Source organism: Pantoea sp. NSTU24, assembly GCF_050157905.1.
Lineage (GTDB): Bacteria > Pseudomonadota > Gammaproteobacteria > Enterobacterales > Enterobacteriaceae > Pantoea.
In genome coordinates this window covers 1,712,064-1,827,406 of record NZ_JBKIWZ010000001.1, presented here as the reverse complement: position 1 = coordinate 1,827,406, position 115,343 = coordinate 1,712,064, and the positions used below count along the sequence as shown (strand labels likewise).

The following is a 115,343-nucleotide window of genomic DNA, read 5'->3' as shown; positions in this document are numbered from 1 at the left end:
GGTGATGGGACCGATCTCGACCTGGGGAAATGTCTTTCCACGGGCGCTGCAGCGCATCAGCGGCACGGTGGCAGGCTCTATCTCCGGCCTGATTGCGCTGAAGCTGGAGTTGATCTCCATGCCGGTAATGCTGGCCTGGTGCGGCCTGATTATGGTAATCAGCGGCTATCTGACGCTGGGCAAACACCCCTATATGGCGCTGTTAATCGGGATTACCCTGTGCGTCGTGGTGGGGGCGCCGACCGGCGATTTCACCGTTGCGCTGTGGCGTGGCGGCGACGTCATTCTGGGGTCGCTGATGGCGCTGCTGTTCACTGCTATCTGGGCGCAGCGCGCCTATACCCACTGGCGTATTCAGCTTTCAGATACGCTGGCGGCCATGGCGAAAATCTATCACGCCGGTTTTTCGCCCAACCTGGTTGAAAAACCGCGTCTGAACAAGCCGCTGGGCAAACTGCTGAGCAGCGTCATCAAAATGCGGGCACTGCTGGAACCTTCCAGCAAAGAGACGCGCATCCCGAAGTCGGTGCTTGAAGCCATTCAGACCATAAACCGTAATATGGTTTACACCATTGAGATGCAGATTAATGCCTGGTGGGCTTCGCGTGATAGCCATCTGATTATGCTTAACGCACCCGCGCTTCGCCGTATGCAGCAGACCACAGAGAACACGCTGCGGGCGCTGTCAGTGATGGCGATAGAGGGCATCAGCGATGAGGGCGGGGCGAACAGTCATGAACTCACCGAAATCAGCGCTGAACTGCGGCGGCTGATCGCCGATGCGCGCAACGACGGACTGGAGGAGACGCCCATCTACGGTTACGTCTGGCTGACGCTGGAACTGGCGAAACAGCTGGAGCGGATGACCGATCTGATGCGGATGGCGCTGCGCAAATAATCACCTCAGACAATGACTTAATGCGAAACCGGGTTTCTTTGCGCTAAGATAAGAGCCAGTCTGAATTTAGCTGTGAAAATTGCTTACCTGGCGGGCTAGCCGCTAAGCTGATCGTTTTGACTCTCTCCCTGCGTCAGCAGGCTCAAAGAAAGGTGCCATCATGGAAAATGCCAAGCAATCATTTCAGGACGTACTGGAGTTCGTACGTATGTTCCGCCGCAAAAACAAGCTGCAGCGTGAAATTGTCGACAACGAGAAAAAAATCCGCGACAACCAGAAGCGCGTCCTGCTGCTGGACAACCTGAGCGAGTATATCAAGCCGGGCATGAGCGTTGAGGCCATTCAGGAAATCATCGCCAGCATGCGTGTTGACTATGAAGATCGCGTGGATGAGTACATCATCAAAAACGCCGACCTGTCGAAAGAGCGCCGCGAGCTGTCGAAAAAAATCAAAGCGATGGGCGTGGGCGAACACCCGAAAGCCTGATGGCAGCCGGTTGCGCCTGAAAGCGCGATCGGTCTGATGTGAACCCGCATCCACTCCGGTGATGCGGGTTTTTTATTGCCTGCCGCTACGCAGATTGCGCAGGCTTACTCGCCTGCCAGCCTGCGGGCAATGCTCTGAAGCTGTTGCGACAGCACCGTTAAATCAGCCTGCTTATCGCCCGGGGGAGCCGTGGTTTCGCGGATCACCAGGGTAGTTTCCAGCGCATCGTTTTCCGGCTCTTTGCCCTGCAACCGGGCCAGCATCCGCTCGACGCTTTGTGCGCCCAGCGCATGCAGGTCCTGTCGTACCGTAGTCAGCGGCGGCTGATACCAGGCGCTTTCGGCGGTATCGTCATAGCCAATCACTGAAATCTCTCCCGGGATCGCCACACCATACTGATGCAGCGCACGCATTGCACCCAGTGCCATCTGGTCGTTCGCCACCAGCAGCGCCTGTGGCAGGTTAGCGGGAAGCTGTGTCATCAGCGCCTGATAACCGGATCGGGCACTCCAGTCACCGCGCAGCGAACAGTGCGGCGTTAACTGATGTTCAGCCAGCACCTGTCGCCAGGCGTTCTCACGCTGACGGGCCGACACCGACCGCTGTGGCCCGTTCAGCAGGCCAATCTGACGATGACCCAGTGCCACCAGATGCTCCACGGCGGCTCGTGCACCGGACTCGTTGGGATACTGACACTGCGCCACGTTAGCCTTAGGTTCAACATCCAGAAACAGCACTGGTTTGCTGCCACAGAGCAGCTGGATCTGCTGTGCCGCCTCTGCCTCCAGCGGCAGGTTAATCAGCAGCCCATCGACCCGCTGCGCCAGCAGTTCGTTCACGGTAGCGGCCGCATCGTTACCGCTGTCCATTGCAATGACCAGATGATACCCCGCGCAGGCGGCACGCTGCTGTATCGCCGAGGCGATTTGCGCAGGGGCCATCAGCGCCAGATTGCTGGTGGCCAGACCCAGCGTGCGCGTCGCCTTGCCCGCCAGCTGCTGCGCCACACGATTCGGCACGTAATTGAGCTGTTGCATCGCCGCCTCAACCTTTTCCCGCGTGCGCAGAGAGACCTGTTGAGATCGATTTAAAACACGTGAAACGGTCTGGTAGGACACGCCAGCCAGTTGAGCGACATCATTGAGGGTCACAGAGCGGGAAGTCATTGCACTCTCCAAAAAATAAGGCGATGAGTGTAGCAAATTTTCCCGCTGCACTGCTGTTGTAAGCCGGACTTTTACCGCCACAAGTCCGGATGCGCCACCGCATCCGGTCCGGGACGTTATCGCTGCTGCAGATAGACCTGCAGATTCACATCCACGGCATTCAGAAGGGGCGTGACGAGGCTGTGACGTTTTGCCCGCAGCAGCAGATCGCCAATGACCTGGTCGGCTTCAATATCATAGCCCTGGGTGAGATCGCGGTACATAGACGAGGTCATCGGCGTCGCCGGGTTGTTTAACAGTTCAAAAATGCGGGCGGTCGCTGCCGGACGCGGCTGATAGCCTTCGGCAGTAATCACGCTCAGAATTTCAGCAAAAATGGCCTGTAGCAGGGCTTCGCCACCCCGCGAGGTGAGAATCTGTCGGGTATCGCCCCGTGCCAGGCAGCAGACCGCACCGAGCGTGCTGAGCAGCAGCCACTTCTCCCATAGCTCAGCCATGATGTCATCGCTGAAACGGCTGTCGACACCCGCATCGCGCAGCGCCGCATCAACCCGCTGCAGCCGTTCATCGTTGTTGCCATCCAGTGCGCCATAATAGATCTGATGCAGCGGCGTCATCTGGATCACTTCGCCATGCTCACCCAGCGTGGCGTTGATTTTGCACAGCCCGCCAATGACGTTATCTTCGCCAAAACGCTGTTGTAGCGTGGCGATGTGCCGCATTCCGTTGAGAATCGGCATGATCAGCGTCTCGGGTCCGACCGCAGGCGCAATATCATCCATGACCTGTTCAAGGCCAAAACTTTTGACCGTTACGATAATCAGGTCATAGTGGCCGGTCAGGCTACGGGCCTGAACCAGTTGCGGCTGCAAGGTTTCCGTGCCCTGAGGCGTCTGTAATACCAGACCATGAGTCTGAAGCTGCTGATAACGCCGCTCGCGCACCAGAAACGTGACGTCCTGGCCTGCCTGAGCCAGTCGGCCACCGAAATATCCGCCGGTCGCGCCAGCGCCTGCCATCAGAATACGCATTTCATTCCTCCTTTGCTGAAAACCTCTACCTTAAAACGCCGTGACCGGGCTTGCCAGCGTTAACCACGTGAAGCGGCAAGGGACGAGCAGAGCAGGCGTATGCAGAGAAAAGAACAACAGAAGAAACAGTCAGGCAGGTTACAGACGGGGCACGCCCTGCACGGCAGCCTGCTGCTCCCACGTCAGTACGCACTGATAGTCCTGACGCTGCACCGGGCTGAATCCGCTTATCAGGCTGGCGTCGCAGACGCGCTGCCAGACGGGATCGCTGACCAGCTGATGCAGGACGGCACACAACGTCTCCCGCTGTGTTGCTGAGGTCCGGGCGGACGTGATCAGTGGTAACCCCGGCGCAGCGGGTGTTTCACCGATGATATGCAGCCCGTTCAGTTCTTCCGGCGCATAGCGCGCCAGCAGCGCCCAGCTCACGCAGTCTACAGCCGCGATATCTGCCCGCGACTCCCGTATCGCCGCCAGTGACTGACGATGACCGCCGCTCAGCAGAAGCCGGGAAAAGGTGATGCCATGACGTGCCGCCATCCAGCGCAACGCATTATAGCCGGAGTGAGAATCCAGACTGTTCACCACCGCCCGCTGGCCATGAAAGTCGGTCAGCATCGCCCGGGGATCCCGCGCAACCAGCCAGCTGCGATAATCACGTCCACTGCAGCCTGGCGCCTGATAGTGAAAAGCGCCGACCAGTAAGACCTCTGGGAGCTGACTCATCAGCGGATAACCACAGGTCTGGCTCAGCAGCAGGCGGTCATCCCGCCAGTGCGTCTGCAGATCGTCGGGCCAGACCGGGTGCGCCCCGATGCCGTTTTGTGCCAGCAGGCCGACTATTGACTGTATCAGGAGGTGCGTGGCGGGTGGATGAATCGTGTACATCGGTAACGCGAGCAGGTGTTGCATCGGTGTTCTCCCCGAGCGGGTCCGGCTATCAATGACCCCTCAGATCGTGACCATCCGCAGCATGAAGCCCGCCGCAGACTTTCTGGCACAGGACATGGATCTGAGGGTAGCGCAGATTCCGCAGTCGCACAGGAAAACAGGGGCTGACCACGCCGCAGCCTCGCTACGTCGAAAATCCTGAATATGGCGCTGAAAGATATTGACTATCAGTAGCGGCATAACAGGCGTAATCTTTTCTTATCAGAAATTGCCTCTGTTTGCGGGCATGTCAGACCCGTCAGGAGAAACACAGATGAAAAATATTGGCTTCTTATCTTTTGGTCACTGGACACCGTCGTCGCAGTCCGCCACCCGAACCGCGCAGGATGTGCTGCTGCAGTCGATCGACTTAGCGGTGGCCGCCGAAGAGCTGGGCGCAGATGGTGCCTACTTCCGCGTTCACCATTTTGCCCGTCAGCTCAGCTCGCCGTTTCCGCTGCTGGCCGCCGTGGCAGCCCGCACGCATAAGATTGAAATCGGCACTGGCGTCATTGATATGCGCTACGAGAACCCGCTCTATATGGTGGAAGATGCCAGCGCGGCAGATTTGATCTCCAACGGTCGTCTGCAGCTGGGTCTGAGCCGCGGCTCCCCCGAGCAGGTTATCGATGGCTGGCGCTATTTTGGCTTCGAGCCCAAAGCGGGTGAGAGCGATGCGGATATGGGCCGTCGTCACACCGAAGAGTTTCTGGAGGTCCTGCGCGGTGAAGGCTTCGCTAAGCCGAATCCACAGCCAATGTTCCCGAATCCACCGGGATTGCTGCGCCCTGAGCCACTATCGGAAGGTCTGCGCGACCGTATCTGGTGGGGCTCCGGCTCTAATGCTACCGCTGTATGGGCCGCAAAAATGGGAATGAATCTGCAAAGTTCCACCCTGAAAGATGACGAAACCGGCGAGCCGTTCCATATCCAGCAGGCGAAGCAGATTCGCGCCTACCGTGAAGCCTGGAAAGCAGCAGGGCATCAGCATACGCCGCGGGTGTCGGTCAGTCGCAGCATCTTTGCGCTGGTGAATGATATGGACCGTGCTTATTTTGGCCGCAGTGGTAACGACCGGGATTCCGTCGGCTTCCTTGATGAGAAAACCCGTGCCATCTTCGGCCGCAGCTACGCCGCAGAGCCGGAGGTGTTGATTAAGCAACTGGCGCAGGATGAGGCGATTGCCGAAGCCGATACGCTGCTGCTTACCGTGCCGAACCAGCTTGGCGTCGCCTATAACGCCCATGTGATCGAGGCGATTCTCAAGTATGTCGCACCGGAGCTTGGCTGGCGTTAATGCTCTGAAAGCGCGTCCGCTTACGCCGGATGCGCTTTCCTTCACCCCGCTTTTTGCTTTAACGCTTGCTCTTTTATTTCCCGCCCCCCGGTCAGTGGCTGCATTCCGGATGAGTGTGACCGCGCCAGCGAATTGTGACCCTGGAAAGCTGATGCGGGTTGTGAAACCGTGGCAGTCAGAATAGTCTCAGGGAGCGCCTGCCGCTTCGCTCGCCTCCAACAACAGGGTGACAGACGTCTTTTCATTGTTTTCAGCTTTTGAATGAGCATCATAAAAAGGTAAAAGCTATCAAACAGATAGGATGAGACAGGTGTGCGTTCCTGAAAATCCTCTATAGAGTAGCGATGAAAATACAAAAAAGAGGTGTGACCATGAGCAATTCCGTTGATGAAGATGCAAAAGATGCAAAGCCTATCGCCGAAGCCGATCGCGAAGCGCCCGAGAGCAAATGTCCCTTTCATGCAGGCAAGCCTGCGCAGTCAAATCAGGCACCGGGCGGTGGCACCACGAACCGTGACTGGTGGCCAAATCAACTCCGTGTTGACCTGCTGAATCAGCATTCATCCCGTTCCAACCCGCTCGATGAAACCTTCGATTACCGTAAAGAGTTTGCAAAACTCGATTATGCTGCGCTGAAGGCGGACATCAAAGGGCTTCTCACCGAGTCACAGGCGTGGTGGCCCGCCGACTGGGGCAGCTATATCGGCCTCTTTATCCGCATGGCCTGGCACAGCGCCGGAACCTATCGATCCGTTGACGGACGCGGTGGTTCAGGTCGTGGCCAGCAGCGTTTTGCACCGTTAAACTCCTGGCCGGACAACGTCAGTCTGGATAAAGCGCGTCGTCTGCTGTGGCCCATCAAGCAAAAATATGGCCAGAAGATCTCCTGGGCCGACCTCTACATTCTGGCGGGTAACGTCGCGCTGGAAAACTCAGGCTTCCGCACCTTCGGCTTTGGTGCCGGTCGGGAAGATGTCTGGGAACCGGATATGGATGTTAACTGGGGCGAAGAAGCCGCCTGGCTGGAACATCGTCATCCCGAAGCCCTTGCTCAGTCGCCATTGGGTGCCACTGAAATGGGTCTGATTTATGTCAATCCGGAAGGGCCGGAACACAGCGGCGATCCTGCCTCGGCTGCCCCGGCGATTCGCGCCACCTTTGGCAATATGGGCATGAACGATGAAGAGATCGTAGCTCTGATTGCAGGCGGCCATACGCTGGGTAAAACCCACGGTGCGGCACCCGCCAGCCACGTTGGCGTCGATCCGGAAACGGCACCTATCGAAGCGCAGGGGCTGGGCTGGGTGAGCAGCCACGGCAGCGGTGTCGGTCCCGATGCCATCACATCCGGTCTGGAAGTCATCTGGTCGCAGACACCAACTCAGTGGAGCAATTACTTTTTCGAAAACCTGTTCAAATATGAGTGGGTTCAGACGCGCAGCCCGGCGGGGGCAATTCAGTTTGTCGCCGCAGATGCACCGGAAATCATTCCGGATGCCTTCGACAGCGCGAAGAAACACAAGCCCACCATGCTGGTTACCGATCTGACACTGCGTTTTGATCCGGAGTTCGAAAAGATTTCGCGTCGTTTCCTCAACGATCCGCAGGCGTTTAACGAAGCCTTTGCCCGTGCGTGGTTCAAGCTGACTCACCGTGATATGGGGCCGAAAGCGCGCTACATCGGACCTGAAGTGCCGCAGGAAGATCTGATCTGGCAGGATCCGCTGCCTGCACCAGTGTTCCATCCGACCGTTGCGGACATTGCACAGCTGAAAGAGAAGATTGCCGCCTCCGGCCTGAGCGTCAGCGAGCTGGTGTCGGTGGCCTGGGCGTCGGCCTCGACCTTCCGTGGCGGTGACAAACGTGGCGGTGCCAACGGCGCGCGTCTGGCCCTGCTGCCGCAGCGCGAATGGGACGTCAATGCCGTCGCCGCGCGCGTGCTGCCGACGCTGGAAGCCATTCAGCGCGACGCTCACAAAGCTTCACTGGCGGATGTAATCGTGCTGGCGGGTGTAGTGGGTGTGGAGCAGGCGGCGAAAGCGGCAGGCGTATCCCTTGATGTGCCCTTTACCCCTGGCCGGGTGGATGCGCGTCAGGATCAGACCGACGTTGAGTCGTTCAACCTGCTGAAACCGCGTGCAGACGGCTTCCGCAATTACGGCACTGGTTTCGGCAAAACCACGACCGAAAGCCTGCTGATCGACAAAGCGCAGCAGCTGACGCTGACCGTACCGGAATTGACGGTGCTGGTGGGCGGCATGCGTGCGCTGGGCGCTAACTTCGATGGCAGCCAGCACGGTATCTTCACGCAGCAGGTCGGCACGCTGAACACGGATTTCTTCGTAAATCTGCTGGATATGCGCACCGAGTGGAAGGCCGCCGATAGCCGGAATGAAGCTTTCGTGGGTCGCGATCGCGTCAGCGGCGAAACCCGCTTTACCGCCACCCGTGCCGATCTGGTGTTTGGTTCCAACGCGGTGTTACGCGCCTCGGCGGAAGTCTACGCCAGCAGCGATGCGCGTGAAAAATTTGTCAGAGACTTCGTGGCTGCCTGGACCAAAGTGATGAATCTGGATCGTTTCGATCTCTGATTGCTCTGAAGGCTGAACCCGTCTGACAGGCGACTGCACCCCAAACGCTGGCATGCCAGCGGAGTAGGGTGCAGTTTTTTGCGTATTTTGATGGCAGGTCCGATATCCCTTTTTCCCGGACCCGATCGGGCAGAGTATTACTCGTCTAATGTCAGCGGCGGCAACTGCGCAAAAATGCTCAGGAGGCCTTCGCCCCAGCCTTTACGGATCATGTCGAAATAGGGATGTGTTTCGGTGATACGGTGCTGTTGCGCCGTGCTGAAACTCTCTGTGGGATAGATCATCACATCCAGCGGCAGGCCAACGGAAAGATTGCTGCGCAGTGTGGAGTCCATCGAAATCAGCGCACATTGCATCGCCTGCTCCAGCGCAGTGTCGTAGTTCAGCACGCGATCAATTATCGGCTTACCATATTTACTTTCACCGATCTGAAAGTAGGGCGTGTCGTGCGTGGCCTCGATGAAATTCCCCTGTGGATAAATATGAAACAACCGCAGCCCTTCTCCTTTGATCTGTCCACCCAGCAGCAGATTGCAGCTGAAATCAGTATTGCCCCCCTGATTGGTGCCGCTGTCCCGTGCAATGACCTCACGAACCGTTTCACCCAGCAGGCTGGCGGCATCGTAAAGAGAGGTGACGTTAAGCAGATTTTCACGCTCATCGTCTGCGCAGCGACGATGCAGCAGACTGATAATGCTCTGTGTGGTTGCCAGGTTTCCGGCACTCTGGATCACCAGCACGCGTTCATCACTCTGATGAAAAACATGCAGTTTACGGAAGGTGGAGATATGGTCCACTCCGGCATTGGTGCGTGAATCTGAAACAAACACCAGACCAGAGGACAAGCGCATAGCCACACAGTAAGTCATAGGCTTCCTCAGATATTCAGGATCATTGCGGAACATCAAGCATGGCAACGGCAGCGACGGTGCGCATCTCTTCGCTTCCTCCACCTAACCGGCTACCGCGAACCGGGCAGGCATCAAGATAATCGATGCCCACAGCCAGTTTCAAATGTTGATTCGGTTTGCAGGTATTATTGGTGACATCGAAGCTCTGCCACCGATCATCCAGCCAGGCTTCTGCCCACGCATGCATAGCCACATGCGCCGAGTCGGCTGTGTAAAGATAACCACTGACGTATCGTGCCGGAATGCCCAGGCTGCGACAGCAGGCCAGGAAAACGTGAGTGTGGTCCTGACATACCCCCGTTTGTGCTGAAAAGGCGTCAGACGCGCTGTCCTTAACCGACGTGCTGCCAGGCGTGTAGGGCATTTTCGCCAGCAGTTCGCCCATCAGGCTGCACAGACTTTCATGCTGCGCCTGGGGACGATAATAGTGGCTGGCAAAATCGCGGATGGCACCATCAGCCCGGGTCAGCGGACTGGTGCGCAAAAACACCAGCGGCGAAAGAGGGCCACAGTTATCATCCTCCATGTTGTCTTCGATTTCGACCACGCCGTTGGCGACAATGGTGATCGCCTGATGCGGCTGATCGAGTGTCAGAACATGCAGCACATTGCCGTAAGCATCCAGCGTTCGTGTGGCATATTCCGGTAGAGACAAATCCCAAGATAAAATCGTCTGATGGCTGGAATCCTGCGGTGTGAGGCGGAGGTACTGGGTACTGTGTTTCACCTGTTGCGCATAGCTGTAATGCGTCTGATGCGTCACGTTCAGTTTCATTATTGCGCCTCCAGATAGGTTTGATGAATGCTTTCAGCGATGGCATTGGTCTGCGCCAGAAACTGCATCAGCCAGGGGCTGAGCCCCTTCTCTGCGATTTCATCCATGTCAGTGAAACGCAGCTGAGCATGAAGAGTATGAACCTGACGCCGGGGCAGATTACCCGTTGCGCCGCCGATCTCCTCCAGCTGTCCGGCCATGATTTCGATGCAGGAAAGCAGGGATCGCGGTAACTCCCGGCGCAGTATCAGCAGTTCGGCAATATGCTTCTGGCTGATTTGTTGCTTATAGAGCGTGTGGAACGCCTCGCGGGCGCTGACCGCACGCAGCAGCGTATCCATGCGGTAATATTCACGGACCGGATCGTCATCGGCATTCAGAAGCTGGTTCTTAGCATCCAGCAGGCGCGCAGTGCTGTCTGCGCGTTCAAGCAGCGTACCCAGACGGATGAAGTTCTGTGCATCACTGCGCAGCAGAGTGCCAAACATCGCACCCCGAAACAGGTGTGATCGCTCTTTGACCCAGTCGAAAAAGGCATCCGCACCGGCAGAACCGACCCCCTGACGGCGGATCAGTTTCATCTCTATCCAGGTAGCATTGATGCTTTCCCAGACTTCAGAAGAGAGACTGCCGCGTACGGCATGCGCATTTTGCCAGGCCATTTGCAGGCAACTGAAAATGCTGCTGTGATTGAAGCTGTCCAGGGCGAAAAAGTTAAGCAGATGACTCATCGACACCTGCGGATAATGTTCGTCGAACAGTCGCCGCGTGCCGGTCATGGTTAGTGGTACCAGTAAATCATTGTTTTCATCGCGTGCGTGGACATCCCGGATCGACATCATCGAGAGCTTATTGGTGACATCCAGCAGGCGGGCAATCGTCTCGGCGCGTTCCAGATAACGCGCCATCCAGTAGAGTTCGCTGGCTGTTCGGCTTAGCATGCGTCATTCTCCATCGAATTTTCTTCCAGTACCCAGGTATCTTTGGTTCCGCCGCCCTGAGAGGAATTGACCACCAGCGAGCCTTCTTCCAGCGCTACGCGGGTTAATCCTCCAGGGACCAGTCGAATTTCGGCACCGGTCAGCGCAAAGGGGCGCAGATCGATATGACGAGGCGCAAGGCCGTTGCCAACAAACGTCGGGCAGGTGGAAAGCGCCAGGGTTTCCTGCGCGATGTAGTTCTCTGGCCGGGCGCGCAGGAGGTCGCGGAAGCGTTCAATTTCCGCCTTGCTGGCCGAGGGGCCAATCAGCATGCCGTAACCACCGGCACCATGAACCTCTTTTACGACCATTTTTTCCAGGTTCGCCAGCACGAAGGAGAGATCGCTTTCCTTGCGGCATTGCCATGTCGGCACGTTGTTCAGGATGGGATCTTCCGCCAGATAGTAGCGGATCATCTCCGGCACGTAGGGGTAAATGGATTTATCGTCTGCCACGCCGGTTCCGATCGCATTCGCCAGCACCACGCCACCCGATCGGTAGACCGAGAGTAGGCCAGGCACTCCTAGCATGGAATCGGCGCGGAACGCCAGCGGGTCGAGAAAGGCGTCGTCAATACGTCGATAGATCACATCAATTTTGCAGGGGCCAGCTGTTGTGCGCATAAACACTGCACCATCTTTCACAAACAGATCGACACTCTCAACCAGTTCAACGCCCATTTGCTGTGCAAGGAAACTGTGCTCGAAATAGGCACTGTTAAAACGGCCTGGCGTCAGCACGACGACCGTGGGATCATTGACGGTCGTGCTTTCGCGCAGGGTTTGCAGTAAATGGGAAGGGTAGCGTGAAACCGGCGCGATGCGCTGTCCGGCGAACAGTTCGGGATATAACCGCATCATCATTTTGCGGTTTTCCATCATGTAAGAAACCCCGGATGGCGTTCGCAGGTTGTCTTCCAGCACGTAATATTCGCCATCTCCGCCCCGTACCATGTCCGTTCCGGCAATGTGGGCGTAAGTGTCCCGATGAAGGTTGATGCCCTGCATGCAGGGCTGATACTGATCGTTGGCCAGCACCTGTCCGGCGGGCACAATGCCTGCTTTCAGGATTTTCTGGTCATGATAAATATCATGCAGAAAAGCATTCAGTGCCAGAACCCGCTGGCGGATCCCGCGGTCAAGCATCTGCCATTCGCCTGCCGGAATAATACGTGGCACGCTGTCGAACGGGATCAGGCGTTCCGCAACATCATCTTCGCCATAAACGTTAAAGGTAATCCCCACCCGGTGAAACAACAGCGCCGCTTCCTCTTTTTTACGCTGGACTGCCTGTTGATCGGCCTGCTGCAACCATTGCCAGTAATCCTGATAGTGGCTGCGATGTTTGCCTTCAGCCGTCAGCATTTCATCAAAAAAGGGTGAATCGGAAAGGTCAATCTTGATCATCATCACCTCACAAACTGAGCAGGCTGTAATTGAATCGTTCACTAGCCATAAAGCTCAGGCATAAAGTGTGCCAGCGTGCAAAATAGGCTGAAAATCAGGGCTGATGAGGGCGTCTTGCCTCAATTGGGTGCGATCCGCCTGCGGGTTGGGTTAAAAGAGGGCAGAAAGCGTCCATCGGAAGGAAAAATGATCGCTGATGAGGCGCCCTGGATGATGTGAAACAGGCGAGTCACTACTGACACCGTGGTTTTGACAGGGATGTTTACTGGAATTGCCTGATTGAGAACAGGCGGGCGATTTTCAGACAGAGTAAACGTAAAAAACCCGCTCAGGTTTCCCTGAGCGGGTTTCTTGAATCTGGCTCCTCTGACTGGACTCGAACCAGTGACATACGGATTAACAGTCCGCCGTTCTACCGACTGAACTACAGAGGAATCGTTTGAACGGGGCGCATAGTAACGGCCGCGCCCGGCCATGTCAAAGCTCTTTTTCATAAATCTTTCTGACTGCTGAAATAGTCGCCACTTTGCTGTGTCAGATGGCGAAAACGTGCCTCCGCAGGCGGAAGAGGCCGCTGAAACCGCCATCAAAACTGAGGTGTTTATGAGGGGTTCTGGCAGGGGATAGCGCTTGTCAGACGGCATCAGGCGTGATTTTAACGAATAGTTTTTTACTGCCGTCACAAACTGTTATTTCCGGCTTTGTCAGCCGCAAAACCGAAACGTAGATTTCATTTCATCCCTGAACTGAATTTCGGAGCTGAAATGAACAAAGTCAGAATCGGCATGATCGGCAGCGGCTATATCGGACGTTGCCACGCCATTGCCTATGCGCAGGCGCCAACCGTGTTTGCGCTGAAAGGCGAAATCGTCCGGGAGATGCTGGCCGAGGTGAATCCTGAGCTGGCGGCCCGTCAGGCAGCAACCTTTGGTTTCGCACGCTCCACAGGGGACTGGCGTGCGCTGGTCAGCGATCCGGCCATTGATGTGGTCGACATCTGCGCGCCCAACTTCCTGCACAAAGAGATGGCGCTGGAAGCGATACGTCACGGCAAGCATGTCTATTCAGAAAAGCCGCTCTCATTAAGCGTGGCGGATGCACAGGAGATGGTGGCAGCCGCACAGGCCGCAGGTGTCAAAACCCTGGTCGGCTTTAACTACATGAAAAACCCGACCAGCCAGCTGGCGAAAGAGATTATTGCCGGTGGCGAGATCGGTGAGGTGGTGCACTTCTACGGTACCCATAATGAAGACTATCTTGCCTGCGCAGAAACGCCGCGTGACTGGCACTGCCAGAAAGCGCTGGCGGGACTCGGTGCGCTGGGCGATCTCGCCGCGCATATTGTGAATATGGCGCATTATCTGGTGGGGGAAATTACAGAGGTGAGTGGCGATATGATGACGGTCATCACCTCGCGGCCGGACCCGAAAGCGCCCGCACAGCAACTGCCGGTGGAAAATGAGGATCAGGCCAGCGCGCTGCTGCGGTTCAGCAACGGTGCGCATGGGGTGATTGAAACCTCTCGTATTGCCTGTGGCGCAAAAATGGGCCTGACGTATGTCGTGACCGGCACCAAAGGCACGCTGCGCTATACGCAGGAGCGCATGGCCGAGCTGGAACTCTATCTGCATGATGAACCTGCGGGTCGGCAGGGATTTAAAACCCTGCTGACCGGACCCGCTCACCCGGACTACGCCAGCTTCTGCGTCTCCGCCGGCCACGGTATTGGCTTTAACGATCAGAAAACCGTTGAGATTCGCGACCTGATTAACGGGATTGCGGCTGGCGATCGGATGTGGCCCGATTTTGCGGAGGGGTTACAGGTACAGAAGGTGCTGGAAGCGATTGCGCATTCGGCGGAGCAGCGCCGCTGGATGAGGGTTTAATCGCGGGCAGGGCGGGAAACCCGTGCTTCCCGCCCGTGTGTATCAGATCAGGCCGCTTTTTTCCCACCACAGCCTGTCGAGCGCATAAAAGCGATCGCGCTGACTTTCAGGCTGGTTGAGGTCGCGTTTCCACGGCTTGGCCAGAATATAGTGCAGGTTCTTTACCTGATTGTCCTGCCAGAGGCCGCTGTGCTGGAACGGCAGGGTTTTTAACGCGTTGTAGATATAAGAGAGCGGTTTCCAGCGTCCGGCAAAAACTTCATTCAGCAGATCCTGCTCGGAGAAAGGATAGGCGCTGAGATCGTCAATGGCGGCGATACGCTTTTCCAGCATATCGAACATCGCGTTGTCCGGCTCAAGCACCAGAAAACCACCATTCAGATAGATGTCCAGCTCCGCAGGCGCGGTTTCACCGCGGGCCTGCCAGGTATAGTGACACTGCTCGGGCTGCCACTCCGGCGGATAAGAGGCGATTTTATTCGGGTTACAGCGGCAGGCGTGGCAGGCAGCCAGCACATTCCCGCCGAGATCCAGGGTAAACAGCTCATCCATATTTTTCAGCACCAGCATATCGGCATCCAGAAACACCACACGCTGATAATCGGTGAGCTGCCAGGCACGCAGCTTGGTCCAGACTTCACCAAACTGCGCTGACGCGTAATGCTGAGCCAGATCGTCACGCGGATAGAGCGGCTCGACCGGCTTAACCACACAGCCTGCATCTCGCAGAATCTGACAGTCAGCCTCAGGAATGGCGTGTGTGGTCATGACCACCAGCGGCCACTCGCTCTGGCTCTGCTGCAGTGAACGGTGCAGCGCTTTGACGCCCACCAGATAATCGGGTTGTGTTAACAGCGTTACCCAGGCAAACATAGCGTTCCTCAATCAGTCAAAAAGTGGCGTGATGTAGTCATTACCCAGCCGACCCTGCGGATCGAGCTGGCTTCGCAGGGCGCGGAAAGCGTCCCACTGCGGATAGAGCTCACGCCAGTTATAGCGATCTTCATCGTAATACTTACCCCAGTGCGGGCGGCCTCCCTCTTCGGCGAGCAGCTTTTCCACTTCAGTCAGGAAGTGCAGTCCTTCCTGCGACAGCGAACCATCGTCAGCGTAATAGACCACAAAGCCAAAGAAACAGGTGGGCTGGTCCGCTGCCGGGCTGAGCCAGGCGGATGACGCGCCGGTACAGCGCAGGATAATCGGGTAATGCATGTGCGGACGCTTCTCTGCATACCACGCCTTGATCCGGCGAATGATGGCGGGCGTTTTCGCCAGGGGCACGCCAATCTCCACGTTGATCTGCGGCACCGCAATACCCCGGCAGAAAAGCTGATAAATGTCACCGGTTACATCGGTGAAGTCACGGAAGCGGGTGACGGTGCGGAACTGTTTACCGCCTTTGCCATGGATCTGCGTGTCGCGATGCATGTGCGCCAGTGTCTGATCGATGGTGGCATTAAGGCTTTCGTCAACGTCACCCTCATGTTCCACCACCTGACGGCCCTGTTCCTCGTAGCGCTGACGCTCTTCATCACTGGCTTCGTGCGCGTTCCAGACATGCATCAGGTTATCATCCACGAACCACCAGGCTTTGCTCAGTGTGTAGTCGTCGTTCCAGCGCAGCAGATCCGCTTCCAGCGTATCGGCAGAGACGGCGTTTTTGTGGCAGGTGAAGATGCGGAACGGCTGCGTGCGCAGCGTAACCGCCGTCACGATCCCCAGCGCGCCCAGCGACACCTGCGCCGCCGGAAAATCGGCCTCGCCGCGCACAAATTCGCGTACGCTGCCGTCGGCCAGCACCATCCGAATGGAGAGCGCCTCATCGGCTATCGAACTCTGCTGCAAACCCTGACCGTGGGTGCCGGTTGCCATTGCACCGGCCAGCGTCTGAATCGCGATGACGCCTGGCGACGAGGCCAGCATGCGATTCATTTCGGTCAGGTGGCGATAGACCTGCTCCAGCGGCGTCGCGCCAGCAAAGGTGACGCTGTGGTCGTCACTGGCAATCAGGCCGCGCAGTGCGCTGAGATCAAGCAGCAAATCGTCTTTACCGACGTTCAGCATGCGGCCCGGTGAAAGTTTGCTGCCAATCACCCGAATCTGACCGCGTGACGTCTGGATTAATTTCTGTAACGCCGCTTCGCTGGCGGGGCGGCGGACCTGATTACGTGTGCCGATTTGCGCATTCTGCGCCCAGTTCCACAGCGCATCATCATCGGGTTCAATATGGGTCTGGCGAAGCGGATAAAGGCGTGCGTCTCTGCTCACAACAGCGTTCCTTTTACAGGGTTTAATGACAGTGATTTACTAAGCGTAGACCATGAGTAAGCGGAGCCCGGGCCAGGCACTCTTATTTGCGGATATAACGGAGCGTGGCAGTGACAGCCAGCTGGCGATTGCGGCGGATACTCTCCTCTTCACTGTTGTCCGGCATGAAGAGGGCGCTGAAGGTATAGCGGTTTGAAACATGATGCACACAGATGCTGCTGATCAGGCGATGGACATCGAGGGTTTCGACATCGGTAGTGAAGATCCCCTGCTGCTGCCCGCGTGACAGAATGTCATCCAGCAGATCGAGCGCGCTGCGGTTAACGGTTTTAATCTGCGGCGACTGGGTGATGTAGCGGCCGCGCAGCAGGTTCTCGCTGCAGACCAGCCGGATAAAATCGGGATGGGCGACGTGATAATCGAAACTCGCCTCGACCAGGCGCGTCATCGCCAGTTCCGGCTCCATCGCTGCCAGGTTCAGACCCGTTTCATGCTGGCGAATCTGCTGATACACCTGTTCCAGTACCTCAATGTAGAGCTGTTCCTTGCTGCCAAAGTGATACACCACCATGCGTTTGGTGGTCTGCGCATGTTCGGCAATCTGCTCCAGCCTGGCGCCCTGCATTCCAAACTCTGCGAAGGTTTTCAGTGCGCCGGCAATGATACGTTTCTTCAGCCCTTCAGGGTCATTTTTACGTTTTTTTAATTCAGACATGGTGCTCAACAGGATAATTTTGACCGGAGAATGGTAGCACAGTGTGCAGGGGGCAACCGCTATCACCGGGACCGCAAATGCGGCAGCCTGGTACAGTCCGGACGATTACGGGTATAATCCGGGGAATAATTTAACAGGTTCAGAGACGACAATGACAAAACTCACCTTGCAGGAGCAGATGCTGAAAGCGGGACTGGTATCCAGCAAAAAGATGGATAAGGTTAACCGGACTGCGAAAAAATCCAGAGTTCAGGCCCGTGAAGCCCGGGCTGCGGTGGAAGATAACAAAAAGGCCCAGCTTGAGCGGGACAAGCAGCTGAATGAGCAGCAGAAACTGGCGGTGCTCTCGAAAGAGTACAGGGCACAGATCAAACAGCTGATCGAAATGAACAGAATTGACGTGTCGCGTGGCACTATCAGCTTCAACTTCACCGATAACAACCTGATTAAGAAAATCATGGTGGATAAGCCGACGCAGACTCAGCTGATTAATGGTCGCCTCGCCATCGCCCGTCTGGTGGGTGATAAGGACGGTGAAAACCCGTATGCCATTATCCCGGCCAGCGTGGCGGACAAAATTGCCCAGCGTGATGCCAGTGCCATTGTTTTAAACAGCGCACTGAGTGAAGAGGCTGAGGACGAAGATGACCCCTATGCGGACTTCAAAGTTCCAGATGATTTAATGTGGTAATGCTCCGCAGATCAGAACGGGCTGGGCGCGGAGAGCGTCATGGGTTCGCCGCTGACCGGATGCGTCAGCGTCAGTTCGCTGGCGTGCAGCATCAGCCGTTCTGCCTGCTCTGCGCCAGGCAATAACCGGCCGCCGTACAGATCGCAGCCCAGGATCGGATGGCCCAGTTGCTGACAATGAATACGCAGCTGGTGGGTGCGTCCGGTTTCAGGCGTCAGCGCAACCCGGGTCACCGGCAATCCACCCTGGCTCTCCCCCGGAAAAATTCCCCGTTCAATGACCCGATAGCGTGAGCGCGCGGGTTTACCCGTGTCCGGGCAAATCACCATTCTGGGAAACTGCGCCGGATCTTTCGCTATCGCAGCGTCAATCACCCCTTCTTCATCAGCCAGATGGCCGCACAGTAAAGCCTGATAGGTTTTGCTGACGCGACGCTGGCTGAACTGCTGGCAGAGTGCTGCATTAATCAGCCTGTTCCGGGCCACTATCATCAGCCCGGACGTGCCGAAATCCAGCCGGTGAACCAGCGTGCAGCCGGGAAACCGTGCCACCAGACGATGATGCACAGAATCGAGATTCAGCGGATTTTTACCTGACAGACTCAGCAATCCGCTGGGTTTATTGATGACCAGCACATGCTCGTCCTCAAAAAGCAGGGTGACCGGCTCAACGCAGGGCGGGGCAATAAACGTATCGTTAATGACAGACATCGGACAACCAGCAGGAAAACGGGAGCGGATCATACCCGATCGCCGGGTTAATGACGACGCCGGAGCAGCCCGGCAATCTTAGGTCAGAACTCACGACTTTCTGTTACAGAGGCAGCGTTTGTCTGTTGCGAGGACAGGTGGCCATAAGCGGTAAAAACCAGACAGACCGTCGCCGCCAGCAGCGTAAGAAGAACAGAAAGTTTCATGTTAATGCCCGGAAGCGGGAGAATCGCCAAGTCTGACAGCCTGGGCAAACAGCGACAAACAGAACAATCCGGAAAAAAAGATTAAGTACATTTGTTCAGCAGGTTACGCAATTATTAGTGATTTATTCGGGCAGTTCTTCTTTTTACGACTACAGTCTCTGGTGAGGTTGTCATCAATTCGTACCTAATGGAGGATTTTCTGTGTTAATTCAAAACGACGAGAAAGGCCACGTCATTATTGGTGAAGCGGCACTGAGCCTCGCCCTGGGTGAAAAAGAAATTAGTATTGCAACACTCTTTACTCAGCTGGGATATATGGCGAAAGCGGAAAGCAATGCTGACCGGCTGGCGCAAATCTCCGAGGCCAGAACATGGCTGAGTAGTTTTAAGTCACCGGAGATTGCTCAACAGCAGGTGCCGTACCTGCAGACACTCGCAGGCCTGAACGACGAACTGAACTAGCAGCAACTGAACTGACGCCAGTAGACGTAGTCCGGCTCCGGCCGGAAAACGACGAAGCGGACGACCTCATCGGTTGCGCGAGAGCGTATACCGGCCGGAGAAACTGTCAGGGACGACACTCCTCCAGCCACACTTCTTTTTCTCACCTGAAACCTCAGGCAGACAAAGAAGACCATCAGGCGCTGACCAGACTGTTTCAGCTCTCACTCTCGTTCATCTCGCCCTGACGTTGTATGCCCATTCTCATCCTGTCGTGTCATCTCCGTATGGGAGACAACATTTCATGCTTCAGAAAAGCGGAGCGGAGAAGCATCCGGGCCAGCCTTTTCACTGAGGCTGGCGGAATGATTATTCAGGTGTGGCTGAGCCCGTCGTCAGAAGCTTTCCCAGCCGGTATCTGAGGCGGCTTTAGCCGGCATGGCGGGCACCAGGCGGGGGGGTATCGCTGGCGAGGTTTGGCTGATGCTGTGCTGCACCGCAGAGAGCCGGAATACCGCGACTGTTTTTTCCAGCTCATCCGCCTGAGACTCCAGCGACGTGGCGGCGGCGGATGACTCCTCAACCAGCGCTGCGTTCTGCTGGGTAGTCGAATCCATCTCGGCCATGGCGGTTGCAATCTGAGAAATGCCACGGTTCTGCTCATCTGAGGCGGCAGCAATTTCACCCATAATATCCTTGACCTGACTGACCGAACGCACAATGTCGTTCATGGTTGTCCCGGCCCGTTCCACATATTCAGAACCATCATGTACCCGATCGAGTGACTCGCGAATCAGCGTTTCGATCTCTTTAGCGGCCAGTGAACTGCGCTGGGCAAGGTTACGAACTTCGCCAGCGACGACCGCAAAACCACGACCCTGTTCGCCCGCGCGCGCAGCCTCGACGGCGGCGTTCAGCGCCAGGATATTTGTCTGGAATGAGATGCCATTGATAACGTTTATAATGTCGCCAATTTTGCCCGAGCTCTGGCTGATGTTGTTCATCGTGTTAATGACGTCATGGATAATTTCACCCCCGCGTCCGGCATTGACTGACGCCTCTGTCGCCAGCTGACTGGCATGATGGGCGTTTTCCGCATTCTGCTTCACGGTTGAGGAGAGTTCTTCCATACTGGCTGCCGTCTGAACCACTGCGGCAGACTGCTGTTCGGTACGGGAGGAGAGGTCAGTATTTCCTGCCGCAATTTCGGCTGAGGCACGCGCCACGCTGCTGACGCCATCCCGTACCTTCGTAATAATGGTCTGTAAACTGGCGCTCATAGCATCGACGGCCTGCATCAGCTGGCCTAATTCATCTCCCCGCGTGGCGTTCAGCGAGGGGGTTAAATCCCCTTCCGCAATACGCTGGGCAACGTTGAGCGTCTCTTTTATTGGACGGGTAATACTGCGGGTAATCTGCCAGGCGATCAGCAGGCTCATGACGACGCAAATCAGTGACGCAAAGCCAATGCGCCATTCCGCCTGTTTAATAAAGGCTGCAGACGAATGGGACTGGAAGACAAAGATATCGGACACGGCGCTGTTTAATCGTTCTGCGGCTGTGGTCAGTTGCGCGGATTCCTCTTTCTCTTTCACGGTAGCCGCAAGATAGAGCGTCACGGGCTGGCGCTGCTGGGCCAGAATAGTGAGGACGACGCGGGAAAGTTCATCGATAGCCGGCTGGTTAAAGCTGTTCAGTTGCTCACTCAGTGTGGTAATAACACTGTATTTTTCAATGACTGCATCCCGGCCAGCCTCGGAGGGCTTGTCCAGAAACGCTTTTTCAATATTCACGACGTCGAATAATTCTGCTGCCAGCCTGGAAAGGGGGAGTGCGGCTTCGGGGGTCTGTGCCAGATCCAGTGATTCGAACTGATGAGCCACCCTGTTCAGCTGGTCTGTTTTTATTAATTCCAGCTCGCGGGTGGTTGACTGAGCGGCGGTCAAAAACTTCTCCCGCTGTTTCAGATACTGCTCAAGCAGTTGTCCCATCATAGAAACTTTCTGCTGACCGATTTCATCCCATTGAAAGGCAGAGAGGCGTTTATAAAGAACTTCAAGTTCCGTCAGCGCCTGAACGTTGAGTGCGGCAAACTTAGGATCTTTGGTGTACTGGAACAGGGTTCGGTTCAGGCGTGCCTGACTCAGGACGTCGACCATTTTCACCGTCACCGTTCGCCGGGCGGAATTGTCTTTGATACTACGGAAACAGTCAAAAGCCATAAAGGTAATAGCAAGCGAAGCCGCGATGACGAGAACAAATCCGGCACCCAGTTTTTTCCCGATTTTGATATCGGAGATGCGTTGAGAGAGGCCCATAGGTTTTACCTTTAATGAGAAGCCGAGAACAGGAAAATGATTAAATTTAAGGCTGATCTTCTTATCGTCCGGTATCACAAAATCTTTAAGTTTATTTACCTTTAACCCGGTAAATTTATTAATGAGATTCTCAGGGTTTAACGGCGAAGCTATCTGCCTGTCAGCTGACTCATTTTTTTAAATTTATGATTTTTAATTATTATTTTAAAGAAGGGGATAGTTAAGTTAATGCATTTTTTCGGCCGTTTTAAAAACATTGATCCTGATCAATTTAATCAACATGAAGTGTAAAATGGAGCGTAGGGGATGAAAGATTTAAGCGATACTTATCAATATAATGATAAGGATCTTAATCTTTAGCCTTAAATGCAGTGAACTCCCCAGCTCCGCACCCGTTATTGTTTCTTTTAATCTTTATTGCCGGGATCTGTGCCTTTATTTGCAGCCTGTCCGCTCCGCTTAAAACAGCGCCACCTCTCTATTACCGCATTTCAGCAAAGGAGTGCCATTTTTAGCATTTGTGATCGCCGTCGGTCTTCACTGAGAATGACAATCGAAGGTTACGAGAATGATAAAAGTGCTGAATTCCTCGTTTAATCAGACTTTCAGCGCTGAACGGTCACGATCATTTTTCCCTCTGGGGGGACAGTTAACTATCAGGAGAAAGGTTCCAGTGAAATTTATAAAAGGAATGTCCGTGTTAGCTCTGGCGCTCAGCGTACAGGCCAGTTTTGCCGCCGAACCCTCAGTGCCTGCGGAGAGCACTGTGCATGTTAACGTGGATCCGGCGCTGAAGAGCCTGCTGCCTGCTGATATTCTCAAACGGGGTTACATCGTGGCAGGAACCAATCCCAACACACCGCCGACGACCTTCTATAAAGAAGATAATAAAACGCTGGCCGGTCGTGAAATTGACATCATGAATGCGGTGGGTGAGCGTCTGGGTATCGCCGTGCAGTGGCGCGACACCGGCGGCTTTGACAATATTATTCCCGGTCTGAAAACCGGACGTTATGACGTCGCGCTGTCAAACATCAATGCCACGCCAGCCCGCCTGAAACAGATCGACTTCGTCGGTTACTACAGCGCCAGCCTGCTGGGCATTATCTCCCGCAAAGATGCGGGTGTAACGCCTTTTAAATCCCTGAACGATGTGTGCGGCAAAGAAGTTGGCGCTGGCTCCGGCACTACCCAGGTGACGCGGCTGGAAGAGGCCAGCAAAGCCTGTGAGACAGCGGGTAAGCCACCGATCAGGGTCGCGATATTTCCGGATCGTCCGGCTGGCGTGCAGGCGGTGGTCAGCGGGCGCGTTCCATTCTTCCTCGGCCCTTATGAGGGACTGCTGTGGCAGACCAAAGTGATCAAACCGCTGACCATGAGCGGCGAAATCACCGTCAGCGATGCACCGGTTTCTGTAGCATTTCCGAAAGCCTCCCCGCTGGAACCAGCCGTGCAGGCGGCTCTGAATTCGTTAATCAAAGATGGCAGTTACCTGAAAATCCTCGATAACTGGGGAATCGGATTCGGTGCCGTAACCGAAGCGCGGCGCAACGAAGAGATCTTTAAATGAGAGAAATTTCGGACCACACCGACGACCTGAAAATCGTCGGTAAACGCTACTATGGACGCTGGCTGAGTGCGCTGGTGATGCTGTTATGCGTAGTGGCGATGGCGCATTCGATGATTAACAATCCGCGCTTTGAATGGCAGGTGATTGCAGAGAACTTCACTGCGCCCTCCATTCTGCAGGGTGTGTTAATGACGCTGCAGCTCACGGCCATCTCGGTGGTCCTGGGATTCGCTTTTGGCACGGTGCTGGCGCTGATGCGCCTCTCTTCTAACCCGGTGCTGGTGGCGGTGAGCTGGGCGTACACCTGGTTTTTCCGCGGTGTGCCGATGCTGGTGCAGCTGTTTCTCTGGTACAACATCGCCGCGCTCTATCCCCGCATCGCGCTGTCGATCCCGGGATTGGGCGAACTCTGGAGCGCGCAGTCCAATGCGCTGGTGAGTCCATTCAGCGCGGCGGTGATCGCGCTGGTGATGCATCAGTCTGCCTACGCCGCAGAAATTGTACGCGCTGGTATTCAGAGCGTGGGCAATGGACAGATAGAAGCGGCTCGCGCCCTGGGATATCGCCCGGCGCAGATTTTCCGCCATACCGTCTTACCGCAGGCGATGCGCGCCATTATGCCGCCAGCGGGCAATGAGATTATCGGCCAGCTGAAAACCACCGCAGTGGTGTCGGTGATCTCTCTGCAGGATGTGCTGTTTTCGGCGCAGATTATCTATCAGCGCACTTATGAAGTGATCCCACTGCTGCTGGTCGCAACCCTGTGGTATCTACTGATGACCTCTGTGCTCTCTGTCGGTCAGTACTATGTCGAGCGCTACTTTGGTCGCGGTGTGACGCGGCGAGAAAAGCGCAGCCTGCTGTCTGCATTACCGCGCTTTTCACTGCCGAAAACGCAAAGGAGCGTGAGCAATGGCTGAAGCAATCGCACTGCGCAAAGTCACCAAGCGCTTCTCCGGTGTCACCATTCTCGACGAGGTGAATCTCGATATTCCTGCCGGATCGGTGACCGTAATTCTGGGGCCATCGGGTTCCGGCAAATCCACGCTGCTGCGCTGTATTAACCATCTTGAAAAGCTGGATGGCGGTACGATCCGCATCGGCGGCCAGATGGTGGGATACCAGCAAAAAGGCCAGGCGCTGCACGAACTCAGCAGCAGTGCCATTGCCCGCCAGCGCGCGGAAATCGGCATGGTGTTTCAGCAGTTCAACCTGTTTCCGCACCGCACCGTGCTGCAGAACATTACGGATGCACCGATGCGGGTGAAAAAGCAGAGCCGTCATCAGGCGACCACCAAAGCGCTGGCGCTGCTGAAGCAGGTGGGGCTGTCTGGCCGCGAAGATGAGTGGCCGCAGAACCTCTCCGGTGGTCAGCAGCAGCGGGTGGCCATTGCCCGCGCGCTGGCGATGGATCCTGGCGTGATGCTGTTTGATGAGCCGACCTCCGCCCTTGATCCTGAGCTGGTGGGGGAGGTGCTGCAGGTCATTAAGCAACTGGCACATTCCGGTATCACGATGGTGGTTGTCACCCATGAAATCGGCTTTGCCCGTGAGGTCGCCGACAACATTGTGTTTATGGAGAATGGCCGGATTGTGGCAGCCGGTCCGACGCAGCAGGTCCTTGACGATCCGGACAACGGACGTGTCAGAAACTTTATTGCAACGGTGCGCTGAGCAACGTTTCTTTTTTGGTAATCAGGAATCAGCATGACCCAGAAACCGGTAATGCACAGCGCCCACTGGGGCGCTTTTCACGTCCAGCACAGGGACGATCAACTGCTGATTGAGCCGTTCCACCGCGATCCCGATCCCAGCCCGCTATTGCAAAACTTCCGTCATGCACTCAATCATCCGGCGCGTGTCGCGCTGCCGATGGTACGGCGTGGCTGGCTGGAAAACGGGCCAGGCCCGGATCAGCGTCGTGGTGCTGATGAGTATGTCGCGGTCAGCTGGGAAGAGGCCAGTCAGCGGGTGGCGCAGGAACTCAAGCGGGTTGGTGAAGCATACGGCCCGGAAGGCATCTTTGGCGGATCGTACGGCTGGTCAAGTGCAGGCCGCTTTCATCACGCACAAAGCCAGGTGCACCGTTTCCTGAACACGGTGATGGGCGGGTATGTCCGTTCTGTCAATAGTTACAGTTCCGGCGCGGCATCTGTCCTGCTGCCACATATTGTCGGTGACATGAACGAGATCGCCCGACGTGGCGTGAGCTGGGAGGAGATCGCCGCGCACAGCGAGGTGGTGCTGGCGTTTGGCGGCCTGGCGCTGAAAAACGCGCAGGTGGCCAGCGGCGGCCTGAGCGAACACACCGAGCGCGGTTTTATGCAGCGAGCGGCACAGCGCGGTACCCGGTTTATCTCAGTGAGCCCGCTGAAAAGCGATCTGCCTGAAGAGGCGCAGGGCGAGTGGCTGGCGCTGCGGCCCGGCACGGATGCGGCGTTTATGCTGGGTCTGCTGGCGGTGCTGATTACGGAAGCGTTAACCGACGAGGCGTTTCTGGCGCGTTACTGTATCGGCTGGCCGCAGATGGTCGCTTATATTCGCGGTGAAGAGGATGGCGTAGTCCGTGACGCGCACTGGGCCGCTGAGATCTGCGGCGTCAGCAGCGATCTGATCGGTCAGTTTGCACGGCAGTTGCACGGTAAGCGGGTGCTTGTGACCGTGACTCATGCTTTGCAGCGTGCCGAGCATGGCGAACAGCCGGTGTGGCTCGGCCTGGTGCTGGCGGCAGCGCTCGGACAGCCAGGGCTGCCCGGCGGTGGATATACCTATGCACTGGGTGCGCTGGGCCATTATGGTAAGCATCATAATCTGGTCAGCTTTCCGGCCCTGCCGCAGGGTAAAAATGGCATTGACCGCTTTATTCCGGTGGCGCGTATCGCCGATATGCTGCTCAATCCCGGCACAAAGTTTGACTACAATGGCCGACAGCTGACCTATCCCCATATCCGTCTGGCTTACTGGGCGGGAGGCAATCCATTTCACCATCATCAGGATCTGGCGCGGCTGCGTCAGGCTTTCTGCCAGCTGGATACGCTGATCGTGCATGAAAGTGCCTGGACCGCCACGGCGCGCCATGCGGATATTGTCCTGCCCGCCACCATGACGCTGGAACGTGAGGATATCGGCGGTGCGCCGACCGATCGCCATTTAATCGCCATGCAGCCGGTGGCTGCGCCTTACGCCGAAGCCCGGGATGATTATACGATTTTTCGTGACCTGGCCCGGCAGCTGGGCAGGGAAGAGGCATTCAGCGAAGGGCGTGATGCGCGTGGCTGGTTGCAGCATCTTTACGGCCAGCTGCAGGAAAAACTGGCCGCTCATCAGGTGCAGACACCCGATTTCAGCCAGTTCTGGCAGCAGGGCGTGCTGGAGCTACCGCAGGTAAAGGATGGTGGCCGCATGATGAGGGCGTTTCGTGACGACCCCGACGCCGCGCCGCTGCCAACGCCAGACGGAAAAATTGAGATCTTCTCCGCGGTGATCGCCAGCTTTGGATATCACGACTGTCCCGGTCATCCCGTATGGCGTGAGCCGCAGCAAAAGCCCAGTGCCAGCTATCCCTTCTGGCTGATTGCCAACCAGCCTGCTTCACGGCTGCACAGTCAGCTCGATTTTGGCGATTACAGCCAGCGCACCAAGCGGAGCGGTCGGGAAGTCTGCAATCTGAACCGGGACGATGCGGCAGCACAGGCGATCGTGGATGGCGACATCATCGAACTCTTTAACGCGCGCGGCCATGTGCTCGCCAGCGCGCGTCTCACCGACACCATTATGCCTGGCGTAGTTCAGCTGCCAACCGGTGCCTGGTACGATCCGGTCGAGCCGACTGCCGCCCGTCCGTTATGCCGCCACGGTAATCCGAATGTGCTGACCATGGATATTGGCACTTCATCACTGACGCAGGGCTGCAGTGGCCAGATTACCGTCGTCCAGGTGAGAAAGTTCGCCGGGGAGATTACGCCCGTTCAGGCGTTCACTCCCCCCGCAATAGCAGACTAGCGGTTCAGTGCTCCGGTCAGCGTCTGCAGGTCGGCTGCTGACCGCAGGGCACTGACAGCAGCAAGGAGTTCGGGCGGCGCATCATCCAGCGCCCGGTGGAGCTTGCTGTTGACATCCACGCCTTCCGCCAGCGATGCCTGTCGCGTCCGCCGCTGATGCCGCGTTGTGCCATCCGAAAGCCTCAGCGTGACCACATGAAAGCGCAGGGCAGGATTAAGGGCATCCGGCGGCGCAGTCTCATCCGGCGTCCGCCGTACGCGGCTGGCCAGCGGCATCACGTGCTGATTGAGATTGCCTTCTGCGAAATCCTCCAGGCGCAGGTCGCCATAAATCAGCATGGCGGCGATCACATATTCCAGGCTGAATCGCGCTTCAATCCCGTTAGCCGGCGTCCGGATTGAGGCGGCAATATCACCGCCCGGTGGAAAGGCAACGGTGATCTCAACGATCTGGCTGAGCAGGGCATCCAGAGATTTGCCCGCAGCCAGCCACTGCTGACGCAGAATGCGGGCGGCTTCTGCCGCGCTATGGGTGCCTGCGCAGGTCGGGAAGGGTTTGAATTCCAGTCCCGGCGTGCCGATCCGCCACGGGCTGCCCCAGTTTTCCAGCAATTTCTCCGGCTGTGCCTGGTCCGCGCTGCTGACGGCAACAAAGGCTTCAATAACCCCCTTGTGGCGGCCATCGATTCCGGCAAGGGTCAGCTGAGCCGCTGTCACGGCCCGTTCGGCGGCAAAGCCCGCATGCAGCGGTTTTATCGCCGAACCAAACTGAGCGCGTAATCCGCTAGCCTGGGTCGCCGCAATGCCCAGCAGGGTGGCCGTGGCATCACTCTTCATCTCCAGCAGACGCGCCAGCGCCGCCGCCGCCGCAAGGGTCCCCAGCGTCGCCGTGTTGTGATAGCCCAGTGCGTAATGTTGCTGGCTGACCGCCAGCCCCAGACGACCGGCCATCTCTACCCCCGTGACGTAAGCATCCAGAAACTGCTCCAGGCTTCTGGGCTGAACCCGTTGCCAGGCGAAAAGTGCAGACAGGATCACGACGCTGGGATGACCGCGAAAATCGGCATGAAAGTCGTCGTAGTCCAGCGCATGTCCTGCATAGCCCAGCAGCAGCGCCTGTGAACGCACACTGCCGTCGCTGTAGAGGGTGCGCAGAGCCGGTAAGCCACTATCCGGTACCGTGCCCTGCAGCACCGGCCAGCTCACCGCCAGAAAATCCCGGATGCCTTCGCGTGCATGCTCGTGCGCGGCGGCATCCGGCTGACCGTCGAGGATCGCGGTAGCCAGCGCCGCAGTCAGGTTCATTGGGGACGCCCCGCTGAGCTGAGTGCCGCCCGCGCAAGGTTGGCCAGATAGCGCGCCGTGGGAATCAGCACCTCATCATTAACCCGGAAAGCAGGGTGATGCAGCGCATAGGGTTCACCGGTACCCACCATCATAAAAGCGCCTGGCAGCCGCTGCTGGTAGAAGGCAAAATCTTCTCCAATCGGACTCGCCTCAACCACGCGTGCTTCAAATCCACTGCGCTCCGCCTGCTGTAAAGCCACGTCCACCCAGTGCGCATCGTTGACCACCGAAGGTGGCCCGGCATGCCAGATAAAACTGATCTGTGCATCAAAGGCGGCCCCGATGCCTGCCACAATCGTCCGGAAGCGTTGCTCAAGGCGCTGCCGGGTTGATTGTGAAAATGTCCGAACGGTGCCCTCCAGCCAGGCGCTGTCCGGGATGACGTTCCAGGTGCTGCCGCTGTGGATCTGGGTGATAGAGACCACGGCGTTGTCAGCAGAAGGGGCATTGCGGCTGATCAGCGTCTGCGCAGCAGCAACAATCTGGGCCACAATAACGATGGGATCATTACCCTGATCCGGCTTAGCGGCATGACTGCCAGTGCCGCTAATCGCAATCTCAAAGCGGTCGACGGCGGCGGTCAGCGGCCCGGCTTTTGAGCCAATGACGCCAGCGGGCAGGGACGGATCGTTATGAATACCGAAAATCGCCAGCGCATCGTTTAATGCCCCGCTGGCAATCACCTCCGGCGCACCCTGGCCCGTCTCCTCCGCGGCCTGAAAGAGGATCCGTACCCGACCGGGCAGATTCTCTTCCTCTTGCTTTAACAGGATCGCCGCGCCCAGTGCCGCCGCGCTGTGAAAATCGTGTCCGCAGGCGTGCATCACGCCAGGACGCTGTGAGCGATAGCTGACGCCAGATTGCTCTTCAACAGGCAGTGCGTCGATATCGGCCCGCAGAACAATCAGCGGACCTGCTGACGCGCCAATCTCTGCGACCAGGCCGGTTTTCAGCGGCAGACTGAGAATACGTATCTGATGCTTTTCCAGCTGCGCGCGCAGGCGGGCTGTGGTGTCGAACTCCTGATTCGATAATTCCGGAAACTGATGCAGTTCATGACGGAATGCGATTAGCTGATCGTCTAATGTGGCGGAAATAGTGATGCTCATGGTGCGCTCCCTTGTTCTGCTGTCTGACGGCGTAACCAGACATCATGTGCCGCCGGGTCCAGAATTTTTTTCATATAGAGGGTGATATGGCCTTTGCCAAGATCGCGGGTATGCATCGGCTGGAAGCCGCGCTTCAGGTACATCGCCTGCAGCCACGGATGGCTGGTGGCCGTGCCCAGAGAGACTGCCGGGGCGCGCAGCTGACCCGTCAGAATCTCCTGTTCGATCCACTCCAGCACCTGGCAACCAAAGTGCTGGCCGGGATAGTCAGGATGCGCGCCAAACCAGCCAATATGTGGCAGGCCAAAGGGGCCAGGCAGCGGTCCCCAGGGATAGCGAACGGTGGCTGAAGAGACCATCTTCTCGTCTGCATAGAGCGCATACACGCCATGACTCTGCAGATGGTGTAGTGCCATCGCGCGGTCAGCGGTGGCGGCATCAAATTTAATGCCCAGCGCTTTAACGGGCGCATAAGCAGCATGCATCAGAGCCAGATAAACATCGGCTTCATCCTCTCTGACCTGGCGAAAATCGAGTTGCATGTTATTTTCCGGAAATTGCGCTGCGTAGAGTGAATTAATTCAGCCGGAGGAGAAGAGTAACAGTAAAGCGTCAGACTGCTATATGTGAAAAATAACTAACCTCATGCAGATTTGTGAATAAAGAATGGCGGGTTTTCAATTGCTTAAATGAGTGATTACCGTACTATTTAAATAAGAAGTAACTCTATTTTCAGTCAGCAACTTAATGTATTTGAATCCCTTTTTGGCCTAATTTTTATAATCAGGATACCGCTGTGTTAGCAATTACCTCTCCGCGAGCCTATGCACATGAGGCGGGCCTGCGTGCACGCATCGGTGAGTTTATAAAGCCTTATTCCCGCCATATCCGGATATTAACGTCGCCGCGCGCGTGGCAGGCGGTTAACCCCGAATTAAGCCAGAGTCTGGTGGCGTCTGATATTCGCTGGCAGCTGGACTTTTTAACGAGTGAATGTACCGAAGCGGCTATTGCCCATGTCAGACAGCAAACCGAACAGCAGGGTGCAGAATTGCTGCTGGCGATTGGTGGTGGACGGGTACTGGATACCGCCAAAGCCGCTGCCAGCCAGCTACCGGGGCTGACGCTAATCAACTTCGCCACTCAAGCCGCCACCTGCGCGGCATGGTCACCGTTTGCGATTATTTACGATGAGACGGGCGGGCATCTGCGCAGTCAGCCGCTGGAAAAAATGCCAGAGCAGGTGCTGGTGGACAGTGAGGTGATCGCCAGGAGCGATGTGCGCTTTCTGAAAGCGGGTATTGTGGATGCGCTGGCAAAATATTATGAATTCCGGCCTTACCAGAAGCATAACCCGAACGATCTGGCGCTGGATTTGAAGGTAATGACAGCGCGACAGGCCCTGGACGCTTTCAGGCGCTATGGCGAAGCCGCGATCGCCGCCTGTCAGCAGCAGCAGGTCACGCCTGAGCTGGTAAAAGTTATTGATGCCTCAATCGTGCTGGCCGGTCTGGCAAACAGCGTGCGTGATGTGCTGCCGACGCCGGGGCTGGCGCATGCCATCCATAATCGCCTGACACATCAGCCAGAATTGCATCACTGGCTGCATGGTGAAAAAGTAGGGTTCAGCCTGCTGGTGCAGTCGCTGCTGGAACAGGCGGAAGAACCCGATGCAGAACTGCTTACGCTACTGCGCTATTACGACATGCCATTAGTGCTGCCTGCGCTGTCGGGCGATCGGCAGGCCGCACTGCGCAATATTGCACAGCAGGTCAGATTCCCCAAAGCCAGTGCAGAACGCCTGCCTTTTAACGTCTCCGCCAGCGCAATCGAGCAGGCTCTGCGGGCAACAGACACCCTTTTACAGGCGCGCTGAGGCGTGCTTTTTCACTTTTCATATCAGGAATAACGTATGCATGCTGCCACTTCACCCCGTCACCTGCGCCTCGGCCTGTTTGTTCAACCTGTGGGCCAGCACGTCAGCGGCTGGCGCCTGACGGAACAGCTGGGCGATCCTACCGACATCGACTGGCTGATCACCCTGGCGAAAAAAGCCGAAGCAGGGAAATTCGACCTCTTCTTTGTCGGTGATGCGCTGGCAACCAGCATGTATCGTCTGCCATCGACCATGGCGCGTCTTGAACCACTGACGATGCTGGCGGCGCTGGCGGTCAATACCCGGCATATCGGCCTGGCCGCGACCGCCTCTACTACTTTCAGCGATCCCTTTACGCTGGCACGCAGCTTCTCATCGCTGGATCACATCAGCCGAGGTCGTGCCGCGTGGAACGTCGTCACCTCGTTTTCCGCCGACGTTGCACGTAACTTCAGCCGCAGCGATATGCCCGATCATGCTGCACGCTACGCTCGTGCGCGTGAGTTTCTCGACGTAACGAATAAACTGTGGGAGGGCTGGGAAGAGGACGCCGTGCAGCCAGACAAGGCGACCGGGCGCTATTTCGTCGATGAGAAGATTAAGCCAATTCATCATCAGGGTGAACATTTTCAGGTTCAGGGTCCGCTGAATATCACCCGTTCGCCGCAGGGCCGACCGGTAATTATCGAAGCAGGTTCTTCTGCTGATGGTCAGAAGCTTGCAGCGGAGACGGCGGAAGTGATCTTTACCGCATCTGCCAGCCTGGAAGAGGCGCAGGCCTTCTATCGTGCGCAAAAAGCGCAGGTTGCGGCGGCGGGGCGCAGCCCGGACCAGGTGGTGATCATGCCGGGCGTCATGCCGATTATTGGTCACACGCGTGAAGAAGCGAAGGCACTCTGGAAAGAGCTGAACACGCTGGTGGATATTGAGAATGGGCTGAGCCAGCTCTCACTGCGGTTCAGCATGGATTTCAGTCACTATCCGCTGGATGGCCCGGTGCCGGAGGTGCCACTGGGCGAGGGGAACCAGAGCCGTGTCAGACTGATGACCGATATGGCAAAACGCGAAAACCTGACGCTGCGCGAGCTGGCCGCCGTTGCCGCCGGTTCACGCGGACACCGCGTGATTGTCGGCACGGCTGAAGATATCGCCGATGACTTCCAGCTATGGCTGGAGCAGGGCGGTGCAGATGGTTTTAACATCATGCCCGCCATCATGCCGGAACAGCTCGACCTGTTTGTGGAACAGGTGATCCCGGAACTGCGCCGTCGCGGACTGTTTCGCGAGGAGTATGCGTTTGCGACCCTGCGTGAGAATCTGGGGCTGCCGCCGGTGTAAAAGGGCCTTACTGGCCGCCGCAGTGGATAATTATCAAAAAAGATAGCGGGTCGCTATAGTGGTGATCTCCCCTACGGACGATGAGGACAGGCGATGTCAGACTACTGCTTTTTTACCAGAGGCAAAGAGACCGTTGTGCTGCGAAGCTCAGAACGGAAGTGTGCTGCAGAGCTGGCGGAGCAGGGTTACGTGAGAGAGCCTGAAGAGATTGATGCGACCGATGAAAAGCAGGCGCTTGCCCGACTGAACGACATACGGAAAGAACAGGCTATCGATCAGCATAACTTCCTTTCCGGTGCATTTGCGATGCCACTCATCGGTGTGCTGACCGCGCTTGCGGCCTGTCTGTTCTGGCGAAAAAAGCGATAACGTCAGCCTGAATGGCGGCACGCTCATTAGCCTCCGGCATGTCAGGAACATTGCTGACATTTACGACCGCTATGCATTACGGCGGCCCCATCTTCTTCATCAGCCCGTTCTGTAATGCCTGAGCGGGCTTTTTGTTGCAGCACGCCGGTTCACCCGCGCTCCGTTCACTGCACCCTTGCTCGCAAAACAGTGACGTCCTGATGTAATCACGCCGAAAAGGCCGGGCACCTCTTTCCGTTTCTGTTCATCGCACAGGCATCCGGTGAGGCGTTGCTGCACACTCGATTATCGCTGTGCAGCTTTAGCTCCTTACCTGTATCAGAGGATGCCCTGTGTGGACAGTTAGGCGATTTAACCGCGGGTTTTCTCTGCCTGATGACAGCGACCGTACTGCGTGCTGGCAGCATTGATGATGTGGCGGGAGTAGGGGCCGGTCCTTCCAGGCCGTGTGCGGATTCGCTCAGAGGCTCCGTTTATCTGAACATATAAGAGTTACGCATCCAGAGCGGTGGCAAGCCGATCAGCGCGTTCTTTGCATTTGACCCATAGCGAACGGCGATCCTGCTTTGGTCCGGAAATGAGGCGGGCAATGAACAGCGTTTTTATGCGGAAAGGATTCCGGTCGCCGATCGGGGATTCACACATTCGCTGGATACGCTTAAACAACAGGAGTCAGGTGATAGGCAGAACGCTGGGACAACTTGTTGCGGATGAAAACCCGGGGGTCGTGGCCGACGTGCAGGCTATGGCGACGGACATCCTGCTCAATATTCATCTCGCTGAACTGCGTGAAAAAGTGAAGAAGACGCAGGCATAAATGGCGGAAGCGCGGAGTATCACGCAGCCTGCCGTGGCGGGCATGGAAAAGCCGGGACGAGACCTGAAACTTTTCACACTGAAACGCTATGTCGATGCGGCAGGGGTAAGCTGAAACTGGCAGCAGAACGGCCAGACGATTCGCACGACGGTTTCCAGGTGTAATCACGGGGGCGCAGGCCCAGAACGTGCCACAGCAAAAAGCCCGCTCAGGTTTCCCTGAGCGGGCTTTTCTAATTCTGGCTCCTCTGACTGGACTCGAACCAGTGACATACGGATTAACAGTCCGCCGTTCTACCGACTGAACTACAGAGGAATCGCTTGAACGGGGCGAATATTAGCGGCACGGATCCCGCTTGTCAAAGCCCTGTTTACTGAATTGCGTTCAGATGCTCGTAAAAGCAGCGGATTGATGGTTTTTCCCCAAATCTGCTGGCTTTTCAAACTGCCAACAGGATCTCACTTTGCGGGCATTTCTCCGCAGATGTTAGAGGCATGTCAAAGTTTTGTGGTTTGCCGATGTTAAAACAACCATTTCAGTGCTTTTATGATAAAAATTTCAAAACGGATTTATATGGAACAAATAAACTGCTTATCATCACGGTCGTCACTATCGGCCAGAACTGAAACGGCATGTTGAAAGTAACTGTCTGTAGATCAAGTGATTGTGAAAAGGAGCTGTCGATCACAAAAATAGTCAGAACCCGAAGTCTTACCTCAAATTTCCCGAAACAGACGCCAGTCAGACTGGATGAATGTAAAAGATATTTTTCATTCTCAAAGTGCTGCTGAGCAAGTTAACAAATAAGAAGGGTACTATGAACATCAAAAAAACGATTGTCGCCTCACTGTTAGCCTGCATGTTACCTGCCGCAGTTATGGCAAAAGATATCTCAGTAGGGGTCTCGATGGCGCTGTTTGACGACAACTTCCTGACCATTCTGCGCAACTCGATGCAAAAAGAGATGCAGAAAGATAACGTCAAGGGGCAGGTTGAAGATGCGAAGGGTGACGTTTCACAGCAGCTGCAGCAGGTACAGAACTTTATCGGTCAGGGGGTTGATGCCCTGATCGTCAACCCGGTCGACACTAACGCGGTCAAACCGATTATGGATCAGGCAAGCAAGGCGGGCATTCCGCTGGTCTTTGTAAACCGCCGTCCTCAGGCGGAACTGACCGGCAAAATGGCCTACGTCGGCTCCGACTCTGAACTGGCCGGGCGCTTACAGATGGAGGCGCTGGCCAAGGCGATGAACGGAAAGGGCAACGTTGCCATCCTGATGGGCGATCTGGCGAATGAAGCGACCCGTGACCGTACCAAAGGCGTAGAGCAGGTCGCAGCAAAATTCCCCGGCATCAAAATCGTGCAGAAGCAGACCGCCAAATTTACCCGTAACGACGCGGTGGATGTGGTGAGCAACTGGTTAACGGCGGGCGATCAGATCAACGCTATCGCCTCAAACAACGATGAAATGGCGATTGGTGCGCTGCAGGCGCTGGGTAAAAACCCGGATAAAATTCTGATCGCCGGGGTGGATGGTACGCCTGATGCACTGCAGATGCTGAAGCAGGGCAAGATGGTCGCGACGGTCTTCCAGGACGCGAAGGGTCAGGGTGAGGGTGCCGTACAGACGGCCATCAAACTGGTAAAAGGTGAACAGGTCCAGAAAGTGATCAACATCCCTTACCAGCTGATTACCAAAGAGAACATGGAACAGTTTACTAATCGTAACCTGAAATAATCGTTCCCGACCCGGCTGTACGGAGGTGATAAATGAACGCGTTTGCGCTTGAAGCCGAAGGCATCAGCAAGTTCTTCCCCGGCGTTAAAGCCCTCGACAATGTGTCGTTGCGGGTGCGTCCGGGAACGGTACATGCCTTGATGGGCGAAAATGGCGCGGGCAAATCCACTTTAATGAAGTGCCTTATCGGGATGTATCGTCCCGATAAGGGCACCATCAAAATTAAAGGGGAGCCGGTGCAGTTTCAGGACACCATGGACGCGTTGCGTTCCGGCATTTCGATGATTCACCAGGAGCTTAACCTGGTGCCCTACATGACCGTCGCTGAAAATATCTGGCTGGGCCGCGAACCGATGAAGTTTGGCTTCGTCGACCATGCCCGACTGAATCAGGTCACACAGGAACTGCTGAACCGCCTCAATATCCGGCTCAAAGCCGAACGGATGGTGGGAGAGCTGAGCATTGCGTCGCAGCAGATGGTCGAGATTGCCAAGGCGGTTTCCTGGGATTCAGACATTGTCATTATGGATGAGCCCACCTCAGCACTGACGGAAACCGAAGTGGCGCATCTGTTTACCATCATTCGCGACCTGCGCGAGCAGGGCAAAGCGATCATCTATATCAGCCACAAGATGGATGAGATTTTCACCATCACCGACGAAGTCAGCATCTTCCGCGACGGCAGCTGGATTGCCAGCGACCAGACGGCGAAATATACCCGCCAGTCGCTGATCACCCAGATGGTGGGACGCGAACTGACGCAGCTTTTCCCGAAATTCAACAGTGCTATCGGCGATGAGGTGCTGACAGTGCGCAATCTCAGCTGTCGTGATCGCTTTACCGACGTCAGTTTCAGCGTGCGGCGGGGAGAAATCCTCGGCGTCGCCGGGCTGGTGGGTGCGGGACGCAGCGAGGTGATGGAGAGCCTGTTTGGCATGGAGAGCTTCGACAGCGGCGAGATCTTAATTGATGGCGTGCCGGTCACCATCGATTCACCCTCTACCGCTATTGAAAAGGGCATGGCTTTTCTCACCGAAGATCGTAAAAAATCCGGACTGTTTCTGGTGCTGTCGGTGATGGAAAACATGAGCATCGTCAACATGCCCGAATACAGCGGCAAGAGTGGCTTTGTCAGTCATGTGAAGATGGCGCAGGACTGTATGGATCAGATTCGCCGTCTCAACATCAAAACCCCGACCATGGATCAGATTATCAACAACCTCAGTGGCGGTAATCAGCAGAAGGTGCTGATTGCCCGCTGGCTGCTGGCACAACCGAAGATCCTGATTCTGGACGAACCAACGCGCGGCATCGACGTTGGTGCAAAAGCAGAAATCTACCGCTTAATCAGTGAACTGGCCAACCGTGGCGTCGCAATCATCATGGTCTCCTCTGAACTGCCGGAAATTCTTGGCATGAGTGACCGGGTGATGGTAATGCACGGTGGGCGTATAACCGGCATCCTCGATAAAGAAGACGCCGATCAGGAAACCATTCTGTCGTTGGCATCCGAATGAGGCGCGAGACCACTATGAGCAATATGAAAGCTACTGCCACTCCGGCAGCCCCGCAGCAACCCTCTTTTTTTGCCAGCCTGCGTCATAAATTGCCGAAAGATACCGGCATTTTTGTCGTGATGGTCGGGATTGCGCTGATTTTTGAGATGTTTGGCTGGTACGTGCGTGACCAGTCTTTCCTGCTCAACACCAACCGTCTGATCCTGATTGTGCTGCAGGTGGCGATTATCGGTATCATCGCCGTTGGTGTGACGCAGGTCATTATCACCACCGGGATCGATCTCTCCTCGGGGTCGGTCATCGCGCTGGCGGCGGTGGTGGCTGCAAGCCTGGCGCAGACCTCTGACAGCCTCTCGCCGATGTATCCCTCGCTGGTCAATATGCCCGCGGTTATCCCTATCGCGGCGGGTATCGGCGTCGGCCTGCTGGCCGGGGTAGTCAACGGGGTATTAATCACCCGTACCGGGATTCCGCCTTTTATCGCCACGCTGGGTATGATGGTGTCGGCACGTGGTCTGGCGCAGTATTACACGCAGGGCAATCCCATCAGCTTCCTGTCCGATGGCTTCACTTCAATCGGACAGGGTGCCATGCCGGTGGTCATTTTCCTGGTGGTGGCACTGCTGTTCCATATCGCGCTGAAACATACCCGCTATGGCAAATATGTTTACGCTATCGGCGGCAATATGACCTCGGCGAAGGTCTCCGGCATCAACGTTAATAAGTATCTGATTATCGTCTACACCATTGCTGGTGCGCTCTCTGGCCTGGCGGGTGTGGTACTGGCGGCGCGCGTCAGCAGCGGTCAGTCCAGCATGGGGATGTCCTACGAGCTGGATGCGATTGCCGCAGCCGTTATCGGGGGCAGCAGCCTGATGGGTGGCGTGGGCAGGATCACCGGCACGTTAATCGGCGCCGTTATTCTCGGGCTGATTAAAAGCGGATTCACCTTCGTCGGCGTCGATGCCTATATTCAGGACATCATCAAAGGCATCATCATCGTGGCGGCAGTCTCTATTGATATGCATCGTAACCGTAAAAAACGTTAACCGGCAGGCGTTGCCCTCTTCAGCATTCCGGAGAGGGCAGCGTTTGCCCTGATCTGTATCCGCCCGTAATAAGAAATTGCGCTGAAAGCGATTACACCGTTTTTCCCTCTTTTATCCCACTTCACTGGCCCGACGGGCCTGGTCATTGGCGCAACCTTTATACGGCACTGAACAGGCTCGTTTCCGTCATCGCTTTTCTGCACGTCTGACTCGCAGCGTCTGCACTGTCGCAGTGCGGACAGATGCCGTCCCCGAAGCGACACACTATCGATGATCCTTATTAACCCATTCGGGGTAATCAGAAACGCTTATTTTTCGGGCCGTTAGAAAACATCCTCACTCTGGGTGCCCGACGCCCCTTAAACCTGGCCTGCATCTTGCAAAATCTCTGTTATCAGGGCGAAGGGCTAAGACCTTTTTCGCTATTCGGGGTGAGTGACGGAGGCAAGATGAATTTAAGACGACTGAAGTACTTTGTGAAAATCGTCGATATCGGCAGTCTGACGCAGGCAGCAGAAGTGCTGCATATCGCCCAGCCTGCACTCAGTCAGCAGGTAGCGACGCTGGAGAGTGAGCTGGATCAGCAGTTGCTGATTCGTACCAAGCGTGGCGTAACGCCGACGGAGGCAGGCAAGATTCTTTATGGTCATGCACGAACGATTCTGCGTCAGTGCGAGCAGGCGCAGACGGCGGTCATTAACGCCGGTCAGGTGTTAAGCGGTCAGGTGTCGATTGGCCTGGCGCCAGGTACAGCAGCATCATCGCTGACCATGCCGCTGCTGCAGACGGTTCGCGATCAGTTTCCTGACGTGCTGGTCTATCTGCATGAAAACAGCGGCAGCGTGCTGAATGAGAAAGTGATGAACGGTCAGCTGGATATGGCAGTGCTCTACGATCGCGCCCCGACAGCCGGGATTAACAGCATGCCGCTGATGAAAGAGGATCTCTATCTGGTCGGTGCGACCGACTATCCGGGTGCCAGCGTTGATCTGGCCGATGTGGCGCAGATGAGTCTGTTTTTACCGCGTGACTACAGTGCGGTGCGCAAGCGGGTCGATGAGGCATTTTCACTGCGTCGCCTGAGCGCGCGTATTATCGGCGAGATCGAATCCATTTCTACGCTGACCGCCGCCATTTCGAGCGGGATGGGCGTGACGGTATTACCTGAATCGGCCGCCCGTGCGCTGGTGGGCTCAGCCGATGCCTGGATGTCACGCATCAACAGCCCATCGCTGAGTCTGCCGCTTTCACTGAATGTTTCCGCCCGCTTGCCGCTGTCGCCTTCCGCGCAGGCCGTTAAAAATATTCTGCTGTCACTGCTCAATAAGCCGGTGAGTGAAGAGCGGGAGTTGATGTTAGTGGGGTAAGAGGGCTGTTGCAGCTCAAAAAAGGTGGAGTTTTTGTGTAGCGGGATTGCTCTGAGCGGGTTTCGCCCGCCAGGCGACAGGGAGTTTCAGGTTGCCCGTGCGGGCGGACGCGTTAAGGGGCGGACGCCCGCCCCTTAACAATCCCGGCGTCCGGCTGTCTTAGCGTTGCGGACGCCTTTTTAATACACCGTCGCCGGTGAGTTTTCTGCCTGGTCTGGCAAGGGAGATTTTATGGAAGCGGGTATGCTCTGAGCGGGTTTCGCCCGCCAGGCGACGGGGAGTTTCAGGTTGCCCGTGCGGGCGGACGCGTCAGGGGGCGGACGCCCGCCCCTTAACAATCCCGGCGTCCGGCTGCCTTCGCGCCCCGCTTTGCGGGGTGCCCTCGCCACGCCCTGCGGCCTGCGGACCGCCCGGACGCGCCCTCCCTGGCGCGACCCGTCCTTTCGCCGACGTCCTGTCGGCTCATCCTGGCCTGCGGTTGTTCCTCGGCGCTGCGGACGCCTCTGTCAGACCGTCGCCTGTAAGTTCTTTTTGTTTAATTCAATGCAGTGTTATCTGTTGGCCTGAAAGTCAGAGCCAGAACGAATCCCGCAAAACCAAAGCGATAAAATACCAGACGCAGAAAGACGAAATAACAGCGGGGAGGGAGGCCGTCAGAACCGCTGAACGGATAGAGGATTTCAGGACGAGCGACAGGGATGTCGCGAAGAGGCGGGTTCGCGCCAGGGAGGGCGCGTCCCGCCGGTCCGTGAGAAATCCATAAGGCGTAAAGGGACCGCGAAGCGGCGGTGATGCAGGCCGGAGCCCGGGGTCAGGGGGGCGCGGCGACTGGCGCCCCCCTGTCGGTCGCCCGCAGAGGCGGGCCTGAAACTGCCCGGCCCGTCAGGCGAACGAAACCCGCACAGCGTAAAACCACTGTCAGGCAAAGCACAGCCTGTTTGCGCAGCCAACTCCCATTGCCCGCCAGGCGAACGAAACTCTCTCAATGCTCACGTTTGCACAACGAATCTGGTGTGCGGGCAAACGCGCGCCTCTGGTTATTCCCTAAATTCATAAAGGAAAATTTTTAATTATTTCCTGTTATCAATAAGAGTTCTTACTATCAGGAAATCAGATGATGTAAAGGGAGGTAAATAACGTGAATTTCCAGCAGCTTAAAATCATCCGCGAGGCGGCCCGCTGTGAGTTTAACTTAACGGAAGTTGCTAACACGCTATTTACGTCGCAGTCAGGCGTCAGTCGTCATATCCGCGATCTGGAAGATGAACTGGGCGTTGAAATCTTTATCCGTCGCGGCAAGCGTCTGCTGGGCATGACAGAACCGGGCAAAGCGTTGCTGACAATAGCCGAGCGTATCCTGGACGAAGCAGGAAAGGTGCGACGGCTGGCCGATGTCTTTACCAATGAAACCAGCGGCATCCTGACCATTGCGACCACCCATACCCAGGCGCGCTACAGCCTGCCGAAAGTCATCAAAGCTTTCCGTCAGCTCTATCCCAACGTCCGGCTCGAACTTAATCAGGGTTCTCCGCAGGAAATCGTCACCATGCTGCTGGCCGGAGAGGCGGATATCGGTATCGCCAGTGAAATGCTGGTCAATAACAGCAGCCTGGCGGCGTTTCCCTGGTTCAGCTGGCACCACGCGCTGCTGGTGCCCGCGGGGCATGAGCTGGTGCAGAATCAACCCGTGTCACTCAGTACGCTCAGCCGCTATCCACTCATCACCTACCGTCAGGGGATCACTGGCCGGTCCCGTGTCGATCGGGCTTTCCAGTCGGCGGCGCTGAAGCCGGATATCGTGCTCAGCGCCCAGGACTCCGACGTGGTCAAAACCTACGTTAAGCTGGGATTGGGCGTGGGGATACTGGCCGATCAGGCGTGTGAAACCGAAGAGAGCGAAGAGCTGGTCAGAATTGATGCCACGCACCTGTTCGATCCCAGCACGGTCTGGCTTGGCCTCAAGCGCGGCCAGCTACAAAGAAACTATGTCTGGCAGTTCCTCGAACTCTGCAATGCTAACCTTTCGCTGGAGGAGATCAAACGTCAGGCGCTCTCCTACAGCAGCGATGATGAACCGGTTATCGACTTCCAGATCTGACCGCCCGCCGCACCCGGCAGAGCCGCCCGGTGCCTGCGCGGCATAAAATTTCGAATCCGGGTCAAAAACTCGCTGGCTCGCCTTTCTTACCCGGCATAACAACATCCTGCACCTGTCAGGCGCGATAAAGTGGAATCCGCTTACCAAAAGGGGATGTTATGTCGCGACTACAACTCAACGACAGCGATCTGCTGCGCCAGCAGGCCCTGTTTGCCGGACGCTGGCAGGATGGCCATCAGGGTGCCACGCTGTCGGTTACCGATCCAGCCACGGGCGAAACCCTTGCCACAATTCCGGCCCTGGGACGGACAGAAACAGAGCAGGCGATAGCCTGCGCGGAATCCGTGCGCATCAGCTGGGAAAAAACGACACATGCCAGCCGCGCCGCGCTGCTGGAAAAATGGCACCAGCTGATACTTGACCATGCTGACGATCTGGCGACGATCATGACGGCTGAACAGGGCAAACCACTGGCAGAAGCCCGGGGGGAGGTGCTCTACGGTGCCAGCTTTGTAAAATGGTTCGCAGAGGAGGCCCGCCGCATCTATGGCGACACCATTCCCGCGCCCAGCGATGACCGCCGCATTCTGGTCCTGAAACAGCCGGTAGGGGTAGCTGCCGCTATTACGCCGTGGAACTTTCCGATAGCGATGATCACCCGCAAGGTCGCGCCCGCGCTGGCGGCAGGCTGCCCGATTATTGTGAAACCTTCTGAGTTAACGCCGCTCTCAGCACTGGCGCTGGCCGTGCTGGCGGAGCGTGCCGGTTTCCCGCCGGGCGTACTGCAGGTGCTTACCGGCCTGCCTCAGGAGATTGGTGAGACGCTGACCCGCAGCCAGACGGTGCGCAAAATCTCCTTTACCGGCTCAACCCGCATCGGACAACTACTGATGCAGCAGAGTGCCGGCAGCCTCAAGCGCCTGAGCCTGGAGCTGGGCGGCAATGCGCCGATGATCGTATTTGATGATGCCGATATTGAGATTGCGGTTGCGGGCGTCATGCTCAGCAAGTTCCGCAACGCCGGTCAGACCTGTGTCTGCGCTAACCGCATTCTGGTCCAGCGGAATATCTATCCCCGTTTCACTGCACGGCTACTGGAGGCGGTCGCCACCCTGAAAGTGGGGGATGGCTTTGCGCCCGGCAGTACGATAGGGCCGCTGATCAATGCCCGCGCAGTGGAAAAAGTGAATGGGCATATTGATGATGCGCTCAGCCAGGGTGCAACGCTGTTGACCGGCGGCATCAGTCAGGACAATGGCACCTTTGTTCAGCCCACCGTGCTCGGTGATGTCACGGTAAAGATGCGCATCGCCCATGAAGAAACCTTTGGTCCGGTCGCGCCATTGTTCGTTTTCGATGAGGAGGATGAAGCGATTGCCATGGCGAATGATACGCCCTACGGACTGGCGGCCTATTTCTTTACCGAGAATATCCGACGGGCATGGCGGGTGGCGGAAGCCCTGGAGGCGGGCATGGTGGGCTTCAACACCGGATCGGTCTCTCTGGAGGTGGCACCCTTTGGTGGTGTAAAACACTCGGGTCTGGGACGCGAAGGTTCCCGTTACGGAATAGAAGAATATCTGGCGCTGAAAACCTTTCATATTGGCAGTCTTTAATAAAAAAATAATAACGCGCCAGCCGATCAATCCGGCTGGCTTTTTTTTGCGCGTACGAAAGCAGAAATTCCCCGACGTCAAACACTCTCTTTTAAAAAAGTAAAAAAATTATCAGAGGTGTGAAACGGGTCAGTAAATCGACCGGCGACACACGCTGGAATGAGCCACCTTCGCCGGAATATCTGCTTTGGTGCAATTTCCGTGCAGGTTGCACTCCTGGGGTGCATAAATTTTGTGAGGTAAATCATCTGTTTAATGCTTCGGCAATTCCGCAAAAAAACCTGCGGCAATACGGCAGAAAATTTTTTTGCGCTGTTTTAAACGCATTTTTATTTTTTGTCCGGCTGGCATACTTTCTGCATTAGTTAATTAACAGCGCAGAAAAGGGCAGTCACAAAAAGTGATAACCTGGTCACTGATGGGTGTAACAAATAAGGAATGATTCCATGTTAAGTTTCGACCCTGAAAACGTTTCTCTCCCCGTCGGCCATTATATTGGTGGTCAGCACTGCCCGTGTCAGGGCACCGCTTTTGAGGTGAAGCGTCCTTCTGATGGCCGGGTCTATGCCACGCTGCAGAACGCTACGCCACAGGATGTCGATCGTGCGGTGACCGTGGCCCATCAGGCGCTGAAAACCAGTGGCTGGTCCGGCTGTGCGCCCCGTGAACGCGGCCGTATATTGCGGCGCTGGGCTGAACTGATTGAGCAGGACCCTCTGCTGGCCCGGCTGGAAGCACTGGGTTCGACCCGGCCGATCAGCGACGTAGTGCTGCATGAAATCCCCTTTACCGCTGAAGCAATTCGCTTCTATGCCGAATGCGCCGACAAATACAGCGGCGACCTTTTTCCGACCCGCGACAGCAGTCTTGGCATGCTGATCGCTGAACCTTATGGCGTCATCGCCGCCATTACCCCGTGGAATTTTCCGTTGTCAATGGCGTCATGGAAATGCGGACCGGCGCTGGCGGCGGGTAATGCGGTCGTGCTGAAACCTTCTGAGCTGACGCCGTTTTCAACGGTCCGTATGGCGGAACTGGCTGTTCAGGCGGGTCTGCCGGCGGGCGTGCTGAATATTGTCCAGGGCAGCGGAGCCGTCACCGGCAGTGCGCTGGTGACGCATCCGCTGGTGCGCAAAGTGTCGTTTACCGGATCGACCCTGACCGGCGCACGCATCATGAGTGATGCCGCGCAGCACGGCATGAAGCCGGTCACGCTGGAGCTGGGCGGTAAAAGTCCGCAACTGGTGTTTGATGATGCAGGTGACCTGGACGTCCTGGCCCAGCGGATTCTGCGCGGCTTTACGGCCAACGGCGGCCAGGCCTGTGTGGCAGGCACCCGGCTCATCGTGCAGCGCGGCATTGCTGAGCCGCTGACCGAGCGGCTCATACAACTCTGTCAGGAAGTCAGACCCGGCGTGACCTGGCAGGAGGAGAGTCGCTATGCGCCGCTGATCGACGAACGTCAGGGCCTTAAAGTCAGCGCAGTGGTTGAGGCGGCGAAAGCACAGGGCGCAGAAGTGCTGGTGGGCGGAGAACGTTTTGCCAGTACCGGTGAGGGCTGGTTCTGGCAGCCGACCCTGCTGAGCCAGGTGACGCAGGATAATCCGGCGGTACAGCAGGAGATTTTTGGTCCGGTGCTGACGCTACAGACGTTCGATGAGGAAGAGCAGGGCCTGGCCATGGCAGCGCATGACATCTATGGGCTCTGCGCCGGTGTCCATACCCTGAGTCTGCCACGGGCGTTGCGTGCGATGCGTGCCATTGAAGCGGGCACCGTCTGGATTAATCGCTATGGCCGCTCCGGCGACTTCATCATTCCGACCGGCGGCTTTCTCGGGTCAGGCATTGGTAAAGATCTGGGCCGTCAGGCGTTTCAGGCCTGCCAGCGGCAGAAAAGTGTACTTATCGATTTCTAAGCGTAACTGACAAAACGAGGGCGTTACATGGCACTGTTTAAACCGAAATTTATCACGTTCGACTGTTACGGCACGCTGATTCGCTTCGATATGGCGGGCGCAGCGCAGCGCTGTTTTAGCGACCGCGTCGATCCGCAGGACATGCACGCCTTTACCACCGATTTTTCCAGCTACCGTCTGGATGAGGTGCTGGGCGCATGGAAGCCTTACTACGACGTGGTCAGCCATGCCATTCAGCGCACCTGTAAAAAGTGGGGTGTCCGCTGGGACAAAGCAGACAGTGACTTTATTTACACCGACTGCGCCAGCTGGGGGCCACATCCCGACGTGCCTGCGGGGCTGGCGAAGGTTGCTACAGAGTTTCCGCTGGTGCTGCTGACGAATTCGATGAAAGACCTTATTCCACATCACATTCCTCGCCTGGGCGCACCTATCCACATGACGATTACGGCGGAAGAGGCGGGCGCCTATAAACCGCAGATGAAAGGTTTTGAGTACATGCTCGACAGGCTCGGTTGCGGCCCGGAGGAGATCCTGCATGTTTCTTCCAGCTTCCGCTATGACCTGATGACCGCCCACGATCTCGGCATCAAAAACAAAGTCTGGGTCAATCGCGGTCATGAACCGGCCAATCCTTACTACCAGTACACCGAAATCAGCGATATCGGCGGCCTGCCCGGTGTAGTCGGACTCTGAGGAATTCCCCATGAAACTGGAATCGTTCTGGCAGGCCACCGCCCCGGCGTTTACGGCGGCCGCTCGCGAACCCCTGCCTGCTCAGGCGGAGGTGGTCGTGATAGGTGGCGGCTTTACAGGTGTCTCGGCCGCGCTGAATCTGGCGCGCAGCGGCATCAGCGTGGTGGTGCTGGAGAGTGGCGACGTCATGAGCCAGGCGTCAGCGCGCAATGGCGGCCACTGCAATACCGGCGTGGCCCACAACTTCGCCTCGCTGGTCGCGAGCCAGGGTCTGGAGCAGGCCAGCCGCTTCTACCGGGCATTTGACGATGCGGTGAGCTATGTCTGGCAGCTGATCCAGGATGAACAGATCGATTGCGACTTCCGGCTGTGCGGCAAGCTCAAACTCGCCAGCAAAGCGTCACATGTGGCTGGTCTGCGGGAAGCGTATGAACTGATGCGTCGCACCGTGGATCCCCAGATCGAACTGCTCGACAAAGCGGCGGTGCGCGACGAGATCGCCAGCGACGATTTCCACGGCGGTCTGCTGCAGAAGCGGGGCGGTCAGATGCACATGGGGAAATTTGGCGTCGGCCTGGCGTCGGCGGCGGCCCGCAGCGGGGCGAAGATCTACCCGCACCACGCCGTGACGAAGCTGGAGCGCCTGAAAGGCTATCAGCATCGGGTTCACACCGCGCAGGGCACGATTCTGGCCGATAAAGTGCTGATGGCGACCGGCTGCTCCAACGCGGGGCCCTTTCCCTGGTTCCAGCGCCGCATCGTGCCGGTCGGCAGTTTCATTGTGGTGACCGAAGCCCTTGACCCGGCGCTGCTGCGTCAGGTGCTGCCTCACAATCGGACCTATGTGACCTCACTCAACATCGGCAACTATTTCCGCACCACCACCGACCACCGGCTGGTTTTCGGCGGACGGGCGCGTTTTGCCGTCAGCAATCCAACCTCCGATTCACGCAGCGGCGAGATCCTGCAGCAGGCGATGACACAGATGCTGCCGCAGCTTCGCCAGGCGCAGGTGGATTACTGCTGGGGCGGTATGGTCGATATGACCGCTGACCGTCTTCCGCATGCCGGTGAACAGGATGGACTCTTCTATTCGCTGGGCTACAGCGGGCACGGCACACAGATGTCGGTCTGGATGGGACGCGTGATGGCCGATCTGCTGGCCGAAAAGCGTACCGAAAATCCCTGGCAGCGCGACACATGGCCCGCGCTGCCAGGTTATCACGGCAAGCCATGGTTTTTACCGCTCGCAGGACTCTATTACAAAGCAAAGGATCGCCTTTCTTAACGTCCCGTCGGGTGCTGGTCGCCAGGTTATCAGCACCGCCAGACCCTGTTCCCGGTTCGCCTGACTATTGAGGGTAGAGAGATGAATAAATTTGATAATAACGACGCTGATGCGGTAAATCCGGCTCTGACGCGCATGATCACCGAAGGTTCACTGTCCCGCCGCAGCCTGATGAAAATTCTCTCCGCCGGTGCCGTGATGAGCAGCGGTCTGGTGGGTTTTTCCGGGGCTGCACTGGCGGATGATAAGCCGGTCAAAGGCGGAAAACTGCGCGCGGCGATGTCGAATGCCTCCGCCACCGATACGCTCGATCCCGCTAAAAGTAACAACAGTGCCGACTATACCCGCCAGTTCATGTTCTACAGTGGCCTGACTGAACTGGATAAAAACCTGATGGCGCAACCGGCGCTGGCCGAATCGCTGGAATCCAGCGACGGCATCATCTGGCACATTAAGCTGCGCAAAGGCGTAACCTTCCACGATGGCAAACCGCTGACCGCCAGCGATGTCATTTTCTCACTGCGTCGCCACAAAGATCCTGCTATTGCCTCAATCGCCTTTAAGCTGGCCGATCAGTTCAAATCATTTAACGCCGTCAGCGACAATGAGGTACAGCTGGAACTGAACAGTGCCAATTTCGATGTGCCTTATATGCTCGCGACACCGCCGTTTTTAATTGTGAAAGAGGGCACCACCGATTTCAGTAAAGGCATTGGCACCGGGCCGTTTATCTGCAAAACCTTTATGCCGGGTACCCGCACCATCGGCACCCGAAATCCCAACTATTACAAGCCGGGACTGCCACATCTGGATGAGGTAGAGCTGATTGGCGTCACCGACGGTGCAGCGCGCGTCAATGCCCTGATGTCGGGCGATCTGCAGATGGTTTCAACCCTCACCGCCGCCGACTGTAAGCGTCTCAAAGCCAGCGGGGAGTTCGGCGTACTGGAAAGTAAGTCAGGCATGTACACCAACCTGATTATCCGCACCGACATGAAGCCCGGAAACAATGAAGATTTCGTGCTGGCGATGAAATATCTGCAACCGCGCGAAATGCTGGTGAAAACGGTCCTGCAGGGCTACGGCGACGTCAGCAATGACACCCCGGTGCCACCGTGGCATCCGCTCTATAACGCCGATCTCAAACCGCGTCCGCTGGATGTGGAAAAAGCGAAGTTTCATATCAAAAAAGCGGGCATGACGGGTTCTTCTGTAGAGATCATCACCACACCGAATATCGAAGGGGCGAACGAAGGCGGCCAGCTGATTCAGCAGATGGCGCGTGGGGCAGGACTGAACGTCAAAGTGCGGCGCGTGCCGTATGACGGCTACTGGTCCTCGCACTGGATGAAAGATCCACTGGGCTACGGCTCGATAAATCCGCGTCCGACCCTGGACATGCTCTTTTCGCAGTTTTATCTCTCCACCGCACCGAACAACGAATCGGGCTGGAAAAATCCGCAGTTCGATCAGCTGGTGGTGGCGGCACGCGGCGAGCGCGACCAGGCGAAACGCAAGCAGATGTATGGCGACATGCAGACGCTGATTTATGACCACTGCGGCACGATTATCCCGACCTTTATCAGCTCAACCGACGGTTACAGCAAAAAGGTCAAAGGCGTCGAGCCCTGGCCGTCAGGCATGATGATGGGCTACCGCTTTCATGAATTTGCGTGGCTGTCCGCCTGATCTCAGCCCACCCCTTAAGGTTACTTACCAGGAGTTTGCCGATGAACAGATACATGCTGTTCCTGATTGCCCGGCGCACAGGTGCCGGCATCCTGACGTTGCTCATTGTCTCGGCGGTGGTGTTTTTCATCACCAGCCTGTTGCCGGGTGATGCGGCGCAGATGATCCTGGGTCAGAACGCCACGCCGGAAACGGTGGCGGCGTTACGGCAGCAACTGGGTCTCGATCAGCCTTTGCTGATGCGCTATCTCCACTGGCTGGCCGGGCTGGTGCAGGGCGATTTTGGCATCTCGTTTGCCAGCCATCTGCCGGTGTCTCAGCTGGTGGCACAGCGCATCCCCGCGACCTTTGAACTGGCGGGAATCACCACGCTAATCTGTGTGCCGCTGGCACTGTTTATCGGCATCCTCGCTGCGATGAATCGCGGCTCCCGGCTCGACCGCGCGCTGGTTATCGCGACGATGGCGACGGTGGCGGTGCCGGAGTTTCTGGTGGCTACCGTGGCGGTGCTGATTTTTGCCGTCCGGCTGCACTGGGTGTCTGCCATGTCTTTCGGCAGCCCGGACAGTGACCTGCTGAGCTATCTCAAAGCCTACGCGCTGCCCGTGCTGACGCTCTGTTGCGTACTGGTGGCGCAGATGGCCCGTATGACGCGCGCCGCCATTATCAATCAGCTCGACAGCCCTTATCTGGAGATGGCGCAGCTGAAAGGGGTGTCACCGCTCAGGGCCGTATTGCGTCACGCACTGCCCAATGCGGTCGGACCGATTGCCAATGCCATCTCGCTCAGCCTCTCTTATCTGTTTGGCGGGGTCATTATCATCGAAACCATCTTCAGCTATCCCGGTCTGGCCAGCCAGCTGGTCGATGCGGTCAGTAACCGCGACCTGCCCGTGGTGCAGCTCTGCGTCATGCTGTTTGCCGCCTGTTACCTGGTCCTGCTGCTGCTGGCCGATATTCTGACTATCGCTTTTAACCCGAAATGGAGAAGCGCATGAATACACTCCTGTTGCCGTGGCGTTTCTTACAATCGCTCTCCTGGTCAGGCCGGCTGGGCCTGCTGGTTTCGCTGTTCTGGTTGCTGATGGCACTGTTCGGCACTGCGCTGGCGCCACACAGTATTGACGACATCGGCGGCGGTCCGCTGATGGGGGGGCTGACGCCCGAGAATCTGCTGGGTACCGACTATCTGGGACGCGACATGCTGAGCCGGATTCTCTATGGTGCGAAGTTCTCAATCGGTCTGGCATTAAGTGCCGCACTGCTGGCCAGTCTGGTCGGCACGCTGCTGGCGCTGCTGGCCGCCGTAACCGGTCGCTGGCTGGAAGAGTTACTGGGGCGGATTAATGATGCGCTGCTGGTGCTGCCGGGCAAAGTGCTGTCGCTGATGATCGTGGCGGTGTTTGGATCCTCGCTGCCGATGCTGGTTCTGACCGCTGTCTTTACCTACTGGCCAGGCGCATTCCGCATTGCCTTTGCCATGGCCAGCTCGCTGCGCAGCATGGACTACGTGCGGGCCTCGCGACTGCGGGGCGAAAGCCGCTGGTACATTGCGATTCACGACATATTGCCCAACATGGTGCACCCGATGCTGACTGACTTTGGCCTGCGCTTTGTTTATATCGTCCTGTTGCTTAGCGGCCTGAGTTTCCTCGGTCTGGGCGTGCAGCCGCCTTACGCCGACTGGGGAACGCTGGTACGTGAAAATATGCAGGGTCTGTTTGACGGCTCGCCTGCGGTGCTGATGCCTGCGCTGGCGATTGCCAGTCTGACCATCGGGGCCAACCTGTTTATCGACAGCCTGCAGGCGATGCGCCCGATGACGCTGGTGAAGGAGGGAGCATGAACGTGACGCCACATACCGCAATGCCCGTGATTTCGGTCGATAAACTGCGTGTGACTGCGCAGACCGATCGCGGTGAAGAGATCGATCTGGTTTCTGACATTCACTTTACGGTGCAGAAAGGTGAGGTGCTGGCGCTGATTGGCGAATCCGGGTCGGGTAAAACCACGATTGCGATGGCGCTCATGGGCTATGCCCGCAGCGGCTGCCGCATCGCTGACGGTCATGTGCACGTTGCCGGAACTGACGTCAACAGCCTTTCGCCGGGCCAGCTTCGCGCCTTCCGCGGCAACAAAGTTGCCTATATCGCCCAGAGCGCGGCGGCGTCGTTTAATCCGGGTATGAAAATCATGGATCAGGTGATCGAGCCGGTTGTTATCCACGGCACGCTGACCCGCAAAGCCGCGAAAGCCAGAGCAGTCAGCCTGTTCCGTGAGCTGGCACTGCCGGATCCCGAAACCATTGGCGATCGCTACCCTCACCAGGTGTCGGGCGGTCAGCTGCAGCGCCTGATGACGGCGATGGCGCTAATCGGTGAACCCGACGTCGTGATCCTGGATGAACCCACCACCGCGCTCGATGTGACGACGCAGGTGGAAGTGCTGAAAGCATTTCGCCGCGTGGTACTGCAGCGTGGCGTCACCGCGATTTATGTCAGCCACGATCTGGCCGTGGTGGCGCAGATGGCTGACCGAATCCTGGTACTGTTGCGTGGCAGAATGGCGGAATATGGTTCAACCGCGCATCTGATGGGTGCGCCGCAGGCGGAATACACCCGACAGCTGATGGACGCCGCGCGGCAGAAAGAGCGCCCCAGTAGCTGGTGTCCGGCAGCTGCCGATATCCAGCCGCTGCTGGAGGTGCGCGACCTGAGCGCGGGTTATGGTCCGCGTGGCAGCGACGGCCAGCCAAAAATACCGATTCTGGAGGGGATTAACCTTCAGCTGTGGAAAGGGCAGGCGATCGGCATTATTGGTGAGTCAGGCTCCGGCAAAACCACGCTGGCCCACGCCATCGCCGGGCTGAATGCGCCGAGTCAGGGACATATCCTGTTCAACGGCCACTACATCTCAGGCGATATGCAGAAACGTCCGGATAACGAGCTGCGGCGTATTCAGTATGTGTTTCAGATGGCGGACACGGCGCTGAATCCGGCGCACAGCGTGGAACGGATCCTGTCGCGACCGCTGACGCTGTTTCATGGTCTGAGCGGTGCGGCCCGGCAGCAGCGGCTCTGGCAGCTGCTGGATCTGGTGCAGCTGCCGCGCAGCGTCTTGTGGCGGCGTCCCTGGGCGCTGTCGGGCGGACAGAAACAGCGCGTCAATCTGGCACGCGCGCTGGCGGCAGAGCCGGATCTGATCCTCTGCGACGAGGTCACCTCGGCGCTGGATACGGTGGTCGCCGCCGCCGTGCTCGACTTAATCAGCGAACTGCGCCGTGAGCTGGGGCTGGCCGTGATCTTCATCAGCCATGACATGCATGCGGTGCGCGCAGTATGCGATGAGATTGTGGTGATGAAGCAGGGTCGCATCGTCACGCAGCTGGCACGCCAGGATTACGATAAGCCAACCCGTGAACTCTATTTCGAGCGGCTGAAACGGGCAGTGCCTGAGCTGCGTCAGGGATGGCTGGATGAGCACGAAGAAATTTTGAAAGCGGAGTAGGCGCACGTTTTCAGCCATGCTGAATGCGCCCACATTTAGCCCTCTCTGCCGCCATTTTGTGCGGCACAGAGGGCACGGGTCAGCGCACCGTGGCGATGTCGCCATGCCGCTGATCGGTTACTGACAACAGAGGTCGTCTTTTTATGCCTGCACCCCTTCGATACGTACAGGATAGTGTCAATTTTCCCGATTCCGCTGATGTGGTGGTCATTGGTGCCGGTATCGCCGGTGCTGCGGCTACCTTTGAGCTGGCGAAACAGGGCGTGAATGTCGTGCTCATTGAAAAAGGCCTGGTGGGCGCAGAACAGTCGAGCCGCAACTGGGGCTGGTGTCGCCAGCAGAATCGCGATGAACGCGAACTGCCGCTGATTATGTATGCACTGCAGCGCTGGGGCGAACTTAATGCGGAAACCGGCGAGGAGCTGGGGTTCCGTCGCAGTGGACTGGTCTATGCGACACAGGAGGAGTCGGAGATCGCGGCCTGGGATAAATGGAACCAGATGGCAAAAGGCTACGGCATGCAGAGTTCTATTCTGACGGCGGAGCAGGCCAAAGCGATGACGCCCGGCAGTACCACGAACTGGCGGGGCGGGCTCTCATCGCCTACCGACGGTCACGCCGAACCACGGCTGGCTGCGCCGGGGCTGGTAGCGGGCGCCCAGAAAAAGGCGCGCTGCTGTTTCAGCAATGTGCCGTACGCGGACTGGATATGGCTGCCGGACGGGTCAGCGGCGTCTGGACCGAGCGCGGGCTGATCAAAACCAGTCGGGTGATCTGTGCGGCGGGTGCCTGGACCTCCATGTTCTGTCGTCGCCACGGCATCGATCTGCCGCTGGGCAATGTGATCGGTACGGCTTTCCGCACGCAGCCTATCGAACAGGCGATCGCCATGCCGCTCTATACGCCTGGCTTTGCCTGCCGGCCCCAGCTGGATGGCAGTTACACCGTGTCCGTCTCCGGTCGGGGACGGCTGGAGCCGGGGGCGCAGGGGCTGCGCTATGCGCGTCAGTTCTATCCGACTTTTAAAAGTCGCCGTAAAAATCTCACGCTGAACCTTGGCCTGTCGCCGTTTTTCACGGGTCCGGAAGCGATGGGGAGCTGGGCTTTTGACCGCGAGTCGCCGTTTGAACGCATGCGTATTCTCGACCCGGCCGCCGATGCCGGGATTGTCGAAGAGGGGCTGGCGGCGATGCGACGCGAATATCCGGCACTGGCTGGCCTGAGGCTGGCGCAGTCGTGGGGCGGTATGATTGACAGCACGCCGGATGCTATCCCGGTGATCTCTGCGGTGGCAAAAGTGCCGGGACTGATACTCTCCGCGGGCTACAGTGCACACGGCTTCGGCATCGGACCGGGGGCCGGACGACTGGCCGCCGATCTGGCAACCGACGCCACACCGGTGGTGGATCCGACACCTTACCGCTACAGCCGTCTGGTCGACGGCAGCGGACTTGATACGCCAGGCATGATGTAAGGAGAACGCGAATGAGCCTGACACTACGCGCAATGACACCCGATGATCTCGATGCCTGCTATCAGATGACGCAGGCGCTGAAATGGCCCCACCGGCGGGAAGACTGGCAGCTGGCGCTGCAACTGGGTGAGGGAACGGTGATTGAAGAGCAGGGCCGGATCATCGGCAGCGCGATACTCTGGCGCTGGGGCGCGCACGCCGCCACGCTGGGGCTGGTGATTGTTGATAATCAGCAGCAGGGGCGCGGGCTGGGCAAACAGCTGATGCTGGCACAACTGGAAAAAGTGCCCGACTGTACTGTCCGGCTGCACGCCACTGAAATGGGTAAGGGGTTATATCAAAAGCTCGGTTTCGTCACCTGCGGCGAGATCCGTCAGCATCAGACCCGCGCCCTGACCGCGCTTCCGGCAGTGGCGATCCCGGCGGGGCTGCAACTGCGTCCGGCGACTCCGGCCGATCACGCCACGCTGGTGACGCTGGATCAGCAGGCAAACGGCATGTCCCGTCCGGCACTGTATGAACATTTACTGCGGGACTGTCAGACGGTGCTGCTGGAGGATGCGGCACAACAGATTCAGGGCTTCGCCAGCCTGCGCCGTTTCGGCCACGGTTGGGCGATTGGCCCGGTAATCGCGGTGACGTTACCGGTCGCGCAGGCGCTGGTCGCCACGCTGATGCAGTCGCTTCAGGGGCAGTTTCTGCGCATCGACACCGATGCCAGCCTGCCGATGGCCAGCTGGCTTCATACCCTTGGGCTGGATCAGGTTGATGCCCCAGTCACGATGGTGCGCGGTACGCCGTGGACGCCACAGGGCATGCAGGCATTCGGACTCATGACGCAGGCGATGGCCTGATGCATATCGTCTACAAATCCGAACCGGAACGTGGCCGCATCTGGCAACGCTGGCTGGCGGAGCATGCACCCGACATTCAGCTGCATATCTGGCCCGACACCGGCGATCCGGCGCAGGTGGAGGCGCTGGTTGCCTGGCTGCCACCGGCGGATATTCCGGCACAGTTTCCCCGGCTGAAACTGCTGTTTTCAGTGGGGGCCGGAGCCGATCAGTTTGACCTGCATGCATTGCCGCCCGATCTGCCGGTGATCAGAATGGTTGAGCCGGGGCTGACGCAGGGCATGGTCGAATATGTCACCTTCGCGGTGCTCGGCCTGCATCGCGACATGCCGCGCTATTTCCATCAGCAACGCCAGCAGCAGTGGCAGGCTCACAGTGCAAAACCCGCTGCGCAGCGGCGAGTGGGAATTATGGGGCTGGGTGAACTGGGGCAGGCCGCATTAGCGCAACTGGTCACGCTGGGTTTTGACTGCGCAGGCTGGAGCCGCACGCCACGCCACGCTCCTGGCGTTCGCTGCTGGCACGGTGACGATCAGCTGGCGGCATTTCTGGCGCACAGTGAGATTCTGGTCTGCCTGCTGCCGCTGACCGAAACCACGCGAGGCCTTCTTAACCGGACGCTGTTCAGTCAATTGCCACCGGGCGCGGCGCTGGTGCAGGTCGGGCGTGGCCCGCAACTGGCAGAGGACGATCTGCTGCAGGCGCTGGCAAGCGGTCAGCTGCGCGCCGCCGTGATTGACGTGACCGATCCGGAGCCATTACCGCCGGAGCATCCCTTCTGGCACCATCCCGCCATCTGGCTGACACCACACATCGCCAGCCAGACGCAGAATGAGAGTGCTGTTGCAGCGCTGCTGGAAAATCTGCGGCGTTTTCAGCGTGGTGAGCCGCTGCACGGTGAAATCGATCGTTCGCGAGGATATTAAATGGAACACTTAGTGGCCCTGCGCCGCGATTTACATGCGCACCCGGAACTGGGCTTTCAGGAGCAGCGCACCAGCGACATCGTTGCTCGCTTCCTGCAGGCGCTGGGCATTGAGGTGCATCGCGGCATCGGTAAAACCGGTGTCGTCGGAATACTGAGAAAGGGCAGCAGTAAACGCATGATCGGCCTGCGTGCTGACATGGATGCGCTACCGATGCGGGACCAGAGCGGTACACCCTGGCAGAGCGAAACCGAGCAGGTAAGTCACGCCTGTGGCCATGACGGCCATACGGTGATGCTACTGGGGGCCGCCGAAAAACTCGCGCGCGAGGTCAGTTTTGACGGCACGGTCTGCTTTATCTTTCAGCCTGCCGAAGAGGGTCTGGCGGGCGCACAGGCCATGATCGATGAGGGTCTGTTCAGCCGTTTTCCCTGCGACGCCGTTTACGCGATTCATAACTGGCCGGAACTGCCGCTCGGTCAGGTGCAGACCCGGCCTGGTCCCATCATGGCGGCGGCTGACCGCTTCGATATCCGCGTGCTCGGCGGCGGCGGCCATGCCGCTCAGCCGCATTTAACGGGCGATACCCTGCTGGCGGCCAGTGAGCTGGTGGTGCAGCTCAATACGCTGGTGTCACGCGCGCTCGACCCCTGTGAAACGGCGCTGCTTACCGTGACCCGGATGCAGGGCGGCTTTTCACACAATATGATCCCGTCAGAGGCGACGATCACCGGTACGGTGCGCACCTTCAGCGCGGCCGCGCAGGATACGATTGAAGCCCGACTGCGCCAGATGGCAGAGCACATCACGGCTGCCCACGGCCTTCACGCCGAAGTCAGTTATCTGCGCTACTACCCGGCAACGCTGAATAGCGCGGCAGAAGCGCAGTTTAGCCTGCAGGCACTGACAGCGGCGGGTATCCGGGCAGAGCTCGCTCCCCGGCCTGCGCTCACCTCAGAAGATTTTGCGTTTATGCTGCAGGCACGCCCCGGGGCCTATCTGTGGCTGGGTTCAGCGCCCAGCAAGCCGCTGCATCATGCCGCTTATGACTTTAACGATGCGCTGATTCCGTATGGCATTGACACTTTTGTCACGCTGATTCGTCAGGCGCTGGCGGAGAAATTTCCCTGCTGAATGCTGCGGGATTTTGACAGGAAATGCCGCTGCATGGGGAATTACGGCAGCGTAATCACCTCGTGCATTGCGATACTTGAGCCAACCGAACGTTACGTGGATGAGGGTTTAAAATGCAGAATGTCATGGCAGAACAGCAAGCATACTCCGATAACAGCCTGTTACTGGATGCACGCGAGCAGAACGTCCCGCGCGGAGTCGTGACCGCCCATCCGCTGGTGATTGAACGCGCCAGGGGCAGTGAAGTATGGGATGTAGAAGGTAACCGCTATCTCGACTTCGTTGGCGGCATCGGCGTGCTGAATGTCGGCCACAATCACCCGGCGGTGGTCAATGCGGTGACCCGCCAGCTGGGCCTGGTTTCTCACGCCTGTTTTCAGGTGGTGGCCTATCCGGGCTACATCGAGCTGGCGCAGCGGCTGAACCAGCTGGTCGGTGGTGATGAGGCGTACAAAAGCGTCTTCTTCACCAGCGGCGCGGAAGCCGTGGAGAATGCGGTGAAGATTGCCCGCTCCCATACCCGGCGTCCTGGCATTATCGCGTTTGATGGGGCGTTTCACGGGCGGACCCTGCTGGGCGTCACCCTGACCGGCATGTCCGCGCCTTACAAACAGAATTTTGGCCCGTTTCCTGGCGATATTTATCGTCTGCCTTTTCCGAATCCGCTGCACGGTATCACTGAAGCGGATTGCCTGAAGGCGCTGGATCAGCTTTTTGCCGTGCAGATCCTGCCGGAACGTGTCGCGGCGATCATCATTGAGCCGGTGCAGGGCGATGGCGGATTCCTGCCTGCAGGGCCGGCCTTTATGCAGGCGCTGCGCCGCATCACCAGCCAGCACGGCATTCTGTTGATCTGCGATGAGGTGCAGTCCGGCTTCGGGCGTACTGGCACCATGTTCGCTTTCCAGCAACTCGGTGTTAAACCGGATTTAGTCACTCTGGCGAAAAGTCTGGGCGGCGGTCTGCCGATTTCCGGTGTAGTCGGCCGGGCAGAGATTATGGATGCGCCGACCCCTGGCGGGCTGGGCGGCACGTATGGCGGAAATGCGCTGGGCTGTGCAGCGGCGCTGGCGGTACTGGATCTGTTTGAGCAGGAGAACCTGCTGCAGCGTGCCTGTCAGCTCGGCCAGCAGCTCAATGCCCGTCTGCGTCAGATGGCAGAAAAATATGCCTGCATCGGTGACGTGCGTGGCGTAGGCTTTATGCAGGCCGTGGAAATTCTCGATTACGAAACCGGCCGTCCGGATGCGGCGCTGACCCAGAAGATCCTCGACAGCGCCTGTCAGGAAGGACTGCTGCTGATTAAATGCGGTCTGCATCGCAACACCATCCGCTTCCTCGCGCCGCTGGTCACCACTGACTCCCAGCTGGAAGAGGCGCTGCATATCTTTGATATTGCCCTGGCCCGCGCCACCGGCCGATTGGGTTAAAACCGTTCCTCATTGTTTTTGTTAGAGTAAGTTAAAAATCTCCCGCTGGTGTAACCACTGCGAAGCGCTGGCGCATTGACTGTAAAGCGTGTTATATCTTCGGGAGGTTCTGCACAATTAACCAGGAGCCTATCCGGTCAGGCGATTTAATCTGTCAGTCTGCTATGGTCAGTGCTCACCATCCCGACGGGCTTTCAGTTCGTGCGGGTTGTTCCGCGCTGTCCCGCTCAGGACTGACTGACACCATGACCTCTGCCGGAACAGGTTTTGACAGTGAGGGGATGCTATGAACGGCTTAATGAAACTCGACCGCATTGACATCAACATTCTGGTGCAGCTGCAGAAAGATGGCCGTATCAGCAACGTAAACCTCGCTGATGCCGTCGGCCTCTCGCCCAGTCCCTGTCTGCAACGGGTCAAACGTCTGGAGCAGGCCGGATTCATCACCGGTTACGAAGCGCATATCAATCTCACCCGCATTACGGATTCAGTTACGGTCTTTACCGAAGTCACTCTCTCAGGTCATCGACGCGAAGACTTTATGAAATTTGAAAGTGCGATGCGCGACGTGGATGAGCTGATGGAATGTCACCTTATTACTGGCGGCTACGACTACCTGCTGCGCTTTATTACCCGCAGTATTGAGCATTATCAGGAAGTCATTGAGAAACTGCTTGATGCTCAGATCGGCATTGATAAGTATTTCAGTTATATCGTCATCAAATCCCCGATTATGAAAAGCAGCGTGCCACTGCGTTCGCTGATCGGCAAACAGAACTCCGTCGAGTTTGGCGTGTAACGGGCGGCCAGGCGTCGCCCCTTATTCCTGGCATCCTGAATGCGGGCTGTTAGCCTGACCTCGCGCGACCATCCTGACGTTTATTTCTGTCCCCCTCCCGCACATTTTTCAACGCGCCTCAGCCGCTTCTTCACCAGCATAAAATTTTTTTCCACTGCGAATTTCAACGGCTCTGCAGGGTTTTACCGCTGGCTACAGCCTCAACCGTTGCGTGGATCCTCTTACACTGATTCTGACCGATACAAGGAGTTGCAATGGACTCATTACAGATTGCTGACCAGCAGTGGCAGCGCGATGCGTTCACCGTCTCAACCTGCCGCCAGCGACTCGACCTGGCATGGATTCATCGCCAGCTGGCGGAGAAATCCTACTGGGCTAAAGGGCAGCCGGAAGAGAAAACTCGCAGGGCGATAGCCGGTTCGCTGCCATTTGGCCTCTATGACCAGACGTCACAGATTGGCTTTGCCCGGCTGATCACCGACTACACCCGCTTTGGCTGGTTGTGCGATGTGATAATTGATGAAAACTGGCGTGGTCACGGGCTGGGCAGCTGGCTGGCGACCTGCGTCCGGCAGCATCCTGAGCTGCAGACAGTCCATCGCTGGATGCTCTCAACCCAGGATGCCCACCAGGTCTACCAGCGGCTCGGCTGGCGCGTGGTGCAGCATCCCGACATGCTGATGGAGTTTCCCCCTTCCTGAAACAGGAGTTAACCCGATATGCGATACCGCGTTGGCGTGGATATTGGTGGATCCTTTACCGATTTTGCCGTGCTCGATCAACACACTAACCAGATCCATACCCTGAAAGTCCTGTCGCGACCGGATAAACCCGGTAGCGAAATCGTGAACGGACTGACGCAGTTTCAGCAGCGTCAGGGCATTGACCCTGCAGAGATTGACTATTTCACTCACGGCACCACGGTTGGCATCAACGCGGTTATTCAACGGCGTGGTGTGCGTCTGGCGCTGTTTACCACCGAAGGCTTTTGCGATGTGCTGGAGCTGGCGCGGCTGAAAATCCCCCATATTCATGACCTTTTCTCGCGGCGTGCGGCACCGCTGATTAGCCGCGATCGGGTCTTCGCCATCCGCGAACGCAGCGATGCGCACGGCAATGTGCTGCAACCCGTGGATCGCCAGAGTGTGCTTGACGCTATCGATCAGGCACGCGCGACAGGCTGTCAGGGCATTGTCGTTTCGCTGCTGCACAGCTATCGCAACCGGCACAATGAAGCGGCGGTTAAAGCGATTATTGATGAGGTGGCACCTGAACTGCTGACCTCCTGCTCTGCGGACATCTGGCCGATTATTCGTGAATATGAACGTACCATTACTGCCACCATTAATGCCTACGTGCAGCCGATGGTCATCCACTATCTGGAATCCTTTGAGCAGGCACTAAAACGGCTGGGCGTCAGGCCGCCACCGCGCATTACCAAATCCAACGGTGGCGTCATGGGCGTCGGGCAGGCAAAACGCGAGTGTGTCCAGATGGTGCTCTCTGGCACGGCGTCCGGGGTTATTGGCGCCAGTTATCTCGCCAGTGCCTGCGGTTTTGACAAAATCCTGAGCCTGGATATTGGCGGCACCAGTGCCGACGTGGCGGTGATTATTGATGGCAACGTGGCGCAGGGTAACGGTGAGATCATTGGCGATTTCCCGATATTTATTCCTTCTGTTGCCGTGACCTCAGTGGGCCAGGGCGGCGGTTCGCTGGCGTGGATTGATGGACAGGGCGTCCTGCAGATGGGGCCTGACAGTGCGGGATCGCTGCCCGGCCCCGTCTGTTTTCAGCGCGGTGGCACGCAGCCCACGGCCACGGATGCCTTTGCTGCCTGTGGCATGATGGGCCATGGTGCGCTGGGCTATGACGCCGTGACGGTGGATGTCGACGCTGCCTGCCGGGCCTGGCAACCTCTGGCTGATGCGCTGGCGCTTTCCGTGCAGGAAACGGCGGAAACGGCTATCCAGCTGGCGATCTCCAGTATGTACAGCGATACCAGTGGCTTGCTGTCGCGTTTTGGTCTTGACCCGCGTGAGTTCTGGTTCCTCGCTTTTGGCGGCGCGGGGCCCATGATGGGCTGTTTTCTGGCCCGTGAACTCAATATGAAGGGCATTATTGTGCCGCCGACGCCAGGCGTCCTTTCTGCGCTGGGCGGTCTGGTGGCAGACATCCGCAACGACTTTATCCGCACGCTGTATGGCGATCTGACGCCTGCGCTGGCGGATACCTTAGCCAGTGAAGCCGCCGCATTACAGCAGCGCGCCTGCGGCTGGCTGGTGCAGGAGCACGGCAGCGAAATGCCTTATAGCCTGCAGTTCAGCGCCGATATGCGCTATCGCGGTCAGTCATTTGAAATCGACGTACCGCTGGAGGCGGACTGGCTGACACAGGCGGATGTCACCGCGCTGCATGAGGCCTTTGATCGTCAGCATCAGGTGCTGTTTGGTCACTGCGACCCACAGGCGCCGGTGCAGCTGATCAATCTGCGACTGGTGATCGTCTCACCCACGCCAAAACCAGCCATTAACCCACTGGCCGTGGCCACGGACGCTGTGCCGGTGCTGAAGCAGACCCAGGCATGGATAGATGGCGACTGGCATCAGGTAGATATCGTCCTGCGGTCGGTGCTGCGTGCCGGACATCAGCTCCGTGGCCCGGTCATTATTGCTCAGGACGACTGCACCACCTGCGTACCGCCCGGGATGACCGTCATGGTCGATTCATTCGGGAACCTGCTGATTACGGCGAGCGAGGCATAACATGGCAATTGATGGGCGTAACTTACAAATCCTGGCGAACTACTGCGCCGCGGCGGCCGATGCGATGGCCTTTACGCTGATGCGCACCGCGCACTCTACCTTCGTAAAAGAAACTGAGGATTTCTCCTGTCAGATTGTCAGCCGTAACGGACTGGCCTTTGCTTCACCGCGCAGCTTTGGCGCACCCTGGTATAGCGGCATTGACTACGCGCCGGTACTGGCGCTGATCGAGGAGTACGCCGAGGGCGATATCTGTATTACCAATGACGCCTATGCGGGTAACGTGGCCACGCACTCGCCTGATATTCATATCTGGAAACCGGTGTTTCATCAGGGTGACATTGTCTGCTTTGTTGTGGGCCACATTCATAATACTGACGTGGGTGGCGCGGTACCCGCCTCACTGTCGCGCTCGCTGACCGAAATCGTTCAGGAGGGGATTCGCATACCGCCGCTGAAAATTGTGCGGCAGGGCCAGCTTAACGAAGAGGTTGCCAGCATCATGCGGCTCAACGTCCGGGCGCCAGAGCAGAACTGGGGCGATTTTAAAGCGCAGCTGGCGTCGGTGAACGTGGGAGAGCGAAAGATCCATGACATCATTGCCCGCTTTGGCATCGACGATTTTTTACAGGGCATTGAGGGTATTCTTGATTACGCCGAAGCGCAGGCGCGCGCCATTATTCGCACCATCCCTGATGGCGAGTACTTCTATGCCGACTACGCCGATGAAGATGGTGAGGGCGGCTACCCCTGTCGCATCGCCATTACACTTCGGGTAGAGGGCGATCGGCTGGAACTGGACTATACCGGCAGCGATCCGCAGCTGGCCTCATCGCTGAACATGCCGACCGGCGGGCGGGAGCGGCATCCGCTGGCGCTGGTAGGTGTCACCTATGTGCTCTCCACCCTGGACCGTTCGCTGCTGCTCAATGCGGGCACGCTGCGACCCACCCGGGCCATTCTGCCGCCCGGCACGGTGATGAATTGCGAAGCCCCTGCAGCCGTGGGGATGCGATCGCTGACCTGTGCGCTGTCACAGATTGCTACCCTCGGTGTCTTCTCGCTGGCGATGCCGGAGCGCCTGCCGGCAAACTCGCCCGGCGGCAACTCCATTATGAATATCCGCACGCAGATCCACGATCGCAGCGTCGTTGCCTCGCTGGGGCCGGTAGGGGGCGGAGCAGGCGGTACGCCGCGTCATGACGGCCCCGATGGTTCCGGCGGACTTTCCGCCTTCCTGAAAAACACCCCGATAGAGATTAACGAAGCCGAAGTTCCGATTCATTTTCATCGCTACGGACTGGCGCAGGACAGTGCCGGAGCGGGGCAGTTCCGGGGCGGCTTAGCGACTGAAATGGCCTTTGAAATTTTCTCGCCGGGTACCACCATTACGGCGCGCAACCGTAATCGTTCGGTGTTTGCCTCGGCGGGCGTCGTGGGAGGGCGGAGCGGGGCGCTGTCGACCTTTTGCACCCGCCGCAACGGCGAAATCATCAGTCACGGCAACACGGACGTGATTCACTGCCAGCCAGGCGATGTGGTTGAAGTGCGCGGCCCCGGTGCAGGCGGATATGGCCTGCCATCACAGCGCGATGTGGCCGCGGTGCTGCAGGATGTGCGTTGCGGCTATCTCAGCATTGACGCAGCCAGGAGAGAGTATGGGGTGGTCGTGACAGATAACCGCGCAGACCCTGACGCGACGGCGCGCCTGCGTGCCGGTATGCCGCAGCAGGCAACCCGCCATTTTGAGCATGGGGAAGCACGACAGCGTTTTGAAGCACTCTGGACGCCCGCGCGTTATGAACTGCTGACGGCCTTTCTGGCGAGCGCACCGGTCAGCTGGCGTCACTTCCTGAAAACCCAGGTATTCAGGAGGGTTGAAGAATCAGGCGAAACGGCTGAAATGGCACAAATATTCAGTGAGTTGCGTCAGCGATATCCGGCTATCGCGAACAGTTAAAGGCAATGGCTCATCGTCGACTACGCTTTAAGTCTGCATGGACTACAAGGGGAAACGTGACGATGAGCATGAAAACCAGTGATTTTTTTGTCCAGCGCCTGAAAGAGTGGGGTGTGACACGTATCTACGGCTATCCGGGAGATGGCATCAACGGGGTGCTGGGCGCGATTCAGCGTGCGAATGCCAAAGGCGAGGGCATCGAATTTATTCAGGTGCGGCACGAAGAGATGGCCGCCTTTATGGCCGCCGGGCATGCAAAGTTTACCGGCGAACTGGGCGTCTGCCTCTCTACCGGTGGGCCGGGCGCGACCCACCTGCTGACCGGCCTTTACGACGCGAAAATGGACCATGCGCCGGTACTGGCGATTGCCGGTCAGGCGGAAGCAACAGCCCGCGGGGCGAGCTATCAGCAGGAGATGAATCTGGATCGCATCTTCTCCGACGTCGCTAACTTTGTTCAGGAAGCCTCCGCGACGAGCCAGGTGCGGCACCTGCTGGATCGCGGCGTGCGCATTGCCAAAGCGCAGAATGGCGTGGCGGTCATCATCATTCCTAAAGATATTCAGGATGAAGCGTGGGAGCCGCCGCCGCATCTGCATGGTTTTACCCATTCCGGCAGCGGTTATCAGCGTCCGAAAGTGATCCCCTATGAGGCCGATTTGCAGCGTGCTGCCGACGTGCTCAACGCCGGTAAAAAGGTGGCGATTCTGATTGGTGCAGGTGCGCGCGGTGCGGCCGTTGAAGTCGTTCAGGCCGCCAATGTGCTGGGTGCCGGTGTGGCAAAAGCCCTGCTGGGCAAGGATGTGTTGCCGGACGATGCGCCTTTTGTCACCGGGTCGATTGGTCTGCTCGGCACTAAACCCTCCTCCGATTTAATGCAGAACTGCGATACCCTGCTGATGATCGGCAGTGGCTTTCCGTGGACAGAATTTCTGCCGGAAGAGGGCAAAGCGCGTGCGGTGCAGATCGACATCGATCCGGCCATGCTTGGACTGCGCTATCCCTGTAAGGTCAATCTGCATGGCGATGCGGCTGAAACCCTGCGGGCGCTATTACCGCTGCTGGAGCATAAGCAGGATCGCAGCTGGCAGGAAGAGATTGCCGTTCAGGTACGTGACTGGTGGACGCTAATGGAGGAGCGCGCTATGGCTTCCGCTCATCCGGTTAACCCTCAGCGGGTGGTGTGGGAGATGTCACCCCAGCTTCCGGACAATACGATCGTGACCTCCGATTCCGGCTCGTGCGCCAACTGGTTTGCCCGTGATTACCGGGTGAAGCAGGGGCAGCGTGCCACGCTCTCCGGCGGTCTGGCCTGTATGGGTGCGGCTGTGCCCTATGCAATTGCGGCAAAGTTTGCTCATCCGGAAAAACCGGTGGTGGCGCTGGTCGGGGACGGTGCCATGCAGATGAACAATATGGCCGAGCTGATCACCATCCAGAAATACTGGCAGCAGTGGACCGATCCGCGCCTGATCGTCTGCGTCTTCAATAACCAGGATCTTAACCAGGTGACCTGGGAGCAGCGCGTAATGGAGGGTAATCCCCGTTTTGATGCCTCGCAGCAGTTGCCGGATGTGAACTATGCCGACTTTGCCCGATCGCTGGGAATGGTCGGAATCTATGTCGATAATCCGGACGATCTGGCCGCGGCCTGGCAGCAGGCACTCAGCGCCGACCGCCCGGTTTTACTCGAGGTGAAAACCGATCCGGAGGTCGCCCCGTTGCCGCCACACATCACCTTTAAACAGGCAAAAGCTTTTATGGCGTCCATGGCGAAGGGCGACCGCGGTGCGGCGCAAATCATCAGTGACACCGCCAGTCAGCTGTTTCACAAAAAGCATTAGGGGCTAAGCTGGGCTGTCGCGCCTCACTAACCTTACTCCCGGACGCTTTCGCGTCCGGGTTATTCGCTATTCATCTCACTTAACGGGAGTCTTACTATGACTGCTCACTCCACCCCTGTCTGGTTAATCTCGGGATGTTCGACCGGTTTTGGTCGCGAACTGGCACAGCAGACAATTGCGAGGGGTTTTAAGGTCATTGTCACGGCACGAAACACCGATAAGATTGCTGATCTGGTCGAAGGGCACGACAACGCACGGGCAGTGGCTCTCGATGTGACACAGCAGGCAAGCATCGACCAGGCCGTGCAGGCGGCACTGGACGCATTTGGCACCATTGACGTGCTGGTTAATAACGCCGGTTATGGCTATCAGAGTTCGATAGAAGAGGGCGTGGAGAGCGAAATCCGTGCGCAGTTCGATGCTAACGTGTTCGGCCTGTTTGCTCTGACCCGTGCCGTGCTGCCGGTTATGCGAAAAGCGCGAAGCGGCCACATCATCAATATCACGTCAGTTGCGGGCTTAATCGGCTTTGCCAGTTCCGGCTACTACTCTGCCAGCAAACATGCGGTGGAGGGCTGGTCCGACGCACTGGCGCTGGAGGCGGGCCCGCTGGGCATTCACGTCACCTGCGTCGAGCCTGGCCCGTTCCGCACCGACTGGGCGGGGCGTTCACTGCATCAGACGCCGAGTACGCTGCCAGATTATGCAGAAACCGCAGCTGCACGGATGAAAGCGACCGCCGAAAACAGCGGCACCCAGAAGGGCGATCCGGCGCGCGCCGCCAAAGCGATGATTGCTATTACGGAAGAGGATCACCCACCACGCCATCTGGTGATGGGCGCCTGGGGACATGAAGCCGTCATCAGCAAGCTTAAAGAGCGGCTGGCAGAGGTCGAAGCCTGGAAACAGACCTCGGTCGGGACTGATTTTCCGGAATAAGACGAGTGCTGAGTGGGATACCGCCTGCGCTGAGTCTGAACAGGATGAAAACAGAGAAGGCCCGTTCAGCGGGCCTTGCAGCGTTAAGCGCGTGTTCCGGCTTCCTGCATTTCGCGCGCAGTAAACTCTTTCAGCTTGCGGCGCAACAGGGCTGATGACGAGCGTTTTTTCGCCTGAGCTAACTGGGCATAAATTTCGGGCAGATCGGGTTTTGCCAGCCACTCCGCAATCAGGCGCGATCTGACCTCTCTGTACCGGGTCTCCACCTGCTCCAGAGGGGGGGTCGTGTTTTTCGTAAAACGACATAGCAAGCTCTCCCTGCAGTCACCACTTTATAAGCCCGGAAACAGTCCGGGATTAAAGGTTGCGGCGCTTTCTTTGGCAATCCTGTCCGGCGATTGTAGCGTAGTTCATTTTTTAACCCAGGCATCGCGTCGTAGATCTCTTCCAGCGGCGTCGGACGATTGCGGTCAGCAATTTCACCCGATGCAGCCTGGAAGACAAAACCGCCGGTTGAGAAGCTTTCATGGTGTGCCATTAATGCGAGTATCACGTTTTTTAAAACAACAGCGCTACCCAGTCCTGACAGTCTGATAGGGCGGAAATCACTCAGGCACGCGAGACCATCGAAAACGTCAAAACAGATCTCAGCAAGGCCATTTGCCGGAAAGGAAACCCCCGGCGGCAACTGATAACCGAGGCGGGTAAAGGCCTCTTTATCAGCTCAATGACCCGCGATGACGGCGTACGTTTCATTCGCGGCAACGAATACGTAGCTGTAATACTCCTGGCGACCGTAGATAAATCTTTTCCGCCTGATCGCATAATTTTCAAGATAGATCTCTTCCTCAACACTCACTTATCATCCCTGCAGCCAGCCTGCGAATCCTTTTGCCGGCATTTTTCAGTCAGAAACCCGATTCGTCAAACAACAGCATTAAAAGTAGGGTTATTCATCCCGGGATATCAGCCATAGTTGCTGCAGACCGGCAAGACGTTGTAAGCCAGCCCGCAAATTCACGCCCCCTTATCGCGCAGCCCTGCGTCATCATCGTGCTGCAAAAATAAACAGCTGTCCGCTGCTGACAACATAAGAATTTGATCTTGTATCCCAGGCCGTATTCCATCTGGCATCCCGCTTACAGGAGCAGTGATCATTCGCTAACTGGCACGCTTAATGCACTCGCTGACAGGGACATTTCTGGCGAGGTAATCCATGTTTGACACCTTATTAGACGACGATGCGACCACGATGGCCGCACTCATCCGCAGCGGGGAAGTCTCGGCCTGTGAGCTGACCGGGGCGGCACTGGCGCGGATGGCGGAACGGGAACCGGCGATACAGGCGTTCTGTACGCCCACCCCCGACCTGGCGATGGCTCAGGCCCGCGCAGTCGATGCCCGACGCGCACGCGGGGAAACGCTGGGGGCGCTGGCAGGCGTTCCGCTGGCGGTCAAGGATCTGATCTGCACGGCAAATGTCAGAACCACCTCCGGCTCGGCGGCCTATCGGGATTTCGTGCCGGAAGATGACGACATTACGGTGGAACGGCTGCTGGCCGCCGATGCAATCCTGCTGGGTAAAACCACCGCACCGGAATTTGGTTACAGCGGCGTCGGGCACAATCCGCTGTTCCCTTCGCCGCGAAATCCCTGGGATCTCACCATGACGCCCGGTGGTTCCAGTGCGGGCTCCGGTGCGGCGGTAGCCGCGCGACTCTGTCCGATTGCTCTGGGCAGCGATGGCGGCGGCTCGGTCCGCATTCCGGCGGCGCACTGCGGCATTTTTGGCTTTAAAGCCTCAATGGGGCGGGTGCCCCTGTGGCCTGGCTGTCGTGATGAACGTTATCCCGGGGTGTCGGGATGGGAGTCGCTGGAGCATATCGGGCCGATGACCCGCAGCGTTCGCGATGCGGCCCTGATGCTCTCTCTGATGGCCGGGCCGGACATGCGCGATCGTCACTCTATTCCCTGCAGCGACGTGGACTGGCTGGGTGCGACACAGCAGTTGCCAGGCCCGTTGCGCATCGCTTTCAGCGCGGATTTTGGCTATGTGGCCGTGGACCCGGAGGTGCGGGCGGTGGTCAGCGCGGCGGTGCAGCGTTTTGCGGCTGAAATCGATGCCGAGCTGGAGCTGGCCGATCCTGGCTTCAGCGATCCGGCCGCCGCCTTTGGCGCGCTGGTGGCGATGGAGAGCGATCTTACCGGGATGCGTCAGATGATGGCGGAGCAGGGCAGCGCGATGTCGCCGCATCTGGTGGCGATGCTGCAGCACGACTGGCGGGCGGAAAACTTTACCGATGCCATCGCCACCCGAAAAGCGGTCAGCAACAGCCTGTGGCGCTTTATGCAGCGCTTTGACCTGTTGATTACCCCGACGCTGGCGGTGCCGCCGTTTCCGCTGGGGATGCAGGGGCCGGAGATCATCGATGGCCGTATGGTCCGCAGCGACCACTGGCTCTCCTTCTGCTACCCGTTCAACTTTACCGGCCAGCCCGCCGCGTCACTCCCCGCCGGTTTTACCGCCAGCGGCCTGCCCGTAGGGCTGCAGATTGTCGGGCGTCATCTTGATGATGCCTTAGTGCTGGCTGCCAGCGCCGCTTTCGAGCGCATTCAGCCGTGGAATCACCTTCAACCCGGGATCGCCCAATGAAAACCTCATCTTCACCTGCGCTGGAGCAGGAGTTTGAACATCAGCCGGTGCCGCTGTCGCATCGTCACTCCACCCGTTCCGTTTCGGCAGTCTGGTTCGGCTTTCCGATGATCCTCACCAATGCGCTGTTTGGCGGCATCATCACCTGGCATCTGGGCTTCTGGCCCGCGTTGGCCGCCATCCTGCTGGGCAATCTGGTGCTGTTTGCCTATGTCGGTGCGCTGAGCTGGTACGCCGGTAACAGCGGCATGAACTTTGCCCTGCAGGCGCGACGCACCTTCGGCAGTAAAGGCTATATTCTGGTTTCCGGCTTTCTTTCGACGGTAGTGATTGGCTGGTATGCCTTCCAGACCGGGCTGACCGGTACGGTCATCAACCAGACCTTTGGCTGGAATGCGCTGGCGGTGACGGCATTTGCGATGATCCTTTATACCGGCATCACCTTTCTGGGGGTACGGGCGCTGTCGGTGCTGGGCATGATCGCGGCGCCATTGTTTGTGGTGCTGGGCGTGGTGGCGCTGTGGCTGATTAGCAAACAGCATGACTTCTCCGTCGTAACTCAGTGGAAAGGCAGCGCCAGCGCCGCCGGCGCCATGAGTATGGGCACCGCCGTCACCATGGTGGTGGCGGGCTTTGCCGACTCAGGCACCATGACTGCCGACTTTACCCGCTGGTCAAAGAGTGGCCGCTCGGCCGTGATTGCCGCTTTCTCCGCCTTTCCGGTTGCGAACGTGATCTCCTACCTGTTCGGCGTCGTGATTGTCGCCGCAGGGGCCGCTGTCGATCCGCTGACTAACGGCGGAAATTTTCTGCCGATGCTGATGGGGCACGGCGCTTTCCTGTCAGTCGTAGCCTGTCTGTTTGTCTTTATCAATCTTGGATCGGTCTGCACGCATTGCCTCTATAACGGCGCGGTGGGCTTCAGCCACCTGTTCAGCAGCAAAATGCGGCTCTGGACGCTGATCCTCGGCGCCATCGGCGGCGTGCTGGCGCTGGCGGGGGTCTGGTCCTATTTTCTGGAGTGGCTGAGCCTGCTGGGTATTGTGGTGCCGCCGTTTGGTGCGGTGATGATTGTGGATTTAATTTTTATGGCGCGCATCAGCGAACAGCGTCCGGCGCAGCGTTTCCGGGGTGACGCCTTCGCAGCCTGGGCCATTGGCAGCCTCTGCGCGGTGATTGCCCATCTCGCCTTTCCACAGTTCGGTGAAGCGGTGATCGGTCTGGTCACTGCCGCAGTGAGCTACAGGCTGATCAGCCGAATGCGCCTGCCGCGCCCCGTTATGGAGAAGCGTAATGTTTAGTGTTAATTCCACCCCCTACAGCTGGCCGTTTGACGGCAGTTTCACCCCGGCCGATACGGCGCTGATTGTGATCGACATGCAGACAGACTTCTGCGGCGTGGGCGGCTATGTCGACAGTATGGGCTATGACGTAAGCCTGACCCGTGCGCCCATTGCTCCGCTGCAGCAGGTGCTGGCGGCGATGCGTGCCCGGCAGTTTCCGGTTATCCACACCCGTGAGGGGCACCGACCCGATCTCAGCGATTTGCCCGCCAACAAACGCTGGCGTTCGCGTCGCATGAACGCCGGTATCGGGGACAGCGGGCCCTGTGGCCGCATTCTGGTGCGCGGCGAACCGGGCTGGAAAATTATTCCGGAGCTGGCACCCTTACCGGATGAAGTGGTGATCGATAAGCCGGGGAAAGGATCGTTCTATGCTACCGATCTGGAGCTGATCCTCCGCAGCCGTGGCATCCGAAATCTGATCCTCACCGGGATCACGACCGATGTCTGTGTCCACACGACGCTGCGCGAAGCCAACGATCGCGGCTTCGAGTGTCTGGTCCTTTCCGACTGCTGTGCGGCGACCGAGCGGCGTCATCATGAGGCGGCGCTGAGTATGATCCACATGCAGGGGGGATCTTTGGTGCCGTTGCTCCTTCCGCTGCGCTGCTGGACAGCCTGGGGGGAGAGGGTTAGCGTCGATACGCAAAGCGGCGCTGCCTGACCGGCTTCAGGCAGCGCCCGATGGCCTGCGCGCGTTATAGCGCTCAGGCTGCCTTTCGCGGTCACGTTTGCTGTGCGGATGAGGCGTCTATCAGTGTCGCAAGCCGATCGGCGGGCACGGCCTGACTGAACAGATAGCCCTGCAGTTGATTACAGCCCGCATTTGCCAGCGCAGACATCTGATCCGGCGTTTCGACACCTTCCGCCGTCACCATCAGCCCCATAGCGTGCCCCAGCTTCACCACCGACTCCACAATCGCCATTGAATTTTCGGCCACGCCCAGCGACTGGGTGAACGAGCGGTCGATTTTGATTTTATCCACCGGAAAAGTGCTGAGATAGTTGAGGCTGGAGTAGCCGGTGCCGAAGTCATCCAGTGCAATCCGGAAGCCCGCTTCACGCAATGCCACGATAGTGGCGCGTGCCTCGCGCTCATCCTCAATAAGTACCCCTTCGGTAATCTCCAGCTCCAGGCGCGCCGGATCGCCGCCCTGCTCGCTGACGATAGCCATCATCCGCTCAACGAAGCCGGCCGAGCGGAACTGAACGGGTGAAACGTTGACTGCCACGAGCAGCCCGGGGTAACGTTGCTGCGTTGCGCACGCTTCGGCCAGCACCCATTCGCCCAGCGGAATAATCAGGCCCGTCTCTTCGGCAATCGCGATAAACTCACCGGGCGCAATCGGGCCACGGGTCGGATGGTGCCAGCGCAGCAGCGCTTCAACGCCCACCATCTGTTGACCGCTGATGTCCATCAGCGGCTGATACCATACAGCCAGCCCCTGACGCTGTTGAAGTGCGATGCGCAGGTCGGCGGCGATAGCCTGGCGGGTGCGTACCGACTCATCCATTGCCCGTTCAAACTGACGGTATTTGCCCCGGCCGCCGCTTTTCGCTTCATAGAGCGCGATATCCGCCTTTCGCATCAGCTCCACACGATCGATGCCATCTTTGGGGGCCAGCGCCAGTCCGATACTGGCACCGCTCCAGACATCATTGCCGAACAGGGTAAAGGGCTGGCCCAGTTCGTCGATGATGCGCTGCGCCAGACTCTGCACCTGGCCAATGTTTTCAACCTCCGGCATCACCACAATAAATTCATCGCCACCCAGGCGTCCGACCGTATCGCTGGTGCGCACCAGACGGCTCAGACGCTGTGCCACCGCGATAATCAGCTCATCCCCGGCATGATGACCGTGTGTGTCATTGATGGTTTTGAATCGGTCAAGATCGATGAGCAACAGCGCCACCCGCTGATCGTGACGTGTCGCCAGTGCCAGCGCCTGGGTCAGACGATCCTCAACCAGCGCACGGTTAGGCAAGCCTGTGAGCACGTCATGAAACGCCAGATGCTGCGCCTGAGCCTCCGAAGCGCCGAGCCTGAGCATCGACTGAGAAAGATTTACCGAAGAGTGCCAGAGCCGTCGCACCATATAGAGGCAGAGCAGGGTAATAGCCAGCACCGCCAGCCCGGTAGAGGGGCCGATGGTTCGCAGCATGTCCGCGCCGGGACGGATGGGGATCCAGTTAAGATAGCCTACCGGGTCGCCCGCCTGAGCAATCAGCAGATAACGGGCGCTGGCGTCAGGCTGTGGCGATCCATCAGAAAAGTGCAGCCCCCGAAGCTGATTACGTTCTGCCAGGCTGGCCAGATAACCTTCATCCAGAAATTTCAGGCTCACCAGCCGGAAGCCTGGCAGGGTATCATTTTCCTGCCGGACAGCCCCGACGGCCAGTGCCGCAGCATGCCGGTTCACGCGGGCATAATCGGCATCATTCTGGCGGCCCGGGTTGCTGACCAGCGGGTGATGCAGGAGTTCACCAATCAGCGGATCGCGATCCGGATCGGCAACCGGCTGACCTTCACGCCAGACGCGGACAATGGCATTTTGCGGATCCAGCACCATGATCAGCTGATGCCCGAACATTTCATAAAGCCACTCGCCAATATTCTCATCCAGCCATCTGTCACTGTGGCTTGCCGCCAGATGCTGCTGCAACGGTGCCCAGCGTGACAGGCTGTGCAACTGGCGCAGATGCTCATTCAGGCTTTGTGAAAAAGAGGCTTCAATCATCCGTTGCTGCTGATGCCGCGCTTCGCTATTGGTCAGCGATGTGCCGGCATACAGCGCAGCGCCTGCACCGGTAAACGTCAGCAGCAAAATCGCCACCAGCGGGACTAACACTTCGCGCAGAAAACTGCGCCGGAAATCCGAGGAAAGTTTAAGCGTGCTAATCATATTGTTATTCTTCTCTGCAACAGGGAAACAGCTTAAAAATTAGCAGATGTCAGCCGATCGTCCATGCTGCTCCTGATTTAACAGGCGGTGAAACAGAGGGTTTCCGCTCACCCTTATGTGCTGCCAGTCTGAGCAGTGCGGCGACAGAACCGGCCTTTTTTATCAGTTAATTTAATGAAGTGAGCCGGTTCGACAGTCACAGAGGCTGACCCCCTGTGAGATGAGCAGGATAGAGGGCGGGCACATGTCAGTGCCCGCGTTCCCTGTGAACTTCGCGACTATGGTTCATACTTGAGTGCGCTGATAATTTGACGAACGGATAACCGTGAAGACAACGGTTACTGTATCTATCACTTGCCTGCCAGCCTGGCGCTGTCAGCTGACTGAAAGGGAAAATAATGCCATTGTTATTCGGTGAGTTATCTGGTTTCCCCTCATGGGTGCCTGTTGTATTACTCGTCTCGCTCTCCTTTGTACTGGGTTTTCTGGTCCGCCTGATCCTGCTCGGGTTTATTCGTTACTGGCAGAGTCGTGACAGAAAACTGTTTAAATCGCTTGAGAAACATCTCAGCGGTTCCATGTTTTTCTTCATTCCGCTTCTGATGATCAATGTCGGGATTAACTACATCAACTTCCATCCCGATTCACTGGATTTAATCACCAACATCATCAATGTCTTTATCATTATGTCCTTCTGCTCGGTCCTGATCCGGCTGACCAATGTGGCGCAGGATATGCTCTATATCCGCTATGACATCAATATCTCCAATAACCTGCGGGCGCGCAAAATCCGCACGCAGATTATCTATGTCAAAAAAGTGGTGATTGTCATCCTGGTTCTCTTCTGCGTTTCACTGATCCTGCTGAGCTTTCCCGGCGTCCGGAAATTCGGCACCACTATCCTGGCCGGTGCCGGTGTGGCCGGGATTATTATTGGTTTTGCGCTGCAAAAGTCGCTGGTCAATCTGTTTGCCGGTATTCAGATCGCCTTTACTCAGCCGATTAAGATCGATGATGCCGTGGTGGTGGAAAAAGAGTGGGGCTGGATAGAGGAGATCAATCTGACCTATGTGGTGGTGCGAATCTGGGATCTGCGCCGTCTGGTGCTGCCCATCACCTACTTTACTGAAAACCCGTTCCAGAACTGGACGCGCAATAACGCTCAGATCTTAGGCTCGGTATTTCTCTACGTCGACTATTCGATGCCGCTGGAGCCGCTGCGACGGCATTTTGAAAAAGTCCTGAGCGAAACGCGTCTCTGGGACGGAGAAACCCAGGTGTTGCAGGTGACTGATACCACCGAGAAGACCATGACTATCAGGATGCTGATGACTGCGCAGAACTCACCCATCGCTTTCGATTTGCGCTGCTACGTCCGGGAAAAGATGATCGAATTCATTCAGCAGAATTACCCGCAAAGCCTGCCGCTGGTCAGGGCATCACTGACGGACAGCGAAAGTGAGAAGCGGACGCAAGCGCACACAGAGTGACGTATGTCAGAAAACTGAGCAGCCGGCCAGACAATCAGGCAATCTGACTGAACGGGCGGTCGCTCTTTTTCGTCGGTAACTGTTTTAACATGATGCCAGCATGTGCAACGCCGTCGGGCACAATGGCATCCGCGCGGAGCGGCAGCGTCTGTCAGGAAATACGCCTGTTCGCATTAACGTCAGTCGCTTTCGATTTTAATCCTCTCTCTATCGCCGCACGTCAGCATCTGAATGAATACAACGAATACCGATATGCCAGACTGACCTTCCGCATTCTGCGCCGCGGTCGACATCTGAATTTTCAGAAATAAGTTCCGGGCCGACAGGATATTGCCTGGCTGGCACATAAATATTTTTTATTTCATAGACGTTTGCTGCGATTTTTCCAGCGAAAAATATTGGTTTTGCAATTAGTAGATCCGTTCCTGATATATATCTATCCCGGAAAATAAATTATTAAACTATTGATAAATAATGATTTAATAATTTTTTCAGAGGGTTTTACGCGCTTAAAAGGCGGTCAGAATGAAATCTGCAGAAACAGATTATTACATTGTCAGCTTATGTAAAGGAGAAACTGTAGCCTTAAAAAGGGGAGAATTTGAGCAGTTTTTTTGAAAATTAAATCTCTCTGTGCCTGCAATAAGCAGAACGCGAATCACGCCATATACTTTACGCATATTCACGTAATGAATATACATGGGATTTTACCGCTATTTATGGCAGCGCTGCGAACGTTTTCCGGCGTCTCAGTTCAGGAGAGAGAAAAATGGATCAAACCGCATTTATGATCGGGTTTTCGATCATGGCTATTGCGTCACTGGTTATCTACGCCACAGGCGGCAAACAGTTTCCTTCCCGTCACCACACGCTGATGCACGCTTCCGTGCCGTTTATCGCGGCGACGGCCTATCTCGCGATGGCCATGGGATTCGGCAATCTTATGCTGGACAATGGCGTCACCGTCTATCTGGCACGCTATGCTGACTGGTCTGTTACCACACCGATTCTGCTGGCCGGGCTGGTGATGCTGGCCTTCCATGACGAAGGCAAGCCGGGTGAGGCAGGCGGCTTTCTGACGGCCATTATCGTGCTGGATGTCATGATGATCATCACCGGTCTGATCTCATCGCTGGCTGAAAACAGTATTGCGAAATGGGTCTGGTATTTCTGGTCCTGTGCCGCATTTCTGGGGGTGGTTTACCTGCTCTGGGGACCGCTGCGTAGGATTGCCGCCGCGCGGGGACGTGCTATGGCGGCGGCTTACAACAAAGACGTGGCGCTGCTGACCGTGGTCTGGTTCATCTATCCAGTTGTTTTTCTGGTGGGGCCGGAAGGTCTCCGGATTATTACCGACCAGACCTCTGTCTGGACGTTTTTGATTCTGGATGTCATCGCTAAGGTCTTCTATGCCTTCTATGCAGCCGCCAATCTCAACAATGCGCTTTCACAGAGCCGCTATGAGGGTAAAGCAAGCGCATGACCCGGCTAAAGCAGGGCGGATGGGCAGGACTCTGGGGGGCTGCTTTTGTTGCCTCGCTGAGCCCCCTGTCTGTTCAGCTGGGCTTTGCGGTGATGGCAATTGGCTTTATCGGGATGGCACATGGTGCCAGCGATCTTGAAGTCGTCAGGCGCGAACGCCGGCTGCCATTTCTCATGGCCTATGGGCTGGTTATCGTGCTCTGCCTGTTCTGGTGGCATGATAATTCAGCCCTGGCACTGCCCGGTTTTTTGCTGGCCTCCGCGATACATTTTGCCCTTGAAGATGCCCCTCGCGGGCATCTCATCGAGCGTCTGGCGCGGGGGATTGGCATGATTACGATACCTGCCACGCTGCATCTGAATGCGTTCAGCACCATTCTGTATCAGGCCGGCCTGACGACGGCCATACCCGATTCTGTCGCCGCAGGCATTGCGCTGACGGGCGGGATATGTGCGGCGGGGCTGATTGTGACTGGCATACTTCGTCACGACATTTCACTAATGACGGGCATGCTGGCGCTGCTGCTGTTGCCGCCGTTTGTTGGTTTTTCCATGGGATTTTTAATTCTGCATGCGCTGCCGCAGACCCGGTTACGGCGTGACCAGCTTGGCTGTCGCAGTTACAACAGCTACCTGTACACCACATGGCCAATACTCACCGTAGCGATTCTGCTGGCGGCGGCAACCGCCGTGATGATGCATCCCGCCGACAGGGCGGGTACCCAGTCGCTCTTTGCTGCGCTGGCTGCGCTGGCAATTCCGCACATGCTTATTACGCCCTGGTTTGAACCGCGGCAGCCGATATAAACTACGTTGCGCAGGCGATAAGCACATCGCCATCACCCACGCCAGACACAGAATGAAATGCGCGCAGAGCTGGCGGAATTAACGCAGCGTAAAGCCTGCGTCAGCGTGTTCAGCTTTATGGACGAACTGCGCGATGCGCGATTCCAGTTGTGCGATATGGTCGACGCTGATGCGTTTAAAGAAATCGCTGTCGCTGCTCTGGTTGATCACCTGCCGGAATCCGGTCAGCCATCCGGCGCTGCTGCCTGTTGTATCCGTGATACTGAACAGGGCATCGCGTTCTTTCTGTGTGTCATGCGCGCCACGGCTCAGAAGATCCAGCTGCTGCTGAAACGCGTTGACGCCTGCACTGTCGCCATACTGCCGGGCAATGTCCAGTGACTGCTGAGTGAGATCGTGCAGCAGCGTATCCTGCGTCCTGACCTTATCTTCGACAAACTTCGCCACTTCACGGTAGCTGTCGGCCTGTTTTTCCTGGGGGACAAAGCGTTCAACCAGCTTATTCAGCATGCCTTTGGTGACGGCAAGATCCATGGACAGCGTCGTGGAGTTACCTGAACCGCTGTAAGATTGCAGCGCATCTGAAATCAGTCCGGCCATAGCGGTTTTAGAGAGCGTAGCGTCGGACTGTAAGGCGGAAAACCCGGCATCGATAGCGTTGGTAATGCCATTTGTTGCCGGGCCGCTCTTATTAATTATCCCGTTACGAAGCTGAATCACTTCATTCAGATTCTTATCCCGGGCCGCCTGACTGAGCTGCGGCAGGGCGGAAGGGGCCGGGTCGATCAGTCTGCTGACCTGCTCTTTGGTCAGCGAAATCGTTTTGGGCAGACTCGCCTGTTTGCTGAACAGGTCCAGGCCTGCCGGGCTGTTCTCAGATAAGCTAATCATTACTCTCTCCATGTTGTGTCAAATAAGCCTGCTCACTATATCGGTCATTCGTTAATCAACTTTATGTTTTCCGCCGGACGGATTGCCATTCTGTAACGGCAGTCAAAAAACAGGCGCACCGGGAAAAGCGCCCTGACTGAAGCTGCGCCCGGTTAATTTATTGATTTTGATATATAAAAAGAAAGGCGATGTTGTGCTGCAGATGCCTGCACGTTCACCCCTCTCTTTGACTAAACGGAAAAGCCAACTGCCCGGATTAATTCTGCTGATGTTCAGATGCGGCTGGTGGCTTCAGGGTGTCGCGCCGGAGGGCGGCTGCAGCACGCTGCACATCATTTCTCCGGGGCCGCTTTCAGGTATTTGCCGTATAACCCTGGTATCAGGTTCACCACTCCTTCACCGCGCCGTCACGGTTCTGTCATCTGATCCCCGCAAGCTACCCCCATCCCGCAGCGCCGTATCACTGCGTTCCCACTCTGCAACCCGTGAGGATTTCATCGTGATGGAGTTATCCAGACATCCGACCACTGTCTATCAGGCCGTTGCCGCCCAACTGGAGCAGGCACTGAAAGAGCGTTATCGCTGCGGTGACTATCTGCCTTCGGAGCAACAGCTCGCCGACCACTACGCGGTCAATCGCCATACGCTGCGCCGGGCGGTGGATGAGCTGGTGCAAAAAGGTCTGCTTCAGCGTCGCCATGGCGTCGGTATCCTGGTACTGATGCGGCCCTATGACTATCCGCTGCATGCGCAGGCGCGCTTCAGCCAGAACCTGCTGGAGCAGGGCAGCCACCCGACCAGTGAACGGCTGCTGGCGGTGCTGCGTCCGGCCAGCAACGATGTCGCCAGTGCGCTGGGCGTGAAAGAGGGCGACAACGTCATTCATCTGCGCACCCTGCGCCGCGCCAACGGTGTGCCGCTCTGCCTGATCAACCACTTCCTGGCCGATCTCAGCTGGTGGCCGCAGCTTCAGCACTTTAATAGCGGGTCGCTGCACGACTTTCTGGTGGAGCACACCGGCAAACAGCTGGTGCGCACCCAGACGCGTATTAGCACCCGCCGCGCGCAGGCTAAAGAGTGTCGCCAGCTCGATATCGCCCTGCATGCGCCGCTGCTCTGCGTACGCACCCTGAACAAAACCTGCGATGGCGCGCTGGCGGAATACTCCGTCAGCCTGACGCGCGGTGACATGATCGAACTGACCCTGGAGCACTAATGGAACAGCAAACGGATCGCCAGCGCTGGCTGTCGGTACTGGCCCACAGCAACGCCGCCATGCTGGAAACCCACTGGCAGGCGCTTAATCTCCAGCCCGTCTTCACGCTGGTCCGTCCGGCGGAGATCGGGCTGACGCGGCTTCAGGCGCGGATGGGCGCGACCGGCAACCGCTTTGTCATGGGCGATGCCACGGTGACGCGCGCGGTGGTGCAGCTGCAGGATGGCACCCTGGGTTACAGCTATCTGCTGGGGCGGGACAAAGCCCACGCTGAGCGCTGCGCCCTGCTGGATGCGCTACTGCAGCAGCCGGAAACCCGGCCATTGCTGGAAGAGAAGATTATTACCCCGCTGGCGGCGTGGCGTGATGAGCAGCGTCAGCTGCGCGCCCGAGAAATCGCCAGCAGCAAAGTGGATTTCTTTACGCTGGTTCGCGGAGATAACTGATGACTTTACTGGCAAGTTTTAACCATCCGGTGGCGGATGCACAGCGCGCGTTTCGCCGCATTCTGAAAGCGATGAGCGAACCGGGCATCATGGTGTCGCTGCCCCTGCAGCAGGGCTGGGGGGCATTGTCGCCCGCCGCCACGGCGCTACTGCTGACGCTGGTCGATCAGGAGAGCCCGATCTGGCTGGATGCAAAAATCGACAGCGAGCAGCTGCGCAGCAACCTGCGTTTTCATACCGGCGCGCGGGTCAGCAGCGGGCAGGATGCCCCGTTTGCCCTGAGCCATGCGGCGGCGCAGCCCGATCCGGCGCAGTTCGCGGCCGGCGACACTCTCTCACCGGAAAAAAGCACCACGCTGATTATCGACGTGCCGTCGCTGAATGGCGGTTTAACGCTGCGCCTCTCCGGGCCGGGCCTGCGGGAAACCCGCGCCATTGCGCCGCAGCTGCCGGAGAGTGTGCTGGAATACCTGCGCGCCCGGCCGCATCCGTTCCCGCAGGGCGTGGATCTGATCTTCACCTGTGGCGAAGCGATGATGGCCGTGCCGCGCACGACTGTTGTGGAGGTGTGCTGATGTATGTCGCGGTCAAAGGGGGTGAGAAAGCGATAGCCCATGCTCATCAGCTGCAGGCCGATCTGCGGCGGGGCGATCGGCGTATAGCCGAACTCAGCTGTGACCAGGTGGCGCAGCAGCTCGGGCTGGCAGTCGATCGGGTGATGACCGAAGGCGGCATTTACGATCCGGAACTGGCGGCGCTGGCGATCAGGCAGGCCAGCGGCGATCTGGTTGAGGCGATCTTCCTGCTGCGCGCTTATCGCACCACGCTGCCCCGGCTGGCGGAAAGCATGCCGCTGGCGACCGACGCGATGCGCATCGAACGCCGCATCTCCGCCGTCTATAAAGACTTGCCGGGCGGCCAGGTACTGGGGCCGACCTGTGACTACAGCCACCGCCTGCTCGACTTTACGCTGCTGGCCAACGGCGAGACACCGGTCGCGCCGCGCGACGATCGCCAGACGCCCGAGGCGTGCCCGCATATATTCAGCATGATGAGCAGTGAAGGGCTGGCCGCAGAAGAGGTGGATGACGGCAGCGAGCCTGCCGATATCACCCGCGAGCCGCTGCATTTTCCCGCCTCGCGCGCCGCACGGCTGCAGCAGCTGGTGCGCGGCGACGAAGGCTTTCTGCTGGCGCTGGGCTACTCGACCCAGCGCGGGTATGGCCGCACCCATCCGTTTGCCGGTGAGATCCGCACTGGCTATCTCAGCGTCAGCCTCTGTCCCGAAGAGCTGGGCTTTGAGCTGGAGATTGGCGAACTGCTATTGACGGAGTGTGAGATGGTCAACGGCGTGGCCCACAGCGAGGCGGTGGCACCACACTTCACCCGCGGTTACGGTCTGGTCTTTGGCCGCGCCGAACGCAAGGCGATGGCGATGGCGCTGGTGGATCGGGCGCTGCAGAGCCGCGAACAGCAGGAGCGCATCACCAGCCCGGCGCAGGATGAGGAGTTTGTGCTGTCGCACGCCGACAACGTCGAAGCCGCGGGCTTTGTCTCACATCTCAAGCTGCCGCACTACGTCGATTTTCAGGCCGAGCTGGCGTTACTCAGGCAGCTGCAACACGATTATCAGGAGCGCAACCATGGCTGAACTCACCGGCTATAACAACGGCTATCTCGACGAGCAGACCAAACGCACTATCCGCCGCGCCATCCTGAAAGCGGTGGCGATCCCCGGCTATCAGGTGCCGTTCGCCGGACGCGAGATGCCGATGCCCTATGGCTGGGGCACCGGCGGCATCCAGATCACCGCCAGCGTGATTGGCGATCAGGATGTGCTCAAGGTGATCGATCAGGGCGCGGATGACACCACCAATGCGGTGTCAATCCGCCAGTTTTTTCAGCGGGTGAGCAATGCGGCCACCACCGAGCGCACCGCCGATGCGACCCTGATCCAGACCCGGCACCGCATCCCGGAAACGCCGCTGGAAGAGGATCAGATCCTGATCTTTCAGGTGCCGATTCCGGAGCCATTGCGTTTTATCGAACCGCGCGAAACGGAGACCCGCACCCTGCACGCGCTGGAAGAGTACGGCATCATGCAGGTGAAGCTGTACGAAGATATCGCCCGCTATGGCCATATCGCCACCACCTACGCCTACCCGGTCCGGGTCAACGGCCGCTACGTGATGGACCCTTCGCCAATCCCCAAATTCGATAACCCGAAAATGCACATGATGCCCGCGCTGCAGCTGTTTGGTGCCGGGCGTGAGAAACGCATCTACGCGTTGCCGCCTTATACCCGCGTGGAGAGTCTCGACTTCGATGATCACCCCTTTACGGTTCAGCAGTGGGATGAACCCTGCGCGCTGTGCGGCTCGCGCCATAGCTATCTGGATGAGGTGGTGATGGATGACCAGGGCACACGGATGTTTGTCTGCTCCGACACCGATTTTTGCCATCAGCAGCAGGAACAGCACCATGCACAGTGAACAGCCGCTGCTTGCGGTCAGTCAGCTCACCCATCTCTATGCGCCGGGCAAAGGGTTTGAGCAGGTCAGTTTCGATCTTTATCCCGGCGAAGTGCTGGGGATTGTCGGCGAGTCCGGCTCTGGTAAAACCACGCTGCTGCAGAGCCTGTCGGCGCGTCTGGCGCCCCAGCAGGGCACCATTCTCTATCGGGGCGGCGATCTCTGGCAGATGAGCGAGAGCGAGCGCCGTCGCCTGCTGCGCACAGAGTGGGGCGTGGTGCATCAGCATCCGATGGCGGGGCTGCGTTCGCAGGTCAGCGCAGGCGGCAATATCGGCGAACGGCTGATGGCGATCGGGCAGCGTCACTATGGCGACATCCGCGCCGAGGCGAGCCGCTGGCTGCAGGCGGTGGAGATCGATGCCAGTCGCATTGACGATCTGCCCACCACCTTTTCCGGCGGGATGCAGCAACGTCTGCAGATCGCCCGCAACCTGGTGACGCAGCCGCAGTTGATGTTTATGGATGAGCCGACCGGCGGGCTGGATGTTTCCGTACAGGCGCGCCTGCTGGACCTGCTGCGCACGCTGGTGCGCGAGCTGAATCTGTCGGTGATTATCGTCACCCACGATCTCGGCGTGGCGCGACTGCTGGCGCATCGTCTGCTGGTGATGAAACAGGGGCGGGTGGTGGAGAGCGGTCTGACCGACCGCGTGCTGGACGATCCTCATCATCCCTACACTCAACTGCTGGTCTCTTCGGTGCTCAATTAAATGATGACGAATCCTGCCCGCCTGCGGGTTGAAAATCTCTGCAAGACCTTTGTGCTGCATAACCAGAACGGCGCGGCGCTGCCGGTACTGCACAATGCCAGCCTGACGGTGAACGAGGGCGAATGCGTGGTGCTGCACGGCCACTCCGGCAGCGGCAAATCCACGTTGCTGCGGGCGCTGTATGGCAACTATCAGCCCGACAGCGGCCATATCCGAATCGCCCATCAGGGGACGTGGATCGACATGGCGCAGGCCCCGGCGCGGCAGATTATGGCGCTGCGGCGCGACACGCTGGGCTGGGTCAGCCAGTTTCTGCGGGTGATTCCACGGGTGCCGACGCTGGAGATCGTGATGCAGCCGCTGCTGGAGCGCGGCGTTGAGCGCGCCCTCTGCGAGGCGCGGGCCGCTGAACTGCTGAGCCGCCTTAACGTTCCGCAGCGCCTCTGGTCACTGGCGCCGTCCACCTTCTCCGGCGGCGAGCAGCAGCGGGTGAACATCGCGCGCGGTTTTATTGCCGACTATCCGGTGCTGCTGCTGGATGAGCCGACCGCCTCACTCGACAGTGTGAACAGCGGCGCGGTGGTCGGACTCATTGAACAGGCGCGCGCCCGGGGTACCGCCATCGTCGGTATCTTCCACGATCGGGCGGTGCGCGAGCGGGTCGCCGACCGGCTGCACCTGATGCAGCCGCTCGAAACAGGAGCGCAGGCATGATCATTAATAACGTCAGACTGGTGCTGGAAAACGAAGTGGTGAGCGGCTCGCTGGAGTTCCGCGATGAGCGCATCAGCAGCTTCAGCGAAACCAGCAGCCAGCAGCCGGGTGCGCTGGATGGCGAAGGGGCCTGGCTGCTGCCGGGACTGGTGGAGCTGCACACCGATAATCTCGACAAATTCTTCACGCCGCGACCCAAAGTGGACTGGCCCGCGCATTCGGCGATGAGCAGTCACGATGCGCTGATGGTTTCCAGCGGCATCACCACCGTGCTGGACGCGATTGGCGTCGGCGATGTGCGCGACGGCGGACACCGGCTGGATAACCTCAGCAAAATGATCGACGCCATCCGCGACAGCAACCGTAAAGGGCTGAACCGGGCCGAGCATCTGCTGCATCTGCGCTGTGAACTGCCGCATCCCACCACGGCGTCGCTGTTTGAGGCGCTGATGGGCACCCCGGAGCTGGCGCTGGTGTCGCTGATGGATCATTCACCGGGCCAGCGGCAGTTCGCCTCGCTGACCAAATATCGCGAATATTATCAGGGCAAATATCAGCTCAATGATGCGGAGATGCATCAGTTCGAACATGACCAGCTCACCCTGGCCGCGGCGTGGTCGCAGCCCAATCGCGAGACGATAGCCGGGCTCTGCCGGGAACATGGCATCGCCATCGCCAGCCACGACGATGCCACCGCCGCACACGTTGAAGAGTCGCACGCGGCGGGCAGCCGCATCGCCGAGTTCCCGACCACGCTGGAGGCGGCGCGCGCCTCGCGCTACCGCAACATGCAGGTGCTGATGGGCGCGCCCAACATCGTGCGCGGCGGCTCGCACTCCGGCAACGTCGCCGCCTGGGAACTGGCGTCACACGGCCTGCTGAATATTCTCTCCTCCGACTATTACCCGGCCAGCCTGCTGGATGCCGCGTTCCGGCTGGCGGCTGATGAGCGCAATAGCCTGGGCATGGCGCAGGCCATCGCGCTGGTCACCTGCAATCCGGCCCGCGCGTTGGGGCTGTTCGATCGCGGGGTCATCGCCGAAGGCTGCCGCGCCGATCTGGTGCTGGCCCATACCGCCCACGGCTATCCGCATGTGCGGCACGTCTGGAGCAAAGGCCGGCAGGTGTACTGATGGCACGGCTCATCTGGCTGATCGGGCCCTCCGGATCGGGCAAGGATAGCCTGCTGGATGCGCTGCGTGCGTCACCGCCGCCCCGGCTGCTGATTGCCCACCGCTACATCACCCGCGCCGCCGATGCGGGCGGTGAAAACCACGTGGCGCTGAGCGAAGCGGAGTTTGCCCATCGCGCCGCACTGGGGCTGTTCGCGGTGAGCTGGCAGGCGCACGGCTTCCGTTATGGTATCGGCTGTGAGGCGGAGCAGTGGCTGGCACGCGGACAGAGTGTGGTGGCGAACGGCTCCCGGCTGCATCTGGCGCAGGCGCAGGCCCGCTTCGGCGCGCAGCTGCTGCCGGTCTGCCTGCAGGTCTCGCCCGCGGTGCTGGCGGCGCGGCTGCGCCAGCGCGGACGGGAAGATGACGCGGAGATTGCCCGGCGGCTGGCCCGCGCGGCGCAGCCGCAGCCCGACGGCTGTCTGATCCTGAACAACGATGGCGCCCTGGCGGAGACCGTCCGGCAGCTGCGTCAGCTTCTGGAGGCGCATCCATGACGCAGACGCAATCCGGCATCGGTTTTGGTGCTGACCACCGCACGTCAGCTGCTCTGACACTCACTTTTCTGGGCACTGGCGGGGTGACGGCGGCACCGCTGCCGGGCTGCGGCTGCCGCGCCTGCCAGCGGGCCACGCATGACCCGCGTTTTGCGCGCGCGCCCTGCAGCGCGCTGATTGCGTATGGCCGCGAGCGGATCCTGCTGGATGCCGGGCTGCCGCTGCTGGCGTCCCGTTTTCCGCCCGGCACCCTGTCGCGCATTCTGCTGACGCACTACCACATGGATCATGTTCAGGGACTGTTTGCGCTGCGCTGGGGGCAGGGCGATCCGATCCCGGTCTGGGGGCCGCCCGACCCGCGTGGCTGTGACGATCTCTACAGGCACCCCGGCCTGCTCGATTTCCGGCCCGCCCTGACGCCGTTCGTGGCGCACGCCTTCGGGGAGCTGCAGGTCACGCCGCTGCCACTGCAGCACTCCCGGCTGACGCACGGCTATCTGCTGGCATGGCATGACATCCGCATTGCCTGGCTGTGCGACACCTGCGGCCTGCCGCCCGACACTGCGGACTTCCTGCGTGGTCAGGCGCTGGACCAGCTGGTGATTGACTGCAACGACCCGCCCGGTGCCACGCCGCGTAACCACAATGATGTCACGCAGGCGCTGGCGATCGTGGCGCTGCTCCGGCCGCGCCAGACCTGGCTGACGCACCTCAGTCATGAGATGGATAACTGGCTGGCGGAAAATGCGTTACCGGACGGCGTGCAGCCTGCCCGCGATGGACAGGTGCTGCGGAGCGATATTGCGTGGCCTGTCACCGTTTGATCATCTGGCTGTCATCCCGCGTTCATCGCGCCACGCCTTAATAAGCCGCAGAACGTAATCAGCGATGACGGAGAACAGCATGGCACAGGCCCTCTTGAAAACGGTGGTCGATAACGATCTGCCGCCAGCCAGCCTGAGTGGAAAAAAAGTGTTGTCGGTGCAGAAACTGAGTAAAGCCTGGGGCGACACGACGGTGCTGGATCAGGTCAGTTTCGACCTGCATGCCGGGGAGCTGGTCGGGGTCATCGGCCGTTCAGGTGCCGGTAAGTCGACCCTGCTGCACATGCTCAACGGCACCATCGACGCCACGTCCGGCGCGATTATCAGTGCGCAGGGGGAGGCGGAGCGCAACGTGGTGACGCTCAACAGTCGCCAGATGCGCGAATGGCGCAGTCAGTGCGGCATGATCTTTCAGGATTTCTGTCTGGTGCCGCGCCTCGACGTGCTGACCAACGTGCTGCTGGGACGGCTGAGCCAGACCGGCACGCTGAAATCCTTCTTTAAGATTTTCTCTGACCGCGACCGGGCGCACGCCATCGAACTGCTGCAGTGGATGAACATGCTGCCGCAGGCGCTGCAGCGCGCCGAGAATCTCTCCGGCGGGCAGATGCAGCGCGTGGCGATCTGCCGTGCGCTGATGCAGAACCCCAGGATCCTGCTGGCCGACGAACCGGTGGCGTCGCTGGACCCGAAAAATACCAAACGCATCATGGATGTGCTGCGTCAGGTCAGCCAGCAGGGCATCAGCGTGATGGTCAATCTGCACTCCATTGAGCTGGTGAAAAGCTACTGTACCCGGGTGATTGGCATTCAGCGCGGCGTCGTGCTGTTTGATGGTCATCCCTCCCGACTGACCGACAGCCTGCTACACCAGCTGTACGGTGATGAACTCAACCAAATCCATTAACGTTCACTGTAAGAGAACCACGTCGAATGAAACTGACTTCTTTAGCACTCCTGACTTCCGTCATGGCATTTGGTGTCAGCGCAGCGGATGCGCCAAAACAGCTTAACCTGGGCATTCTGGGTGGCCAGAATGCCACGCAGCAGATTGGCGACAATCAGTGTGTGAAGACCTTCTTTGATAAAGAGCTGGGTGTCGATACTCAGATGCGCAACGCCTCTGACTATTCGGGTGTGATTCAGGGCCTGCTGGGCGGCAAGATCGATATGGTGCTGAGCATGTCGCCCGCCTCGTTTGCGTCTGTCTACATTCAGGATCCGACAGCGGTGGATGTGGTCGGCATCGTGGTTGACGACAAAGATCAGTCGCGCGGCTACCACTCAGTGGTGATCGTAAAGGCGGACAGCCCCTACAAAACGATCGACGATCTCAAGGGCAAATCGTTTGGGATGGCCGATCCCGACTCGACCTCCGGCTTCCTGATGCCGAACCAGGCGTTTAAGAAGATGTTCGGCGGTTCGGTGGATGACAAATATAACAATACCTTCTCCAGCGTCACTTTCTCCGGCGGTCACGAGCAGGACATTCTGGGCGTGCTGAACAACCAGTTTGATGGCGCGGTCACCTGGACCTCAATGGTCGGTGACTACAACAGCGGCTACACCTCCGGCGCGTTTGGCCGTCTGATCCGGATGGACCACCCGGATCTGATGAAGCAAATCCGCATTATCTGGCAGTCTCCGCTGATCCCCAACGGTCCGGTGCTGGTCAGCAACAGGCTGCCCGCTGACTTCAAAGCGAAAGTGGTGTCGGCGATTAAAAAGCTGGATAAAGAGGATCACGCCTGCTTCGTGAAAGCGGTGGGCGGTCAACAGCATATCGGTGAGGCGACGGTCGCCGACTATCAGAACATTATCGACATGAAGCGCGACCTGATGAAAGGCAGCCGCGGCTGACACTGACTTATCTTCCCCGCACAGGCGGGAAAAGCGGGATGCGGCCGTCGGCGCGTGATCCCGCTGTTTTTGTGCCGGAGAACCTCCTTTGACCGAATTCGAACACTACTACCAGCGCATCCGCCGTCAGCAGAAACGTGACACGCTGATCTGGTCACTGCTGCTGGTGGCGCTCTATCTGGCGGCGGGCAGGGTCGCCGAGTTTAATCTGCTCACCGTCTGGCAGTCGCTGCCGCACTTCTTCGACTATCTGCATGAGATCCTGCCGGTGCTGCATCTGCCGCTGCTGTTTGCCGACGGTAAAACTGAAGGCTCGCTGGCGTACTGGGGCTACCGCTTACCCATTCAGCTGCCGCTGATCTGGGAAACCCTGCAGCTGGCGCTGGCCTCGACCCTGGTGGCGGTGGGCGTGGCGGCGGTGCTGGCGTTCTTCGCCGCCGACAATACGCAGACGCCGGCCAGCGTGCGGCTGGCGATTCGCGCGTTCGTCGCCTTTCTGCGCACCATGCCGGAGCTGGCGTGGGCGGTGATGTTTGTGATGGCGTTTGGCATCGGCGCCATCCCCGGCTTCCTGGCGCTGGCGCTGCACACGGTGGGGAGCCTGACCAAATTGTTTTATGAGGCGATCGAGTCGGCGTCCGATAAGCCGGTGCGCGGTCTGGCGGCCTGTGGGGCCAGCAAACTGCAGCGGATGCGCTTCGCCTTCTGGCCGCAGGTTAAGCCGGTTTTTCTCTCCTACAGCTTCATGCGACTGGAGATTAACTTCCGCTCCTCGACCATTCTGGGCCTGGTGGGCGCAGGTGGAATCGGTCAGGAGCTGATGACCAATATCAAACTGGACCGCTACGATCAGGTAAGCATCACGCTGCTGCTGATCCTGATTGTCGTGTCATTACTGGATACCTTATCCGGCCAGCTTCGTCGCCGGGTGACAGGAGATCGCGCATGATCAGCCATGTACCCGATATCGCGCAGATGAAGCAGCAGCATCGCGCACTCTTCGCCGCGCAACCGCGCTACCTGCGCCGCCTGGCGCTGATCGCGCTGGCGGTGCTGCTCTACTACCTCTTTTTCTTCTCGGTGTTCGGGCTGGAGTGGTCGCGTCTGCTGGCGGGCTGCCAGCAGCTGGGACACTATTTTCTGCGGATGTTTGTCTGGCATGAGTTCGCCAGCTGGCCCTTTGGCTACTATCTGTCTCAGGTCGGCATCACCCTGGGGATCGTGTTTGCCGGCACGCTGACTGCTTCACTGCTGGCCCTGCCGTTGTCGTTTCTGGCGGCGCGAAACGTGATGCACGACCGCGCCGCCAGACCGCTGGCGTTCCTGATGCGGCGTCTGTTCGACGTGCTGCGCGGCATCGACATGGCGATCTGGGGCTGATCTTCGTCCGGGCGGTCGGGATGGGGCCGCTGGCCGGGGTGCTCGCGATTATCCTGCAGGATGTCGGTCTGCTCGGTAAGCTCTACGCCGAAGGGCACGAAGCGGTGGAGCGTTCGCCGGGACGCGGGCTGAGTGCCGTCGGCGCCAACAGCCTGCAGAAGCACCGGTTCGGCATTTTCACCCAGTCCTTCCCGCAGTTTCTGGCGCTGAGCCTCTACCAGATCGAGTCCAATACCCGCTCGGCGGCAGTGCTGGGTTTCGTCGGCGCAGGCGGGGTCGGCCTCGTTTATGCCGAAAACATGCGGCTGTGGAACTGGGATGTGGTGATGTTCCTGACGCTGATTCTGGTGGTGGTGGTGATGGTGATGGATGTGATCTCCAGCCGCCTGCGTAAACGTTACATCAGCGGGACGCCGGTGCCACTGTGGCAGCCAGCCGCGCGCGGTTAAGCCGCTCGCTGCGCTGCCAGGCGCGCTGCAGCGCCTCTATCAGCTGAGTCTGCTGCCAGGGTTTCGCCAGCCGTTCACACAGCGGCAGCGTTACCGGCTGGTGGCGCAGGTCCTGACCGCTGATGAGCAGCGTCGCCAGCTGCGGCCAGTTCTGCTGCGCCTGGCGAATCACCTCCGCACCGTTAATCTCGCCGGGCAGCATCAGGTCGCTAATCAGCAGGTCAATATCGGGGGTCTGGCGCAGCAGCGCCAGCGCCTCTTCACCATCACCGCACTCCAGCGTCAGATAACCCAGTTGATGCAGATGCTCACACAGCGTCTGGCGCACCGCCGGTTCATCATCCAGCACCAGCACCAGCCGGTTGTTGCCGACCTCATCGGGCGCAGGCGGGGGCGGGGCGATCGCTGGCGTCACAGCGGTTTCCGCCGCGCGCGGCAGAAGCAGCCTGACCGTGGTGCCCTGGCCGGGCGCGGTTTCCAGTTCGATCTGTCCGCCCGACTGCCGCACAAAACCATAAACCATTGACAGTCCCAGTCCGCTGCCGCTGCCGCTGCCGGTCGCTTTGGTGGTGAAAAACGGTTCAAACACCTGTTCGCGCACGGCGGCTGACATGCCGCAGCCGTGGTCGATTACTTCGATTGTGACGCTGTCACGTTTTTCAGTCCCCTCTGTCCGCCGCTGATTCCAGATGCGCAGCCGGATGTCGCCACTCTGCTGGTGCATTGCATCGCGGGCGTTGACCACCAGATTGATCAGCGCATTCTCCAGCTGACCGGCATCAATCCAGGCGGGCCAGCCGGGACGCTGCGCATCAATAATCAGCTGCTGTCCTGGCAGCAGGGAGTGCTGTAACAGCCCCTGCAGGTTATCCACCAGCGTCACCACCGACACCGAACGGGGGAAGAGGGCCTGTTTGCGTGAAAAGGCCAGCAGCCGCTGGGTCAGCTGGGCCGCGCGGTCGGCGGCCTGACGCGCCCGCTCAATCCGGCTGGCCAGCGGGCCGGGCATCAGCTGGCCCTCGGTCAGCGCCAGACTGCCGATAATCACCGCCAGCAGGTTATTGAAATCGTGCGCCAGCCCGCCGGTCAGCTGCCCGACCGCCTTCATCTTCTGGCTGTGCTGCAGCGCCTCTTCCAGGGTTTTCCGCGAGGTGCGATCCAGAACGGTGTTGACCATGCCACGGCGCGGAATCGGGCTGAAGCGCAGCTCCAGCGTGCGGCCATCGGCCAGCCGGATCTCCTGCGGCTCGCCCGGATCGTGCAGATCCACCGCCAGCGGGGACAGCAGCTGCTGATAGTGGACGCCGCGATGCAGCGCGCGCGGCGCAATGCCGAGCAGCTCCGCATACTGAGCGTTCCACACCACCAGCTGACCGCCGTTGTCGAACAGGGCAAAACCATCGCGCATCGCCAGAAATGTTGATTCCAGCTGGTTACTTTTCTCTTTGAGCAGCCGCGAAGTGTGCGCCAGCGAGGCGGTATTGCGCGCAAAGACGTTAAAGGCGCGCGCCAGTTCGCCCAGTTCATCGCGGCGCTGTACCCCCGGTACGCTGACGTTCTGCTCGCCCTGTGCCAGACGCGTCATTGCACCGGCAATCGCCGTCAGGCCTGACCCCAGATTGCGGTAGATATAGATCCCGGCATAGCCGGTGATCGCCAGCGCCAGCAGCACAAACAGCGCGATAAACCCGATGATTGAATCCAGCTCGCGATGGGTGGCCAGCGTTCGCGCCTCGCTCTGCTGCGCCACCTGCTGCACCGAGGCGCTGATATCATCATTCAGCATTGCTACCAGTGCCTTGATCCGATAGGTGGCGTAGGCGATCGCCAGATCGCTCTGCTCCAGCGCTTCTGCCAGCGGCAGCAGACGCTGCTGGGTTTCCAGCAGCCGCTGCACTTTTTCGCCGGTCACGCCAGCCAGCGGCACGGCGCGCCACGCGGTCATTAACTGCTGAAGCTGCTCAATGACCGCGATGGGCGACGGTGTGCGGATCGCGATGGTTATCAGCCGTTCAGTCTGTTGGCGCAGCGCAGCATCCGGCAAGGGCTGCTGCTCACGCTGTACCAGCAGGCTGATATGGCTGAGCAGAATCTGTGCCTGCCAGAGGTCGCTCAGCATCGTGTTACGCTGCAGGTGGCGCTGATGGCCGGTCAGCAGCAGGCGGTTGATGGTCTGTTCCAGCATCAGGCTGCGCGCTCGGATCCGGGCGAGGCGCTCGGGCTGACGGGCCGCCAGCGGCGCGCTGGCCAGCAGGCTCAGGGACTGCTGCAGCGCCTGCTGATTCTGCTGCAGCCGCTGCGATTCGCTCTGATATTCCAGCGCCCCGACCACCTGCGACAGCCGGACCGCCGCCGTTGCGACGTTAGCCGTGTCCCGCGCCAGCGCCAGGCTGCCGTTCATGTCTGCCAGTGTCTGCGCCTGAGCCTGCTCCTGAATCGTCCCGGCATGCCGGAAGCCTACAATTGCCACCACGCTGACCATCAGTGTGACCAGCACCACCAGCAGATTGAACAGCAGCAGGCGCCCACGCGCCCCGGCCTGCCACGGATAACTGTGCTGCATCCCACGACCTCTTTATCACGGCAACAGTGGGGCGAGTATAGGAGTGGCCAGGCCGCGCTTTATGACAAATGTGAACGGCGGCTGACATTTTCCATTTATCTGGCGCTGCTTTACTGCGGCTATCCACAGTCGACAGGAGCGAGGCGATGACAGCCAGACCCATACTGGAAATGCGGGGCATTACCCGGCGCTTCGGCAGTTTTTATGCCCTGAAAGGCGTCGATCTCACGGTCTGGCCCGGCGAGGTCCACGCGCTGATGGGAGAGAACGGGGCAGGAAAAAGCACGTTGATGAAAATTCTGGCCGGTGCTTATACCGCCAGCAGCGGGGAAATTCTGATTGAGGGCCAGCCTTACGCCCTGAAAGGGCCGAAAGAGGCGCTGGCCGCCGGGATCACGCTGATCTACCAGGAGATAAATCTGGCACCCAACCTGACGGTGGCGGAAAACATCTTTCTGGGCAGCGAAATCGCGCCGGGCGGGCTGGTCAGACGGCGGGCGATGGCGGAGGAGGCGCAGCGGGTCATCGACCGGCTCGGCGCGCAGTTCAGCGCCTGGGATCTCGTTAGTCGGTTAAGCATCGCCGAGCAGCAGCAGGTGGAAATTGCCCGTGCGCTGCAGCGCAACAGCCGCATTCTGGTGATGGATGAGCCGACCGCCGCGCTCTCTAACCGGGAAACCGAGCAGCTTTTTGCCCTGATTAAACGCCTGCGCAGCGAAGGCATGGCCATCATCTATATCAGCCACCGCATGGCGGAAGTGTATGAGCTTTCTGACCGCGTCAGCGTACTGCGCGACGGGGAGTATGTCGGCAGCCTGACGCGCGAACAACTCAACGCCAGCGAACTGGTGCGGATGATGGTGGGACGGCCGCTCAGCGACCTGTTTAACAAAGATCGCACCATTGCGTTCGGTGATATCCGGCTGGCGGTCAATCATCTGACCGACGGCGGCAAAGTGCATCCCAGCAGTCTGGCGGTGCGGGCCGGCGAGATCGTGGCGCTGGCCGGGCTGGTGGGCGCAGGGCGCAGCGAACTGGCGCAGCTGATCTTCGGGGTTCACAAGCCGAAGGAGGGCGAGATCTGGATAGACGGCGAGAAGGTCACCATCCAGTCGCCGCGCGACGCGATTGCACGCGGCATCGGCTTCCTCACCGAAAACCGCAAAGAGCAGGGGCTGTTTCTGGAGATGGCGGCACAGGAGAACATTGTGATGGCGACGCTGGAGCGGGACGCCAGTTACGGGATGCTGAACCGCCGCAAAGGCCAGAGCATCGCCAGTGAAGCGATCGCCTCGCTGAATATCCGTGTGCCGCACGCCCAGGTCCGGGCTGGCGGGCTGTCTGGCGGTAATCAGCAGAAGCTGCTGATCTCGCGCTGGGTGGCGATTGGGCCGCGCATTCTGATCCTGGATGAGCCGACCCGTGGCGTCGATGTCGGAGCCAAAAGCGAGATCTACCGGATGATGCAGCAGATGGCGCGACAGGGCGTAGCGATTCTGATGATCTCCAGTGAGCTGCCGGAAGTGGTTGGAATGAGCGACCGCGTTTACGTGATGCATGAAGGCACCATCGTCGGTGAGCTGGAGGGCAGTCACATCAGTCAGGAAAATATTATGACGCTGGCGACCGGTGCGCACAGCGCGTCAGCCAGCGAAATTTAAGGAGACCACGATGACTCAACTGGCCCGCACTAAAGCCCCGACGCTGAAACGTGCCCTGATGGGCGATCTGCTGCAGACGGTAGGGATCCTGCCGATTCTGATCCTGATTGTCGCGGTATTTGGCTTCATCACCCCCAATTTCTTTACCGAAGCGAACCTGCTCAACATTACCCGCCAGGCGTCGATCAACATCGTGCTGGCGGCAGGCATGACCTTTGTGATCCTGACCGGCGGCATCGATCTGTCGGTAGGGTCGATGCTGGGTACGACGGCGGTGGTGGCGCTGGTGGCATCGCTCGACCCGATGCTCGCCTCCCTGACTATCCCGATGGCGCTGGGCGCGGGTCTGATTATGGGGCTGTTCAACGGCATCCTGGTCGCCTGGGCTGGACTGCCGCCTTTTATTGTGACGCTGGGCACCTACACCGCGCTGCGCGGCGCCGCGTATCTGCTGGCAAATGGCACCACGGTAATCAACTCCGATATTAATTTTGAATGGATCGGCAACGGTTATCTCGGGCCGGTGCCGTGGCTGATTGTGATCGCTTTTGCGGTCATCGCCATCTGCTGGTTCATCCTGCGCCGCACCACGCTGGGCGTCCATATCTACGCGGTCGGCGGCAATATCCAGGCGGCCCGGCTGACCGGCATCAAGGTGAGCGTTGTGCTGCTGTTTGTCTATGGCATGAGCGGCCTGCTGTCGGGGCTGGGCGGCTTAATGAGCGCCTCACGCCTTTACAGCGCCAACGGAAACCTGGGTGTCGGTTATGAGCTGGATGCGATTGCGGCGGTGATCCTCGGCGGCACCAGTTTTGTCGGGGGGATCGGCACCATCACCGGCACGCTGATCGGCGCGCTGATTATCGCCACACTGAATAACGGCATGACGCTGATGGGCGTCTCCTATTTCTGGCAGCTGGTGATTAAGGGAGCGGTAATCATCATCGCAGTGCTGATCGACAAATACCGTACCCGTCATCATGTGAGCTGAGATTTAACAGGGCGGGTGCGCACATCCGCATCAGCCCCGGTCCAAACGCCATTTAGTGGTTGGCACTCTGAAAACAGCAGGAGAAGGTCTATGCGTTTTAATCCGATTGTAACCGGGCTGCTGGCGGCAACGCTCTTCAGTTCCGGCCTCGCTCAGGCAAAAGAACTTAAATCTATCGGCGTCACGGTCGGCGATCTGGCTAACCCCTTCTTCGTGCAGATCACCAAAGGCGCAGAGATGAAGGCGCGTCAGCTGGCGGGCGATAAGGTGAACGTGACGCTGGTTTCCAGCGGCTACGATCTGGGCCAGCAGGTTGGCCAGATCGACAACTTCATTGCGGCGAAAGTTGACATGATTATTCTTAACGCCGCGGATTCAAAAGGAATCGCGCCAGCGGTGAAGCGGGCGCGTGACGCCGGGATCGTGGTGGTGGCGGTGGACGTGGCGGCCGATGGCGCCAATGCGACCATCACCTCTGACAACACCCAGGCGGGCGCGATGGCCTGTAAATATATCTCGGACCGCCTGAAGGCCAAAGGCAATGTGGTGATCATCAACGGGCCACCGGTTTCGGCAGTGCAGAACCGTGTGGAAGGGTGCATGAACGAGCTGAAGACTCATCCTGAGATCAAGCTGCTCTCTTACAACCAGAACGCCAAAGGCAGTCGTGAAGGCGGTCTGGAGGTGATGACCGGGCTGCTCTCCGCAAATCCCAAAATCGATGCGGTGTTTGCGATCAACGACCCTACGGCTATCGGTGCCGATTTAGCGGCGAAACAGGCGCAGCGCAGCGAATTCTTTATTGTGGGCGTCGATGGGTCGCCGGATGGTGAAGAGGCACTGAAGCGTAAAAATTCCCTGTTTGTGGCAACACCGGCTCAGGATCCGCAGGTGATGGCGGCCAAAGCGGTAGAGATAGGTTATGACATCCTGCAGGGCAAACCGGCGCCGGATAAACCGGTATTAATCCCCGTCAAGCTGATCGATCGCGATAACGTCGGCAGCTATCAGGGCTGGACGGTGAAATAAGGAACGCGGCGGCACCGCCGGGTGCCGCCCTCTGGAGGCCATCATGCAACGTTCAGCGGTCAATCACTACCTGCAACAGACCCGCGAGTTTTTCCGGCAGCAGGATGTCCATCTGCCGCCGTGGGCCGACTACGGCCTGAGCCAGTGGCGCGCCCGTGATCCGGAGGCGATGCAGGAGATTCTGGCACTGCGGCTGGGCTGGGATCTCACCAGCTTTGGTGCAGCAGATTTTCTGCAGACCGGGCTGACGCTGTTTACCCTGCGCAACGGCTCGCCGGATGGACGTCCCTGGCATAAACCCTATGCTGAGAAGATCATGCACGTCCGTGAAGGGCAGCTCACGCCGATGCACTACCATCCGCGCAAGATGGAAGACATTATCAACCGCGGCGGCGGGAATCTGATCGTCGAGCTACATAACCGCGAGGGGGACGGGCTGGCGGATTCGCCGGTTGCGGTATCGCTGGATGGGCAGCGTCAGACGCACGCCGCGGGTTCACAGCTGCGGCTCTCGCCGGGTGAAAGCGTAACGCTGGAGGCGGGCGTCTGGCACAGCTTCTGGGGAGAGCGCGGCTATGGCGACGTGCTGGTGGGCGAAGTGTCGATGCCCAACGATGACGAAAATGACAACGTCTTTCTGACGCCGCTGGCCCGATTTAATCCCTTGGACGAAGACGAAGCGCCACGCTGGCTGCTCTGTAACGACTACGCCCGCGGCTTTGCCTGACCCCTGTGCCGGACGCTGATTATGACTTCGCGGGGTATCCGGGAGCGGACATCCTCATTTTTCTTATGCTGCGGGCGGGTGGTGGCAAGTGAGCAGAGCGCCGCATTCGCACACGCCCCGGAACGGGTTGCTTCGGCCATTCTTGCGGTGATCGAAAGCGGCGCGGCACAGGTGGATCTGGTGCCGCGCGTCTATGGCAGAACGCTTGATGAGTAAGAACACCGGACTGCTAAAGGGCCCGGCGGCACCACTCAGGCGATCTGGCTGGCGCGCGGCGCAATTTCCGGCCTGACCACGTCAGCCGAGAAAACATAGCCCAGTCCGCGGATGGTGCGGATGAGATCGGGCTGATGGGGATTGGTTTCAATTTTCCGGCGCAGCCGCATGATCAGCACATCGATGGTGCGGTCAAACACGTCAAGGCTCTCGCTGTGGGTCAGCTCCAGCAGTTGATCGCGGGTCAGCACCTTACGGGCATGACGAATCAGCGCCCGTAACAGGCTGTATTCGCCCTGCGTCAGCGGCACCAGTTCACGCTGCGGATTAAACAGCTGGCAGCGTTCATCGTCCAGTTGCCAGCCGCTGAACCGCCAGCCCGCCTGCCCGGGGTCGGCCAGCACCGTTCGCTCACTGCGCCGCAGGGCCGCCCGGGCACGCGCCACGACCACGCGGGGATTAAAGGGTTTCGCGATGTAGTCATCTGCGCCCATCTCCAGACCCACGACCATCTCCGCTTCCGATCCCATACCGGTAAGCATAATCACCAGCACTTCCGGCCGCTGACGGTGAAGCTCCTGCAGCACCAGCAGACCGTTGGTGTCAGGCAGCATCATATCCAGCATCACCAGCGCAATGTCCGGGTGTTCGCTGAGCATTGACAGCGCATCGCGTCCCTGGTGACAGCAATAAACCGTCAACAGATGTTCACTTAGCGCATCCTGCAGGACATCGCAGACGGCAGGATCATCATCCACCACTAAAATCGCTGGCTTCATGGCGCGGCCTCAATGTTGCAAAAGAGTTAATTCAGGAGTCTACACAGGCCAGAAAAGGTTGCCTGGTAAGCGTGCTGAAACGTGACCAGCTTCGCCTGTGAGAGTGCAGAAGCGTGCGCTGACGCAGAGTTTTCAGGCAGTCCATATCAGTCGCAGGAAAACGATTGCGCAGGAACGGTGCATTGCACCATAATCGCGCCTCGTTTTGGCTCGGAATTGTCTCAGGCTTCTCCGGCCCTGCCAGGTAATCGATTGCGTCGGAAGATGGCATGGCAATTGCTTTTGGCAGTGGGTTAGTCACGGATGTCAGGCGATATCGGCTTGTCAGTATGCAGCGGCCGCTCTCCCTTTCCCGGAAACAGAATAATCAGCATGCAAACCCCTTTGGCAAGAGAGACGGCTGTCTCCTGTATCGAGAGATGATGATGTTAGAAAAACTATTCAAACTCAAAGCGCACAACACCACGGTCCGGACCGAGATTATCGCCGGGATCACGACCTTCCTGGCGATGGCATATATTCTGTTCGTTAACCCGAGCATTCTGGGCGCAACCGGCATGGATAAAGGCGCGGTGTTTGTTGCCACCTGTCTGGCGGCGGCAATTGGTTGCGTGCTGATGGGGCTGATCGCCAACTACCCGATTGCGCTGGCACCGGGCATGGGACTGAATGCGTTCTTTACCTACACTGTCGTACTGCACATGGGCTATACATGGCAGGTGGCGCTGGGCGCCGTTTTCCTCTCGGCAGTGATTTTCTTTGCGATGTCGCTGTTTAAAATCCGTGAGTGGATTATTACCAGTATTCCGCTGCCGCTGCGCGCCGGGATTGGCGCGGGTATCGGGCTGTTTCTGGCGATTATTGCGCTGGAAGGTGCAGGCATTGTTGTTGATAACCCGGCAACGCTGGTCGGCATTGGCGATCTGACCAAACCCGGTCCGCTGCTGGCGATGCTCGGTTTTATCGTCATCGTGGTGCTGGAAGCGCGTCGCGTAACCGGTGCAGTGCTGATTGGTATTCTGCTGGTCACCTTTATTTCGATGGGCATCGGCCTGACGCCGTTTGCCGGTGTGTTCTCTGCGCCGCCGTCGATTGCGCCAACCTTTATGCAGCTTGATATCGCGGGCGCGTTTAACGTCGGTCTGGTCAGTGTGATTTTTGCCTTCCTGTTCGTGGACGTGTTTGATAACACCGGTACGCTGCTGGGCGTAACCAAACGTGCCGGACTGGCGGATGAGCAGGGTAACGTGCCGAAAATGGGCCGTGCGTTGATTGCTGACAGTGCGGCAGCCTTGTTTGGCTCACTGCTGGGCACCTCGACCACCACCAGTTATGTGGAGTCGGCAGCGGGTGTGAGTGCGGGTGGCCGTACCGGTCTGACGGCAATTGTGGTCGCCGTGCTGTTCCTGCTGGCGCTCTTTTTCTCGCCGCTGGCGTCAAGCGTACCTGTCTATGCCACCGCGCCTGCGCTGCTGTTTGTGGCAGTATTAATGGCATCGGGTCTGGCCGAGATTGACTGGAAAGATATCACCACCGCCGCGCCGGTAACAGTGACTGCACTGACCATGCCGCTGACCTATTCCATCGCGAACGGCATCGCGTTTGGTTTCATCACGTGGACGCTGGTCAAGCTGCTGAGTGGTCGTGCGAAAGAGGTGAATGCGGCGCTGGTGATCCTGTCGATTCTGTTCGTGATTAAGCTGGGATGGCTGAGCGCCTGATTATTGCCCGGGGGCAGGGTAGGGCGTTTCAAAGGGGTTGCTGCGCAGCGAAGTGGCTTTGAGTGGGTTTCGCTTAGCGGGTTGTCAGGGAAGGGCTGATAGCGGCGCCGTTGCGCTGAGCGGGTTTCGTCCGCCAGGCGCATTGGAGTTTCAGGTTGCCCGTGCGGGCGGACGCGTCAGGGGGCGGACGCCCGCCCCTTAACAATCCCGGCGTCCGGCGGCCTCCGCGCCCCGCTTTGCGGGGTGCCCTCGTCACGCCCTGCGGCCTGCGGACCGCCCGGACGCGCCCTCCCTGGCGCGTGCCGTCCTTTCGCCGACGTCCTGTCGGCTCATCCTGGCCTGCGGTTGTTCCCCGGCGCTGTGGACGCCTCTTCCACCCCCGCCTGTAAGTTCATTATGTTTTTGGCGTGCAGCCTTATCTGACAGCCTTTTAGCAAGCCCTGTTCCCGGAAAGGCCCTGAATAAAAAGACAAAATGACGAATACATGCAAAAAAGGGGTTGCCTGTGATTAAGCCAGTAAGTCAGGGAAGCCCGGACACCTGCCGCGATAAAAGACCAGACATTAAGAGCAGAAATAACAGCGGGGAGGGAGGCCGTCAGAACCGCTGAACGGATAGGGGATTTCAGGACGAGCGACAGGGATGTCGCGAAGAGGCGGGTTCGCGCCAGGGAGGGCGCGTCCCGCCGGTCCGTGAGAAATCCGGAAGGCGTGAAGGGACCGCGAAGCGGCGGTGATGCAGGCCGGAGCCCGGGGTCAGGGGGGCGCGGCGACTGGCGGCCCCCTGTCGGTCGCCCGCAGAGGCGGGCCTGAAACTGCCCGGCCCGTCAGGCGAACGAAACCCGCTCAGCGTAAAACCACTGCAGGCAAACGAAACACTCTCCTAGCCAGATTCTCGCAGCAAATGCACCTGCCGTCAGGCGAACGAAACCTCCTCAGCCCCGTTCGCGCAGCGAACAAATTTCCCTAAGCCAGCAGCGAAAATCTTACCGGAAAGGCGGCTCATTAAACGTCCGCAACTTACGCGAATGCAGCTTATCGCCTTCGGCACGCAGCAGCTCAACGGCATGGATGCCAATCTGCAGATGCTCCGAAATCGCGCCCTCATAAAAACGGTTTGCCTGCCCCGGCAGCTTGATCTCGCCGTGCAGCGGTTTATCAGAAACGCACAGCAGCGTGCCGTAAGGCACACGGAAGCGATAGCCCTGTGCGGCAATGGTAGCGCTTTCCATATCCACCGCGACCGCACGACTCAGGTTAAAGCGCAGCGCCGATGCGGAGTAGCGCAGCTCCCAGTTGCGGTCATCCGTGGTGACCACGGTGCCGGTACGCAGCCGCTGCTTTACTTCTTCGCCTGGCATATTGCTCACCGCTTTGGTAGCGTCATAGAGCGCGCGCTGCACTTCGGCGATGCTTGGAACCGGGATGTCAGGCGGCAGTACGCTGTCCAGCACATGGTCGTCACGCAGATAGGCGTGCGCCAGGACATAATCACCAATCCGCTGGCTCTCGCGCAGGCCGCCGCAGTGACCAATCATCAGCCACGCGTGCGGACGCATCACGGCCAGATGGTCACAGATGGTTTTGGCATTCGACGGGCCGACGCCAATGTTAATCAGCGTGATACCCCGGCGATTCGGCGACGTCAGGTGCCAGGCAGGCATCTGATGCTTCTTCCACGCCAGATCCGACAGCATCGATTCACTGTCGGCGGTGTCAGCGGTCAGCACCACATCACCGGCACAGGCCAGGCTGTCATAAGGGGTATTGGGATCGCGCACCTGCTCAATGGCCCAGCACACAAACTCATCGACATAACGGGTGTAGTTGGTGAACAGCACAAACGGCTGGAAGTGCTCTACGCTGGTGCCGGTGTAATGACGCAGACGCGCCAGTGAAAAGTCGGTTCGCAGCGCATCGAAGTGAGACAGCGGGAACTGGGCATCTGCGTGGAACAGACCATCGGTCGTCTCATCGCCAATCTGTGACAGCTCGGTGGTCGGAAAATGACGTGCAATACCGGCGCTCATGGTGCGGTCCAGGGAGAGATCGGAACCGTCAATCACATAAGGATAGGGGATCTCCTGGCTGGATGGCACCACGTCAATCTCCAGCTGATACTCCTTCTCCAGCATTGCCAGCTGTTCCGCAATATAGTGACGCAGCAGCGCCGGGCGGGTAATGGTGGTGCTGTAACTGCCGGTATGGGTAAAGCGTCCCCAGGCGCGCGTGCGGTTCTGCTGCGGCCCTTCGCCGTGCCAGGTGATACGCAGTTCCGGATAAACAAAGAGCCCCTGTGCCCGCTGTTCAGCATCGGGCAGCGTGCCGTTTTCCGTAAAGGCTTTGATTGCCTTACGCAGCGCCTCAACAGCACCTTCGTAAAGACGTTCAAGTTCATCCAGCGCCTGCTGGCTGGTCAGGTTTTTCCGTTGTGTTGGCATGGTTTCTCCTTCCATTTTTTTCCGTCATTTGCCCCAAGCTTAGCGGGTTTGTTACCGGGATTGGTGAAGAATATTTCGCTGCTTTTATTTTGTGCTGGTGTCGTGCGTTATGTGAGCAATATGGCGCGACGACAGAAAAGGAATTGCAAAAATCAGTTAAGTAAAAATTTATTATAAAAAAAGGAAATGCCCTTTGATACCGCTGCAGGATACGCTATTCGCAGCAGGATCAGCGCCGGGCGATAGACAGCCACAGCCAGCAAATAATCAGGCTGGCTAAAGCTGGCGGGGCGCTGCAACAGAATCTGCTGATACGCGGATAAAAAGTTTGTAACCATGATTAATTTCCACCGCAAAGACTTTGCATATTTCTCTGACGCCTATCATCATAAGATCTCGTCTGTCTCTTCTGATTTGGTAATCCTTTGCAAAATCCCGGCGTAACAGTGATGCAGGCGATCAGGCGCACGGCGTGGTATCCAAAACGCCGCACTTATCGCACGCTCTACTGGCGTGAAATATCGCCACTGGCAGTGCCTATCTTCTTCGAAAACGCCTGTGTGCTGTTAATGGGCGTGCTGAGCACCTTCCTGGTCAGCTGGCTGGGCAAAGAGGCGATGGCGGGCGTGGGCCTGGCTGACAGCTTCAACATGGTGATCATCTCTTTCTTTGCCGCTATTGATCTGGGGACGACGGTCGTGGTGGCGTTCAGCCTGGCCAAACGTAACGGTAAGCGGGCGCGAGCCGCTACGCGTCAGTCGCTGGCTATGATGACAATCTTCGCCTTTGTGCTGGTGATCGCCATTGAGTTCTGGGGGCATCTGATCGTCGATGCGATAGCCGGTGCCGCAGATCCTAAAGTCAAAGCGCTGGCGCTCAGCTATCTGCAGACCTCCGCCTGGAGCTATCCGGCGGCCGCCATCACCCTGATCGGCAGCGGGGCGCTGCGCGGCGCAGGCAATACCAAAATCCCGATGCTGATTAACGGTGGCATGAACATCCTTAACATCATCATCAGCAGCGTGCTGATTTACGGCTGCTTCTCATGGGATGGTTTAGGCTTTATCGGGGCCGGACTCGGGCTGACCATTACCCGATATATCGGGGCGATTGCGGTGATCTATGTACTGATGATCGGTTTTAACGCCTCACTGAAAATCACGCTGTCGAGCTACTTCCGGCGCTGGAACAGCAGCATCCTGATGGAAGTGCTGGGAATCGGCGTGCCTGCCAGTATCGAGTCGGTGCTGTTTAACGGCGGTAAACTGCTGACCCAGGTTTTTGTCGCGGGCATGGGCACCAGTGAGATTGCCGGTAACTTTATCGCTTTTTCGGTAGCGTCCCTGATTAACCTGCCAGGCAACGCGCTGGGGTCGGCGTCGACCATTATTACCGGCACCCGACTGGGCAGAAATCAGGTGTTTCAGGCGGAGCGTCAGGTGCGGCATGTTTTCTGGCTGGCAACAGCCTGTCTGAGCGCCATTGCGTTGTTAACGGTACCGCTGGCCGGGCTGCTGGCGCGTTTCTATACCAGCGATCCGGAAGTGATTAACGTGACGAAACATCTGCTCTGGCTGAATGCACTGTTTATGCCGCTGTGGGCCGCCTCCTGGGTGCTGCCCGCCGGGCTCAAGGGCGCACGCGATGCGCGTTATACCATGTATGTGTCGATGTTCAGCATGTGGGGCGCGCGCGTGGTGGTCGGTTATCTGCTCGGCATTCAGTTTGGCATGGGCGTGACCGGCGTCTGGCTCGGGATGTTTCTGGACTGGACGGTGCGCGGAATTTTCTTCTGGTGGCGGCTCAACAGTGGCAAATGGCTCAACCGCTATCAGAAAATGATCGAGAAATCCGGTTAGTGCCTGACCCTTCCTCTGGCGACAGAGGAAGGCCCCCTATAAATGCCTGTTCGGTCACAACGCCAGACTTTTACATACAATCTCAGGCAGTTGCATAAAGCCAGCTGCCTCTCACCGGGTTAGCGTAAAACCTGCTGCGCACATGCGCAGACTCAACTTATCAAGGTGATTCTATGACCCGTTTTATACCGGCGCTGGCACTGCTGCCTTTGCTGTGCAGTACTCCACTGTGGGCGAAAACCCTGGTTTATGTGTCGAATGCGGAATCCGGTACGGTTTCCCGCTATCAGCTCAGCGAGAACGATGGAAGCCTCTTGTGGCTGGGCGATACGCCCGCCGGGAAAAAGATTATGCCGCTGGCGGCCAGCCCGGATGGTAAACATCTTTATGGCGCGCTGCGCTCGCCGCCTTACGCAATCATCAGCTGGCGCGTGACGCGTCCACACGGTGAACTGCAGAAACTGGCGGTGGCGCCAGTTAAAGCCAGCTTTCCATGGATTACAACCGACAAGAGCGGGCGCTATCTGCTTGCCGCCTCCTATGACAGCGATATCGTCACCAGCAATCGGATTGATGACAAGGGCGTGGTAACGACTCAGGTAACCGGCGAGGTGAAAACCGGGCCGCATGCCCACTCGGTCATCCCCGACGTCAGCAATCAGTCACTCTATGTCGGGAATCTGGGCGCAGATCGGGTGCTGCAATACCGATTCAGTGCTGAGGGCGTCATAACGCCACTGGGCACCGGTTTTGTACAGGGTGAGAAGAACAGCGGTGCGCGGCATTCCGTTATCTCACCGGATAACCGTTTCCTCTATAACCTCGCGGAGATGAGCGGCACCATCACCCAGTTCCGGCGCGCGGCAGACGGCTCGCTGACGGAGCTGAAACGCTGGCCCAATGCGGTGGCAAAGCGATATAACCTGCAGCATGGCGAGCAGCGCCCGGCGGGCTACAGCGATCCCACGCCGCGCATCTGGGCGGCAGATATTAAAATCACGCCGGACGGACGGTTTCTGTTTGTGACAGAGCGCACTTCCAGCACCGTCACGGGTTATCGGGTCGATAAGTCGTCGGGAGAATTGACCCTGACGGGCAGCTGGCCAGTCGAGAAACAGCCACGCAGTATCGCGATTGATGCGCAGGGGAAATGGCTGATTGTCAGCGGAGAGAAGAGCGCCGTTATAGGAAGCTATGCCATCGATTCCGCCAGCGGCACGCTCACACGGGTCGCTGAAGCGCCAGCAGGTAAAGGCGCGAACTGGGTGACGCTGATTACGCAGTAGTCAGCCGGAAGCGGGCCTTCAGCCAGTCAGAATTCGCTTTGCCATTTCGGGGATAAGCAGCGCAGAAATTGTTGGTTCTGTTGGGGCGTGCAAGCGGGTTTACTCAGGGCATCAACTGAAGCGGAGGTCCTGAGATGAAACAGAAACTGAAAGTCTGGTTTGAACAGCTGTTGAGCGGTTCTGCGACAGAGGCAGCCGGACAGGATATTAACGCTGAACTGCTGCTACCGCTGAGTCAGCTCTATGGACTGGAATATTATCCGGCGGTGCATCGCTACCATGAAAAATAGCAGTGATTGTATATTATCCGGTTAAAGGCTCGCCATCTGGCGGGCCTTTTTCATTTATGAAACGTGGTGTGCCTGGCTGATTTTTATCCCACAAGATTCTTCAGATATTTATATTTACAGGTAATCTGATGCAGACGAACAGGGACTTTAGAACTTCATTACATGCATTTTCTTAACACTCCCTGAAAGCCCCTGTGCTGCGAAGGTGATATTCCCGCTATCAATTTGGCTTAAATAAATATTAATTACTGGTAGTTTTGTTTTCTTTAATTTTGAATTTTTATTTGCCGTCAACAAGGAACTTCTGATTATTAAGATGTTAATCTGCACGCCTGTGCTTACAAAAAATTTACAATAAGCGTCATTAATACTTCGATGAAAATGCCTCAGACAGGGAAGTGGCTGGTTTTCGGAGCCAGTCTGTTTATCAGCGACCTCATGGCTGCGACGGTCACGCCCGGTGACCTTGATATTATACAAAATCTGCAGCAGCAGCGCCTGCAACAGGATCAGCAGCAGCGTGATGCCTTAACACAGTCGCATCAAATTGAATTGCAAAAAAACGGGTCGGCGTCTGCCCGCGGCCCCTGCTTCAATATTCATCAGATTTCCCTGCAACAGGCAACCTTAGTTACGCCGGTTCAGCAGGCGAAACTCATCGCGCCTTATATCAATCAGTGCCTGAGCCTGGAACGCATTAATCAGCTGGTTCGCGACATATCAGACTGGTATGTCCAGCGTGGCTATATCACCAGCCGAGCTTTTCTGACAGAACAGAATCTGTCCCACGGCGTATTAATTATTACTGTGCTGGAAGGCAGGCTGGAGGAGATTCGTTTGCAGGGTGCCCGTTCACATCAATTGAAAATGGCATTCCCGTCGGATACCGGGCGCATTTTAAATTTACGCGATATTGAACAGGGCATGGAGCAGATAAACCGTCTGCGCACGACGCCAGTGCAGATTGAGATCATCCCTTCGACGAAGCCTGGCTACTCCATCGTTAATCTGACCAGTAAACCCGAATTCCCACTGACGCTGGGACTGAACCTGGACAATAGCGGGCAGAGAAGCACGGGCATCGGTCAGCTTTCTGCCTTGCTGGTGGGCAATGACCTGCTGGGTTTTGCCGATCGCTGGTTTGTCAGCGGCGGCCGCAGCAGTGCGTTCAGTGACTGGCGTGACGCGCAAAATTTCCAGGCGGGTGTCAGCGTGCCTTATGGCTATGGGCTGCTGGACTACAGCTATAGCTGGAGCAACTATCACAGCCGCTTCAATGCCAATAATTTCGACTGGTACAGCAACGGCGATAACATCTCTCATCGTCTCAGCGGTTCATGGGTGCTGTTCCGCAACGGGCAGGTCAAAACCGGTGTTCAGGTCGGACTTAACCATTATGTCAGCCATAACTGGCTGAACCAGACGCTGCTTCAAAGCAGCAGCCGTAAACTGACCAGCCTGCAGTTCGGCTTCAACCACACCCAAAAAGTCGCAGGAGGTGTTGCCACCTTTAACCCGATGCTGAGTCACGGAATGCCGTGGTTCGATGCGGAGAGCGACAGCGGAAAAAGCGACGATCTTCCCAAAGCGCAATTCCGCAAGTGGAGCATCAGCAGCAGCTATCAGCGACCGCTGACAGAGAAAATAGGGTGGCTGAGCAGTTTATACGCTCAGTGGTCGCCGGATCGACTGTATGGCAGCGAGCGTCTGACTATTGGCGGTGAGAATTCCGTACGCGGTTACAAAGAACAGTACCTTTCTGGCGATGTGGGCGGTTACCTGCGCAACGAGCTCAACTATACGCTGTTTACCCTGCCAGCCATTGGCGCAGTCAGTACCACGCTGGCCCTGGATGGAGGGTGGCTGCAGAGCAACAAACAGGATCGCTATGCCGCCGGCACACTGTGGGGCAGTTCGCTGGGGCTTGGCACCCGCAACGCCCATCTGACCACGCAGCTGTCTCTGGGCATCCCGGTCAGCTATCCCGATTACCTTGCCCCGGATCGCCTCAGCATTTACGCACGTATTGGACTCACTTTCTAAAAAAGGCCCTGATTATGGATGATCAATTATCGCTTTCACTGCCGCGTCGTCTGCTGAGCTATCTCATCTGCTCGCTGATTGCGTTTCAGCCCCTGTTGCCCGCGTTCTCAGCCGTGATTACGCCTGCGACGCCGGGGACCCAGGTGGACGCGGCCGGGAATGGCGTGCCGGTCATCAATATCGCGACGCCGAATGCGTCAGGCCTGTCGCATAACCAGTACCAGAATTACAACGTCGGTCAGGAAGGATTGATCCTGAATAACACAACCGGCCGGTTAACGCAGACGCAGCTGGGGGGACTCATTCAGAACAACCCCAATCTGAAAGCAGGTCAGGAAGCCCGGGCCATTATCAACGAAGTCGTCGGCGCCAACCGTTCCCAGCTCCAGGGCTATACCGAAGTCGCGGGAAAAGCAGCCAACGTTATGGTCGCTAACCCCTATGGCATCACCTGTAACGGTTGCGGCTTTATCAATACGCCAGGCGTGACGCTGACCACCGGCAAACCGCAGCTGGATGCGCAGGGTAATCTCCAGTCGCTTGAAGTGACGAAAGGTGCCATCAGCATTGAGGGTAAAGGGCTGGATGGCAGCCAGGCCGATGCGGTCTCGATCATCGCGCGCGCAACCGAAATTAACGCGGACATCCATGCCAGAGATCTCAATGTCACGCTGGGTGCAAACCGGGTCGGTGCTGATGGCAGCGTGACGCCTATCGGAGGCGAAGGGGCTGCGCCGTCAGTCGCCGTGGATACCGGTGCGCTGGGTGGGATGTATGCAAACCGCATCCATCTGGTCTCCAGTGAAAACGGCGTCGGCGTTAATCTCGGCAACCTGAATGCCCGTCAGGGCGATATGGTGCTGGATGCGCAGGGGCGGCTGAGCATCAATAACAGCCTGACCAGCGGTAACCTGACGGCAAGAGGCAGCAGCATTGCGTTGCAGGGTGAGCATAAAGCGGGTGGCAACGTCGCTCTGACCGCACAGCAGGAGATTGCCCTAACCGGCGCAAAACTTGGCAGCGACGCGTCGCTCGACCTTAACAGTCAGGGTCAGATAACGCTTAAAGGCAGCAGCCTGAGCGCAGGCCAGAGCGCCCGTCTCAGCAGTGGCGTTCTGAGCATCGATAAAAACAGCAGCGGCAATGCGGCTGACCGGATGCAGCTTTCTGCCACATCGCAGCTGCAGAATGCGGGGCAACTGTCTGCCGCAAAAAATCTTGATATCCAGGCAGCACAGGTTGTTAACAGCGGTAATCTGACGAGCCATGGCGACGCGCAGGTTCGCAGCAACAGCCTGCAGCAGCAGGGCATGCTGCTCTCTGAGGGCACCAACACGGTTGTCGTTGCCAGCGATCTGAGCAATAGCGGTGAGATCAGCGGCAGTAACCTGAACGTTCAGGGCAACACTATCGATAACAGCGGCAGGCTGTTAAGCGCCAGTGATGCACTGATTACAGCAAATAATATTCAGCAACGCGGCACCCTTTCAGCCAGCAGAAAAAATCAGCTTAATGTGACCGGCGCGCTGAACAACAGCGGGGAGATCAGCGGCAGCAGCCTGAGCGTTCAGAGCGACACCATCGACAACAGCGGCAAACTATTAAGCGCCGGTGATGCGCTGATCACAGCCAGTCACGTCAGGCAGCGCGGTATCCTGTCCGCCACTAACCGTAATCAGCTGAATGTTGCTTCAGAACTGAACAACAGTGGCGAACTGAGTGGCAGCAGTCTGGCGATTCACAGCGGTTCGCTGCTCAACAGCGGTAGCCTGCTGGGCAGCCAGGAGGCGGATATCACGTCCGGAAGCCTGCAGCAGGAGGGAACGCTCTCCTCTCAGGGGAGCGTGCATCTGAACGTGGCCGATCGGCTAAGTAACAGCGGGGAGCTGAGCGCGGGGCGTCTTGATATCAAAAGCGGTGCGCTGACGAACAAGGGAAAAGTCATCAGCAGCGGTGACACCACGCTGACGGCGAAACGTCTGGATCAGGACGGTGCACTCTCTGTACAGGGTAACGCAACGCTTAACCTCGCCGATGCGCTCAGTAACAGTGGCAACATCGTCAGTCAGCGGTTGCAGATTGACACATCGGCCCTGAAAAACAGTGGCGAAATGGTCAGCCAGGGCGATACCGTGGTTAACGCCGATACGCTGCAGCAGAATGGCTCCCTCACAGCCCAGGGTAACGCGCAGATGACCGCCCGTGGCTGGCTGGAAAATCAGGGCGCCATCAGCAGTCAGAACGCGCTTATCCTGAACAGCGCGCAGCTGCGTAATTCCGGTTCATTAATCGCACCTGAACTGACGCTGAATGCCGCGCAACTCAGCAACGGCGGCCTGCTGCAGGGTAAGAAATTACTCGCCATAAAAGCCACACAGCTGGACAACCTGGCTACGGGGACGATCAGCTCCGACAACGATTTCGCACTCGCCCTGCCCCAGCTTGATAACAGCGGATTAATAACCAGCGGCAAAACAGTGACTGTCACAGGCGACCAGCTGAACAACAGCGGCGAGATCAACGCCGCCAGCCTGAATACCACCCTCAAACGTTTGCATAATCAGCAGAGCGGAAAATTGCTGGCTGATGATCAGCTCCGGTTGCAGGGCGATGCGCTGGTCAATCAGGGAACGATGGCTGCCGGAACCCTGGACAGTGATGTCAGTCAGATCACTAACAGCGGGACGGTCCAGGGCGACAAGGCATTATCGTTGCAGGGCAACGCGTTAACCAACAGCGGCACGCTGCTCAGCGCAGGCCAGCTGCGTGTAAAACAGCAGGCGCTGGACAACAGCGGACTGATGCAAGGCAAACAGCTGACAGTTAATGCGGACCGCTGGCAGAACAGCGGCAATGTCCTGAGCGAATCCGACGCCGATCTGCAGAGCGATACCCTGAACAATAGCGGCAAAATTCTGGGACAGCAGGGCATCGCGCTGAAAGCGAGCCACACTGATAACAGCGGCTGGCTGATAGCCCAGGTACTGACGCTGCGCAGTGACATGATCAACAGCGGCCTGCTACAGGGTAACCAGCAGATGACGCTGGAAGGCAAACAGCTCAATAATCAGCAGGGCGGCCAGATGCTGAGCGAGGGCACCCTTAGCGCTGACTTTACGGCACTAAACAACCACGGTGCGATGCAGGCCAGTGAGATGGCATTAAACGCGGAGACATTGCAGAACGACGGCACCGTTCATTCCGGAAACACATTGACTGCCGTAACGAAAGGTACGCTGACCAACAGCGGCAGTCTGCTCAGTCAGCAGCAGATGAATCTGCAGGCAGCAGAGATTAATAATCAGGGCACGCTGGCGGCGAATAACCTCAGCCTGCATGCGCCAGTGCTCAGCAACGCCGGTCTGCTACAGGGCAACAGCACTTTGATGCTGGATCATCAGCAACTCCACAACCTCAGTGCCGGCCAGTTAATTGCCGGAGGACCGCTGACGCTGACCTTAGATCAGCTGGATAACGCCGGGCTGCTGCAGGTTAACGGTAAGCTTGCGGTCAACGGCAACCGTCTCAACAACAGCGGACGCCTGTTGAGTGACAACCTCAATCTTCAGATTGGCGATACGCTGACGAACAGCGGGACGGGTCAGATCGTGACCGGTCAGCAGGCCGATCTGGATGCACAGACGCTCAGTAACAGCGGCCAGATGGCGGCAGAGCAGCTCAGCGCCAGCGGCAATACCCTGGAAAACGGCGGGCTGCTACAGGGCAACGCGCTGCTGGATCTCGGATTTGCTCAGACACTCAATCACAACAATGGGCAACTGCTGAGCGGTGACCGGCTGGTCATCCAGGGTGGCAGCGCAGTCAATGATGGCAGCTGGCAGGGTAAGCAACTCGATCTCACACTGGACTCGCTCAACAATCACGGCAGCATCACTGGCATCCATGCTTTGCAGGGGCATGTCGCCAGCGATCTGATTAACAGCGGCACGCTGGTCAGTCAGGGTGATAGCAATCTTAACGCCAGCACGCTGTACAACAGTGGCAAAATCATGGCGAACCGGCTGGGGTTACAGGCTACCCGCCTGAACAATGACGGTCTGCTGCAGGGCAGCACGGCACTGACTGCACAGGCTGATAACTTCACACAAACGGCCGGTGGCAAAACGCTGAGCGGTGGAGCGCTGACGCTGAACGCCGGCCAGCTCACCACTCAGGGCGTGCTGCAGGGTGAGCAGGCAGCGGTGTATGCGGATAACTGGCAACACCAGGGGTCGCTGCTGGGCAGCAAAGATCTCACTGTCAGCATCAGCAACGAGCTGACTAACCTGGGTTCTCTGCTGAGTCAGGGCCAGGCGCAGGTCACGGCCAGCGCGCTGAACAACCGCGGTGCCCTGCTCAGCGAAGGGGCGATGACGCTGAACGGAGCCGCACTGAATAACAGTGGATCGGTACAGGGCAAAACCCTGACTATCACACCCGCCAGTGTGATTAATCAGGGCAGCCTGATCGGGCTTCAGGCTTTAACGTTTGCGGCAATGCCACAGGTGAGCGGGCGGATGCTGCTCAGGGCGCTGGCCGCGCCAGCACGTCAGCTGATCAATCATCAGGGTGGAGCGCTGCTGACGCAGGGTACGCTGAACATCAACGGCGGGGACGTTGTAAATAACGGCAGCTGGCAGGGTCAGCAGATTCTGCTGAATGCCCGGCAACTGACCAATAATGGCGCGCTCCAGAGTGCGGATGCGCTGCAACTGATTCTGGCAGATCGTCTTGATGCGGGCGTGGGCAGTAAAATTTCAGCCAACGGCACAGCGGCTTTGCAGGCGCTGACGCTGACCAACCAGGGCGAATGGATTGCCCGCAACCTGACGCTGCGGGGTGACACGTTAAACAATAACGGTGCCGTGACCGGTGTCGAGGCGCTGACGGTGGGCCTTAATGGTGCTCTGACTCTGCAGCAGGATAAAACGCTGCTCAGCGCGGGCAGGCTGACGCTTCAGTCATCGTCACTCAATAATGCCGGCCGCGTGCAGGGCGGCGACCTGCAGATCACCAGTGGCGCAGTGGATAACAACGGGCGCTTACAGGGTGACAACAGCCTGCTGATCAATGCCGGTGGGCGCATCACTAACGGCAGTAACGGTGCCGTGATCACCCAAAACGCCCTGACGCTGACCGGGCCGGAACTGTTCAACTATGGCCTGATTCAGGGTAACGGTGTCGCGACGATTACCGGTTTAACGCAAAATGATGGACGGTGGCTCTCGGGCGGCGCGCTGACACTGAATACGCCTCAGTTGAACAACAACGGCTGGTTACAGGCGTCGCAGCTAATTCTCAATGCCGCCAACGCCAGCAACAGCGGTACGCTGCTGGCCGACGGCCAGGGTACATTGTCCGGCAACGGTTTCAGTAACCAGGGCACAGCCCAGGGCGGCAACCTTGAAGTTAACTATCAACAGGTCAACAACAGCGGCACGCTACTGGGTAACAACCGGCTGAATGTGATGGCCGCGCAGGTAGGCCAGCAAGGCAGTGGTCGTTTATTCAGCGGCGGCGACCTGCGGGTTCACAGCAACGGCTTTGATCAGCGCGGACAAGTGGTGGCGCTGGGTAACGCCACGCTGGACATCGCCAATGGCTTTACCGGTCGCGATGTACTGGCGGCGGGCGGGCGACTCACCGTGAGCAGTAATGGCGCGATAGATAACCAGGGCACGATGCAGGGTGGGGCGCTGACGCTGAGTGCAGGCGGGGATCTCACTAATAATGGTCAGCTCACTATCGGTTCCGGTGACAGTGCGTTAAGCGGCAATCGCATCGCTATGAACGGGAATGGCACGCTGCAGGGCGGCGGTAACATCAACTTAGCCAGCCGCAGCGATATCACGCTGGACGGGTTCACCGGGACTGCTGGCAATCTGGTGCTCAGCGCACCAGGCAGTATCGTTAACACCGCGCTGCTCTATGCGGGCAACGATCTCTCTTTATTTGCAAATAGTATTAAAAACCAGCGCGGCGACGTACTGGCTGGTAACAGCCTGTGGATGCAGCGCGATGCGGCAGGCAATGCTAACGGCGAGGTAATTAACAACTCGGGCGCCATCGAAACGCAGAACGGCGATATCACGATTAATACGGGGCATTTAGTAAACCAGTGGGAATCCATCAGCACAGGTGAAACCACCACCGAAAATGTCACTAATAGCTATGGATCGGTTGCGCCGGGTACGGTTGAACTCCCTCTGAGCCTGTTTGAACGAGGCGAGCTGAATTACTATTTTACGGAGCACCCGCTCTCACCCGCTCCGCCCTTTATTGCCTGGGTCTGGAATATTAAACCTATCCCGGCCAGTCTGGATAAGAATAAAGAAATACTTGTTGCCAGAACAACGTCAAGTACGCATGTAACAGGTCAGGCCGGAAGAATAGCCGCCGGAAGAAATCTGACAGGGCGGGCCAGTTCGCTGGATAATCTGGGCAGCTATATCCTCGCCGGACAGAATTTATCGCTCAGCGGCGACAGGTTAAATAACCAGTCTTATTTATCGGGCACGCAGGCTGTATGGCGTATTTTTAAGCCATCGCCCAGCTACAGTAATTACTATTCGGTCAAAAACAGTAATAGTACAATGCTGACTGATAATATCGATGATTTAAAATCCAGCGGCGCAGGGAAATATAATTATAAGGGGCAGGCAGCAGATTTAGAAGGTAGTGTAACCTATGTCGCTACTGATACATACCGCACCGAACAGGCCGCGACAATTCGTGGCGTTGTTCAGGCCAACGGCAATCTTAACTTACAGTTCAATAACGTTATCAATAATAGCGAGTCTCAGGATGTTCGCGGAACGATTTCGCCAATGCTGTCGCGTCCCGGACTTAATACGCATATACAACCATCAGTTAGTGGTGCGCGCACCCCGCTTACGGTAGTCGCCACTTCTTCGGTTAGTGTCGGGAGTCCTGACTGGCGCGACCAAATCACCAGTGCTTTGCAGCAGATTAACGGCGCGACAGGTCTTGATGCTGCAAATGTGGCTCAGACAGACCTGAATACCTATACTGCCGATCCGCTTCGCCCTGCTGAAATCAAGGAAAGAGGAGCCTTGGGTAAGACGCCCTACGATCTTTTACGACAACAAACTGGAAAGCCATCGCTGACTCCAGTTGATACCAGTGCCTATCCATTGCCGCAGGGAAGCGACGGCTATTTTATTGCCTCAACGGATACAAAAAGCCCCTATCTGATTGTTGTTAACCCAAAACTAAAAGAATTAGGCAAACTCGATAAAAACTTATTTAGCAATCTTAATCAGTTACTGGGTAAACAACCTCAACAAGCCCCAATAGAAACATCAACTGCCTGGACAGATAAAGAGACGTTTCTGGGCTCATCATATTTACTGAACAGACTTAATCTGAAACCAGAATATGACTATCGCCTGCTGGGGGATGCCGCATTTGATACGCGCTACGTCAGTAACCGCGTGCTGAGCCAGACGGGAAATCGCTATCTAAACAATCTCGGTTCCGATCTTGAGCAGATGCGCTATCTGATGGATAACGCTGCAGCCGCTCAGCAATCGCTTGGATTACAAAGTGGTGTAACGCTTTCTGCAAAGCAGATAGCCTCACTGGATCACAGCATTCTCTGGTGG

The 115,343-nt window shown here is 58.1% G+C and carries 88 protein-coding genes, 2 tRNA genes and 4 pseudogenes (2 of these 94 cut by a window edge); 70 read left to right on the top strand and 24 right to left on the bottom strand.

Going from position 1 to position 115,343, the window contains the following annotated elements; all coding sequences use genetic code 11:
* Positions 1 to 898: the 3' portion of an FUSC family protein gene (locus ACLHDD_RS08795; protein WP_427103799.1), read on the top strand. The gene continues 161 nt to the left of window position 1, outside the view; 898 of the gene's 1,059 nt are visible here — the last part of the coding sequence; the start codon falls outside the window, past its left edge; it ends in the stop codon at positions 896 to 898.
* 160 nt (positions 899 to 1,058) lie between these two features.
* On the top strand, positions 1,059 to 1,385 hold the full coding sequence (gene tmaR, locus ACLHDD_RS08790) for a PTS system regulator TmaR (protein WP_004571340.1): 327 nt from the start codon (positions 1,059 to 1,061) through the stop codon (positions 1,383 to 1,385).
* 104 nt (positions 1,386 to 1,489) lie between these two features.
* On the opposite strand, the gene ACLHDD_RS08785 is transcribed toward tmaR, so the two are convergent.
* From ACLHDD_RS08785 to ACLHDD_RS08775, 3 genes are all read right to left on the bottom strand, one after another.
* On the bottom strand, positions 1,490 to 2,551 hold the full coding sequence (locus ACLHDD_RS08785; RefSeq protein WP_427103798.1) for a LacI family DNA-binding transcriptional regulator: 1,062 nt from the start codon (positions 2,549 to 2,551) through the stop codon (positions 1,490 to 1,492).
* Between the two features lie 116 nt (positions 2,552 to 2,667).
* The gene (locus ACLHDD_RS08780; protein WP_427103797.1) at positions 2,668 to 3,582 is read right to left on the bottom strand and encodes a ketopantoate reductase family protein; all 915 of its coding nucleotides are present in this window, start codon (positions 3,580 to 3,582) and stop codon (positions 2,668 to 2,670) included.
* Positions 3,583 to 3,720: 138 nt separating this feature from the next.
* Positions 3,721 to 4,494 (bottom strand): phosphate/phosphite/phosphonate ABC transporter substrate-binding protein, encoded by a 774-nt coding sequence (locus tag ACLHDD_RS08775; RefSeq protein WP_427103796.1) that lies wholly within the window; start codon positions 4,492 to 4,494, stop codon positions 3,721 to 3,723.
* A 292-nt stretch (positions 4,495 to 4,786) separates the two neighbouring features.
* On the opposite strand from ACLHDD_RS08775, the gene ACLHDD_RS08770 reads away from it, so the two are divergent.
* Both ACLHDD_RS08770 and katG read left to right on the top strand, forming a co-directional pair.
* Complete coding sequence (locus ACLHDD_RS08770; RefSeq protein WP_427103795.1) at positions 4,787 to 5,809, top strand: LLM class flavin-dependent oxidoreductase; 1,023 nt, start codon at positions 4,787 to 4,789, stop codon at positions 5,807 to 5,809.
* Between the two features lie 371 nt (positions 5,810 to 6,180).
* Positions 6,181 to 8,400, top strand: coding sequence for a catalase/peroxidase HPI (gene katG, locus ACLHDD_RS08765; RefSeq protein ID WP_427103794.1), 2,220 nt, complete (start codon positions 6,181 to 6,183; stop codon positions 8,398 to 8,400).
* Between the two features lie 137 nt (positions 8,401 to 8,537).
* Here the strand turns inward: katG and ACLHDD_RS08760 are convergent, their stop codons facing one another.
* The 5 genes from ACLHDD_RS08760 to ACLHDD_RS08740 all read right to left on the bottom strand — a co-directional run bounded on the left by ACLHDD_RS08760 (position 8,538) and on the right by ACLHDD_RS08740 (position 12,906).
* Positions 8,538 to 9,269, bottom strand: coding sequence for a peptidase (locus ACLHDD_RS08760; RefSeq protein ID WP_427103793.1), 732 nt, complete (start codon positions 9,267 to 9,269; stop codon positions 8,538 to 8,540).
* Between the two features lie 22 nt (positions 9,270 to 9,291).
* The gene (locus ACLHDD_RS08755) at positions 9,292 to 10,086 is read right to left on the bottom strand and encodes a transglutaminase family protein (RefSeq protein ID WP_427103792.1); all 795 of its coding nucleotides are present in this window, start codon (positions 10,084 to 10,086) and stop codon (positions 9,292 to 9,294) included.
* Positions 10,086 to 11,027 (bottom strand): alpha-E domain-containing protein, encoded by a 942-nt coding sequence (locus ACLHDD_RS08750; protein ID WP_427103791.1) that lies wholly within the window; start codon positions 11,025 to 11,027, stop codon positions 10,086 to 10,088. Before ACLHDD_RS08750 ends, ACLHDD_RS08755 begins: the two co-directional genes overlap by 1 nt.
* Complete coding sequence (locus ACLHDD_RS08745; RefSeq protein ID WP_427103790.1) at positions 11,021 to 12,472, bottom strand: circularly permuted type 2 ATP-grasp protein; 1,452 nt, start codon at positions 12,470 to 12,472, stop codon at positions 11,021 to 11,023. Before ACLHDD_RS08745 ends, ACLHDD_RS08750 begins: the two co-directional genes overlap by 7 nt.
* Positions 12,473 to 12,830: 358 nt before the next feature.
* Positions 12,831 to 12,906, bottom strand: a tRNA-Asn gene (locus ACLHDD_RS08740).
* A gap of 330 nt (positions 12,907 to 13,236) precedes the next feature.
* Here ACLHDD_RS08740 and ACLHDD_RS08735 point away from each other — a divergent pair.
* Positions 13,237 to 14,358 (top strand): Gfo/Idh/MocA family protein, encoded by a 1,122-nt coding sequence (locus tag ACLHDD_RS08735; RefSeq protein WP_427103789.1) that lies wholly within the window; start codon positions 13,237 to 13,239, stop codon positions 14,356 to 14,358.
* A 42-nt stretch (positions 14,359 to 14,400) separates the two neighbouring features.
* Here the strand turns inward: ACLHDD_RS08735 and ACLHDD_RS08730 are convergent, their stop codons facing one another.
* The 3 genes from ACLHDD_RS08730 to ACLHDD_RS08720 form a co-directional block, all read right to left on the bottom strand.
* A complete protein-coding gene (locus tag ACLHDD_RS08730; RefSeq protein ID WP_427103788.1) occupies positions 14,401 to 15,231 on the bottom strand; it encodes a glycosyltransferase family 8 protein in 831 nt (276 codons plus the stop codon).
* Positions 15,232 to 15,243: 12 nt separating this feature from the next.
* Positions 15,244 to 16,626 (bottom strand): D-arabinono-1,4-lactone oxidase, encoded by a 1,383-nt coding sequence (locus tag ACLHDD_RS08725; protein ID WP_427103787.1) that lies wholly within the window; start codon positions 16,624 to 16,626, stop codon positions 15,244 to 15,246.
* Between the two features lie 82 nt (positions 16,627 to 16,708).
* The gene (locus ACLHDD_RS08720) at positions 16,709 to 17,341 is read right to left on the bottom strand and encodes a TetR family transcriptional regulator (protein ID WP_427103786.1); all 633 of its coding nucleotides are present in this window, start codon (positions 17,339 to 17,341) and stop codon (positions 16,709 to 16,711) included.
* A 151-nt stretch (positions 17,342 to 17,492) separates the two neighbouring features.
* Here ACLHDD_RS08720 and ACLHDD_RS08715 point away from each other — a divergent pair, with 151 nt between their 5' ends.
* Positions 17,493 to 18,032 carry a DUF2058 domain-containing protein gene (locus ACLHDD_RS08715; protein ID WP_427103785.1) on the top strand — a complete coding sequence of 180 codons (540 nt, stop codon included), beginning with the start codon at positions 17,493 to 17,495 and terminating at the stop codon, positions 18,030 to 18,032.
* Between the two features lie 11 nt (positions 18,033 to 18,043).
* Here the strand turns inward: ACLHDD_RS08715 and ACLHDD_RS08710 are convergent, their stop codons facing one another.
* Positions 18,044 to 18,742 carry an RluA family pseudouridine synthase gene (locus ACLHDD_RS08710; RefSeq protein WP_427103784.1) on the bottom strand — a complete coding sequence of 233 codons (699 nt, stop codon included), beginning with the start codon at positions 18,740 to 18,742 and terminating at the stop codon, positions 18,044 to 18,046.
* 407 nt (positions 18,743 to 19,149) lie between these two features.
* Here ACLHDD_RS08710 and ACLHDD_RS08705 point away from each other — a divergent pair, with 407 nt between their 5' ends.
* Positions 19,150 to 19,410 carry a hypothetical protein gene (locus ACLHDD_RS08705; protein WP_427103783.1) on the top strand — a complete coding sequence of 87 codons (261 nt, stop codon included), beginning with the start codon at positions 19,150 to 19,152 and terminating at the stop codon, positions 19,408 to 19,410.
* A 374-nt stretch (positions 19,411 to 19,784) separates the two neighbouring features.
* Here the strand turns inward: ACLHDD_RS08705 and ACLHDD_RS08700 are convergent, their stop codons facing one another.
* Positions 19,785 to 21,707: a methyl-accepting chemotaxis protein gene (locus tag ACLHDD_RS08700; protein WP_427103782.1), complete on the bottom strand. Its 1,923-nt coding sequence runs from the start codon at positions 21,705 to 21,707 to the stop codon at positions 19,785 to 19,787.
* A 691-nt stretch (positions 21,708 to 22,398) separates the two neighbouring features.
* Here ACLHDD_RS08700 and ACLHDD_RS08695 point away from each other — a divergent pair.
* Genes ACLHDD_RS08695 through ACLHDD_RS08680 form a run of 4 tightly spaced genes read left to right on the top strand, consistent with a single transcriptional unit; the run spans position 22,399 to position 27,279 of the window.
* A complete protein-coding gene (locus ACLHDD_RS08695) occupies positions 22,399 to 23,277 on the top strand; it encodes an ABC transporter substrate-binding protein (RefSeq protein ID WP_427105190.1) in 879 nt (292 codons plus the stop codon).
* Complete coding sequence (locus tag ACLHDD_RS08690) at positions 23,274 to 24,197, top strand: amino acid ABC transporter permease (RefSeq protein ID WP_427103781.1); 924 nt, start codon at positions 23,274 to 23,276, stop codon at positions 24,195 to 24,197. The genes ACLHDD_RS08695 and ACLHDD_RS08690 overlap by 4 nt, the downstream gene beginning before the upstream one ends.
* A complete protein-coding gene (locus ACLHDD_RS08685; RefSeq protein ID WP_427103780.1) occupies positions 24,190 to 24,951 on the top strand; it encodes an amino acid ABC transporter ATP-binding protein in 762 nt (253 codons plus the stop codon). The genes ACLHDD_RS08690 and ACLHDD_RS08685 overlap by 8 nt, the downstream gene beginning before the upstream one ends.
* A 33-nt stretch (positions 24,952 to 24,984) precedes the next feature.
* Positions 24,985 to 27,279 carry a molybdopterin-dependent oxidoreductase gene (locus ACLHDD_RS08680; RefSeq protein WP_427103779.1) on the top strand — a complete coding sequence of 765 codons (2,295 nt, stop codon included), beginning with the start codon at positions 24,985 to 24,987 and terminating at the stop codon, positions 27,277 to 27,279.
* On the opposite strand, the gene ACLHDD_RS08675 is transcribed toward ACLHDD_RS08680, so the two are convergent.
* The 3 genes from ACLHDD_RS08675 to ACLHDD_RS08665 are packed head-to-tail and all read right to left on the bottom strand — an operon-like array spanning position 27,276 to position 30,276.
* The gene (locus ACLHDD_RS08675; protein WP_427103778.1) at positions 27,276 to 28,583 is read right to left on the bottom strand and encodes an MmgE/PrpD family protein; all 1,308 of its coding nucleotides are present in this window, start codon (positions 28,581 to 28,583) and stop codon (positions 27,276 to 27,278) included. The genes ACLHDD_RS08680 and ACLHDD_RS08675 overlap by 4 nt on opposite strands.
* The gene (locus ACLHDD_RS08670; RefSeq protein ID WP_427103777.1) at positions 28,580 to 29,734 is read right to left on the bottom strand and encodes an amidohydrolase; all 1,155 of its coding nucleotides are present in this window, start codon (positions 29,732 to 29,734) and stop codon (positions 28,580 to 28,582) included. Before ACLHDD_RS08670 ends, ACLHDD_RS08675 begins: the two co-directional genes overlap by 4 nt.
* A complete protein-coding gene (locus ACLHDD_RS08665) occupies positions 29,731 to 30,276 on the bottom strand; it encodes a GNAT family N-acetyltransferase (protein ID WP_427103776.1) in 546 nt (181 codons plus the stop codon). Before ACLHDD_RS08665 ends, ACLHDD_RS08670 begins: the two co-directional genes overlap by 4 nt.
* Before the next feature lie 254 nt (positions 30,277 to 30,530).
* Here ACLHDD_RS08665 and ACLHDD_RS08660 point away from each other — a divergent pair, with 254 nt between their 5' ends.
* The 4 genes and pseudogenes from ACLHDD_RS08660 to ACLHDD_RS08645 all read left to right on the top strand — a co-directional run bounded on the left by ACLHDD_RS08660 (position 30,531) and on the right by ACLHDD_RS08645 (position 34,298).
* The gene (locus ACLHDD_RS08660) at positions 30,531 to 31,610 is read left to right on the top strand and encodes an iron-containing alcohol dehydrogenase family protein (protein ID WP_427103775.1); all 1,080 of its coding nucleotides are present in this window, start codon (positions 30,531 to 30,533) and stop codon (positions 31,608 to 31,610) included.
* Between the two features lie 36 nt (positions 31,611 to 31,646).
* On the top strand, positions 31,647 to 32,948 hold the full coding sequence (locus ACLHDD_RS08655) for an LLM class flavin-dependent oxidoreductase (protein ID WP_427103774.1): 1,302 nt from the start codon (positions 31,647 to 31,649) through the stop codon (positions 32,946 to 32,948).
* A gap of 93 nt (positions 32,949 to 33,041) precedes the next feature.
* The gene (locus tag ACLHDD_RS08650) at positions 33,042 to 33,317 is read left to right on the top strand and encodes a hypothetical protein (protein ID WP_427103773.1); all 276 of its coding nucleotides are present in this window, start codon (positions 33,042 to 33,044) and stop codon (positions 33,315 to 33,317) included.
* Between the two features lie 679 nt (positions 33,318 to 33,996).
* A pseudogene (locus ACLHDD_RS08645) lies at positions 33,997 to 34,298 on the top strand (helix-turn-helix domain-containing protein).
* Between the two features lie 75 nt (positions 34,299 to 34,373).
* On the opposite strand, the gene ACLHDD_RS08640 reads toward ACLHDD_RS08645, so the two are convergent.
* A tRNA-Asn gene (locus ACLHDD_RS08640) sits at positions 34,374 to 34,449 on the bottom strand.
* A 502-nt stretch (positions 34,450 to 34,951) separates the two neighbouring features.
* Between ACLHDD_RS08640 and ACLHDD_RS08635 the strand changes: the two genes are divergently transcribed.
* The 24 genes and pseudogenes from ACLHDD_RS08635 (at position 34,952) to ACLHDD_RS08520 (ending at position 66,743) form a co-directional block, all read left to right on the top strand.
* Complete coding sequence (locus ACLHDD_RS08635) at positions 34,952 to 35,875, top strand: sugar ABC transporter substrate-binding protein (protein ID WP_111140678.1); 924 nt, start codon at positions 34,952 to 34,954, stop codon at positions 35,873 to 35,875.
* Positions 35,876 to 35,907: 32 nt separating this feature from the next.
* Positions 35,908 to 37,392, top strand: a complete 1,485-nt coding sequence (locus ACLHDD_RS08630; RefSeq protein ID WP_288474869.1) for a sugar ABC transporter ATP-binding protein — start codon at positions 35,908 to 35,910, stop codon at positions 37,390 to 37,392.
* A gap of 23 nt (positions 37,393 to 37,415) precedes the next feature.
* On the top strand, positions 37,416 to 38,441 hold the full coding sequence (locus ACLHDD_RS08625; RefSeq protein WP_181162214.1) for an ABC transporter permease: 1,026 nt from the start codon (positions 37,416 to 37,418) through the stop codon (positions 38,439 to 38,441).
* Between the two features lie 449 nt (positions 38,442 to 38,890).
* Complete coding sequence (gene nac / locus ACLHDD_RS08620) at positions 38,891 to 39,808, top strand: nitrogen assimilation transcriptional regulator NAC (protein ID WP_427103772.1); 918 nt, start codon at positions 38,891 to 38,893, stop codon at positions 39,806 to 39,808.
* 1,138 nt (positions 39,809 to 40,946) lie between these two features.
* Positions 40,947 to 41,906, top strand: coding sequence for an HTH-type transcriptional regulator Cbl (gene cbl, locus ACLHDD_RS08615; protein ID WP_427103771.1), 960 nt, complete (start codon positions 40,947 to 40,949; stop codon positions 41,904 to 41,906).
* A gap of 158 nt (positions 41,907 to 42,064) precedes the next feature.
* Positions 42,065 to 43,522, top strand: coding sequence for an NAD-dependent succinate-semialdehyde dehydrogenase (locus ACLHDD_RS08610; RefSeq protein ID WP_427103770.1), 1,458 nt, complete (start codon positions 42,065 to 42,067; stop codon positions 43,520 to 43,522).
* A 446-nt stretch (positions 43,523 to 43,968) separates the two neighbouring features.
* Positions 43,969 to 45,438, top strand: coding sequence for an aldehyde dehydrogenase family protein (locus ACLHDD_RS08605; protein WP_427103769.1), 1,470 nt, complete (start codon positions 43,969 to 43,971; stop codon positions 45,436 to 45,438).
* A gap of 27 nt (positions 45,439 to 45,465) precedes the next feature.
* Positions 45,466 to 46,134 (top strand): haloacid dehalogenase type II, encoded by a 669-nt coding sequence (locus ACLHDD_RS08600; RefSeq protein ID WP_427103768.1) that lies wholly within the window; start codon positions 45,466 to 45,468, stop codon positions 46,132 to 46,134.
* 10 nt (positions 46,135 to 46,144) lie between these two features.
* A complete protein-coding gene (locus ACLHDD_RS08595; protein ID WP_427103767.1) occupies positions 46,145 to 47,422 on the top strand; it encodes an NAD(P)/FAD-dependent oxidoreductase in 1,278 nt (425 codons plus the stop codon).
* Positions 47,423 to 47,503: 81 nt separating this feature from the next.
* Positions 47,504 to 49,111, top strand: a complete 1,608-nt coding sequence (locus tag ACLHDD_RS08590; RefSeq protein ID WP_427103766.1) for an ABC transporter substrate-binding protein — start codon at positions 47,504 to 47,506, stop codon at positions 49,109 to 49,111.
* A gap of 41 nt (positions 49,112 to 49,152) precedes the next feature.
* On the top strand, positions 49,153 to 50,109 hold the full coding sequence (locus ACLHDD_RS08585; RefSeq protein WP_427103765.1) for an ABC transporter permease: 957 nt from the start codon (positions 49,153 to 49,155) through the stop codon (positions 50,107 to 50,109).
* Entirely contained in the window at positions 50,106 to 50,957 is an 852-nt protein-coding gene (locus ACLHDD_RS08580) for an ABC transporter permease (protein WP_313656247.1), read from the top strand. The genes ACLHDD_RS08585 and ACLHDD_RS08580 overlap by 4 nt, the downstream gene beginning before the upstream one ends.
* Positions 50,954 to 52,618: an ABC transporter ATP-binding protein gene (locus ACLHDD_RS08575; protein WP_427103764.1), complete on the top strand. Its 1,665-nt coding sequence runs from the start codon at positions 50,954 to 50,956 to the stop codon at positions 52,616 to 52,618. Before ACLHDD_RS08580 ends, ACLHDD_RS08575 begins: the two co-directional genes overlap by 4 nt.
* A gap of 143 nt (positions 52,619 to 52,761) precedes the next feature.
* Positions 52,762 to 54,092: pseudogene (locus ACLHDD_RS08570) on the top strand (NAD(P)/FAD-dependent oxidoreductase).
* 11 nt (positions 54,093 to 54,103) lie between these two features.
* Entirely contained in the window at positions 54,104 to 54,946 is an 843-nt protein-coding gene (locus ACLHDD_RS08565) for a GNAT family N-acetyltransferase (RefSeq protein ID WP_427103763.1), read from the top strand.
* The gene (locus tag ACLHDD_RS08560) at positions 54,946 to 55,872 is read left to right on the top strand and encodes a 2-hydroxyacid dehydrogenase (RefSeq protein ID WP_427103762.1); all 927 of its coding nucleotides are present in this window, start codon (positions 54,946 to 54,948) and stop codon (positions 55,870 to 55,872) included. Before ACLHDD_RS08565 ends, ACLHDD_RS08560 begins: the two co-directional genes overlap by 1 nt.
* Positions 55,873 to 57,006: a M20 aminoacylase family protein gene (locus ACLHDD_RS08555; protein WP_427103761.1), complete on the top strand. Its 1,134-nt coding sequence runs from the start codon at positions 55,873 to 55,875 to the stop codon at positions 57,004 to 57,006.
* Between the two features lie 113 nt (positions 57,007 to 57,119).
* Positions 57,120 to 58,436, top strand: coding sequence for a 4-aminobutyrate--2-oxoglutarate transaminase (gabT, locus tag ACLHDD_RS08550; protein ID WP_427103760.1), 1,317 nt, complete (start codon positions 57,120 to 57,122; stop codon positions 58,434 to 58,436).
* Between the two features lie 286 nt (positions 58,437 to 58,722).
* Positions 58,723 to 59,235, top strand: coding sequence for an Lrp/AsnC family transcriptional regulator (locus ACLHDD_RS08545; RefSeq protein WP_313656258.1), 513 nt, complete (start codon positions 58,723 to 58,725; stop codon positions 59,233 to 59,235).
* 254 nt (positions 59,236 to 59,489) lie between these two features.
* Positions 59,490 to 59,936 (top strand): GNAT family N-acetyltransferase, encoded by a 447-nt coding sequence (locus tag ACLHDD_RS08540; protein WP_427103759.1) that lies wholly within the window; start codon positions 59,490 to 59,492, stop codon positions 59,934 to 59,936.
* Positions 59,937 to 59,954: 18 nt separating this feature from the next.
* Positions 59,955 to 62,000 (top strand): hydantoinase/oxoprolinase family protein, encoded by a 2,046-nt coding sequence (locus ACLHDD_RS08535; RefSeq protein ID WP_427103758.1) that lies wholly within the window; start codon positions 59,955 to 59,957, stop codon positions 61,998 to 62,000.
* Between the two features lies 1 nt (position 62,001).
* Entirely contained in the window at positions 62,002 to 63,960 is a 1,959-nt protein-coding gene (locus ACLHDD_RS08530) for a hydantoinase B/oxoprolinase family protein (RefSeq protein WP_427103757.1), read from the top strand.
* 62 nt (positions 63,961 to 64,022) lie between these two features.
* The gene (locus ACLHDD_RS08525) at positions 64,023 to 65,804 is read left to right on the top strand and encodes a thiamine pyrophosphate-requiring protein (protein WP_427103756.1); all 1,782 of its coding nucleotides are present in this window, start codon (positions 64,023 to 64,025) and stop codon (positions 65,802 to 65,804) included.
* A gap of 96 nt (positions 65,805 to 65,900) precedes the next feature.
* On the top strand, positions 65,901 to 66,743 hold the full coding sequence (locus ACLHDD_RS08520; protein ID WP_427103755.1) for an oxidoreductase: 843 nt from the start codon (positions 65,901 to 65,903) through the stop codon (positions 66,741 to 66,743).
* An 83-nt stretch (positions 66,744 to 66,826) separates the two neighbouring features.
* Here ACLHDD_RS08520 and ACLHDD_RS08515 read toward each other — a convergent pair whose 3' ends face one another.
* Positions 66,827 to 67,009, bottom strand: coding sequence for a hypothetical protein (locus ACLHDD_RS08515; RefSeq protein WP_427103754.1), 183 nt, complete (start codon positions 67,007 to 67,009; stop codon positions 66,827 to 66,829).
* A 950-nt stretch (positions 67,010 to 67,959) separates the two neighbouring features.
* Here ACLHDD_RS08515 and ACLHDD_RS08510 point away from each other — a divergent pair.
* From ACLHDD_RS08510 to biuH, 3 genes and pseudogenes are all read left to right on the top strand, one after another.
* A complete protein-coding gene (locus ACLHDD_RS08510) occupies positions 67,960 to 69,396 on the top strand; it encodes an amidase (RefSeq protein WP_427103753.1) in 1,437 nt (478 codons plus the stop codon).
* Entirely contained in the window at positions 69,393 to 70,697 is a 1,305-nt protein-coding gene (locus ACLHDD_RS08505; protein ID WP_427103752.1) for a purine-cytosine permease family protein, read from the top strand. Before ACLHDD_RS08510 ends, ACLHDD_RS08505 begins: the two co-directional genes overlap by 4 nt.
* Positions 70,690 to 71,375 (top strand): annotated as a pseudogene (gene biuH, locus ACLHDD_RS08500) (biuret amidohydrolase). Before ACLHDD_RS08505 ends, biuH begins: the two are co-directional and overlap by 8 nt.
* Before the next feature lie 89 nt (positions 71,376 to 71,464).
* Here biuH and ACLHDD_RS08495 read toward each other — a convergent pair.
* Complete coding sequence (locus tag ACLHDD_RS08495) at positions 71,465 to 73,642, bottom strand: putative bifunctional diguanylate cyclase/phosphodiesterase (protein WP_427103751.1); 2,178 nt, start codon at positions 73,640 to 73,642, stop codon at positions 71,465 to 71,467.
* 398 nt (positions 73,643 to 74,040) lie between these two features.
* On the opposite strand from ACLHDD_RS08495, the gene ACLHDD_RS08490 reads away from it, so the two are divergent.
* The 3 genes from ACLHDD_RS08490 to ACLHDD_RS08480 all read left to right on the top strand — a co-directional run bounded on the left by ACLHDD_RS08490 (position 74,041) and on the right by ACLHDD_RS08480 (position 77,421).
* The gene (locus ACLHDD_RS08490; protein WP_427103750.1) at positions 74,041 to 75,132 is read left to right on the top strand and encodes a mechanosensitive ion channel family protein; all 1,092 of its coding nucleotides are present in this window, start codon (positions 74,041 to 74,043) and stop codon (positions 75,130 to 75,132) included.
* A gap of 769 nt (positions 75,133 to 75,901) precedes the next feature.
* The gene (locus ACLHDD_RS08485) at positions 75,902 to 76,615 is read left to right on the top strand and encodes a bacteriorhodopsin (RefSeq protein WP_427103749.1); all 714 of its coding nucleotides are present in this window, start codon (positions 75,902 to 75,904) and stop codon (positions 76,613 to 76,615) included.
* Complete coding sequence (locus ACLHDD_RS08480; protein ID WP_427103748.1) at positions 76,612 to 77,421, top strand: Brp/Blh family beta-carotene 15,15'-dioxygenase; 810 nt, start codon at positions 76,612 to 76,614, stop codon at positions 77,419 to 77,421. The genes ACLHDD_RS08485 and ACLHDD_RS08480 overlap by 4 nt, the downstream gene beginning before the upstream one ends.
* Before the next feature lie 78 nt (positions 77,422 to 77,499).
* Here ACLHDD_RS08480 and ACLHDD_RS08475 read toward each other — a convergent pair whose 3' ends face one another.
* Positions 77,500 to 78,312 carry a hypothetical protein gene (locus ACLHDD_RS08475; protein WP_427103747.1) on the bottom strand — a complete coding sequence of 271 codons (813 nt, stop codon included), beginning with the start codon at positions 78,310 to 78,312 and terminating at the stop codon, positions 77,500 to 77,502.
* Positions 78,313 to 78,814: 502 nt separating this feature from the next.
* On the opposite strand from ACLHDD_RS08475, the gene phnF reads away from it, so the two are divergent.
* The 14 genes and pseudogenes from phnF (at position 78,815) to phnE (ACLHDD_RS08405) (ending at position 90,113) form a co-directional block, all read left to right on the top strand.
* Positions 78,815 to 79,528 carry a phosphonate metabolism transcriptional regulator PhnF gene (gene phnF / locus ACLHDD_RS08470; protein ID WP_111141388.1) on the top strand — a complete coding sequence of 238 codons (714 nt, stop codon included), beginning with the start codon at positions 78,815 to 78,817 and terminating at the stop codon, positions 79,526 to 79,528.
* Positions 79,528 to 79,974 carry a phosphonate C-P lyase system protein PhnG gene (gene phnG / locus ACLHDD_RS08465; protein WP_427103746.1) on the top strand — a complete coding sequence of 149 codons (447 nt, stop codon included), beginning with the start codon at positions 79,528 to 79,530 and terminating at the stop codon, positions 79,972 to 79,974. The genes phnF and phnG overlap by 1 nt, the downstream gene beginning before the upstream one ends.
* Entirely contained in the window at positions 79,974 to 80,549 is a 576-nt protein-coding gene (phnH, locus tag ACLHDD_RS08460; protein WP_427103745.1) for a phosphonate C-P lyase system protein PhnH, read from the top strand. Before phnG ends, phnH begins: the two co-directional genes overlap by 1 nt.
* Complete coding sequence (locus tag ACLHDD_RS08455) at positions 80,549 to 81,625, top strand: carbon-phosphorus lyase complex subunit PhnI (protein WP_427103744.1); 1,077 nt, start codon at positions 80,549 to 80,551, stop codon at positions 81,623 to 81,625. Before phnH ends, ACLHDD_RS08455 begins: the two co-directional genes overlap by 1 nt.
* Positions 81,618 to 82,466, top strand: a complete 849-nt coding sequence (locus ACLHDD_RS08450; RefSeq protein ID WP_427103743.1) for an alpha-D-ribose 1-methylphosphonate 5-phosphate C-P-lyase PhnJ — start codon at positions 81,618 to 81,620, stop codon at positions 82,464 to 82,466. The genes ACLHDD_RS08455 and ACLHDD_RS08450 overlap by 8 nt, the downstream gene beginning before the upstream one ends.
* Positions 82,456 to 83,217 carry a phosphonate C-P lyase system protein PhnK gene (phnK, locus tag ACLHDD_RS08445; RefSeq protein ID WP_427103742.1) on the top strand — a complete coding sequence of 254 codons (762 nt, stop codon included), beginning with the start codon at positions 82,456 to 82,458 and terminating at the stop codon, positions 83,215 to 83,217. Before ACLHDD_RS08450 ends, phnK begins: the two co-directional genes overlap by 11 nt.
* A complete protein-coding gene (gene phnL, locus ACLHDD_RS08440) occupies positions 83,218 to 83,931 on the top strand; it encodes a phosphonate C-P lyase system protein PhnL (protein ID WP_427103741.1) in 714 nt (237 codons plus the stop codon).
* Positions 83,928 to 85,064: an alpha-D-ribose 1-methylphosphonate 5-triphosphate diphosphatase gene (gene phnM / locus ACLHDD_RS08435; RefSeq protein WP_427103740.1), complete on the top strand. Its 1,137-nt coding sequence runs from the start codon at positions 83,928 to 83,930 to the stop codon at positions 85,062 to 85,064. The genes phnL and phnM overlap by 4 nt, the downstream gene beginning before the upstream one ends.
* The gene (phnN, locus tag ACLHDD_RS08430) at positions 85,064 to 85,600 is read left to right on the top strand and encodes a ribose 1,5-bisphosphokinase (protein ID WP_427103739.1); all 537 of its coding nucleotides are present in this window, start codon (positions 85,064 to 85,066) and stop codon (positions 85,598 to 85,600) included. The genes phnM and phnN overlap by 1 nt, the downstream gene beginning before the upstream one ends.
* Positions 85,601 to 85,653: 53 nt before the next feature.
* The gene (gene phnP / locus ACLHDD_RS08425; protein ID WP_427105189.1) at positions 85,654 to 86,424 is read left to right on the top strand and encodes a phosphonate metabolism protein PhnP; all 771 of its coding nucleotides are present in this window, start codon (positions 85,654 to 85,656) and stop codon (positions 86,422 to 86,424) included.
* Positions 86,425 to 86,503: 79 nt separating this feature from the next.
* On the top strand, positions 86,504 to 87,331 hold the full coding sequence (phnC, locus tag ACLHDD_RS08420) for a phosphonate ABC transporter ATP-binding protein (RefSeq protein WP_427103738.1): 828 nt from the start codon (positions 86,504 to 86,506) through the stop codon (positions 87,329 to 87,331).
* Between the two features lie 26 nt (positions 87,332 to 87,357).
* Positions 87,358 to 88,284 carry a phosphonate ABC transporter substrate-binding protein gene (gene phnD / locus ACLHDD_RS08415; protein WP_427103737.1) on the top strand — a complete coding sequence of 309 codons (927 nt, stop codon included), beginning with the start codon at positions 87,358 to 87,360 and terminating at the stop codon, positions 88,282 to 88,284.
* An 88-nt stretch (positions 88,285 to 88,372) separates the two neighbouring features.
* Positions 88,373 to 89,233 carry a phosphonate ABC transporter, permease protein PhnE gene (gene phnE / locus ACLHDD_RS08410; protein WP_427103736.1) on the top strand — a complete coding sequence of 287 codons (861 nt, stop codon included), beginning with the start codon at positions 88,373 to 88,375 and terminating at the stop codon, positions 89,231 to 89,233.
* Positions 89,230 to 90,113: pseudogene (gene phnE, locus ACLHDD_RS08405) on the top strand (phosphonate ABC transporter, permease protein PhnE). Before phnE (ACLHDD_RS08410) ends, phnE (ACLHDD_RS08405) begins: the two are co-directional and overlap by 4 nt.
* Here phnE (ACLHDD_RS08405) and ACLHDD_RS08400 read toward each other — a convergent pair.
* On the bottom strand, positions 90,067 to 92,676 hold the full coding sequence (locus tag ACLHDD_RS08400; protein ID WP_427103735.1) for an ATP-binding protein: 2,610 nt from the start codon (positions 92,674 to 92,676) through the stop codon (positions 90,067 to 90,069). The pseudogene phnE (ACLHDD_RS08405) and the gene ACLHDD_RS08400 overlap by 47 nt on opposite strands.
* 146 nt (positions 92,677 to 92,822) lie before the next feature.
* On the opposite strand from ACLHDD_RS08400, the gene ACLHDD_RS08395 reads away from it, so the two are divergent.
* The 5 genes from ACLHDD_RS08395 to ACLHDD_RS08375 all read left to right on the top strand — a co-directional run bounded on the left by ACLHDD_RS08395 (position 92,823) and on the right by ACLHDD_RS08375 (position 97,300).
* A complete protein-coding gene (locus ACLHDD_RS08395; RefSeq protein WP_427103734.1) occupies positions 92,823 to 94,337 on the top strand; it encodes a sugar ABC transporter ATP-binding protein in 1,515 nt (504 codons plus the stop codon).
* Positions 94,338 to 94,347: 10 nt separating this feature from the next.
* Positions 94,348 to 95,328, top strand: a complete 981-nt coding sequence (locus ACLHDD_RS08390; protein ID WP_427103733.1) for an ABC transporter permease subunit — start codon at positions 94,348 to 94,350, stop codon at positions 95,326 to 95,328.
* Between the two features lie 90 nt (positions 95,329 to 95,418).
* Positions 95,419 to 96,357, top strand: a complete 939-nt coding sequence (locus ACLHDD_RS08385) for an ABC transporter substrate-binding protein (protein ID WP_140916947.1) — start codon at positions 95,419 to 95,421, stop codon at positions 96,355 to 96,357.
* Between the two features lie 43 nt (positions 96,358 to 96,400).
* The gene (locus ACLHDD_RS08380) at positions 96,401 to 97,084 is read left to right on the top strand and encodes a D-lyxose/D-mannose family sugar isomerase (protein WP_427103732.1); all 684 of its coding nucleotides are present in this window, start codon (positions 96,401 to 96,403) and stop codon (positions 97,082 to 97,084) included.
* An 81-nt stretch (positions 97,085 to 97,165) separates the two neighbouring features.
* Positions 97,166 to 97,300, top strand: coding sequence for a hypothetical protein (locus ACLHDD_RS08375; protein ID WP_427103731.1), 135 nt, complete (start codon positions 97,166 to 97,168; stop codon positions 97,298 to 97,300).
* 35 nt (positions 97,301 to 97,335) lie between these two features.
* On the opposite strand, the gene ACLHDD_RS08370 is transcribed toward ACLHDD_RS08375, so the two are convergent.
* Entirely contained in the window at positions 97,336 to 98,079 is a 744-nt protein-coding gene (locus ACLHDD_RS08370) for a response regulator (protein WP_427103730.1), read from the bottom strand.
* A gap of 422 nt (positions 98,080 to 98,501) precedes the next feature.
* Here ACLHDD_RS08370 and ACLHDD_RS08365 point away from each other — a divergent pair, with 422 nt between their 5' ends.
* Entirely contained in the window at positions 98,502 to 99,800 is a 1,299-nt protein-coding gene (locus ACLHDD_RS08365; protein ID WP_211278756.1) for an NCS2 family permease, read from the top strand.
* A 985-nt stretch (positions 99,801 to 100,785) separates the two neighbouring features.
* Here the strand turns inward: ACLHDD_RS08365 and ACLHDD_RS08360 are convergent.
* Both ACLHDD_RS08360 and ACLHDD_RS08355 read right to left on the bottom strand, forming a co-directional pair.
* Positions 100,786 to 102,240: an AMP nucleosidase gene (locus ACLHDD_RS08360; protein WP_427103729.1), complete on the bottom strand. Its 1,455-nt coding sequence runs from the start codon at positions 102,238 to 102,240 to the stop codon at positions 100,786 to 100,788.
* Between the two features lie 152 nt (positions 102,241 to 102,392).
* Positions 102,393 to 102,578, bottom strand: coding sequence for a hypothetical protein (locus ACLHDD_RS08355; RefSeq protein WP_427103728.1), 186 nt, complete (start codon positions 102,576 to 102,578; stop codon positions 102,393 to 102,395).
* Between the two features lie 111 nt (positions 102,579 to 102,689).
* Between ACLHDD_RS08355 and ACLHDD_RS08350 the strand changes: the two genes are divergently transcribed.
* The 5 genes from ACLHDD_RS08350 to ACLHDD_RS08330 all read left to right on the top strand — a co-directional run.
* Positions 102,690 to 104,099, top strand: coding sequence for an EmmdR/YeeO family multidrug/toxin efflux MATE transporter (locus ACLHDD_RS08350; RefSeq protein ID WP_313656151.1), 1,410 nt, complete (start codon positions 102,690 to 102,692; stop codon positions 104,097 to 104,099).
* A gap of 173 nt (positions 104,100 to 104,272) precedes the next feature.
* The gene (locus ACLHDD_RS08345; protein WP_427103727.1) at positions 104,273 to 105,385 is read left to right on the top strand and encodes a lactonase family protein; all 1,113 of its coding nucleotides are present in this window, start codon (positions 104,273 to 104,275) and stop codon (positions 105,383 to 105,385) included.
* Between the two features lie 134 nt (positions 105,386 to 105,519).
* Positions 105,520 to 105,675 carry a hypothetical protein gene (locus ACLHDD_RS08340; RefSeq protein WP_427103726.1) on the top strand — a complete coding sequence of 52 codons (156 nt, stop codon included), beginning with the start codon at positions 105,520 to 105,522 and terminating at the stop codon, positions 105,673 to 105,675.
* Positions 105,676 to 106,050: 375 nt separating this feature from the next.
* The gene (locus tag ACLHDD_RS08335) at positions 106,051 to 107,718 is read left to right on the top strand and encodes a ShlB/FhaC/HecB family hemolysin secretion/activation protein (RefSeq protein ID WP_427103725.1); all 1,668 of its coding nucleotides are present in this window, start codon (positions 106,051 to 106,053) and stop codon (positions 107,716 to 107,718) included.
* Positions 107,719 to 107,732: 14 nt separating this feature from the next.
* A protein-coding gene (locus ACLHDD_RS08330; protein WP_427103724.1) for a hemagglutinin repeat-containing protein crosses the window boundary here: on the top strand, positions 107,733 to 115,343 show its 5' portion. Its footprint extends 4,629 nt past the window's final position; 7,611 of the gene's 12,240 nt are visible here — the first part of the coding sequence; the start codon lies at positions 107,733 to 107,735; its stop codon lies beyond the right edge, outside the window.

Coding starts and splice junctions, on each gene's coding strand:
- tmaR (WP_004571340.1), top strand. CDS start 1,059: ATGGAAAATGCCAAGCAATCATTTCAGGACGTACTGGAGTTCGTACGT.
- ACLHDD_RS08785 (WP_427103798.1), bottom strand. CDS start 2,551: ATGACTTCCCGCTCTGTGACCCTCAATGATGTCGCTCAACTGGCTGGC.
- ACLHDD_RS08780 (WP_427103797.1), bottom strand. CDS start 3,582: ATGCGTATTCTGATGGCAGGCGCTGGCGCGACCGGCGGATATTTCGGT.
- ACLHDD_RS08775 (WP_427103796.1), bottom strand. CDS start 4,494: ATGCAACACCTGCTCGCGTTACCGATGTACACGATTCATCCACCCGCC.
- ACLHDD_RS08770 (WP_427103795.1), top strand. CDS start 4,787: ATGAAAAATATTGGCTTCTTATCTTTTGGTCACTGGACACCGTCGTCG.
- katG (WP_427103794.1), top strand. CDS start 6,181: ATGAGCAATTCCGTTGATGAAGATGCAAAAGATGCAAAGCCTATCGCC.
- ACLHDD_RS08760 (WP_427103793.1), bottom strand. CDS start 9,269: ATGACTTACTGTGTGGCTATGCGCTTGTCCTCTGGTCTGGTGTTTGTT.
- ACLHDD_RS08755 (WP_427103792.1), bottom strand. CDS start 10,086: ATGAAACTGAACGTGACGCATCAGACGCATTACAGCTATGCGCAACAG.
- ACLHDD_RS08750 (WP_427103791.1), bottom strand. CDS start 11,027: ATGCTAAGCCGAACAGCCAGCGAACTCTACTGGATGGCGCGTTATCTG.
- ACLHDD_RS08745 (WP_427103790.1), bottom strand. CDS start 12,472: ATGATCAAGATTGACCTTTCCGATTCACCCTTTTTTGATGAAATGCTG.
- ACLHDD_RS08735 (WP_427103789.1), top strand. CDS start 13,237: ATGAACAAAGTCAGAATCGGCATGATCGGCAGCGGCTATATCGGACGT.
- ACLHDD_RS08730 (WP_427103788.1), bottom strand. CDS start 15,231: ATGTTTGCCTGGGTAACGCTGTTAACACAACCCGATTATCTGGTGGGC.
- ACLHDD_RS08720 (WP_427103786.1), bottom strand. CDS start 17,341: ATGTCTGAATTAAAAAAACGTAAAAATGACCCTGAAGGGCTGAAGAAA.
- ACLHDD_RS08715 (WP_427103785.1), top strand. CDS start 17,493: ATGACAAAACTCACCTTGCAGGAGCAGATGCTGAAAGCGGGACTGGTA.
- ACLHDD_RS08710 (WP_427103784.1), bottom strand. CDS start 18,742: ATGTCTGTCATTAACGATACGTTTATTGCCCCGCCCTGCGTTGAGCCG.
- ACLHDD_RS08700 (WP_427103782.1), bottom strand. CDS start 21,707: ATGGGCCTCTCTCAACGCATCTCCGATATCAAAATCGGGAAAAAACTG.
- ACLHDD_RS08695 (WP_427105190.1), top strand. CDS start 22,399: ATGTCCGTGTTAGCTCTGGCGCTCAGCGTACAGGCCAGTTTTGCCGCC.
- ACLHDD_RS08690 (WP_427103781.1), top strand. CDS start 23,274: ATGAGAGAAATTTCGGACCACACCGACGACCTGAAAATCGTCGGTAAA.
- ACLHDD_RS08685 (WP_427103780.1), top strand. CDS start 24,190: ATGGCTGAAGCAATCGCACTGCGCAAAGTCACCAAGCGCTTCTCCGGT.
- ACLHDD_RS08680 (WP_427103779.1), top strand. CDS start 24,985: ATGACCCAGAAACCGGTAATGCACAGCGCCCACTGGGGCGCTTTTCAC.
- ACLHDD_RS08675 (WP_427103778.1), bottom strand. CDS start 28,583: ATGAACCTGACTGCGGCGCTGGCTACCGCGATCCTCGACGGTCAGCCG.
- ACLHDD_RS08670 (WP_427103777.1), bottom strand. CDS start 29,734: ATGAGCATCACTATTTCCGCCACATTAGACGATCAGCTAATCGCATTC.
- ACLHDD_RS08665 (WP_427103776.1), bottom strand. CDS start 30,276: ATGCAACTCGATTTTCGCCAGGTCAGAGAGGATGAAGCCGATGTTTAT.
- ACLHDD_RS08655 (WP_427103774.1), top strand. CDS start 31,647: ATGCATGCTGCCACTTCACCCCGTCACCTGCGCCTCGGCCTGTTTGTT.
- ACLHDD_RS08650 (WP_427103773.1), top strand. CDS start 33,042: ATGTCAGACTACTGCTTTTTTACCAGAGGCAAAGAGACCGTTGTGCTG.
- ACLHDD_RS08635 (WP_111140678.1), top strand. CDS start 34,952: ATGAACATCAAAAAAACGATTGTCGCCTCACTGTTAGCCTGCATGTTA.
- ACLHDD_RS08630 (WP_288474869.1), top strand. CDS start 35,908: ATGAACGCGTTTGCGCTTGAAGCCGAAGGCATCAGCAAGTTCTTCCCC.
- ACLHDD_RS08625 (WP_181162214.1), top strand. CDS start 37,416: ATGAAAGCTACTGCCACTCCGGCAGCCCCGCAGCAACCCTCTTTTTTT.
- nac (WP_427103772.1), top strand. CDS start 38,891: ATGAATTTAAGACGACTGAAGTACTTTGTGAAAATCGTCGATATCGGC.
- ACLHDD_RS08610 (WP_427103770.1), top strand. CDS start 42,065: ATGTCGCGACTACAACTCAACGACAGCGATCTGCTGCGCCAGCAGGCC.
- ACLHDD_RS08605 (WP_427103769.1), top strand. CDS start 43,969: ATGTTAAGTTTCGACCCTGAAAACGTTTCTCTCCCCGTCGGCCATTAT.
- ACLHDD_RS08600 (WP_427103768.1), top strand. CDS start 45,466: ATGGCACTGTTTAAACCGAAATTTATCACGTTCGACTGTTACGGCACG.
- ACLHDD_RS08595 (WP_427103767.1), top strand. CDS start 46,145: ATGAAACTGGAATCGTTCTGGCAGGCCACCGCCCCGGCGTTTACGGCG.
- ACLHDD_RS08590 (WP_427103766.1), top strand. CDS start 47,504: ATGAATAAATTTGATAATAACGACGCTGATGCGGTAAATCCGGCTCTG.
- ACLHDD_RS08585 (WP_427103765.1), top strand. CDS start 49,153: ATGAACAGATACATGCTGTTCCTGATTGCCCGGCGCACAGGTGCCGGC.
- ACLHDD_RS08580 (WP_313656247.1), top strand. CDS start 50,106: ATGAATACACTCCTGTTGCCGTGGCGTTTCTTACAATCGCTCTCCTGG.
- ACLHDD_RS08575 (WP_427103764.1), top strand. CDS start 50,954: ATGAACGTGACGCCACATACCGCAATGCCCGTGATTTCGGTCGATAAA.
- ACLHDD_RS08565 (WP_427103763.1), top strand. CDS start 54,104: ATGAGCCTGACACTACGCGCAATGACACCCGATGATCTCGATGCCTGC.
- ACLHDD_RS08560 (WP_427103762.1), top strand. CDS start 54,946: ATGCATATCGTCTACAAATCCGAACCGGAACGTGGCCGCATCTGGCAA.
- ACLHDD_RS08555 (WP_427103761.1), top strand. CDS start 55,873: ATGGAACACTTAGTGGCCCTGCGCCGCGATTTACATGCGCACCCGGAA.
- gabT (WP_427103760.1), top strand. CDS start 57,120: ATGCAGAATGTCATGGCAGAACAGCAAGCATACTCCGATAACAGCCTG.
- ACLHDD_RS08545 (WP_313656258.1), top strand. CDS start 58,723: ATGAACGGCTTAATGAAACTCGACCGCATTGACATCAACATTCTGGTG.
- ACLHDD_RS08540 (WP_427103759.1), top strand. CDS start 59,490: ATGGACTCATTACAGATTGCTGACCAGCAGTGGCAGCGCGATGCGTTC.
- ACLHDD_RS08535 (WP_427103758.1), top strand. CDS start 59,955: ATGCGATACCGCGTTGGCGTGGATATTGGTGGATCCTTTACCGATTTT.
- ACLHDD_RS08530 (WP_427103757.1), top strand. CDS start 62,002: ATGGCAATTGATGGGCGTAACTTACAAATCCTGGCGAACTACTGCGCC.
- ACLHDD_RS08525 (WP_427103756.1), top strand. CDS start 64,023: ATGAGCATGAAAACCAGTGATTTTTTTGTCCAGCGCCTGAAAGAGTGG.
- ACLHDD_RS08520 (WP_427103755.1), top strand. CDS start 65,901: ATGACTGCTCACTCCACCCCTGTCTGGTTAATCTCGGGATGTTCGACC.
- ACLHDD_RS08510 (WP_427103753.1), top strand. CDS start 67,960: ATGTTTGACACCTTATTAGACGACGATGCGACCACGATGGCCGCACTC.
- ACLHDD_RS08505 (WP_427103752.1), top strand. CDS start 69,393: ATGAAAACCTCATCTTCACCTGCGCTGGAGCAGGAGTTTGAACATCAG.
- ACLHDD_RS08495 (WP_427103751.1), bottom strand. CDS start 73,642: ATGATTAGCACGCTTAAACTTTCCTCGGATTTCCGGCGCAGTTTTCTG.
- ACLHDD_RS08490 (WP_427103750.1), top strand. CDS start 74,041: ATGCCATTGTTATTCGGTGAGTTATCTGGTTTCCCCTCATGGGTGCCT.
- ACLHDD_RS08485 (WP_427103749.1), top strand. CDS start 75,902: ATGGATCAAACCGCATTTATGATCGGGTTTTCGATCATGGCTATTGCG.
- ACLHDD_RS08480 (WP_427103748.1), top strand. CDS start 76,612: ATGACCCGGCTAAAGCAGGGCGGATGGGCAGGACTCTGGGGGGCTGCT.
- ACLHDD_RS08475 (WP_427103747.1), bottom strand. CDS start 78,312: ATGATTAGCTTATCTGAGAACAGCCCGGCAGGCCTGGACCTGTTCAGC.
- phnF (WP_111141388.1), top strand. CDS start 78,815: ATGGAGTTATCCAGACATCCGACCACTGTCTATCAGGCCGTTGCCGCC.
- phnG (WP_427103746.1), top strand. CDS start 79,528: ATGGAACAGCAAACGGATCGCCAGCGCTGGCTGTCGGTACTGGCCCAC.
- phnH (WP_427103745.1), top strand. CDS start 79,974: ATGACTTTACTGGCAAGTTTTAACCATCCGGTGGCGGATGCACAGCGC.
- ACLHDD_RS08455 (WP_427103744.1), top strand. CDS start 80,549: ATGTATGTCGCGGTCAAAGGGGGTGAGAAAGCGATAGCCCATGCTCAT.
- ACLHDD_RS08450 (WP_427103743.1), top strand. CDS start 81,618: ATGGCTGAACTCACCGGCTATAACAACGGCTATCTCGACGAGCAGACC.
- phnK (WP_427103742.1), top strand. CDS start 82,456: ATGCACAGTGAACAGCCGCTGCTTGCGGTCAGTCAGCTCACCCATCTC.
- phnL (WP_427103741.1), top strand. CDS start 83,218: ATGATGACGAATCCTGCCCGCCTGCGGGTTGAAAATCTCTGCAAGACC.
- phnM (WP_427103740.1), top strand. CDS start 83,928: ATGATCATTAATAACGTCAGACTGGTGCTGGAAAACGAAGTGGTGAGC.
- phnN (WP_427103739.1), top strand. CDS start 85,064: ATGGCACGGCTCATCTGGCTGATCGGGCCCTCCGGATCGGGCAAGGAT.
- phnC (WP_427103738.1), top strand. CDS start 86,504: ATGGCACAGGCCCTCTTGAAAACGGTGGTCGATAACGATCTGCCGCCA.
- phnD (WP_427103737.1), top strand. CDS start 87,358: ATGAAACTGACTTCTTTAGCACTCCTGACTTCCGTCATGGCATTTGGT.
- ACLHDD_RS08400 (WP_427103735.1), bottom strand. CDS start 92,676: ATGCAGCACAGTTATCCGTGGCAGGCCGGGGCGCGTGGGCGCCTGCTG.
- ACLHDD_RS08395 (WP_427103734.1), top strand. CDS start 92,823: ATGACAGCCAGACCCATACTGGAAATGCGGGGCATTACCCGGCGCTTC.
- ACLHDD_RS08390 (WP_427103733.1), top strand. CDS start 94,348: ATGACTCAACTGGCCCGCACTAAAGCCCCGACGCTGAAACGTGCCCTG.
- ACLHDD_RS08385 (WP_140916947.1), top strand. CDS start 95,419: ATGCGTTTTAATCCGATTGTAACCGGGCTGCTGGCGGCAACGCTCTTC.
- ACLHDD_RS08380 (WP_427103732.1), top strand. CDS start 96,401: ATGCAACGTTCAGCGGTCAATCACTACCTGCAACAGACCCGCGAGTTT.
- ACLHDD_RS08370 (WP_427103730.1), bottom strand. CDS start 98,079: ATGAAGCCAGCGATTTTAGTGGTGGATGATGATCCTGCCGTCTGCGAT.
- ACLHDD_RS08365 (WP_211278756.1), top strand. CDS start 98,502: ATGATGTTAGAAAAACTATTCAAACTCAAAGCGCACAACACCACGGTC.
- ACLHDD_RS08360 (WP_427103729.1), bottom strand. CDS start 102,240: ATGCCAACACAACGGAAAAACCTGACCAGCCAGCAGGCGCTGGATGAA.
- ACLHDD_RS08355 (WP_427103728.1), bottom strand. CDS start 102,578: ATGGTTACAAACTTTTTATCCGCGTATCAGCAGATTCTGTTGCAGCGC.
- ACLHDD_RS08350 (WP_313656151.1), top strand. CDS start 102,690: ATGCAGGCGATCAGGCGCACGGCGTGGTATCCAAAACGCCGCACTTAT.
- ACLHDD_RS08345 (WP_427103727.1), top strand. CDS start 104,273: ATGACCCGTTTTATACCGGCGCTGGCACTGCTGCCTTTGCTGTGCAGT.
- ACLHDD_RS08340 (WP_427103726.1), top strand. CDS start 105,520: ATGAAACAGAAACTGAAAGTCTGGTTTGAACAGCTGTTGAGCGGTTCT.
- ACLHDD_RS08335 (WP_427103725.1), top strand. CDS start 106,051: ATGAAAATGCCTCAGACAGGGAAGTGGCTGGTTTTCGGAGCCAGTCTG.